Origin of the sequence: uncultured Tateyamaria sp., assembly GCF_947496075.1 — a bacterium.
Classification (GTDB): Bacteria; Pseudomonadota; Alphaproteobacteria; order Rhodobacterales; family Rhodobacteraceae; genus Tateyamaria.
The window spans coordinates 333365-443854 of sequence record NZ_CANMBJ010000004.1; the positions used below are offsets into that span (position 1 = coordinate 333365).

Annotated in this window: 116 protein-coding genes and 2 tRNA genes (2 of these 118 only partly in view); 45 read left to right on the top strand and 73 right to left on the bottom strand. The window is 59.7% G+C overall.

The features are described 5' to 3' along the window. Positions 1-185 carry the 5' end (the start) of a TRAP transporter fused permease subunit gene (locus tag Q1A51_RS14075; RefSeq protein ID WP_299599974.1) on the bottom strand. Its footprint begins 2029 nt before the window's first position, so only the first 185 of its 2214 coding nucleotides appear in the window; its start codon is at positions 183-185; the stop codon falls past the left edge of the window. 77 nt (positions 186-262) lie between these two features. After that, complete coding sequence (locus Q1A51_RS14080) at positions 263-1273, bottom strand: TAXI family TRAP transporter solute-binding subunit (protein WP_299599975.1); 1011 nt, start codon at positions 1271-1273, stop codon at positions 263-265. 120 nt (positions 1274-1393) lie between these two features. Between Q1A51_RS14080 and Q1A51_RS14085 the strand changes: the two genes are divergently transcribed. Next, entirely contained in the window at positions 1394-2341 is a 948-nt protein-coding gene (locus Q1A51_RS14085; protein WP_299599976.1) for a LysR family transcriptional regulator, read from the top strand. Between the two features lie 16 nt (positions 2342-2357). On the opposite strand, the gene Q1A51_RS14090 is transcribed toward Q1A51_RS14085, so the two are convergent. Genes Q1A51_RS14090 through Q1A51_RS14105 form a run of 4 tightly spaced genes read right to left on the bottom strand, consistent with a single transcriptional unit; the run spans position 2358 to position 5285 of the window. Continuing rightward, complete coding sequence (locus Q1A51_RS14090; protein ID WP_299599977.1) at positions 2358-3266, bottom strand: OmpA family protein; 909 nt, start codon at positions 3264-3266, stop codon at positions 2358-2360. Positions 3267-3280: 14 nt separating this feature from the next. After that, positions 3281-3847: a peroxidase-related enzyme gene (locus Q1A51_RS14095; RefSeq protein WP_299599978.1), complete on the bottom strand. Its 567-nt coding sequence runs from the start codon at positions 3845-3847 to the stop codon at positions 3281-3283. Next, positions 3844-4566 (bottom strand): GNAT family N-acetyltransferase, encoded by a 723-nt coding sequence (locus tag Q1A51_RS14100; protein WP_299599979.1) that lies wholly within the window; start codon positions 4564-4566, stop codon positions 3844-3846. Before Q1A51_RS14100 ends, Q1A51_RS14095 begins: the two co-directional genes overlap by 4 nt. Next, entirely contained in the window at positions 4563-5285 is a 723-nt protein-coding gene (locus tag Q1A51_RS14105) for a molybdopterin-binding protein (RefSeq protein WP_299599980.1), read from the bottom strand. Before Q1A51_RS14105 ends, Q1A51_RS14100 begins: the two co-directional genes overlap by 4 nt. Before the next feature lie 60 nt (positions 5286-5345). Between Q1A51_RS14105 and sfsA the strand changes: the two genes are divergently transcribed. Together sfsA and map are read left to right on the top strand one after the other, a co-directional pair. Then, positions 5346-6050 (top strand): DNA/RNA nuclease SfsA, encoded by a 705-nt coding sequence (gene sfsA, locus Q1A51_RS14110; RefSeq protein ID WP_299599981.1) that lies wholly within the window; start codon positions 5346-5348, stop codon positions 6048-6050. A 49-nt stretch (positions 6051-6099) separates the two neighbouring features. Beyond that, a complete protein-coding gene (gene map / locus Q1A51_RS14115; RefSeq protein WP_299599982.1) occupies positions 6100-6924 on the top strand; it encodes a type I methionyl aminopeptidase in 825 nt (274 codons plus the stop codon). A 138-nt stretch (positions 6925-7062) separates the two neighbouring features. Here the strand turns inward: map and rsmD are convergent, their stop codons facing one another. After that, positions 7063-7608 (bottom strand): 16S rRNA (guanine(966)-N(2))-methyltransferase RsmD, encoded by a 546-nt coding sequence (gene rsmD / locus Q1A51_RS14120; RefSeq protein ID WP_299599983.1) that lies wholly within the window; start codon positions 7606-7608, stop codon positions 7063-7065. Continuing rightward, positions 7605-8807: an FAD-dependent oxidoreductase gene (locus tag Q1A51_RS14125; protein ID WP_299599984.1), complete on the bottom strand. Its 1203-nt coding sequence runs from the start codon at positions 8805-8807 to the stop codon at positions 7605-7607. Before Q1A51_RS14125 ends, rsmD begins: the two co-directional genes overlap by 4 nt. A gap of 86 nt (positions 8808-8893) precedes the next feature. Here Q1A51_RS14125 and Q1A51_RS14130 point away from each other — a divergent pair, with 86 nt between their 5' ends. Continuing rightward, the gene (locus Q1A51_RS14130) at positions 8894-9382 is read left to right on the top strand and encodes a peroxiredoxin (RefSeq protein WP_299599985.1); all 489 of its coding nucleotides are present in this window, start codon (positions 8894-8896) and stop codon (positions 9380-9382) included. A gap of 82 nt (positions 9383-9464) precedes the next feature. On the opposite strand, the gene Q1A51_RS14135 is transcribed toward Q1A51_RS14130, so the two are convergent. The 6 genes from Q1A51_RS14135 to Q1A51_RS14160 form a co-directional block, all read right to left on the bottom strand. Further along, positions 9465-9761 carry a 4a-hydroxytetrahydrobiopterin dehydratase gene (locus Q1A51_RS14135; protein WP_299599986.1) on the bottom strand — a complete coding sequence of 99 codons (297 nt, stop codon included), beginning with the start codon at positions 9759-9761 and terminating at the stop codon, positions 9465-9467. Next, positions 9758-10945 carry a GNAT family N-acetyltransferase gene (locus tag Q1A51_RS14140; RefSeq protein WP_299599987.1) on the bottom strand — a complete coding sequence of 396 codons (1188 nt, stop codon included), beginning with the start codon at positions 10943-10945 and terminating at the stop codon, positions 9758-9760. The genes Q1A51_RS14135 and Q1A51_RS14140 overlap by 4 nt, the downstream gene beginning before the upstream one ends. A 65-nt stretch (positions 10946-11010) precedes the next feature. Beyond that, positions 11011-11778: a glycerophosphodiester phosphodiesterase family protein gene (locus tag Q1A51_RS14145; RefSeq protein WP_299599988.1), complete on the bottom strand. Its 768-nt coding sequence runs from the start codon at positions 11776-11778 to the stop codon at positions 11011-11013. Then, positions 11775-12233 (bottom strand): RidA family protein, encoded by a 459-nt coding sequence (locus Q1A51_RS14150; RefSeq protein ID WP_299599989.1) that lies wholly within the window; start codon positions 12231-12233, stop codon positions 11775-11777. Before Q1A51_RS14150 ends, Q1A51_RS14145 begins: the two co-directional genes overlap by 4 nt. A gap of 67 nt (positions 12234-12300) precedes the next feature. Next, complete coding sequence (locus tag Q1A51_RS14155) at positions 12301-13602, bottom strand: HlyD family type I secretion periplasmic adaptor subunit (RefSeq protein WP_299599990.1); 1302 nt, start codon at positions 13600-13602, stop codon at positions 12301-12303. Continuing rightward, the gene (locus Q1A51_RS14160; RefSeq protein WP_299207786.1) at positions 13599-15335 is read right to left on the bottom strand and encodes a type I secretion system permease/ATPase; all 1737 of its coding nucleotides are present in this window, start codon (positions 15333-15335) and stop codon (positions 13599-13601) included. The genes Q1A51_RS14155 and Q1A51_RS14160 overlap by 4 nt, the downstream gene beginning before the upstream one ends. Positions 15336-15499: 164 nt before the next feature. Between Q1A51_RS14160 and Q1A51_RS14165 the strand changes: the two genes are divergently transcribed. Continuing rightward, positions 15500-16261 carry a VacJ family lipoprotein gene (locus Q1A51_RS14165; RefSeq protein ID WP_299599991.1) on the top strand — a complete coding sequence of 254 codons (762 nt, stop codon included), beginning with the start codon at positions 15500-15502 and terminating at the stop codon, positions 16259-16261. Positions 16262-16268: 7 nt separating this feature from the next. Further along, on the top strand, positions 16269-16859 hold the full coding sequence (locus Q1A51_RS14170) for a phospholipid-binding protein MlaC (protein ID WP_299601109.1): 591 nt from the start codon (positions 16269-16271) through the stop codon (positions 16857-16859). An 88-nt stretch (positions 16860-16947) separates the two neighbouring features. Here the strand turns inward: Q1A51_RS14170 and Q1A51_RS14175 are convergent, their stop codons facing one another. Further along, positions 16948-19107, bottom strand: a complete 2160-nt coding sequence (locus Q1A51_RS14175; RefSeq protein ID WP_299599992.1) for a transglycosylase domain-containing protein — start codon at positions 19105-19107, stop codon at positions 16948-16950. Between the two features lie 252 nt (positions 19108-19359). Here Q1A51_RS14175 and Q1A51_RS14180 point away from each other — a divergent pair, with 252 nt between their 5' ends. Together Q1A51_RS14180 and Q1A51_RS14185 are read left to right on the top strand one after the other, a co-directional pair. Further along, positions 19360-19698: a P-II family nitrogen regulator gene (locus tag Q1A51_RS14180; RefSeq protein ID WP_299207794.1), complete on the top strand. Its 339-nt coding sequence runs from the start codon at positions 19360-19362 to the stop codon at positions 19696-19698. Between the two features lie 27 nt (positions 19699-19725). Next, positions 19726-21036 (top strand): ammonium transporter, encoded by a 1311-nt coding sequence (locus Q1A51_RS14185; protein ID WP_299599993.1) that lies wholly within the window; start codon positions 19726-19728, stop codon positions 21034-21036. A gap of 422 nt (positions 21037-21458) precedes the next feature. Here the strand turns inward: Q1A51_RS14185 and Q1A51_RS14190 are convergent, their stop codons facing one another. The 6 genes from Q1A51_RS14190 to smpB form a co-directional block, all read right to left on the bottom strand. Then, positions 21459-22109 (bottom strand): hypothetical protein, encoded by a 651-nt coding sequence (locus Q1A51_RS14190; RefSeq protein ID WP_299599994.1) that lies wholly within the window; start codon positions 22107-22109, stop codon positions 21459-21461. Between the two features lie 197 nt (positions 22110-22306). After that, positions 22307-22672 (bottom strand): VOC family protein, encoded by a 366-nt coding sequence (locus tag Q1A51_RS14195; RefSeq protein ID WP_299599995.1) that lies wholly within the window; start codon positions 22670-22672, stop codon positions 22307-22309. Between the two features lie 248 nt (positions 22673-22920). Continuing rightward, entirely contained in the window at positions 22921-24102 is a 1182-nt protein-coding gene (locus Q1A51_RS14200) for an amino acid aminotransferase (RefSeq protein WP_299599996.1), read from the bottom strand. Next, the gene (gene sseA / locus Q1A51_RS14205; RefSeq protein WP_299599997.1) at positions 24102-24956 is read right to left on the bottom strand and encodes a 3-mercaptopyruvate sulfurtransferase; all 855 of its coding nucleotides are present in this window, start codon (positions 24954-24956) and stop codon (positions 24102-24104) included. The genes Q1A51_RS14200 and sseA overlap by 1 nt, the downstream gene beginning before the upstream one ends. 73 nt (positions 24957-25029) lie before the next feature. Next, on the bottom strand, positions 25030-25299 hold the full coding sequence (locus Q1A51_RS14210; protein ID WP_299599998.1) for a hypothetical protein: 270 nt from the start codon (positions 25297-25299) through the stop codon (positions 25030-25032). Between the two features lie 145 nt (positions 25300-25444). Continuing rightward, entirely contained in the window at positions 25445-25921 is a 477-nt protein-coding gene (smpB, locus tag Q1A51_RS14215; RefSeq protein ID WP_299207814.1) for an SsrA-binding protein SmpB, read from the bottom strand. Between the two features lie 114 nt (positions 25922-26035). On the opposite strand from smpB, the gene Q1A51_RS14220 reads away from it, so the two are divergent. Continuing rightward, the gene (locus tag Q1A51_RS14220; RefSeq protein WP_299599999.1) at positions 26036-26707 is read left to right on the top strand and encodes an SGNH/GDSL hydrolase family protein; all 672 of its coding nucleotides are present in this window, start codon (positions 26036-26038) and stop codon (positions 26705-26707) included. Positions 26708-26758: 51 nt separating this feature from the next. Here the strand turns inward: Q1A51_RS14220 and Q1A51_RS14225 are convergent, their stop codons facing one another. The 3 genes from Q1A51_RS14225 to Q1A51_RS14235 all read right to left on the bottom strand — a co-directional run bounded on the left by Q1A51_RS14225 (position 26759) and on the right by Q1A51_RS14235 (position 29511). Then, positions 26759-28162: a PepSY domain-containing protein gene (locus Q1A51_RS14225; protein WP_299600000.1), complete on the bottom strand. Its 1404-nt coding sequence runs from the start codon at positions 28160-28162 to the stop codon at positions 26759-26761. Positions 28163-28205: 43 nt separating this feature from the next. Beyond that, entirely contained in the window at positions 28206-28589 is a 384-nt protein-coding gene (locus Q1A51_RS14230; protein ID WP_299600001.1) for a hypothetical protein, read from the bottom strand. Between the two features lie 103 nt (positions 28590-28692). Further along, positions 28693-29511 carry a sulfotransferase family protein gene (locus Q1A51_RS14235; protein ID WP_299600002.1) on the bottom strand — a complete coding sequence of 273 codons (819 nt, stop codon included), beginning with the start codon at positions 29509-29511 and terminating at the stop codon, positions 28693-28695. A gap of 140 nt (positions 29512-29651) precedes the next feature. Between Q1A51_RS14235 and Q1A51_RS14240 the strand changes: the two genes are divergently transcribed. Next, on the top strand, positions 29652-31229 hold the full coding sequence (locus Q1A51_RS14240; protein WP_299600003.1) for a DUF5928 domain-containing protein: 1578 nt from the start codon (positions 29652-29654) through the stop codon (positions 31227-31229). A 51-nt stretch (positions 31230-31280) separates the two neighbouring features. Continuing rightward, positions 31281-32399 carry a class I SAM-dependent RNA methyltransferase gene (locus Q1A51_RS14245; protein WP_299600004.1) on the top strand — a complete coding sequence of 373 codons (1119 nt, stop codon included), beginning with the start codon at positions 31281-31283 and terminating at the stop codon, positions 32397-32399. 84 nt (positions 32400-32483) lie between these two features. Here Q1A51_RS14245 and Q1A51_RS14250 read toward each other — a convergent pair whose 3' ends face one another. The 8 genes from Q1A51_RS14250 to Q1A51_RS14285 are packed head-to-tail and all read right to left on the bottom strand — an operon-like array spanning position 32484 to position 38108. Continuing rightward, positions 32484-33131 (bottom strand): DUF1523 family protein, encoded by a 648-nt coding sequence (locus tag Q1A51_RS14250; protein WP_299207836.1) that lies wholly within the window; start codon positions 33129-33131, stop codon positions 32484-32486. Positions 33132-33141: 10 nt separating this feature from the next. Next, on the bottom strand, positions 33142-33405 hold the full coding sequence (locus Q1A51_RS14255; RefSeq protein ID WP_366523101.1) for a hypothetical protein: 264 nt from the start codon (positions 33403-33405) through the stop codon (positions 33142-33144). 4 nt (positions 33406-33409) lie between these two features. Then, a complete protein-coding gene (locus tag Q1A51_RS14260) occupies positions 33410-34741 on the bottom strand; it encodes a DUF6638 family protein (protein ID WP_299600005.1) in 1332 nt (443 codons plus the stop codon). After that, complete coding sequence (locus tag Q1A51_RS14265; protein ID WP_299600006.1) at positions 34738-35034, bottom strand: hypothetical protein; 297 nt, start codon at positions 35032-35034, stop codon at positions 34738-34740. The genes Q1A51_RS14260 and Q1A51_RS14265 overlap by 4 nt, the downstream gene beginning before the upstream one ends. After that, complete coding sequence (locus Q1A51_RS14270) at positions 35031-35327, bottom strand: hypothetical protein (protein WP_299600007.1); 297 nt, start codon at positions 35325-35327, stop codon at positions 35031-35033. The genes Q1A51_RS14265 and Q1A51_RS14270 overlap by 4 nt, the downstream gene beginning before the upstream one ends. Next, positions 35324-35818, bottom strand: a complete 495-nt coding sequence (locus tag Q1A51_RS14275) for a putative phage abortive infection protein (RefSeq protein WP_299600008.1) — start codon at positions 35816-35818, stop codon at positions 35324-35326. Before Q1A51_RS14275 ends, Q1A51_RS14270 begins: the two co-directional genes overlap by 4 nt. A 32-nt stretch (positions 35819-35850) precedes the next feature. Continuing rightward, positions 35851-36129, bottom strand: a complete 279-nt coding sequence (locus tag Q1A51_RS14280) for a hypothetical protein (RefSeq protein WP_299600009.1) — start codon at positions 36127-36129, stop codon at positions 35851-35853. Positions 36130-36173: 44 nt separating this feature from the next. Beyond that, a complete protein-coding gene (locus Q1A51_RS14285; RefSeq protein ID WP_299600010.1) occupies positions 36174-38108 on the bottom strand; it encodes an ATP-binding protein in 1935 nt (644 codons plus the stop codon). Positions 38109-38209: 101 nt separating this feature from the next. On the opposite strand from Q1A51_RS14285, the gene Q1A51_RS14290 reads away from it, so the two are divergent. Beyond that, positions 38210-38503 carry a hypothetical protein gene (locus tag Q1A51_RS14290; protein WP_299600011.1) on the top strand — a complete coding sequence of 98 codons (294 nt, stop codon included), beginning with the start codon at positions 38210-38212 and terminating at the stop codon, positions 38501-38503. Positions 38504-38570: 67 nt separating this feature from the next. On the opposite strand, the gene Q1A51_RS14295 is transcribed toward Q1A51_RS14290, so the two are convergent. From Q1A51_RS14295 to Q1A51_RS14320, 6 genes are all read right to left on the bottom strand, one after another. Further along, the gene (locus tag Q1A51_RS14295) at positions 38571-39692 is read right to left on the bottom strand and encodes a hypothetical protein (RefSeq protein ID WP_299600012.1); all 1122 of its coding nucleotides are present in this window, start codon (positions 39690-39692) and stop codon (positions 38571-38573) included. Continuing rightward, positions 39689-39868, bottom strand: a complete 180-nt coding sequence (locus Q1A51_RS14300) for a hypothetical protein (protein WP_299600013.1) — start codon at positions 39866-39868, stop codon at positions 39689-39691. The genes Q1A51_RS14295 and Q1A51_RS14300 overlap by 4 nt, the downstream gene beginning before the upstream one ends. Positions 39869-39989: 121 nt before the next feature. Next, complete coding sequence (locus Q1A51_RS14305) at positions 39990-40382, bottom strand: hypothetical protein (protein ID WP_299600014.1); 393 nt, start codon at positions 40380-40382, stop codon at positions 39990-39992. Then, a complete protein-coding gene (locus Q1A51_RS14310) occupies positions 40379-41455 on the bottom strand; it encodes a hypothetical protein (protein WP_299600015.1) in 1077 nt (358 codons plus the stop codon). Before Q1A51_RS14310 ends, Q1A51_RS14305 begins: the two co-directional genes overlap by 4 nt. A 234-nt stretch (positions 41456-41689) precedes the next feature. After that, the gene (locus tag Q1A51_RS14315) at positions 41690-42898 is read right to left on the bottom strand and encodes an aminopeptidase P family protein (protein ID WP_299600016.1); all 1209 of its coding nucleotides are present in this window, start codon (positions 42896-42898) and stop codon (positions 41690-41692) included. 98 nt (positions 42899-42996) lie between these two features. Continuing rightward, a complete protein-coding gene (locus tag Q1A51_RS14320) occupies positions 42997-43788 on the bottom strand; it encodes an alpha/beta hydrolase (protein ID WP_299601112.1) in 792 nt (263 codons plus the stop codon). A gap of 78 nt (positions 43789-43866) precedes the next feature. Between Q1A51_RS14320 and Q1A51_RS14325 the strand changes: the two genes are divergently transcribed. The 3 genes from Q1A51_RS14325 to Q1A51_RS14335 all read left to right on the top strand — a co-directional run bounded on the left by Q1A51_RS14325 (position 43867) and on the right by Q1A51_RS14335 (position 47045). Next, positions 43867-45342 (top strand): NAD-dependent succinate-semialdehyde dehydrogenase, encoded by a 1476-nt coding sequence (locus Q1A51_RS14325; RefSeq protein WP_299600017.1) that lies wholly within the window; start codon positions 43867-43869, stop codon positions 45340-45342. Between the two features lie 174 nt (positions 45343-45516). Beyond that, positions 45517-46182, top strand: a complete 666-nt coding sequence (locus Q1A51_RS14330) for a L,D-transpeptidase (protein WP_299600018.1) — start codon at positions 45517-45519, stop codon at positions 46180-46182. A gap of 155 nt (positions 46183-46337) precedes the next feature. Beyond that, positions 46338-47045 carry a class I SAM-dependent methyltransferase gene (locus tag Q1A51_RS14335; RefSeq protein ID WP_299600019.1) on the top strand — a complete coding sequence of 236 codons (708 nt, stop codon included), beginning with the start codon at positions 46338-46340 and terminating at the stop codon, positions 47043-47045. A gap of 45 nt (positions 47046-47090) precedes the next feature. Here the strand turns inward: Q1A51_RS14335 and Q1A51_RS14340 are convergent, their stop codons facing one another. Next, the gene (locus tag Q1A51_RS14340; protein ID WP_366523102.1) at positions 47091-47384 is read right to left on the bottom strand and encodes a hypothetical protein; all 294 of its coding nucleotides are present in this window, start codon (positions 47382-47384) and stop codon (positions 47091-47093) included. 164 nt (positions 47385-47548) lie between these two features. On the opposite strand from Q1A51_RS14340, the gene Q1A51_RS14345 reads away from it, so the two are divergent. The 4 genes from Q1A51_RS14345 (at position 47549) to Q1A51_RS14360 (ending at position 52981) form a co-directional block, all read left to right on the top strand. After that, a complete protein-coding gene (locus Q1A51_RS14345; RefSeq protein ID WP_299600020.1) occupies positions 47549-48379 on the top strand; it encodes a polyhydroxybutyrate depolymerase in 831 nt (276 codons plus the stop codon). Between the two features lie 18 nt (positions 48380-48397). Further along, entirely contained in the window at positions 48398-49366 is a 969-nt protein-coding gene (locus tag Q1A51_RS14350; protein ID WP_299600021.1) for a threonine dehydratase, read from the top strand. Positions 49367-49451: 85 nt separating this feature from the next. Then, positions 49452-51623 carry an esterase-like activity of phytase family protein gene (locus Q1A51_RS14355; RefSeq protein ID WP_299600022.1) on the top strand — a complete coding sequence of 724 codons (2172 nt, stop codon included), beginning with the start codon at positions 49452-49454 and terminating at the stop codon, positions 51621-51623. Positions 51624-51721: 98 nt separating this feature from the next. Further along, positions 51722-52981 (top strand): Hsp70 family protein, encoded by a 1260-nt coding sequence (locus Q1A51_RS14360; RefSeq protein ID WP_299600023.1) that lies wholly within the window; start codon positions 51722-51724, stop codon positions 52979-52981. Positions 52982-52984: 3 nt separating this feature from the next. Here the strand turns inward: Q1A51_RS14360 and Q1A51_RS14365 are convergent, their stop codons facing one another. After that, positions 52985-53479: a ClbS/DfsB family four-helix bundle protein gene (locus tag Q1A51_RS14365; protein ID WP_299600024.1), complete on the bottom strand. Its 495-nt coding sequence runs from the start codon at positions 53477-53479 to the stop codon at positions 52985-52987. Positions 53480-53637: 158 nt separating this feature from the next. On the opposite strand from Q1A51_RS14365, the gene Q1A51_RS14370 reads away from it, so the two are divergent. After that, on the top strand, positions 53638-54081 hold the full coding sequence (locus Q1A51_RS14370) for a GFA family protein (protein WP_299600025.1): 444 nt from the start codon (positions 53638-53640) through the stop codon (positions 54079-54081). 74 nt (positions 54082-54155) lie between these two features. Here Q1A51_RS14370 and Q1A51_RS14375 read toward each other — a convergent pair whose 3' ends face one another. The 7 genes from Q1A51_RS14375 to Q1A51_RS14405 all read right to left on the bottom strand — a co-directional run bounded on the left by Q1A51_RS14375 (position 54156) and on the right by Q1A51_RS14405 (position 60716). Then, the gene (locus tag Q1A51_RS14375) at positions 54156-54620 is read right to left on the bottom strand and encodes an Hsp20 family protein (RefSeq protein WP_299600026.1); all 465 of its coding nucleotides are present in this window, start codon (positions 54618-54620) and stop codon (positions 54156-54158) included. A 131-nt stretch (positions 54621-54751) separates the two neighbouring features. Further along, on the bottom strand, positions 54752-55555 hold the full coding sequence (locus Q1A51_RS14380; RefSeq protein ID WP_299600027.1) for a trypsin-like peptidase domain-containing protein: 804 nt from the start codon (positions 55553-55555) through the stop codon (positions 54752-54754). Beyond that, a complete protein-coding gene (locus tag Q1A51_RS14385) occupies positions 55552-56334 on the bottom strand; it encodes a trypsin-like serine protease (RefSeq protein ID WP_299207878.1) in 783 nt (260 codons plus the stop codon). Before Q1A51_RS14385 ends, Q1A51_RS14380 begins: the two co-directional genes overlap by 4 nt. A gap of 90 nt (positions 56335-56424) precedes the next feature. Beyond that, a complete protein-coding gene (gene glcF, locus Q1A51_RS14390) occupies positions 56425-57738 on the bottom strand; it encodes a glycolate oxidase subunit GlcF (RefSeq protein WP_299600028.1) in 1314 nt (437 codons plus the stop codon). Between the two features lies 1 nt (position 57739). After that, complete coding sequence (locus Q1A51_RS14395; protein ID WP_299671392.1) at positions 57740-58093, bottom strand: hypothetical protein; 354 nt, start codon at positions 58091-58093, stop codon at positions 57740-57742. Then, the gene (gene glcE, locus Q1A51_RS14400) at positions 58093-59208 is read right to left on the bottom strand and encodes a glycolate oxidase subunit GlcE (protein ID WP_299600029.1); all 1116 of its coding nucleotides are present in this window, start codon (positions 59206-59208) and stop codon (positions 58093-58095) included. Before glcE ends, Q1A51_RS14395 begins: the two co-directional genes overlap by 1 nt. A gap of 59 nt (positions 59209-59267) precedes the next feature. Further along, positions 59268-60716, bottom strand: coding sequence for an FAD-linked oxidase C-terminal domain-containing protein (locus Q1A51_RS14405; RefSeq protein ID WP_299600030.1), 1449 nt, complete (start codon positions 60714-60716; stop codon positions 59268-59270). An 84-nt stretch (positions 60717-60800) separates the two neighbouring features. Between Q1A51_RS14405 and Q1A51_RS14410 the strand changes: the two genes are divergently transcribed. Both Q1A51_RS14410 and Q1A51_RS14415 read left to right on the top strand, forming a co-directional pair. Continuing rightward, the gene (locus Q1A51_RS14410; protein ID WP_299207888.1) at positions 60801-61499 is read left to right on the top strand and encodes a DUF599 domain-containing protein; all 699 of its coding nucleotides are present in this window, start codon (positions 60801-60803) and stop codon (positions 61497-61499) included. A 36-nt stretch (positions 61500-61535) separates the two neighbouring features. Beyond that, entirely contained in the window at positions 61536-61892 is a 357-nt protein-coding gene (locus Q1A51_RS14415) for a hypothetical protein (RefSeq protein ID WP_299600031.1), read from the top strand. A gap of 90 nt (positions 61893-61982) precedes the next feature. On the opposite strand, the gene rlmH is transcribed toward Q1A51_RS14415, so the two are convergent. The 3 genes from rlmH to Q1A51_RS14430 all read right to left on the bottom strand — a co-directional run bounded on the left by rlmH (position 61983) and on the right by Q1A51_RS14430 (position 63492). Then, on the bottom strand, positions 61983-62453 hold the full coding sequence (gene rlmH, locus Q1A51_RS14420) for a 23S rRNA (pseudouridine(1915)-N(3))-methyltransferase RlmH (protein WP_299600032.1): 471 nt from the start codon (positions 62451-62453) through the stop codon (positions 61983-61985). A 17-nt stretch (positions 62454-62470) separates the two neighbouring features. After that, positions 62471-62830, bottom strand: a complete 360-nt coding sequence (gene rsfS / locus Q1A51_RS14425; RefSeq protein ID WP_189370028.1) for a ribosome silencing factor — start codon at positions 62828-62830, stop codon at positions 62471-62473. A 146-nt stretch (positions 62831-62976) separates the two neighbouring features. Then, positions 62977-63492 carry a hypothetical protein gene (locus Q1A51_RS14430; RefSeq protein WP_299600033.1) on the bottom strand — a complete coding sequence of 172 codons (516 nt, stop codon included), beginning with the start codon at positions 63490-63492 and terminating at the stop codon, positions 62977-62979. 69 nt (positions 63493-63561) lie between these two features. Here Q1A51_RS14430 and Q1A51_RS14435 point away from each other — a divergent pair, with 69 nt between their 5' ends. Beyond that, complete coding sequence (locus Q1A51_RS14435; protein ID WP_299600034.1) at positions 63562-64095, top strand: hypothetical protein; 534 nt, start codon at positions 63562-63564, stop codon at positions 64093-64095. Further along, positions 64092-64310, top strand: a complete 219-nt coding sequence (locus Q1A51_RS14440; protein WP_299552460.1) for a helix-turn-helix transcriptional regulator — start codon at positions 64092-64094, stop codon at positions 64308-64310. Before Q1A51_RS14435 ends, Q1A51_RS14440 begins: the two co-directional genes overlap by 4 nt. Before the next feature lie 36 nt (positions 64311-64346). On the opposite strand, the gene Q1A51_RS14445 is transcribed toward Q1A51_RS14440, so the two are convergent. Both Q1A51_RS14445 and Q1A51_RS14450 read right to left on the bottom strand, forming a co-directional pair. Beyond that, positions 64347-65012, bottom strand: coding sequence for an MBL fold metallo-hydrolase (locus Q1A51_RS14445; protein ID WP_299600035.1), 666 nt, complete (start codon positions 65010-65012; stop codon positions 64347-64349). Then, positions 65009-66286, bottom strand: coding sequence for a mechanosensitive ion channel domain-containing protein (locus Q1A51_RS14450; protein WP_299601115.1), 1278 nt, complete (start codon positions 66284-66286; stop codon positions 65009-65011). The genes Q1A51_RS14445 and Q1A51_RS14450 overlap by 4 nt, the downstream gene beginning before the upstream one ends. Before the next feature lie 203 nt (positions 66287-66489). On the opposite strand from Q1A51_RS14450, the gene Q1A51_RS14455 reads away from it, so the two are divergent. The 9 genes from Q1A51_RS14455 (at position 66490) to Q1A51_RS14495 (ending at position 73625) form a co-directional block, all read left to right on the top strand. Then, positions 66490-66600: an isopropylmalate isomerase gene (locus Q1A51_RS14455; protein ID WP_189370022.1), complete on the top strand. Its 111-nt coding sequence runs from the start codon at positions 66490-66492 to the stop codon at positions 66598-66600. Positions 66601-66656: 56 nt separating this feature from the next. Next, positions 66657-68063, top strand: coding sequence for a 3-isopropylmalate dehydratase large subunit (gene leuC / locus Q1A51_RS14460; protein ID WP_299600036.1), 1407 nt, complete (start codon positions 66657-66659; stop codon positions 68061-68063). Then, positions 68063-68668, top strand: a complete 606-nt coding sequence (leuD, locus tag Q1A51_RS14465) for a 3-isopropylmalate dehydratase small subunit (protein WP_299600037.1) — start codon at positions 68063-68065, stop codon at positions 68666-68668. The genes leuC and leuD overlap by 1 nt, the downstream gene beginning before the upstream one ends. Before the next feature lie 307 nt (positions 68669-68975). Beyond that, positions 68976-69812, top strand: a complete 837-nt coding sequence (locus tag Q1A51_RS14470) for a hypothetical protein (protein ID WP_299207908.1) — start codon at positions 68976-68978, stop codon at positions 69810-69812. A 32-nt stretch (positions 69813-69844) separates the two neighbouring features. Then, a complete protein-coding gene (locus Q1A51_RS14475; protein WP_299601117.1) occupies positions 69845-70846 on the top strand; it encodes an endonuclease/exonuclease/phosphatase family protein in 1002 nt (333 codons plus the stop codon). Positions 70847-70879: 33 nt separating this feature from the next. Beyond that, positions 70880-71983 (top strand): 3-isopropylmalate dehydrogenase, encoded by a 1104-nt coding sequence (leuB, locus tag Q1A51_RS14480; protein WP_299600038.1) that lies wholly within the window; start codon positions 70880-70882, stop codon positions 71981-71983. A gap of 121 nt (positions 71984-72104) precedes the next feature. Beyond that, a complete protein-coding gene (locus Q1A51_RS14485) occupies positions 72105-72467 on the top strand; it encodes a hypothetical protein (protein ID WP_299207911.1) in 363 nt (120 codons plus the stop codon). Positions 72468-72549: 82 nt separating this feature from the next. Further along, a complete protein-coding gene (locus tag Q1A51_RS14490; RefSeq protein ID WP_299207913.1) occupies positions 72550-73533 on the top strand; it encodes a DMT family transporter in 984 nt (327 codons plus the stop codon). A gap of 15 nt (positions 73534-73548) precedes the next feature. Further along, a tRNA-Pro gene (locus Q1A51_RS14495) sits at positions 73549-73625 on the top strand. A gap of 246 nt (positions 73626-73871) precedes the next feature. Here Q1A51_RS14495 and Q1A51_RS14500 read toward each other — a convergent pair. The 7 genes from Q1A51_RS14500 to Q1A51_RS14530 all read right to left on the bottom strand — a co-directional run bounded on the left by Q1A51_RS14500 (position 73872) and on the right by Q1A51_RS14530 (position 84531). Continuing rightward, entirely contained in the window at positions 73872-74915 is a 1044-nt protein-coding gene (locus Q1A51_RS14500; RefSeq protein WP_299600039.1) for a hypothetical protein, read from the bottom strand. Positions 74916-74971: 56 nt separating this feature from the next. Beyond that, positions 74972-76555 (bottom strand): calcium-binding protein, encoded by a 1584-nt coding sequence (locus Q1A51_RS14505; protein WP_299600040.1) that lies wholly within the window; start codon positions 76553-76555, stop codon positions 74972-74974. A gap of 59 nt (positions 76556-76614) precedes the next feature. After that, entirely contained in the window at positions 76615-78450 is a 1836-nt protein-coding gene (locus Q1A51_RS14510; protein WP_299600041.1) for a glycosyltransferase, read from the bottom strand. Further along, positions 78447-79997: a hypothetical protein gene (locus tag Q1A51_RS14515; protein WP_299600042.1), complete on the bottom strand. Its 1551-nt coding sequence runs from the start codon at positions 79995-79997 to the stop codon at positions 78447-78449. The genes Q1A51_RS14510 and Q1A51_RS14515 overlap by 4 nt, the downstream gene beginning before the upstream one ends. 83 nt (positions 79998-80080) lie before the next feature. Continuing rightward, positions 80081-81301 (bottom strand): NAD-dependent epimerase/dehydratase family protein, encoded by a 1221-nt coding sequence (locus Q1A51_RS14520; RefSeq protein WP_299600043.1) that lies wholly within the window; start codon positions 81299-81301, stop codon positions 80081-80083. Between the two features lie 151 nt (positions 81302-81452). Continuing rightward, positions 81453-83990 carry an ATP-binding protein gene (locus Q1A51_RS14525; RefSeq protein ID WP_299600044.1) on the bottom strand — a complete coding sequence of 846 codons (2538 nt, stop codon included), beginning with the start codon at positions 83988-83990 and terminating at the stop codon, positions 81453-81455. Between the two features lie 46 nt (positions 83991-84036). Beyond that, a complete protein-coding gene (locus Q1A51_RS14530; RefSeq protein WP_299600045.1) occupies positions 84037-84531 on the bottom strand; it encodes a molybdopterin-dependent oxidoreductase in 495 nt (164 codons plus the stop codon). A gap of 155 nt (positions 84532-84686) precedes the next feature. Between Q1A51_RS14530 and Q1A51_RS14535 the strand changes: the two genes are divergently transcribed. Beyond that, positions 84687-85304 carry a response regulator transcription factor gene (locus Q1A51_RS14535; RefSeq protein WP_299207956.1) on the top strand — a complete coding sequence of 206 codons (618 nt, stop codon included), beginning with the start codon at positions 84687-84689 and terminating at the stop codon, positions 85302-85304. 500 nt (positions 85305-85804) lie between these two features. Here the strand turns inward: Q1A51_RS14535 and Q1A51_RS14540 are convergent, their stop codons facing one another. The 4 genes from Q1A51_RS14540 to Q1A51_RS14555 all read right to left on the bottom strand — a co-directional run bounded on the left by Q1A51_RS14540 (position 85805) and on the right by Q1A51_RS14555 (position 89083). Beyond that, entirely contained in the window at positions 85805-86827 is a 1023-nt protein-coding gene (locus tag Q1A51_RS14540) for an adenylate/guanylate cyclase domain-containing protein (RefSeq protein ID WP_299600046.1), read from the bottom strand. Positions 86828-86830: 3 nt separating this feature from the next. After that, positions 86831-87190 carry a group 1 truncated hemoglobin gene (locus Q1A51_RS14545; RefSeq protein ID WP_299207962.1) on the bottom strand — a complete coding sequence of 120 codons (360 nt, stop codon included), beginning with the start codon at positions 87188-87190 and terminating at the stop codon, positions 86831-86833. Positions 87191-87346: 156 nt separating this feature from the next. Next, positions 87347-88177 carry a class I SAM-dependent methyltransferase gene (locus Q1A51_RS14550; RefSeq protein WP_299600047.1) on the bottom strand — a complete coding sequence of 277 codons (831 nt, stop codon included), beginning with the start codon at positions 88175-88177 and terminating at the stop codon, positions 87347-87349. A gap of 66 nt (positions 88178-88243) precedes the next feature. Then, positions 88244-89083: an alpha/beta hydrolase gene (locus Q1A51_RS14555; protein WP_299600048.1), complete on the bottom strand. Its 840-nt coding sequence runs from the start codon at positions 89081-89083 to the stop codon at positions 88244-88246. Between the two features lie 247 nt (positions 89084-89330). On the opposite strand from Q1A51_RS14555, the gene Q1A51_RS14560 reads away from it, so the two are divergent. Both Q1A51_RS14560 and Q1A51_RS14565 read left to right on the top strand, forming a co-directional pair. Further along, on the top strand, positions 89331-91574 hold the full coding sequence (locus Q1A51_RS14560) for an ATP-binding protein (RefSeq protein WP_299671396.1): 2244 nt from the start codon (positions 89331-89333) through the stop codon (positions 91572-91574). After that, positions 91567-92280 carry a response regulator gene (locus Q1A51_RS14565; RefSeq protein WP_299600050.1) on the top strand — a complete coding sequence of 238 codons (714 nt, stop codon included), beginning with the start codon at positions 91567-91569 and terminating at the stop codon, positions 92278-92280. The genes Q1A51_RS14560 and Q1A51_RS14565 overlap by 8 nt, the downstream gene beginning before the upstream one ends. Positions 92281-92352: 72 nt before the next feature. On the opposite strand, the gene Q1A51_RS14570 is transcribed toward Q1A51_RS14565, so the two are convergent. Together Q1A51_RS14570 and Q1A51_RS14575 are read right to left on the bottom strand one after the other, a co-directional pair. Next, positions 92353-92835 carry a protein tyrosine phosphatase family protein gene (locus tag Q1A51_RS14570; protein ID WP_299600051.1) on the bottom strand — a complete coding sequence of 161 codons (483 nt, stop codon included), beginning with the start codon at positions 92833-92835 and terminating at the stop codon, positions 92353-92355. A 15-nt stretch (positions 92836-92850) separates the two neighbouring features. Continuing rightward, positions 92851-93105 carry a DUF1272 domain-containing protein gene (locus Q1A51_RS14575; protein WP_299600052.1) on the bottom strand — a complete coding sequence of 85 codons (255 nt, stop codon included), beginning with the start codon at positions 93103-93105 and terminating at the stop codon, positions 92851-92853. Between the two features lie 62 nt (positions 93106-93167). Here Q1A51_RS14575 and Q1A51_RS14580 point away from each other — a divergent pair, with 62 nt between their 5' ends. Both Q1A51_RS14580 and Q1A51_RS14585 read left to right on the top strand, forming a co-directional pair. Then, positions 93168-94172 (top strand): DJ-1/PfpI family protein, encoded by a 1005-nt coding sequence (locus Q1A51_RS14580; RefSeq protein WP_299600053.1) that lies wholly within the window; start codon positions 93168-93170, stop codon positions 94170-94172. Between the two features lie 198 nt (positions 94173-94370). Next, a complete protein-coding gene (locus tag Q1A51_RS14585; protein WP_299600054.1) occupies positions 94371-94508 on the top strand; it encodes a hypothetical protein in 138 nt (45 codons plus the stop codon). A 594-nt stretch (positions 94509-95102) separates the two neighbouring features. Here the strand turns inward: Q1A51_RS14585 and Q1A51_RS14590 are convergent. Further along, a tRNA-Arg gene (locus Q1A51_RS14590) sits at positions 95103-95179 on the bottom strand. 126 nt (positions 95180-95305) lie between these two features. Between Q1A51_RS14590 and Q1A51_RS14595 the strand changes: the two genes are divergently transcribed. Genes Q1A51_RS14595 through Q1A51_RS14615 form a run of 5 tightly spaced genes read left to right on the top strand, consistent with a single transcriptional unit; the run spans position 95306 to position 100126 of the window. Beyond that, positions 95306-96340, top strand: a complete 1035-nt coding sequence (locus tag Q1A51_RS14595) for a LacI family DNA-binding transcriptional regulator (RefSeq protein WP_299209563.1) — start codon at positions 95306-95308, stop codon at positions 96338-96340. Further along, complete coding sequence (locus Q1A51_RS14600) at positions 96337-97545, top strand: crosslink repair DNA glycosylase YcaQ family protein (RefSeq protein WP_299600055.1); 1209 nt, start codon at positions 96337-96339, stop codon at positions 97543-97545. The genes Q1A51_RS14595 and Q1A51_RS14600 overlap by 4 nt, the downstream gene beginning before the upstream one ends. Positions 97546-97582: 37 nt before the next feature. Next, positions 97583-98332, top strand: a complete 750-nt coding sequence (locus tag Q1A51_RS14605; protein ID WP_299600056.1) for a carboxyltransferase domain-containing protein — start codon at positions 97583-97585, stop codon at positions 98330-98332. Continuing rightward, the gene (locus tag Q1A51_RS14610) at positions 98332-99354 is read left to right on the top strand and encodes an urea amidolyase (RefSeq protein WP_366870007.1); all 1023 of its coding nucleotides are present in this window, start codon (positions 98332-98334) and stop codon (positions 99352-99354) included. The genes Q1A51_RS14605 and Q1A51_RS14610 overlap by 1 nt, the downstream gene beginning before the upstream one ends. A gap of 4 nt (positions 99355-99358) precedes the next feature. Beyond that, the gene (locus Q1A51_RS14615) at positions 99359-100126 is read left to right on the top strand and encodes a 5-oxoprolinase subunit PxpA (RefSeq protein WP_299600058.1); all 768 of its coding nucleotides are present in this window, start codon (positions 99359-99361) and stop codon (positions 100124-100126) included. 240 nt (positions 100127-100366) lie between these two features. Here the strand turns inward: Q1A51_RS14615 and Q1A51_RS14620 are convergent, their stop codons facing one another. Continuing rightward, the gene (locus Q1A51_RS14620) at positions 100367-102340 is read right to left on the bottom strand and encodes a thiamine pyrophosphate-binding protein (protein WP_299600059.1); all 1974 of its coding nucleotides are present in this window, start codon (positions 102338-102340) and stop codon (positions 100367-100369) included. Between the two features lie 103 nt (positions 102341-102443). Then, positions 102444-103004 carry a TetR/AcrR family transcriptional regulator gene (locus Q1A51_RS14625; protein WP_299600060.1) on the bottom strand — a complete coding sequence of 187 codons (561 nt, stop codon included), beginning with the start codon at positions 103002-103004 and terminating at the stop codon, positions 102444-102446. A gap of 128 nt (positions 103005-103132) precedes the next feature. Between Q1A51_RS14625 and Q1A51_RS14630 the strand changes: the two genes are divergently transcribed. Both Q1A51_RS14630 and Q1A51_RS14635 read left to right on the top strand, forming a co-directional pair. Continuing rightward, positions 103133-103804, top strand: coding sequence for a cupin domain-containing protein (locus tag Q1A51_RS14630; protein WP_299600061.1), 672 nt, complete (start codon positions 103133-103135; stop codon positions 103802-103804). Beyond that, positions 103801-104853, top strand: coding sequence for an NAD(P)/FAD-dependent oxidoreductase (locus Q1A51_RS14635; protein WP_299600062.1), 1053 nt, complete (start codon positions 103801-103803; stop codon positions 104851-104853). The genes Q1A51_RS14630 and Q1A51_RS14635 overlap by 4 nt, the downstream gene beginning before the upstream one ends. Here Q1A51_RS14635 and Q1A51_RS14640 read toward each other — a convergent pair. From Q1A51_RS14640 to Q1A51_RS14660, 5 genes are all read right to left on the bottom strand, one after another. After that, positions 104850-106139, bottom strand: coding sequence for a nucleotide sugar dehydrogenase (locus Q1A51_RS14640; RefSeq protein ID WP_299600063.1), 1290 nt, complete (start codon positions 106137-106139; stop codon positions 104850-104852). The genes Q1A51_RS14635 and Q1A51_RS14640 overlap by 4 nt on opposite strands. 128 nt (positions 106140-106267) lie before the next feature. Next, entirely contained in the window at positions 106268-107275 is a 1008-nt protein-coding gene (locus Q1A51_RS14645) for a Gfo/Idh/MocA family oxidoreductase (protein ID WP_299600064.1), read from the bottom strand. Then, on the bottom strand, positions 107272-108465 hold the full coding sequence (gene uxuA / locus Q1A51_RS14650) for a mannonate dehydratase (RefSeq protein ID WP_299601119.1): 1194 nt from the start codon (positions 108463-108465) through the stop codon (positions 107272-107274). Before uxuA ends, Q1A51_RS14645 begins: the two co-directional genes overlap by 4 nt. Further along, on the bottom strand, positions 108462-109505 hold the full coding sequence (locus tag Q1A51_RS14655) for a Gfo/Idh/MocA family oxidoreductase (RefSeq protein ID WP_299600065.1): 1044 nt from the start codon (positions 109503-109505) through the stop codon (positions 108462-108464). Before Q1A51_RS14655 ends, uxuA begins: the two co-directional genes overlap by 4 nt. Beyond that, positions 109502-110490, bottom strand: partial view of a Gfo/Idh/MocA family oxidoreductase gene (locus Q1A51_RS14660; RefSeq protein WP_299600066.1) — the 3' portion only. The gene runs 19 nt beyond the window's last position; only the last 989 of its 1008 coding nucleotides appear in the window; its start codon lies beyond the right edge, outside the window; the stop codon is at positions 109502-109504. The genes Q1A51_RS14655 and Q1A51_RS14660 overlap by 4 nt, the downstream gene beginning before the upstream one ends.

Genomic DNA, 110490 nt, shown 5'->3' on the forward strand with positions numbered 1-110490 from the left:
GGCGGGAGCGCGAAACCTGCGGTAAGGTAATGGTACACGGCGAAGGTGAGGGCGACGTAGCGAAGGAATTTGCCGAAGACCGGTGTGACCGAGCGGGTTGCGGCCCCTTCATCGTATTTTTCTTCGATCGCTGCGAGCTCAGCTTCCGTCAACTCGCGCACGTCTTCTGATCGCGGATCGCTCATAACGCGCCCTCCTCAGGTCGAATGTCGTTGATCAAAAAAGAAACGGACGGCTATGGCCGTCCGTTTCTGTTGGGAGGTTATTCGAGAAGCCCGGCTTCCTTATAGAACTTCTCTGCACCGGCATGCAGCGGCACGCCCAGAGCAGCGATGCCGTCAAGCGCCGTGTCTGGTGTGATCTGCTTGCCCTTCGCGTGGCCGTTGTCCAGGAGCTTGCGCGTGTTGTCGTTCCACAGCGCAGCGGTGATGCCGTAAACAAGCTCTTCGGATAGGTCGGACGACACCACCAGAAGCGCGGACACCGCAGGCGTTTTCACATCGTAGTCGATGCCTTCGTACACGCCTGCCGGGATCATCGACGGTATGTAGGCCGGGATAACCTCGTTGATCTTGGCGAGATCCTCTTCGGTGAAGGTGTGAAGCTCCATGCCCTTGGTTGTGGCCAGTTGAACCATCGCCGAGACCGGCCAGCCCGCAGCGTAGAAGTAGGCGTCTAGCTGACCGTCGGCGAGACGTTCAGCGGACTGTGAGTTGTTCAATTCGGCCTCGTCGTAGTTGTCGCGGTTCAGGCCCCATTCGGCCAGCATCATCTCGACAGCGACCTGCGTGCCAGAACCAGCCTGCGCTATGCCGACGCGCTTGCCTTCGAGATCGGACAGCGAGGCGATGCTTGCACCTTCGGGCAGAACCAGATGGAGGTCTTCGGGATAGAGGTTCGCAACGATCCGCAGCTTTTCATGCGGCTTACCGTCGAACTTGCCCTCGCCCAAATACATCGAGCGGGTCACATCCGCGGCGGCCATACCTGCTTCCAACTCACCGTTCTGCACGGCGGTGTTGTTGAAGACCGACGCCGTGGTCGACTGAGCAATTGCGATCAGGCCGGGCACACCGCATTGGCCACCTTCATCGCAGGGCCGCGATCCCGGAGGCGCTGAAATGCCGTTGGCAATGGTGCCCCCAATCGGGAAATAGGTGCCGCCCGCACTGCCAGTGCCGATCCGGAAAAATGTCGGGTCCTGTGCAAAGGCTGTGCCTGCACTCAACGTTGCAGCAACAGCAAAAGCCAAAAGTTTTGATGATTTGTTCATTATATACTCCCTGTGAACAGACTTCTGAAAGCGTGTCATGCGAAGAAGCCTAGACAGCCGAATAAATAAATTCCAATTTTATTAATCTGTGTTTTGATAGATTTAGCTTATACATCGACTATGAACTTTACCCAGATATCGACATTTCAAGCCGTCATGACATCCGCCTCGTTGTCCGATGCGGCGACCAAACTGGGCCGGACGCAGCCCGCGGTGAGCGCCGCAATCAAGGCGCTCGAAGATCAACTTGGGCTGCAACTCTTTGAAAGGCGGGGAAGAAAACTGATCCCGGTGCCGGAAGCCCAGTATCTTCTGACCGAGGCCGACGCAATTCTTTCGCAGCTCAACCGCGTGCGGCAGACCATGCGCAGTCTTTCAGACGGTCACAGCGGGACTCTGAAAGTGGCTGCCATGCCAGGCCCGGTCTCGCTGATCTTTCCGAAATTCATTGCTTCAAAAGTAAGCGATACTGAAGGCATCTCCATCTCGATCCAGGCCCGAACGTCCAACCAGATCGCTGAACTCACGCGCGCGCAGTCCATCGACTTTGGCTTTGCCGATGCCGCAAACACTGAACCCGAGGAAAACCTGTATCGTTCAGTTGTCATAAGCGCCGACTGCCCGGTGGCTGTGCCGGAAAACCACCCGCTCGCACAAAAATCCGAAATCAGTTTTGCGGACCTTGATGATCAACCGCTGGGCACCTTGCCGCAATCGCATCGGCAGACCCAGGATCTTGCGAGCCGATTTGCAGCTGAAAGCTTGTCGCTGCGGGCAACGATTGAAAGCCAAACTTTCTTGCCAATCCTGCATTTCGTCGCTGCGGGCCGTTGCTGCACCGTGTTGGACCCGCTGTCGGTTTTTCTTGTCAATGCGGATGCACCAATGGTCGGGGGCATTGCAATTCGTCCGATGGCAGACCCGATCAGGTACTACTATGCGATCTACTCTCCTCGCTATCGACCGATTTCGGTAATCGCCAGGAACCTGCTCGGGGCATGGCAGGCAGAAGTTATGAAACTGCTGGACAGCTCTGGGTTCAATCCACGATTTGAAGGTAAGGCTTAGCCCAGAGAGTGGCCCCTCAGTTTTCCTCCCCCACCACAATCACCTCAACCCGCCGGTTCGCTTCGCGCCCCGCTGCGGTGAGGTTGCTTGCCACCGGTGACAGATACCCCATGCCGCCTGCCTCGATCCGGTTTGGTGAGACATCATAGCGTTCGATCAGGCGATCCCGGACCGCGCTCGCCCGGGCGCGGGAAATGGCGATGTTCGCTTCAAGCTCGCCGACAGTATCCGTATGCCCGACGATGGCGATGCGCAGGTTGGGGCGGTTCTCCATCAGCTGGGCGATCTGTTCGAGCTCGGGCGCACGCCCTTCACCAAGGTCAGTGGTGCCAGTTGCGAAGTCGAGGCTGCGCAGAATGGCCGATCCGGACGCGAGAAGAGATTGACCCAGATTTGCGGTTGGAGCCACGGGGATGTCTGCAGTCGGGGATGGGGTCGTTGGTACGGCAGCCTCTTGCGCGCCCACCTGCACCACTTGCAGATACCCCGCATCAGGCGCCGTGCTGGCCAGCAGCCACACGGCATCCCCTGTGCGCGGATGGCGCGCGCTTAGGAAGTGATAAGCGCGCACGTTCACATACATGTTGGGCGCGGGCAGCACATCAATTCCAAAGCGAAAATCAAAACCGCCGCATGCATTCGCGTCGCAATCGAGCAAAGTGTCATAGCCCGCATCGGCCAATTGCGCGCGCAGTGGGGCCAGGATTTGCAGGGGCGTCAGGCCTGGGGATGGAATGCGGTAGCTGCGCCGCTGCACGGGACCATCAATGCGTTCTGCTGCCACGTGCCCGTCCGCATAGGGCGCGGTGGCGACCGACACGCGATCCAACACGCTGTCGCGCGCAGCCGTCTGGCGGGCGTTTGAGGGCAGTTCAAGTTGCAGGGCAAGGGCAGGTCCCGCGAGTAGGCATACCAAAGCAGTCAAGCAGACCCGCATGTTCAACGCGCCTGCCCATGGTATTCGGGGTTCGGCCTCATAGCAGTAGCACTCGCCACGCGGTTGGACATGTTGAAGAAGGCCGCCACGTTGATCAGGTCCCAGATGTCACGATCACTTAGCCCGTGATCGCGCAAGACCTGTCTATCGGGTTCCTCGATCCGGGCGGAGGCTACGGTGACCTTTTCCGCAAACTCCAGCATGGCGCGTCGGCGTGGCGTGACATCCGCTACACGCCAGTTCATCACCAGTTGTTCGCCCAGTTCCGGGTTTCCCGACAGTTGGCGCACCGCTGCCCCATGGGCCGTCAGGCAGTAGTAGCAGCGGTTCGTGGCACTGACGACGACAGCCACCATCTCGCGTTCGAGCTTTGACAGCCCGCTATCGGCCAGCATCAGGTCGTTGTAGAGCCCGGTAAAGGCATTCAGCTTGTCGGTATCGAACGCATGCGCTTTGAGCACGTTCGGGACCATGCCCAGCTTGTCCATGCACACGTCGAAATACTTTTGCGTGGCCTCGGGCAGGGGATCGACCATGGGCAGGTCGAGGGCGGTGGGCTGGTCTGTCATGTGTTCTCCGGCGCTGTCCGGTAATGATAGCCACAGACCTGTCGGAACCCCAACCCCCGATAAAGCGCATTGGCGGGACCATTCGCCGCTGTGGTCAGCACGGCGATCCGATCTGCGCCATTTTCCGCCGCCCAGAACGCCGCGCGCCGCATGATCCACTGCGCGACGCCCTGTCGGCGCTGGTGGGCCAGCACCTCAACCGCGTGCACCATGGCGATGCCATCGTGGATGGCTGCGAATGCGGTGCCCGCCGGTTTGTCCTTGTGCCGGGCGAGGATGGCCGTTTTCACCTTGGCCCGGTGCATCACGGCAAGGCGCGCGGGACCGATGCCACCTGCGGCCCAGATGTCTTCCATGATCGCCAGGGGTTCCCAGATGGAGAAAGCGGTGACGCGCGGGATGGGGATGTCGGTCAGCGTCGCAACGGGTGCAACATAGCCATTGGTGGGGTCGACAATGGTGTAGCCGTGGGCATCGAGCAGATGGTCAAGCGCGTCCTCATCCTGTCGCACCATGAAAAGCGGCGTCTGGCCAATGTCCCGCATGGCGGCTTCTGCAACGGCGAGGTCGGGTTTGGTTACTGGCCCTTCCGCTGTTGCCGCGGACACCCGTTTGCCACCGCCCTGACCATCGCGGATGGCCCACGGTCCGGCGCGCGTTACCTTTGCCGCAGGCCATGTGCCATCAATGGCAGCGTAGAACGCGGCCGTGTCAGTCATGCCGGGAAGTGATCTGACAATGTGCTGAGGGCCGCGTCCACTTCGGCCCCGTCTGTGCCGCGAATGACGACATTGGCCCCAAAGCGCCCGTTCTGGATAAAGGGATATGAGCCGATGCTGAGGTCCGGGTGGGCCGCCGCCAATTCGCCCAAGGGCCCCGCGATATCACCCTCACCCCGCTCGATCCGCAGGGTTTTCGAGATGAGTGGCGCGCCACCCGTCAGCGTGGGCAGGACAGAAGCGACCATGGCCTGAAACACCGATGGCACGCCCGCCATGACGTGAACGTTCTGGATTGTGAAGCCCGGCGCGGCGGACACCGGATTGTCGATCAGGGCAGCTCCATCAGGGATGCGCGCCATGCGCAGGCGCGCGGTATTCAGTTCAGTGCCGGATTTTGCATAGTGTTCGGCCAGAATGGCACGGGCGTCATCACGGATGTCGATATGCGTGTCAAAGGCCGCCGCGATGCAGTCAGCCGTGATGTCATCATGGGTGGGGCCAATGCCGCCGGACGTAAATACGGTATCGTATGCCGCTGACAGCGCGCGGACCGCTGCAACAATCGCGCTTTGGTCATCGCTGACGACCCGCACCTCTTTCAGGTCGATGCCGTGTTCGGTCAATTGGCCCGCAAGATGGTGCATGTTGGCATCGCGGGTGCGGCCCGAGAGGATCTCGTCTCCGATCACCAGCATGGCAGCGGTGGGGTTCGGCATCTTGTGCTTCCTTCTTGACCCATCTTGTTGAGGGGCCAGTCACGGTATAGGCCTGCCCCCATGCGCTTTCAAACCGAACTTGTGCCTGCCACCCTGATCCGCCGCTACAAACGCTTTCTGGCCGATTGCCGGTTGGAGGATGGGCGCGAAGTGGTGGCCCACTGCGCCAATCCCGGCTCGATGATGGGGCTGGCCGACCCAGGCATGCGGATCTGGCTGGAACCCAATGACGACCCGAAAAAGAAGCTGAAATTCGGCTGGCGCTTGGTTGAACATGAGAGCGGGCACTTCACCGGCGTGGACACATCTGTGCCCAACAAGGCCCTGCGCGCGGCCTTTGAGGCGCGCAAGGTGCCGGGTTTTGATGCGTACACAACGGTGCGGCCCGAGCAGAAATATGGCGAGGTCAGCCGGATCGACTTTCTCTTGCAGGGAGACGGGGTGCCGGATGCCTATGTCGAGGTGAAATCAGTGACCCTGTCCCGCCAGAATGGTTTGGCGGAGTTCCCCGATTCCGTCACCGCCCGTGGGGCGAAGCATTTGCAGGAACTGTCCCGCATGGCGGACGCCGGGCATCGGGCGGTGATGCTGTATCTGGTACAGCGCACAGATTGTGATCGCTTCGCCCTCGCCAGCGACATCGATCCGGGATATGCTGGTGCGTATGCGGCCGCATCCGGGGCGGGGGTGGAAACCCTGTGCCTTGGCTCCCATATTACGCCCGCCGGCGTACAATTGGGTGGGCCGTTGGCCGTGGTCATCTGACCCACTGGCCCTTATTGCCGCAGTGCAGTATGTTTGACAGGTGAACGCTATGGAGCGCGCTTTGGACCATGATACTCGTGGCCGTCTGACCAAGGACGGTATACGCATCTATGACCCTTCGGACTTTGCCGGGATGCACGCGGCAGGGCGGCTTGCGGCCGAGATTCTGGACGCGATGTCAGCCCACGTGTTTCCGGGCCAGACCACAGGTGCCATCGACAAGATCATTACCGACATGGTCGAGGCGGCGGGCGCGACCTCGGCCACAATCGGGTACAAGGGTTATCAGCACGCCAGCTGCATCAGTGTGAACCATGTTGTCTGCCACGGCATTCCCGGCGACAAGGTTCTGAAAGATGGCGACATTCTGAACATCGACGTAACGGTCATTGTCGATGGCTGGTACGGTGATACGAGCCGCATGTTCGTGGCGGGCAGACTGCCCCGCAAGGCCGAGCGCCTGATTGAAATCACTCATGACAGCCTGATGCGCGGGATCGAAGCGGTGAAGCCCGGCAACACCTTTGGCGACATTGGCTATGCCATCCAGAGCTTTGTCGAAAGCCACCGCATGTCCGTCGTGCGCGACTTCTGCGGGCACGGGCTGGGCCGCGTGTTTCATGCACCGCCCAACGTTCTGCACTATGGCCGTCCGGGGACGGGGGCCGTGCTTGAGCCCGGCATGTTCTTCACCATCGAACCTATGGTGAACCTTGGCCGTCCGGAGACCAAGACGCTGGCTGACGATTGGACTGCGGTGACCCGCGACAAATCCTTGTCGGCGCAGTTTGAGCATTCCGTGGGTGTGACCGAGGACGGGGCTGAGATCTTTACCCTGTCGCCGGCAGGCACATTTCACCCGACCTATGGTTAAGTGTAGGGCGGACGACACGTCCGCCTTACGAGTGGTGTAAGGGGCAGCTTGCTGCACTTGAGCGGCATCTGCATAGCGCGATGATAGCCACATCTGTAAGGCGCACCTCCGGTGCGCCGGGCGGAGGTCACCTCCGCCTTACTGCCTCTCAAGCAGCGTGACGTGTGTGCCCCCGAACCGCCGTTGGTCCAGCAGCACGTAACCCGCAGGCGCGGTCATCGGGGCGCTTTCTTCCCACACGATCACGGCCTCGGGCGCGCACCAGTCCCGAACCGCGTTCAACGCCTTCTCTCCCATCCCCTTGCCATATGGTGGGTCGAGGAAGACCAGATCAAACGGAGCGCCAGCCCAGGCCATGGGCCGCGTTGCATCGCCGCGCATCAGCTGCGCTTGGTGACCCGCCTCCAGCTTCTGGATGTTCTGCGTGATCAGCTTTTGTCCGACCCGGCCGTTTTCCACGAACACCGCTGCCTTCGCCCCGCGTGACAATGCTTCGAACCCCAGGGCGCCCGTCCCGGCAAATAGGTCCAGCACATGCGCCCCTTCGATCACCCCGCGATGGGTCAGCATGGAAAACAGGCTTTCGCGCACACGGTCGGGCGTTGGACGCAGATGCGCGCCCGGATCGCCCTTGCCCACGGTGGCCAAAGGCACACCGCGCCACCGGCCCGCGATGATCCTCACTTCAAGAGCGCCTTGAGATCACCATCGGGGTCTGCGACCACCGCCGGGTCCGCCGACTTACCAGCCTCGATCAGTCGTTTGCCGATCATGTAGGCGCGCGGGTCATTCGCCGCATCCACGGCCAGCAGCCTGTCACCCGCGTAGTACCAGAAGGACTTTGCTGCTCCTCCATCCCGCGTTACGACCCGGTCGTAACCGGTGTTCAGCCCGGCGATCTGCAGCTTCACGTCGTACTGATCGGACCAGAACCAGGGGCGTGCGACATAGTCCTTACCTGCCCCCATGATGTTTTCCGCCACGCATTCCGCCTGATCAATGGCGTTTGGCACGCTTTCCAGCCGGATGCGGTCACCGCGATAGGGGAAGGATGCGCAATCGCCCGCGGCCCAGACATGGGGCGCAGAGGTGCGGCCCTGGGCATCCGTGGCGATGCCATTGTCTATGGCAATCCCGGCCGCCTCCGCCAGGTCGCTGCCCGGGGAAATACCAACCCCCACGATCACAAGGTCCACATCCAGCGTGGTTCCGTCCGTCAACTCTGCCCCCGACACTGTCCCGTCGCCGATCAGCCGTGTCAGGCCGACGCCTTCGCGCAGGTCAACGCCGTGGCCCTTGTGCAGATCGCGGAAGTAGTCGCTGGTCTGGGGCGCCGCGACCCGTTGTAGGATGCGGTCCGCCATTTCGACCAGAACCACGTTCAGGCCAAGCTTGCAGCACACCGCTGCCGCCTCAAGCCCGATATAGCCGCCGCCGACGATCAATGCCGTCTTGCCCGCCTTGCACCACGGCGCCATCGTGTCCACGTCTGCAAGATCACGGACAGTAAACACACCTTCCAGATCACCACCGATGGACGCGGGCAGCCGCCGCGGAGCAGACCCGGTGGTCAGCACAAGGTCGGTATAATCCAACACCTCATCCCCAACCGTAACGGTCCGGGCTGCAGTATCGATCGCCGTCACGGTCTGCCCGGTGCGCAGATCGATTTTGTTGTCGGTGTAAAAGCTGTCGGGCCGCAGGAACATCCGCTCAAGCGGCATTTCACCCAGCAGGTAGGCCTTGGACAGGGGGGGGCGTTGATAGGGCAGCGCAGGTTCGGACCCGATCAGCGTCACGCGCCCTTCGAAGCCGCCATTGCGCAGTTTGGCGACGCAAGACGACCCTGCCTGCCCTGCTCCGATCACCACAACATGGCTCATGTGATTCACCTTTACCCTCGCCCTTTGCCGTAGCGCAGCCTATATCGCAGAAGAAGACAGACGCAATTCCAAGAAAGGCGCAAACAATGGCAATTTCTGTAGGCGACACGCTGCCCGACGCGACACTTGTTCACCTGGGCGATGAAGGCCCCGAACAGGTGCAATTGAGCGAGAAGACCAAGGGCCGCAAGGTTGTGATCTTTGCCCTGCCCGGTGCCTATACCGGCACGTGCAGCACCGCCCACGTGCCCAGCTTTATCCGGACCAAGGACGGTTTCGCCAGCAAGGGTGTGGACGAGGTGATCTGTGTCTCTGTCAACGACCCCTTCGTCATGGGCGCCTGGGGCGAGGCGACAGGTGCCACCAAGGCAGGCATAACAATGCTGGGCGATCCCGATGCGACTTTTACCAAGGCCATGGGCCGTGCATTCACAGCCCCGCCCGTGGGTCTTTACGATCGCTCAACCCGCTACGCGATGGTTGTCGAAGACGGCAAAGTGACCGTGCTGCAGGAAGAAGAGAATCCCGGCGTCTGCGACGTATCAGGCGGTGAGGCTCTGCTGGAAGCGATCTGAGCACGCGCCAAATCAACCTGACGCAAAAGGCCCCCGATCCGGGGGCCTTTTTTTCATTTGGATCACATTGGCCTCGCCCGCGCTACTCGACCAAGCTGTCCAGTTTGCGCGCCAGTTTCACGTCAAGCGGGCTCAGCCCACCCACGTCATGCGTGGTCAGGGTTACCTCGACCCGCTTGTAGACATTGAACCACTCCGGGTGGTGATCCCACTTTTCCGCCCAGATGGCCGCGCGGGTCATCCATCCAAACGCATCCACAAAATCAGCGAATTCAAAGGTCTTGTGGATCGCATCGCGCCCGTCGGTTACGGCCCATCCGGTGGCAAGCAACGGGTCCAGCAGCGTGCTCCGCGTCTCATCGCTCAGCTTTTCCATCATTCCTGTTCCTCGATCTGGACCTTTTTGAAAGGTCCGTAGTCCGTGAGGATTTCGATCTCCTCTTCCACCGCCTCACGTTCGGCTTCGAGGTAGCGGGCCACCGCGTCGGCAAAGCCCGGATCACCCAACCAGTGCAGGCTGTGGGTCTGCGTGGGCAAGTAGCCCCGTGCCAGCTTGTGTTCGCCCTGTGCCCCTGCCTCGACACGGGCCAGCCCGTGTTGGATGGCGATGTCGATGGCCTGATAGTAGCACAGCTCAAAATGTAAGCAGGGGTGATGCTCGATACATCCCCAATAGCGGCCAAAGAGCGTTTCCGCGCCTAAAAAATTGAGTGCGCCCGCAACATAGCGCCCGTCACGTTCGGCCAGCACCAGCGCCATGTCATCGGCCAACGTCTCCTGCGCGATGTCAAAGAAGCGGCGGGTCAGGTAAGGCGTGCCCCACTTGCGCGCGCCGGTGTCCTGGTAGAAGTGCCAGAATGCATCCCAGTGTTCAGGCCGCAGGTCATCACCCGTCAGCACGTGGATGGTGCCGCCGAACTCCTGCGCCCGCTGCCGCTCCTTGCGGATGTTCTTGCGCTTGCGACTGGAGAGCGAGGCGAGGAAATCGTCGAACGTGTCGTAGCCGTCGTTCAGCCAGTGGAACTGCTGCGTGGTCCGGGCCATCAGACCAAGGTCAGCCCCGAAATCCCGCTCAGTTTCCGTGCAAAAGGTCACGTGCAGCGAGCTGAGATTGTTGTTTTCCCCCAGTTGCACCGCGCCCGAGATTAGCCCGCGCATCCCCAGTTCGGGAAAGTCCGGGTGGGTCAGGAACCTCCGACCCGTTGCGGGCGTGTGGGGGACCGCGATTTGCAGCTTGGGATAGTACCGCCCGCCGGCCCGTTCGAACGCGTGCGCCCAATTGTGGTCAAAGATGTATTCGCCCTGGCTGTGGCTTTTGGCGTACATCGGTGCAAAGCCGATGGTCTGCCCAGCCGCCATTGCCTGCAGGTATTGCGGTTGCCAGCCTGTGCCGGGACCGACCGAATTGCTGTCCTCCAGCGCCTTGAGAAAGCGGTACGTGGTGAAAGGGTCGTTTGGCCTGCCACCGTTTGCAGCCTCGGGACAAGCGCAGGCATCCCATTCCGTTTCCGAGACGGCGGACAGGCTGGGCAACACACGGATTTCAATCTCTTGTTCGGACACGTGAGTCTTTCCTGGGGCCTTCCCCTGCACTTCGACCACTGAATGTGTGCCGCGCGCGGCGCGGTTCAACCAGGATGCGGGGCGAGGTAGCCTTCAAAGGTCACATTTTGTGCGACCTCGCGCGCTTGTGCTTCTTCCGCGAGCGACCGGATAGTCCAACAGAGGATATTGGCACCGGCATCTTTCAAGTCTGCGACACGTTGGCGGGCTAGGTCTGCCGCCTCGTGGCTGATGAAGGACGCGCCGACCCCGTCGAAATCCGGGATGCCGCGCAGGTGATCGCGTGTCGCTGCGTTCAAAGGCCAGTCATCGGCGGCGTAGGCACTGGTGACCAATCCGCGCGGGATGTCCGGGCACAGCGCGGCCATGCGCGACACGCTGTGCGGGTTGAAGGACATGAGGGCGACGGGTCCATCATAGCCATTCAATGCGGCAGCCGTTGCCTGCTCCAGCCGGCCAATGTCGTCGCCCATTGCGCCGTCCTGATCCTTGATCTCGATCAGCAACGGGACTTGGCCTGCCACGATCTCAAGCACTTCGGGCAGCGTCGGGATGCCTTCATCACCGCCTTTCAGAGGTGTCTGCCGAAGTGTCCCCGCGGGGACAACGCGCACAGGCCCGGTCCCTTCGGCCAAACGGTCGAGCGCATAGTCATGAAACACCATGGCCTGATTGTCGGCGCTGAGTTGCACGTCGATCTCGATCCCGTAGCCATGGTCGATGGCCGCGCGAATGGCGGCGCGGCTGTTTTCAGGGCGGCCATCTGTGACATCGTGCAGGGCGCGGTGCGCCAGTGGCGCATCTAAGAATGCATCGGGCAAACGAGGGATCATTTGATCTGAAAGATACCTTCGATCTCGACCGCCACGCCCAGCGGGAGAGCCGCGGCAGAGACAGCAGAACGGCTGTGGCGACCTGCATCACCCAGCGCTTCGACCAGGAAGTCCGACGCACCGTTGATGACTTTAGGCTGGTCCGTGAAATCGGCTGTCGAATTGACGAAGCCGGTCAACTTGATCACGCGCACAAGCCGGTCGATATCGCCACCGCATGCCGCCTTGACCTGTGCCAGGAGGCTGATGGCGCAGGTTTTTGCTGCTGCCGCCCCGGCCTCGACGTCCATGTCGGCGCCGAGCTTGCCCAGGATCAGGCCATCCAGTCCGTTCGAGATCTGACCAGAGACATAGACGATGTCGCCCACCTGCACGAACGGCACGTAATTGGCAGCGGGTGCGGGGGCGTCTGGTAGGGTCACGCCCAGCTCGGACAAGCGGGATTCGATGGACATGGGATGTCTCCTTTGATCGGTTTGCGCGGACGCTAGACCGCCCGCGCTGCCGTGAAAAGGCCCGATGTCAGGATTCGCGGAACGCGCGGTTGAAGTAGTCCGCCATCGGCTTGATCAGGTAAGCCAGCGGCGACCGGTCGGCCGTGCGAATAAACGCCTCGACCGGCATGCCGGGAACCAGCACCTGTCCCTCGGCCAGCTTGTCGATTTCTCCGGGGCTCAGCACAATTTCGGCCCGGTAGTAGCTGGCGCCGACATTCTCGTCCTCGAACGCATCCGCAGATACCAGCGCAACCTCACCCACCAGTTCAGGCGTGGTGCGTTGGTCGAGCGCTGAGAACCGCAGGTTCACCGACTGCCCCGTCACGATCTGGTCGATGTGAATCGGGTCCACCCGTGCAGCGATGACAAGTGGGCGGTCTTGTGGGATCAGGAACAGGACCGGATCGGCGGCCCGCACGACCGAGCGTGGTGTCTGCACCCGCATGTTGTAGACAATGCCGGATACGGGCGCGCGGATCTCCATCCGTTCGATATCGGTCAGCAAGGCCAGCCGCTGTTCGATCAACTCCAATTCGCGCGTGCGCAGGTCGCGCAATTGGGTGATGGCCTCTTCGCGCCGCCCGGACGTCAGGCGCAGCACTTCGATTTCGATCTCGGTGATACGTTGTTCGGATTGGGCTTTGGACGCCGCAAGCTCACCCAATTGCCCTTCAAGCGAGGCCTGTTGTCGTTGCAAAGCCAGAACGCCAGAGGCTTGTGCTAGCCCCCGCTCCAGCAGGCTTTGCTGCGCCTCGAGTTCCTGTTCAATCAAGTCAAGTTGCCGGGCCAGCGACACCTCTTGTGCCTCGATCCCCTTGATCTGATTGCGGGTTTGCGCCGCGCGTTCTGCGAGCTGTTCGGATTGGTTATCAATGGACTCGCGCCGGGCGTAGAAGAGGTTTTCCTGCCCAGTCACCAATTCTTGTACGTCTGGCCAAGTGGCCGCGACCTCCAACAACTTGGACTCGAACGTGATCTCGTCCTTGTCGTCCCGTTCGGCTTCAAGCCGCCCGCGGCGGGCCATGAATTCGTACAGCTGCCCTTCGACGATGGCCTGGCTGGAGCGCATCTGTTTGACGTCGAGCTGAACCAACAGGTCACCCGCTTCGACGCTGTCGCCCTCTTTCACTTCGATCTTGGACACGATGCCGCCGGTCGAATGCTGTATAACCTGCCTGTTCTGGTCGACTTCGATCCGGCCTGACGCAATCACAGCCCCTGCGATTTCCGTCAGGGTTGCCCACGCAACCAGACCGCCCAAAAGACCAAACAGACCGAAGAAGCCAATGACCAGCGGCTTGGTTGCAGACCAGCGTTTGTTGCTCATGATACCCCTCCTGCGCCCGCGGGCGCGCGCTGGATCTGTTCGTGGTTCTTGACCATGGATTTCAACACTTCGTCCTTGGGTCCGAAGGCCGTGCGCACGCCGCCGTCAATGACCAGCAGCAGGTCGCATTCCTGAATGGCGGCGGGCCTGTGTGCCATGATGATGACGGACCGCCCGTCGGCCTTGGACGTGCGAATGGCCTGGTTCAGCGCCATGGTCCCCTCGTTGTCGAGGTTCGAGTTGGGTTCATCCAGAACAAGGATCACCGGATCGTCGTATAACGCCCGTGCGAGGCCGATGCGCTGTATCTGCCCGCCCGAAAGCCGCTGTTGGCCTGCGTCGATCCGTGTATCGTAGCCATCCGGCAGTTCGAGGATCATCTCGTGCGCGTCCGCCTTTTGCGCGGCGGCCACAACTTTTTTATCATCGGGCGACGTCGAGAGCCGCGCGATGTTTTCGGCAATCGTGCCGTCAAACAACTGAACCCGCTGCGGCAGGTAGCCGATATGCATGCCCAGAACGTCAGGGGCATATTGATCAAGCGCCGCGGCATCCAGACGGATAGACCCGCCTGCGGGGCGCCACACGCCAGTGAGGCAGCGGGCAAGCGTGGACTTGCCTGCCCCTGACGGGCCGATCACGCCCATGGCGTGCCCCGGCGGTAGATCGAAATTGAGGCCGCGCAGGGCCGCGGACTTTTCGCCGGGTGGCACCACTGTCAGGCTTTTGGCCACAAGTCGGGCCTTGGGTTTTGGCAATTCGGTTCGTGTTGGTTCAGGGCCGACTGCCCCCAGCAACTCGGCCAGTGCGCCCCACCCTTTGATCGCGCGTTGCACAACGGGCCACTGGGTCAGCATCAATTCGATAGGCGCGAGCGCCCGGCCCAAAAGGATGGAACCCGCAATCATCGCACCGGGCGTCATTTCATTTTGGAGAACCAGATAAGCCCCCACCCCAAGCATCGCGCTTTGCAAAAACAGACGCAACGTCTTGGTCAACGAGGTAAAGCCCCCTCCGATATCCGTCGCCTTGATTTGTTCATCAAGGGCAGCGCCGCGCGCCTTTTGCCACCGGTCAAAGGCCGAGTCGCGCATGCCCATGGCCTGCACCATCTCTGCTTCAATCCGAAGCTGGTCCGACATCGAAGCCGCCACCTGCCCCGCCTGCCCGGCGCGCAACTGCGGCAGACGCGACAAGAGTTGGTTGGCCAGCGCAATAAGAATCAACACGGCGCCACCGCCCAGCGCCAAAAACCCCAAGACAGGATGGAAAATAAAAATTGCACCGATGAAAATTGGCGTCCACGGCAAATCAAAAAACGCCATCAACACGGGCGACGTGATAAATCGCTGAACCCCTTCGAGGTCTGCAAGGCCCGTCTGCGTGCGTAAGTCCGGCGCAACAGCAGATTTGCGGACCACCGCATCGAACACCCTGCGATCCAGGTCGTTCTGAAAACGTGCCCCCACCCGCGCCATGATCCGACCGCGCGTGAAGTCGAGAATGCCCATCACACCGTACAGAAAGACCACCAGAAGCGACAAAGCGATCAATGTTTCTTCGCTTCTGCTGCCCAGCACACGATCATAGACCTGCAGCATGTACATTGGTCCGGTCAGCATCAGCAGGTTGGCAAACAGGCTGAATAGCCCGACAGCCCAATATAGGCCCCTGCTCTTGCGGCGCGCCGCGTACAGCTCTGCCTGTCCTCTTTTCGTCAGTTCACTTTGCATCGGCACCATTTCGCTTGTTCACTGCTCGACTTTGTTTTCTTGACACGATGGCGTATTTTGCCTGTCACGCAAGTGCCACATGTACAAGGTTACCCAAGTGGCGCTATGGGCATTTAGAATAACTGCATTAATTACATGCCAAGAATATCCAACGGAGATTTGCATTGTCTCTTTTTTGTCGCGCTCGGCGCGCAGCCCTTCTTCTCATCGCCGTCGGATCGCTGGCGGCCTGTGCTACGTCGGACCAACGGCCCGCGCAACCTGATGGCGTCTTCGATCCGTATGAGGCGCAAAACCGCCGGGTTCACGCATTCAACCGTGGCCTTGACCGTGCCGTGGTGCGTCCAGCAGCCGTAGGTTACTCGACCGTGCTGCCAGACGAAATTGAGGACAGCATCAGCCACTTTGCCAAGAATCTTGGCGAGCCTTCAGTCGTGGTGAACAGCCTGCTGCAGGGTGACGCCCGTGGGGCTGGCATTTCGACCGTGCGGTTCCTGACGAACTCGGTTCTGGGCATCTTTGGTCTGTTTGACGTGGCAAGCGACTTCCAAATTCCGCAGCACGACACCGACTTCGGCGAAACGCTTTATGTCTGGGGCGTGGGCGAAGGCGCTTACATTGAGCTTCCGCTTCTTGGTCCGTCGACTACGCGAAACACGACCGGCAAGGTTGTTGACCTGTTCACCAACCCCCTGAGCTACATGGTCGAAAGCCCTGAACAGTATTATGGCACCGTCGCGGCGGCGGCTTCTGGCCTATCCCGCCGTGGCCGGTTTTCAGACACGGTCGATTCGATCCTATATGAAAGCGCTGACAGTTACGCGCAGGCACGCCTGATCTGGTTGCAGAACCGCCGCTTTCAGTTGGGCGATACGGGAACTGCAGCCGCGATTGACCCGTTTGCCTTGGATACAGAGGGTTTTTAGTATGATGATGTATCGACGCCAATTCATTGCCGCAGCGACCAGCGCTGCCGCAGTTCTTCCCGCCGTGCCCGCCTTTGCCCTGAACGAAGCCAGTGCAGAGCGGCTGATCAATTCGCTTGTCGGCGACATCAACAATGTCATCGCCTCAGGCAAAGGCGAGAATGCGATGTTCCGCGATTTTGAACGCATCTTTGCCAAGTACAGCGACACATCCTACATCGCGGCCTACGCCATGGGTGTGGATGGCCGCCGCGCCAGCAACGGGCAGAAACGGGCATTTTCGAAGGCGTTTCAGGGCTATATTTCGCGCAAATATGGCCGCCGCTTTCGTGAATTCATCGGCGGTCGCCTGGAAGTCAGAGGCGTGCGGCAGGTCAAGAATTGGTTCGAAGTCGAAACCACGGCTTTTCTGCGTGGCGAGTCCCCGTTTGCGGTGACCTTCCACGTATCGGACAGATCCGGCCGCGACCTGTTCTTCAACATGTTCATCGAAGGTGTGAACCTGCTGTTGACCGAGCGCACCGAGATTGGCGCACTGATCGACCGCAATGGCGGCGACATCGACGCCATGATCTCGGATCTGAGCAAGCTAAGCTAGCAGGCTCCAAGCAGAACAACCAAGTACAGGCTCTGCTGCATGCGGGGCCTTTTTTTGTTCACTTCCGCCCTCAGGCTTCTTCATCGTCTTAGCGTGAACGGCCACCGCCCAGAATATCGCGCACCAGCATCTCGATCAGACCTTCGGTCGTGCGCGGCACTTCCTGTTGTCGCGGGGCAGGTTGTGGTGCAGGCGCAGGGGCGGCCTGCCGCTTTGCACGTTCCGGCACTTGCAGCGGCAAGGGGCTAGCTGGCACGCCTTCGTGTATTCTTACCATCGTTTCGCGCCAGATCTCGGCAGGCAACCCGCCCCCGGTTACACCGGTCAGGGGTGTATTGTCGTCATAGCCCATCCAGACACCAGCAACGTAGTCTGCTGTGAACCCGACAAACCAGGCATCTCGTGCCGCTTGCGTTGTCCCCGTCTTGCCCGCGATTTCACGAGCACCGAACTGCGCGCGCTGGCCTGTTCCTTCACTGACAACCTTTTCCATCATCCAGATCAGCTCTCTCGCCGCCCCTTCCCGGATCACACGTTCACCGATGCCGCCGCCGGTGCCCATCAAAGGCTCGTCATCGCCCTGCAGGCGCAGGTCGATCAGACCGTAGGGTGTCACCGAGGACCCGCCATTCAGAATGCCGGCATAGGCACCGGTCATGTCCAGAAGCGTGCTTTCCGACGCGCCAAGGGCCAAAGCAGGTCCGTCGGCCATATTCCCATCGATACCAAAGTCGCGCGCAACGCGGCGGACGAGGTCCCGGCCCACGCTTTCAGAGACTTTGACCGCCGGGATGTTCAGCGATTCCGCCAGAGCCTTGGTCAAGGTTACGCGACCTGAATAAGTGTTGGTGTAGTTGCGTGGGGACCAGCGACCCGATCCGGGGATGTCGAGGGTCAGTGGGTCATCATCCACAAAATCGAGCGGGGAGTATCCCAATTCCAGCGCCACTGCATAGACAAACGGCTTGAAGGCCGATCCGGTTTGCCGTTGCGCCTGGATCGCACGGTTGAAAACGCCTGCAACCCGCGTTTCACGCCCACCGACCATGGCACGCACGGCTCCATCCGCGCTCATCACCACGATCGCGGCCTGGGCTTTGGATCCTTCTCGGACCTTGGTTTCGAACACCTCTTTCAGCGCGTCTTCGGCAGCGCTTTGCAAGCGTTGATCCAGCGTAGTGCGGATGATCACGTCTTCGGTCGTGTTGCGGGTGAAGAATTCCGGGCCGGTCGACATGACCCAATCCGCAAAGTAGCCGCCGGCCTTGCGCCGCGCTGCGGGCGACAGGTTTGCAGGGTTCTGTTGCCACTTGGCAACCTCGGCGTCCGACAGATAGCCTTGTTCACCCATCAAGCGCAGGACGGTTGCCGCCCGCTCTTGCGAGCGCTGCAGGTTGGATGTGGGAGCCATGCGCGAGGGCGCAGTCAAAAGACCAGCAATCATCGCCCCTTCGGACGGGTTCAGATCAGTTGCGGGCTTTCCAAAATACCGCTGCGCAGCCGCTTCGGCCCCATAGGCCCCGCCGCCCATGTAGGCGCGGTTGAGGTAGATCGACAGGATCTCATTCTTGGAGTACTTCGCCTCCATCGCCATGGCGTAGATGGCTTCCTTGGCCTTGCGTTGGAGCGAGCCACGGCGACAGTCAGAGACGTAAGCTGCTTCGGACTCCCATTCGCTTGGCTCGTATTCAACGCCTAGGCACAGCAACTTGGCTGTCTGCTGGGTGATGGTTGAACCACCGTGGCCCTGCAGCGGGCCGCGCCCCTCGCGCAAGTTAATGCGCACGGCACTGGCCACACCGCGCGGACTGACGCCGAAATGCCGGTAGAACCGCTTGTCTTCGGTGGCGACCACCGCATTCTTCAGGCCCGGCGCCACGGTGCCAGCCATGACCGCCCCACCGAATTGATCGCCGCGCCATGCAAACCGGTCGCCTTCGCGATCCAGCAATGTGACCGATCCACGTGCCCGCCCATCCAACAGTTCATTCGCATCCGGCAGCGTGGTCCAGAAATAGCCAACGGCCAGCGCGACGACCGCTGTGACCGTCAGCCCAACACGCCAGGTGATCCACCAGATCAATCGCATCATCCAGCGGAACAAGCGGACAAAGATGTTGCGCTGAGGCTTCTTAGGCGCTGCCCTGCGGCGCTTGGCGGGCGCCTTACGCGCGGGCTTCTTGGCCGCTTTTTTTGGATAGCGGCGATCAGCCACCAAAGGGCGTTTGCCCTTTCTTGAATCACTCATGCTTGACCCCTGCCCGGCCTTATGTTTCCAGCAGTGTATCCCGTTTCAATCGCTTTGCCACGCCCCTTGATGGCGCAGGTACGGGATTCCTTACCGTCCATTTTTTAAGCATCTGCGAGAGATTGCGCATTTTTTATGCACAACACGGCGCCGCGCGCAGGCTTTACTCGGCCGAAATCTTTGCCCTGTCCACTCGATGCTCTCTCTTCCCCGCATATCGCAGGGCAACCTGCCAATCAAAGGGGACATGTGGTGAAACTCATCATTGCTACGATCAAGCCGTTCAAGCTGGAAGAGGTTCGCGAAGCGCTGACCGAAGCCGGTGTGCGCGGCATGATGGTTACGGAAATCAAGGGCTTCGGTTCGCAATCGGGCCACACGGAAATCTATCGCGGTGCCGAATACGCGGTGAACTTCGTGCCCAAGGTCAAGATCGAGATCGTGGTCGCCGCCGCCATGGCTGACCAGATCGTCGAGACCATCACCAAAACCGCCCAGACGGGCAAGATCGGGGACGGCAAGATCTTTGTTCTCGACGTCCAGCAGGCCGTGCGCGTTCGCACCGGCGAAACGAACGAAGACGCCATCTGAGCGCCAGCCATAGGAAGAACACGGACAATGAAACTTACGAAATCTCTGATTGCCGGTGCCGCGCTGACCGCGCTGCCGACGTTGGCGCTGGCGCAGGACGCCGCCCCGGGCTTTGACGAAATCGGCCCCTACATCATGACCACCCTGCTGTTCTGCATGGCTGGTTTCCTTGTCTTCTTCATGGCGGCAGGTTTTGCCATGCTTGAAGGCGGTCTGGTGCGTTCCAAGAACGTGACCATGCAGATGACCAAGAACATCGGCTTGTTCTCGATTGCAGCCATCATGTACTGGCTCGTCGGATTCAACACGATGTATCCTGGCGAGTTCAACGGCTACTTCGCCATCGGCGGCCAGACTGTCCTTGACCCCGTGGGCGTCGCGGCAGCGGACGCCGCGCTGGATTATGCATCTGTCGGTTCCGACTTCTTCTTCCAACTGGTGTTTGTCGCAGCCACTGCGTCCATCGTCTCTGGTGTCTTGGCCGAACGCATCAAACTGTGGCCCTTCCTGATCTTTGTCGTTGTTTTGACAGGGTTTATGTACCCGATCTCCGGTTCCTGGAAATGGGGCGCTGGTTGGCTTGACGCTGCCGGCTTCCAAGACTTTGCCGGCTCGACGGTCGTGCACTCCGTGGGTGGCTGGGCTGCTCTGGCTGGTGCCATCGTGCTGGGTCCACGTCTGGGCAAGTACAAGGACGGCAAGGTCAATCCGATGCCCGGTTCGAACCTCGCCCTTGCCACTTTGGGGACGTTTATTCTGTGGCTGGGTTGGTTCGGTTTCAACGGTGGTTCGCAACTGGCGATGGGCACCGTGGGTGACGTTTCCGACGTGAGCCGCATCTTTGCCAACACCAACATGGCCGCCGCCGCCGGTGCTGTGACTGCCCTGATCCTGACTCAGGTTCTGTACAAGAAGCCTGACCTGACCATGGTGCTGAACGGCGCGCTGGCCGGTCTGGTATCCATCACGGCAGAACCGCTTGCACCCACCCTGTTCGGTGCGCTGTGGATCGGTGCCATCGGTGGTGTGATCGTGGTCTTTACCGTGCCGCTTCTGGACAAGTTCAAGATCGACGACGTGGTTGGTGCGATCCCGGTTCACCTGTTTGCCGGTATCTGGGGCACCATCGCCGTTGTCTTCTACAACAGCGATGCGAACCTTGGCACGCAGCTGCTGGGCATCATCGCATACGGTGTGTTCACCTTTGTCGCTTCGCTGATCGTGTGGTTCATCCTCAAGGCAGTCATCGGTATCCGTGTCGGCGAAGAGGAAGAAATCAACGGTCTCGACATGTCGGAACTGGGCATGGAAGCGTATCCGGATTTCTCGAAAGGCTGAGACTCCTTCCTCTCAGTTAGAGAACCGACTGACCGGGCGTTCGCGCCCGGTCTTTTTCATTTGTAAAAGGTACGTACGAGGCGTTAACCGAGGTTGCGCGCCCCCCATCGGTCGGCGTTTGCCCCGTCAAAACTGCACATTTTCAGGCTGAAACTACGTGTTTTGCAGCGCACGATTTGGGTGGATTGCGGTGTGGAATCTGGAAACTGCGCATTTTGAGGCCGAAACTGCACAGAATGACCCGGCGCACGGGCGGGGCGTAGTTAACGCAACAGGTTTCGCCTGAAATTTGTGCGCCGCTTTTGAATGGTTAAGTGACATGCGCGGGTCGCTGCAGGTCAGGCGCATGTCTGCTCAAACCCGATTTTGCGATGCCGTGGCCCGAACCGATGACGCGGGCAGAAGTCGGGCAGGTGTACCCCCTATCCAAAAAACCACTCACCGACACATCGCATCAAATCGGCCTCGGATGACGCCACATCAACCGCCAAGGCAAAGAGGTCATTCTGATGGCATTCCGCCTGCACGCGATCCGTAAACATCGCATCCCGAGCCAGCAGGTTGGCAAGGGCGCGTTCCGGATCGCTCGTCCGGTTCGGTATGTCCCATGTGGAGCCACGCGCGTCGAAGGCCTGACGGCGGAAGGCCGGTGTCGGCAAGAGCCACACCGCGTGGCGACCGTCAGAAAGCAGCGGCGCAACCAGGCGAGGCAAGAGGCGGAAGCCCTCTGCAATCACCGGCGTGTCTCGGGGTAGAGCAAGCAGGTCTTGCACGATGAGCTCAAAGCCCTCGCCTGCGAACCAGTGAAAGCTGTCCAGCATGTCCCGGGGCGATCGGTTCACCCAACGGTCATCCATGTTCATTCGTTTGAATGCGTCGAGACGGGGGCATATCGCAGCCCGGCAACGGGCGGCGTGATCCTGCGTGGTGTCGTCGCTGGAATAAAGGTGGGCGCCGTGGGTCTGTGCCAAGCGCTTGGCGATGGTTGTCTTACCGGCACCGCTGCCCCCGCCCAGCCAGCGGACATGGGACAGTGCAGTGCGAAGTTGATCAGGAGAGTCCGGAGCAGGCATTGTGGGTTCGTATCAGGAATGACCAATGTGTGGCTGCCCGCACGATGACGAAGCTGGACACAAGCTGATTTCTGCGCACAGTACGCGAGGTCCAGCCCAAGTGTCTTTGGGCCAGCATGTCTGCGTTACAATTCGGGGAACCGGTTTGGAGGGCCTTTGAGCCCAAAATGACATGATTATGAACTGCATGGTCCCAATCAAGCAGGTTCAAAGAGCTCGACCATATTGCCGGACGGATCGGAACACAGAATTTGCTTGCCGCCAGGTCCAGCAACGATCTCGTTCCGGAATACAACTCCTTGCTCTCTAAGTTTCGTTGAAAGCTCCTCCAGCTTTCCGACGGAAATAACGATACGACTCCAACCACCAGGTACTGGTTGCGACCCATCTGGCATAGGCTTTGACGCTGAAGCCGGAGGTCCTGCCAGCCAAAGATCAAGGTCTCCTTTGTTCAGTATTGCCATAGCAGGGCCGTACTGCTCAATAAGGGTGAAATCCAGCAGACCGGTATAGAAGTCTACGGCCGCCTGAACGTCATGCACGATATATCGAAACTGCGCCATTCTGCTAACTCCTCTTCGGTGCATTGAACTGTAGGGCAATTGTTCAATGTCGACAAAGTCCCGCACTGCGGCAGCACCGCAGAACTGTCTTGCAGCCGATGCAGCGTTCAAATTCAGGCGTGTGGACGCGGTATAGAAACACGTTGCGGGAAAACGCCGGCCTTTGTCGAAAACGGGCCCAGCACAGCAGGCCCGTTCTGCGGCATTGTCAGATCATGCGCCTTTGTGTTGGCCTGTTTGAACCCACCTCAGACCCCGGCCTTGACGATGGCTTCGGCGAGGATCGGCACCGTTTCGGCGTTTAGCCCCGCGATGTTCATGCGGCTGTCGCCGACCATGTAGATGCCTGAGTCTTCGCGCATCTTGACCACCAGTTCGGGCGACGCGCCAAGGCGTGAGAACATGCCGCGGTGCTGGGCGAGGAAGCCGAAGCGGTTCGAGCCGGAACGTGTCTCAAGCTCTTTGGCGAGCTGTTCGCGCAGGGACAGCATGCCGAGGCGCATGTCTTCGAGTTCCGTCATCCAGTCGGTGCGTAGGGCGTCGTCATTCAGGATCATCGTCACCAGACGTGCGCCGTGGTCGGGCGGGAAGCTGTAGTTCTGACGGTTGAGGAAGCTCAGCGTGCCTTGGGCAATCGCCTTGTCCGTGCCATTCGCGACCAGCATCAGGATGCCGGTGCGTTCGCGGTAGATCCCGAAATTCTTGGAACAGCTGGCTGCGATCAGGCATTCGGGTACAGCCGCTGCAACAGCGCGTGTACCGGCTGCGTCCACATCCAGACCGTCGCCAAACCCCTGGTAGGCGATATCGATCATCGGGGTCGCGCCGGTATCTTGCAGGACGTTGATCACCTCATCCCATTGCGGGCCGGTCAGGTTGGCGCCCGTCGGGTTGTGGCAGCAGCCGTGCAGCAGGATCACATCGCCCTTTTTCGCAGTTTTGAGGTCGGCGATCATACCGTCGAAATCGACACCACGCGTTTCGTCATCGAAATAGCGGTACATCACTTTCTCCATGCCAAGGTAGTCGAGGATGGACAGGTGGTTCGGCCAGGTCGGGTTCGACACGAAGATACGTGCGTCGGCATTGGCCATGCGGATCAGTTCAAACGCCTGCCGCACGGCACCCGTCCCGCCGGGTGTTGCCACCGAGTTGACCGAGCTGCGCGGCACGGTGGTGCCCAGCACGAGGTTCACCATGGCGTCGTTGAAGTCAGGCGCACCGGCGAGGCCGACATAGCTTTTGGTGTCTTCGACTTCCCACAGCTTTTGCTCTGCCGCCTTGATCGCGCGCATCACGGGGGTGTTGCCTGTCGCGTCCTTGTAGACGCCGACGCCAAGGTCGACCTTGGCGTCGCGCGGGTCCTCGCGATACATCTGCATCAGCATCAGGATGCCGTCGGGTTTCTGCGCAGTCAGGTGTTCGAACATCAGACGTCTCCGGTTGCGACGGGGACCATGGGCGACATGCCCCATTCGGCCCAGCTTCCGTCATAGAGGGACCAACTGTCATGCCCCATACGCTCAAGCGCGAGGGCGAGGATGGCTGCGGTGATCCCGGAGCCGCAGGTGGTGATGATGGGTTTGTTCAGATCGACGCCCGCGTTTTCAAAAACGGCGCGCGTTTCGGTGGGGGATTTCAGTGTTTTGTCACCGTTGAGCAGCGTGTCATAGGGCAAATTGCGCGAGCCCGGGACATGCCCGGACCGCACACCTTCGCGCGGCTCTGGCGCCTCGCCCCTAAAACGTGCCGCGGCGCGGGCATCCACGACCTGGGTCGAGCCCAGCTTGGACGCCTGGCTGACCTGCGTGACATCCCGCACAAGGTGGTTCTGGAACCGCGCCGTCAGGTGCCGGTCCTTGATGACGGGACCAATGTCTTCGATTGGGCGCCCTTCGGCCTGCCATTTCGGCAAACCACCATCCAGCACGGCCACATCGCGATGCCCCATCAGCCGGAACAGCCACCAGACGCGCGGCGCGCTCAGAATACCAGCACCGTCATAGACAACGACCTGGTGTCCGTCGCCCACGCCCATGGCCCGCATGCGCGACATGAACTTTTCCGGCGGGGGGGCCATATGCGGCAGGTCTGAGCGGGCATCGCTGATTTCGTCAATGTCAAAGAAGCGCGCGCCGGGGATATGGGCCGCCTCGTATTCGGCCCGGGCGTCGCGACCTGCATCCGGCAGATACCACGACGCATCCAGCACCCGCAGGTCGGGATCCTTGAGATGCGCTGCCAACCAATCGGTCGATACAAGCGTCTTTGGATCGTCAGACATGGGTGAGTCCCTCCGGGCGGTCAAAAACGCCTTTGACTAACGCCGGAGGGACCAGATTGGCAAGGCCTGCGCGTCAGCGACCGAGTTGCTGGCGCAAGGCCCCCACGATGGCCAGAACAGCGCCACCACCGATGCCACCACCGGCAACCTGTTGCAGGATGCCTGCCAGATCCATGCCACCGCTGGCATCGCCGCCCAGCATCGACAGGACCGTGCCGCCGATGCCGCCGCCAACGATGCCGCTGAGCGAGTTGACCAGAACCCCCTGATTGAGGTTTTTGAGCATACCGCCGGCGGCATTGCCGCCAATGGCACCGGAAATCAGGCCAATAATGAGTTCCATGTGTTCCCTTCCCTGCGGGGGTCTTATCCAGGTCCGACCCGCACCCCCTTTGCGCACCGGCGGCACGGGGATAGCGCAGTTTCGCTGGACCACATCAGGGGAAAGCACAGCCAGTTTTCCCATGGCTGAACGGAAACGTATGGCGTTACCCGCGTTCCTTGAGCAGGCGCTGCTTCTGGCGATTCCAGTCGCGCTTGGCCGAAGTGTCGCGCTTGTCGTGCAGCTTCTTGCCCTTGGCGATGCCGATCTTCAGCTTCGCGCGGCCCTTGTGGTTGAAGTAGAGCACGATGGGCACCAGCGTCATCCCCTTGCGCTGCGTGGCGTTCCAGAGGTTCGACAGTTCCTTGCGGCTGACCAGCAGCTTTCGGGGGCGGCGTTCTTCGTGCTTGAACGATTTGGCCTGGTCATAGGGCGCGATGTAGCTGTTGATCAGCCACAATTCCCCATTGTCCACATGGGCATAGCTTTCGGCAATGTTGGCACCACCGGCGCGCAAGGACTTGACCTCGGACCCTTCAAGCACGATGCCGCATTCGAGATCATCCTCGATTGCGTAATCAAAGCGGGCCCGCCGATTTTCGGCGGCCACCTTGTAATTGGGGTCTGATTTACCTTGAGCCATGGGCGATGGATGTAGGGGGTTGGCCGGGTGCAGGCAAGGGCTCTGCAGGAGTTCATGGAATCTTGGGATTTGGGCGAATAAGCTGCGCGGCGGGGAAAGAAACGGAGAATTGGTATGCGGGTCTGGATGGTGCTGGCGGCATTTGCCGCCCTGTTGGGCTGTGCCGAACCTGTCCCATCCTCAGGTGCGGCCCGGATCATCGCCACGGGTGACAGTCTGCTGGCATGGAACGCGGCGTCCAACCGATCCGTCGTGTCGGCTTTGGAAAAGCGGTTGAGGGCCACAGTTGTGGATAGGTCCGTCGTTGGCGCACGCTATCACTATGTACTGCCTATCAGCGGCAGCCTGGGCCTGCGGATCGGCAGCCAATACGCCGTCGGTCGCTGGGATTGGGCGATCATGAATGGCGGCGGCAACGATCTGTGGCTGGGCTGCGGGTGCCGCAAATGCGACGCCCAGCTGAACAGGCTGATCAGCGCGGACGGCACGAGCGGCACCGTAGTGGATATGGTGCGCCGGGCGCGGGCCGATGGCGCGCGGGTTATTTATGTCGGCTACCTGCGGACCCCGGGCCAACCGTCGATGATCGATCACTGCCGCGATATAGGTGATGCCTATGAGGCGCGGCTGGCACGGATGGCCGAGGGTGACGCAGGCGTTACCTTTGTCTCGATCGCAGATCTGGTGCCGCATGGCGATCTGAGCTTTCACGCAGCGGACCGCATTCATCCCTCCCCCAAGGGCAGCGCGGCCATCGCGGCCCGGATTGCGGCCGTGATGCGGTAAGGCGCACGTGTCGTGCGCCCGCCCGGGCTGGGTCAGGGCGGGCGCGATAGATCAGGAAAACACCTGCTTCAGCACGGGAATACGCGACAGGATCAGCCAGTCCAGCAACAGAACGGTCAACAGCGTGATCCCGGCCATCGGAAAGGCCAGCGAGATGGCAAGCCCCACAAGCACGGCCCCCTGCCAAAGCGGCATATCGCGTGGCAGCGCGGGCGCGGCCAGTCGCAACCCGCCGGGGCGCCGTTTCCACCACATCACCACGCCCGAGACACACAACAGCAGGACGGACAAGCAGATCAGGGTGTTGGCCAGCACGCTCCACAGGCCCAGCGTGCCCATGTGCAGAGCGATGCCCACGGCCATGGCCTTGCCCGCCAGCGAGTAGTCGGCGAACTGCACATCGGCGAGGATTTTGCCTGTGTACTGGTCGATATGCGTGGTCCGGTCCGCCATGGGGTTTTCGCTGTCATTGCTCATGCTGTCGCGCGACAGGGTCCAGACACCATCCGCACCGCTTGGCAGGTTCAGCTGATACCGCGCGTCGAACCCGATCTGGCGGGCCAGCATGTCCACTGTGTCGAGCGTCACGGGCGTCCCTTCGGGCATTCCCGTGATACCGGCCTGGCTGCCGGAGGCCGGCATGGGCGTCTGCTCCAACGCCCAAGGCACTTCCTTGGGGCCATGGTTCATTGAGGCGTGGATGTCGTCCGACAAGGGCACGTTGTCCCATTTCTCGGCTGGGAACTGGCTCCAGGCCTGGACCATCTTTTCGCCCCAGACGCCTGCCCAGGCGAGGCCGGAGATCAGGAAAAACACTAGAAACATCGAGATCCAGATGCCGAAAACGCCATGCAGGGATTTCCAGGTGGCCCGTCCGCGCCCGAAGGATGGGACAAGCGCCGCGCGCCAGCCGGCGCCACGGGGCCACCACATGTAGAGGCCCGTGGCGATCAGCACCATGCCGAGCGACGCGGCAATCTCGATCATGCGGTCGCCGGTGACGCCCAAAAGCAAAGTGCCATGCACATTGTCGGCAAAGTCATACCAGCCCGAGCGGCGCGGGAAGGTTTCAAGCACTGCCCCGGTATAGGGGTCGATGGCCACCATGGTGGCTGCGTCTTCGGCGTCCACGCGGAAGATGGCGGCGCGGTCGTCACTGCGGGGCGCCACGTATTGGCGTAGCGCGCCGCCGGGTATTGCAGCAACGGCTGCGTCGGCCTGTTGGGAAACGGCCAGCGCTGCATCTTGCGGGATCACTGGAATGCGGTCGCCGTCGCGCCCGTCAACAAAGGCGATCCAGAGCATTGCCATGCCGGTGATAGCGAGTATCGCAAAGAAGGGAATCACGTAGAGACCGGCATAGAAATGCCAGCGCCATGCTGCGCGATAGAGTTTGGAGGACGCGGTTGCGTCTTGCGCCTGTTCAGGCGTCTGGGTTGGGTCGAGAGAGACCATTGGAAAAATTCCTCTGTCAGATCAATGTGTTGGATTGGGTCTGTCAGAGGTGTGCGGGCGGCCCCCTTGGCCGGGTGCGGTCGGGGCGCAGCTGCGCAAGCGCTTGCGAGACGCGGGTCAGTTTCGGCGTGAAGGCAGAGATTTGGGCTGCGTGTGCCGGGAAGTCGATGGCGGGCGCACGGTCAAGCGTCGCTTGCCCGGCCCAGTCGCAGAGCTGGTGCTGTGCCTCGACCGGGTTGCCATCAGCATCAAGCGTGACCGTCGTTGTATCCAGCCCGGTACAAATTACCATCGTGATTGTCCCCGCCTGCGCCTCGGGCATGGTGCCAGGGGCGATGAGCGAAAACAGCATGAAAAGCAGTGTGATCGCGGCGCGAAGGCCGACCCGGGCCAGCGAGATCAGGTTGTTGAAAGGGCGCGCGCTCATGCGCACCGCTTATAGAGCAGTCTGTTCAAAGCCTACACGCAAAACTGTCGCAGTCATCGACGGCAGTGCTGTCCAGCGCTCAAAACCGGAAATCTACCGCCCGTCAGTCGCCAAGCTTCTTGTGCACTTCGTCGAGGTCAATCTCGCCTATGGGCATCTTGTTGGACGGATCCTCGAAATCGTATTTGAACACTTCGAAATCGCGTTTGTAGATCTCGTAGACCAGATGCATCGACAGATCGTCGAAGTAATCCTCGACCGGGTGAGCGCGTTTTGGGCCATGCCCTTCGCTTTCGTTGAAGCGGGGGATGTCGGCGATGTTCACGCTGTTGGGCGTGTCGATGGCCTGCATGACCTCTTCCATGCCCTCGTTGAACTTCTCGGTCCAGATGATCTTGTCATACTTCCCGCCGTTCACGATGAAGGTGCTGACATGGCCCGACATGGCGGACCAGTGAATGTCAGGCTCCATCGGGCGGCGCCAGCGGATCGTGTCCCGGGCAAAGAGCAGAAAACGGCGGAACGACTGGATCTGGTCAAACTCCTGCTTGCCATCATCGCCCCCGACCTCGATCCCGTATTTCTGGATCAGGAGCGGGACGAGGTTGCCGCGATAGCGTTTGCCGTTGCGCTGGATGCCGCAGATCTTGTCAAAGAAGGACGACAGGATGCGGGTGTAGGGGTTGCGTACGCAGGTGAAGGCGTAGGAACCATGGGATTTCACGTTGTCGGTGATGATCGGCTGGCTCGCCTCAAGCGCCCATTTGTGCATGCCGCCTTGGGCATCGTGAATGTCGCCATCAAAGAATTCGCCGTGATCCGAGTAGAACATAATCTGCCCGATGGTCGAGCAGGCGCATTTCGGCACCACGCGATACACAACACTTTCGCTTTCCGTCATCCAGGTCCCTGGGAACCCCATACCACTTGCCCTTTTTACCTGCTGCGATCCTTGCCGCCCGCGTTGTGGCGCAAAAAAGCAAATAAATCCTGTTTATTCAATCTCTCCTTAGCTTTATCACCGTAAACAATCGCACGCTAAGAGGCAGTAAAGTTTCCTGAATGGCAAAAATCGCCTACATCCTGCTGTGTCACAAGGACCCGGAGGCCATCATCAAGCAGGCCGAACGCCTGACGGCTGCGGGCGACTATATGGCGATCCACTTTGATGCCCGCGCGAGCGGTGTGGCGTTTGCCAAGATTCGCGCGGCCCTCAAGGACAATCCCAACGTGGCCTTTGCCAACCGCCGAATCAAATGCGGGTGGGGAGAATGGAGCCTTGTCCAAGCCACGCTTTATGCCGTTGAAAGCGCTGTTGAGGCGTTTCCCCGCGCGACCCATTTCTACATGCTGTCCGGCGATTGCATGGCGATCAAGTCCGCCCAGTACACCCACCGCTTCCTTGATGACAACGACGCCGATTTTATCGAGAGCTTCGACTATTTCGAGAGCGACTGGATCAAGACCGGGATGAAGGAAGAGCGGTTGATCTACCGCCACTTCTTTAACGAGCGCACGCAGAAATGGCGGTTCTATACCAGCTACCATTTACAGCAACGCTTTGGGATCAAACGTGAAATTCCGGCCGACATACAGGTACAGATCGGCAGCCAGTGGTGGTGTCTGCGGCGTCGGACTATCGAATGGGTCCTGGACTTCGCCCGCCAACGCAAGGACGTGATGCGGTTCTTCCGGACCACGTGGATCCCGGACGAGACGTTCTTTCAGACCATCGTGCGCCATGTGGTGCCGGAGGACGAGATTCGCACGCGGACGCTGACCTTCCTGATGTTCACGGATTATGGCATGCCGGTGACATTCTATGACGATCACTATGACCTGCTGCTGAGCCAGGATTTTCTGTTTGCCCGCAAGATCAGCCCGGAAGCGCGGGATCTGAAACGCCGCCTTGGCCTGCTGTACGCGGCGGAGAATGTGCAGTTCCAGATTTCGAACGAAGGGGCGAGCCTGTTCAAGTTCCTGACCGGACGGGGCCGGATCGGGCGCCGTTTTGCGACCCGGTTCTGGGAAACCGAAAGCACCTTGGGGCGCAATCGCGAGCTGCTGATCATCGTCTGCAAGAAGTGGCACGTCGCCAAGAGGCTGCTCGAACGCATCCGGGTGACAACCAACGTTCCTGCGATCGAGTATCTATTCAACGAAGAGCATACGCCCCTGCCCGATCTTGGTGGCATCCAGACGACCTTGGAAAAGCGCACGCGCCACAGGCGTGCGTTGATGCGGATGCTGTTTGACTATTTTGACACTGATCGCCTGATTGTATGCATGGATCCGGGCAACCTGGACCTGTTGCAGGACTTTGCGGGCGATCGGTCAATCACGCGGATGCTGGAAGTTCAGTGCGCTTTTTCCGATGACTACCTGATTGGGCATGCCATGCGTGTGGGGCTTGCCGGAGAACAGACAAGCACGGAAACCCTGGAACGATTGTTGCCCACGATCCGCAACGATATGACGTTCGAGTCTGATCGCATCCGCGATGCAAATTTCGAACACTTGGATCGGATCCAGGAAATTGCGGATCTGGATGACAACGCGTCTGCACTGTCTCACTTTTTGAGCGTCCCGCCTGAGAAGGCGCGCGAGATCGCGTCTGTCGACTACCTGTTTTCGGACTAGTTTGCGGCTTTGCGGTCGCACTGGCCGGGCCGCTTGCCTATAGACGCTGTCATGTCCACGCAAACCACAGCCCCGATCTTTGCCATCACCTTGCCCGGGATGGAGGATACGCTTGCTGACGAAGCGCGTGCGCATGGCTTTGATGTGCAAGGCGTGACGCCGGGCGGCGTTCATATCGGTGGCGGGTGGCCCGAGATTTGGCGCGCCAATCTTGAGCTGCGCGGTGCAACGCGGGTCTTGTGGCGCATGGGGTCCTTCATGGCGTTCCATCTGGCCCAGCTGGACAAGCGCGCCCGCAAGTTTCCATGGGCCGAGGTGTTGCGCCCGGATGTGCCTGTGCGGGTTGAGGTTGCGACCTCGCGCAAATCCAAGATTTATCATGCCGGTGCTGCGACCAAGCGAATTGAAACAGCTTTGGTTGAAAGCGCGGGCATGACCGTGGCAAGCGACGCGCCCATCACCCTGAAGATACGCATTGACGACAATCGCGTAACGATCAGTGTGGATACGTCTGGCGAGCCTTTGCACAAACGCGGCCACAAGGAAGCGGTGGGCAAAGCCCCCATGCGCGAGACGCTGGCTGCGCTGTTTCTGCGCCAATGCGGCTATGACGGGACGCAGCCGGTTTTTGACCCGATGTGCGGATCGGGCACTTTTGTCATCGAAGCCGCAGAGATCGCTGCCGGGTTGCAGGCCGGACGGGCGCGGAGCTTTGCCTTTGAACATCTTGTTGGCTTTGACGCAGGCGTCGTGTCGGACGTGCGCACGTTTGAGCGGCGGGGCGCACCACAGGTGCGCCTTACCGGGTCGGACCGGGATCAGGGTGTGATCGCGATGGCGCAGGCCAATGCCGAACGGGCCGGTGTTGCGGACCTTGTGCAATTTGAGACAGGCAGTGCAGGTGACATATCCCCGCCCGATGGGCCGCCCGGACTCGGCATCGTGAACCCGCCCTACGGTGCGCGGATCGGCAACAAAAAGGCGCTTTACCCGGTCTATGGCCGGTTGGGACAGGTGCTGGCCGAACGGTTTTCGGGCTGGCGTGTGGGCATTGTGACCAGCGAGGCATCATTGGCGAAAGCAACCGGTTTGCCGTTTGAACCCGAAGGACCAAGCATCGCCCATGGCGGGTTGCGGGTGAAGCTGTGGCGCACCGGACCTTTGCCGTAAGGCGCAGGTATCCTGCGCCGGGCGTGGCGGATCGAGATCCACCTTACGGGGCATTTCACCTGTAAGGCGGAGGTGTCCTCCGCCCTATTTCGATTTCCACGTGTCCAGCCAGCGCCGGATGCGTCCGCGCCGCTCAGACACGGCATCGCCTGCCGCTTCCCAGCTGTCTTGAATCTCTTCCAGTCGCGGATCGATCCGTGACCTGCGGAAGCGCCGCCAGCGCACCCAGATCGCGTAGAAAATCGCAGCGATGACCATCAGGACGAGAATATTGACCCACGGAATACCCTTGGACGCATCCGGCCCCTCGATCTGGCGCAAGGATATGGCGTTGGGGAAAATCGTGAGAAATTCGTTCCGCCATCCATAGTGCGTTAGCAGGTACCATTCCGGTGCATCCCGGGTCGAAACGGAATCCGCCGCCTCGGTATAGAGGTTCGAGGTATCGAACTTGAAATAGGGCGGCCAGCTCCAGCCTGTATCCTCGTTCCGGTACACCATGGGCCGCCCGTTGGCGCGTACCGTCTGGATGAACTGCACATCGCGGTTGATCAGCCCGTCGGACTGCGTGTCGGGCCGGGACCAGAACATGCGCGTCCAGTCCCCCAGCTCTTGCCGTTCTTCATAGGTGTTCACGATCCGCACGATGTCACGCTGGGGCAGCGTGTAGTGCAGGAACGCCCCCACCACGACCCAGAAGGCAATCAGTAATGTCCAGCCGATGTAACGCATAACGTCCCCTTCAGGCGAAATTCACAAGATAGATGATCAACCCCACAAGGAAGATCGGCACGATATAGACCCCGAGGATCAGCTTGCGCCTGAGCGATCCATTGTAGTCGGCCAGCCCGTCTTGCACGTAGGCCTCGCGCGGGCCGGGCTTGTCGCCGGTATCCCATTCCTCTTCCAGCCGGTCTCGCGCCCGCGCCCGCGAGTAGAGCGACAGACAGACATAGATCACCGTCAGCACGACAAACGCGATCAGGAACAGTCGGGCCAATACCATAATCTTACCTCCTCACCGCGCCCCAGGGGCCAACCCGCGCAATCAGGTCGCGGGGCTGTGGGGCCGGGTCCATGGGCGCGTCGTGACCAAACAAAGCCTGCCGCGCCCCAACCTTGTCGGCCTTGTACTCGGCTTCGAGATATTGCGCGACATATTCCTTTTTCGCCTCGGGCCATGTGCCATAGGCGGCATAGAACGCCTGCTTGTGGCAGATAAAGAGCTGGCGCACATCGCGCGGGCAAAGCTCGGCCAGCAGCATGTTCACCAGATCGGCATCCGGCGTGTCGGCTGCGCGCAGCGTGTAGAAATATGCGGGATGTTCTGAACTGATCCGCGGCCACTTGCCCCCGTTCTCGGCCCAGTTGACCAGATCAGCCAGACCGCGGAATTCATCCGGCAGCAGGTGCGCATGTTCGCGGGCCAGCCTGCGCATGTCACGTCTGCTTGTTCCGGCCAAGTCCACGCCCGCCTCTGTCACGGTCGAGACCAGAATGAAGTCCATCTTCTGCCGCAGGATTGCAGCCCCGTTGATGCCGCGCGCCTTCACCACCGGTTCAACCAGATCGTTGTATTCGAGGAATTTGGCGATCCGGTTCCGGTCGGTCAGGTCGAATGTGTACTTGGTCGGCACGTCCTCGGGCTTGTCCTCGGCCGCGATGGTGGCCGGGTGGTCGAGCGTCTGGAAGATGTAGAGCCCGCCGAAATGCGCGGTCCAGAAGTTGCCCTTGTCCATCTTCAGCGGTTTCAGCTTGACCGGGTTGCGCGTCACATCGCCCGTTTGCCCGGCAAGCTGGATCATCTCGCCAATCAGCACATCATCGAACCACGCGTCGTCTTCGCTCAGGAACCTGTCGACCTTGCCCGCCAGTGTATCGGCATTGCGCACCGTACCCCGGGTCGTGTCCGCCTCGACCGTGATGGCGCGCAAGTCAAAGAGACGCGCGGGGTGGCTGATGTCGTAGACCGTGTTCACCAACTCACCCGCCACGGCATCGCGGGCGGTGAGGGCAAAGAGGGCGGCCTCGTTTTCCGCGATGAAGCGTTTGAGGATGCCGTGGGAGGTGGAGAATTTCGCATTAAGCAGCGGGCATTTGCGTTGCTCGGTCGACAGCAGGATGAACTGCCGGTTGACCCCGTTGTGGTTGAGGTAGAGCGGATCACCGAGTTCATTGCCGACCTCGGGCGAGTAGCCGGAGATGTCGATGTAGAAGTCGGTCAGGGCCGTGCGCTTGCCCGTGAGGTGTTCAAGCGCGCGGTTGTACCGTTCGACCAGCGCGGGCGAGGCCACGTGGAACAGGTTGCCGAACATCAGGCCACGTTGGATAAGGCGGATCATGAGCGGTCCCTTCTGAGTTGCGCCAGCCGCACGACCAGCACGCCGACGCTGGGCATGCTGAGCGACAGGAGCGCGTTGGCAAACCCGGCTTCCCCGCTTGGGCCGAGGATGGGGAGCGGCAGGCCCATGGCTTGGATAACAAGCACGAGGAGAGCCGCGATACCGATGATGACGCTGGTGCAGAGCATACCAAGCAGGAAGTCGGGCAGCGGGAATGCACGTTTGAGCATGGGAGGCAGAACCCATGCGGCGGCCACGACAAGGCCCATGGCGATGATGCCGGTGATGATCATGGCGCGGCCCTGCCCAGGCGGAAGATCAGCGGTGTCGCGAGGGCCAGAAGGGGCAGGGCGAAGCTGCGGAAGGTGATCTGGAGGTTGTAGCCGATATGAGCAGGCCAGGAGTTGTTGAAGAGCAGCATGGTTTCGGAGAGCGGTGTGCCTTCGAAGCCCATGGCGGTGTGGATGGCGGCTTGGGTGAGGAACAGGAGGGCTGCGGCGGCGAGGAAGCCGAGGAGGACCCGTTGGAGGGGGAGGACGGTGCCGAGGATGAGGGCGGCGATGGCTATGGCAAGAAGGAGGGTCATGTGTTTCCACTTTCCCATTTGACGTAATCAGAATTACCCCCAAAGGCACTCGAAGGATAGTACTGCAGGTGCTCCAAATCGATCAAGCGACTTACTGGTAAATTATCAAATAGCGCATACTTCTCAATAAACGGACGGAAATTCGTTCCAGGACCTATATTGCAGTTGTAAAATATTAGGATAAGTTCATAATCCGATAAAATTGATCTTAAAACCCTCGAATGACGTTTTTGGGCATATTCGTTTTCATCAATAAAGCGGAAGAAGTTGAACAGAAACCGGAAGTAGTGCGCAAACTCATATCCATATTGATCAAAAAAAGATATGTTGAAGGCGTTGAATTCTGTATTTTCATTGTTTGTTATTTTGTCCCACTGCCTATTGTGTCGCATCACAAAAGCCCTGAAGCAGTCACGGCCTTTTATAACCTTTCCATTGCTAGAGTTCACCACATCAATTGATTCCACTATTTCATTGACCGTAGAAAGCATCTGGAAGAAAGTGTTCTCGAAAATTTGCTGCTTTAAATTTTTATTTGCTCAGCCATCTCATTTTTCTGATCAATAGAAACTTTTCTTTGCTCAGATAATTCGATCGATTGCATAGCAACTGTAACTACAATCCATATAAACGCTAGAGCACCAGCGAAACCAGCAAGCGTATCGCCCAACTCGTTCGGCGTAGCCTGTCTGAGATAGAAAAACTTAGTCGGGCAAGAGACATATCCTAAAGCCGAATTGAAACAGGCCGGTAATAGTGCAGCCCATAAAAAAAGAACAAGCAAAAGAATTGTGAGGATCACACCCCAATAAAGTGGCTGCCGAAGCCAATACAGAAGACACTTAGTCAACCCTTCCCTCCCAAATACCTCTTCTTCGCCTCTTCCTGCCGCCCAAAGTCGCGCACCATCGCCTCGATCGCCACTTCATCCGACTTGTCCGCATAGCGGAACTCGCTGTCCGCGTACCTGTTGATCTCCTGAACCACCATGTCGACCGTGATCGGCACGCGCAGCTCTTCGATCATCGCTTTCTTCTCGTCATACGTTTTGAACAGGAACAGCTCGGGGTTCTCCATCCATTCGTCCGGCAGTTCGAAATCCATTGCCCGCACCTTGACCGCATCCGTGATGTTCTTGATCGCACGGCCCGTAAACCGTTCGTCCGCTTGCTGAATGCCCTTCAGATATGTCCCCAACTTGGCAATTGTATCCAACTCACCGATATCCGAATGCACGCGGTCAAAGACCTCCATCAGCCCCGGTTCATGCGGGCGGGAATGGCTGTCGAAGCTGGCGGCGACGGCCTTCTTGATCTCTTGAGCCGAGAACAGCTCGTGCGCGCCCATGGGGATGTCGTGGTTCTTGCCCATCAGGAGCGCGAGGATGTCGATGTAGTCGTCGCGCGTTTGCGGGCCATCGACGAGGAACCGTGCCCCGGCCCGCTGGCGCAGGGCGTCATCCACGTTCTCGGGGTAGTTCGAGAACATGCCGAAAGTGCAATTGCCGCGCACGACGGTGTTGGCGCCCGCAAAGCTCTCCATCAGCACAGCCGTAATTTCCAACTGGCCCGCCGACGACTGCCGGTCGCCGCGCTTGCCTGCAAGCTGGTCGATGTCGTCGATGGTGCCAAAGCCGATGACGTTCGGGTCGATCACGTTGTTGATGAATGCCTTGGCGTTCTGGCCCGACTTGCCCTGATAGCTGTCGATATTGTCGGTGCTCAGGTTCTGGTAGCGGAAGGCATAGCCCGCCACCCCGCAATAGTCGTTGATCAGCCCGGCCATCATCTGGATCAACGTGGTCTTACCCGTCCCGGGCGCGCCGTCCCCCATGAAGGTAAAGATGAAGCCGCCCAGTTCGGCAAAGGGGTTAAGCCGCCGGTCGAAATCATAGGCCATCAGCATCTTGGCGAGCTTCATGGCCTGGTATTTGGCGATATGGTTGCCCACGACCTCGTGCGGTTTCTTGAAGGTCATGGTGAGGGTTTGCGACTTGGCCTTGGTGGCAGGTGTGAAGCCCTGGACGGTGAAGTCGTCCGCCTCCACATGCCAACTGGCCCCGGTGAAGGGGGCGAGGCGCGGGGCGTTCTGGGCGCGCAAGCTGACCTTTTCCATCAGCGCCTCAGCAAAGGCGGTGATTGCCGCGATAAGGTGGGCGTCGTCGGTGGCGTGGGTGGCGATGTCCTGATCCAGTTCCCAGAGGCAGCCATGCAACGCGGTCTGGCCGTTGTCGGTCAGGATTTCTTCGACCTCGCCCACCTCTGCCGTGACTTCGGTCTGGTGGGCAGAAAGCAGGTAGGCGGTGGCGTTTCCAAAGACGTAGAGGGTGATGAGTGCCTCAGCCGCGAGCAGTTCGGCGAACTCGGTCTTGCGGGCGGCGGGCAAGGCTCCCTCCAGATTGGCGCGTTTCAGATCGCCGAGGCCCGAGACGGAAGCGTAGTTTTCGGAGACGGCCAGCGCGATGGAAATGGCGCGGCGCAGAGCGTTGAGTGCCGTGGCCTGCACGGGCGACATCAGCGCATCATCGTCATCGGCCCCTTCGATGGTCGCCATCAGTTGAACGGCCCCGGTGGGCACGGTGCGGCGGGTGACAAGGCCCGGCGTGGTGGTGCGGAAGCGGCGGCGTGTGCCAATACCACTCGACCGCTCCGCTTGCGGCGCGTCCTTGCCCTTGCCGATGCGCGGCGCATGGTCGAAGCCTTGGAGCATGGAAAGGGCCATGGGGTAATGCGCCGTAATCTCGGCCTCGCGCAGTTCCATTTGGTCGGCGGTTTGGGTCATTCCGGGCACCTCTTTATGATGTCGGTTTTGTCTTCACAGACAACGCGTCCCGTCTCGGGATCATAGGAATATAGGACTGGGGCTATACCGTGAGTTTGAAAATGAAGGACCTCGATCTGGTCCGTATCGATCTCGTGACAGACGCGCACGACGTCGACACCACCAACCCACAGCATGGCGGTGCTATTGGCTTTCTCAACACATTTGTGGGTCTCATTGTACGGATGGTTTTTTCCAAATCTTCTGGGCGCAAAACCACGCCGCTCCAAGAACGCCTGCAATCCATCATCTCCCCGAAGTTCCAATCGGTTTGCAATGCTCTCTGCCGTCGGTCGCACATTGACACTACAACCGGCAACACCAAGCAAAACGACAAAAAGAGTTATGCAGCCTAGGCCCTGCCCTTTACCTGTTTCAAAAAAATCCCCCCCGGAGGGCCGATTTGACATCTCGCCGCTCCCTTCAGTATCTCAGCACCCGCCCCGACGGGCTGACCACGAATTTGCGGACCGAGCCGAAACCGGGCGGATTCATCTCTTCGAGCGCCTGGAAGGCGCGTTGGGGTAGCACGATGCTGCGTTCCATCCGTGTGGCCCCGAGGTCGGCGCCGCGGCCCGAGAACGGGTCGAGGGCAAAGACCTCGCGTTCGACGGACGAAAACCAGCCCGCGCGTTCCTCAATTACACGTTCCGAGCGCAGGTCTTCCTCGGTCCAGACCAGCGCCCAGTCCTGCCCTGCGGGCGCGCGCGCGGCTTTCAACACATCTAGAATCGGCCCTGATTGTTCCGTAAAGGCCGAGGAATACATCGGCCCCGCATAGAAACGGCGCAGGCGTTTGGGGTGGATGTCGTCGAAATCCTCGTCGAACCCTTTGGCGATGGTGACCAGCTTTAGCTTGCCGAGCGATTGCGCCATCAGGTGCGCTTGGGCTTCGGGCCAGCGGCGGGGGTCCTTGGGCAGAGCGGTGCGGCCCGTGTCCTCGACCTCCATCATGTAGATGACGGGCAGGTTCAGTTCGGTGTCGTAGACGGCCCAGTGGATGCGGAAGCTGCGGCGGTCGTCGCTGAGGTTGCCGGTCCAGACGATCTGTGGGTCGTTGCGGGGCCAGAAGAGTTGTCCCTTTTGCAGGTCTTCGTAGTAGAGCCGCTGGGATAGGGCGAATTGCAGTTTCGTGGGCACCTGGCGGTCGCCGATGATGACCTCGACCATCTGCTTTTTCAGCTCATCCGCGGTTTCGATGCGATCGAGATGGCGGTCGGCCTGCAACGCGTCGGAGGCCATGGTGAGCAGTTCCTCGGCCGCCGGAAAGCCGCTGTAGCGCGTGTCGATGGCGAGGCTGCCAAAGAAGCGGCCGGTGTCGCGGCCGACCAGTAGATACTTCTGGCTGAGCGCGCGGAAGGTGAAAGTCAGTTCGGCAATGTAGCGGGTGAGGATCTTGACCTCGTCCCGGTTCAGATCGCCCTCGGCTTCCATCACGCCGGCCACGCGGGCGAGGTGGCCGGTGATCGTCTCGAACTTCTTGAAGTAGCGGCGCGAGGCGAAGAGGTCGGTGAGGCCGGAGGTTTCGGGTTTGCTTCGGTTCATCGGTCATGCCCACCAAGTCCGGACCTGTCCGCGTCCATATTGAAAGCGCCCAACAGAAGTAGCCCTATCAACACCAGAGCAATGAACGGAACAAAGGCCCACCATGCAGCACCAAATTTACTGGCAGCGAGAATACCCAGAATACCCACAACGATAGATGCAACTTTCAAATTCATAGGCGGGCCTCGGCATCCGCAAAAGCTAAGGGCAGCCCACGACCGCGGGTCTGGATATAAACAGCGCCTGAGTAGGCGGTCGGGGGCTGCCCGGGCGTAAAAGGCCAATTCCTAATCATCGTCAGTCATTATTTGAAGCTGAGGCTATCATGTCCGTTCCATCAGCATTTAACCGGTGAACATGCTTGTCCCAAAAACTATGCTGCACGTTTTTGAAAAAAACACCTTTGGACTTCGGATTAGACGCTGCCAAAAGATTGATCTGGCGTATGGGTCGCATCATAAAACCGTGAATGAAACCAAAAAAGGCACCGACTCCGCACAAGAAAATCGCGGAGACATAGTTTCCAAAACTTGGGTCATTAAAAGCCCGTCTCAGTGCAGGGATGTCGCTGTGCACCTCACGTTCTCCCCCAGTAAAAACAAGCAGGCTGACGAAAAAAGTCGCCGCCAAGAACCAGACTGCGCCAGTCACCATACCTGACCTGAACTGCAGCGGATTAATGTAGATCATGCACCATACGCGTTGCTGTCGTGCTTCTCGACGATCTGGGCAAAGCGCCGGGCAAACCGTTCATCCGCCTTGGCCTTCTGCTCCAGCACGTCGCGGGCAAAGACCATCTGGTCTTCGTGCGCTTCCAGCATGTCGGCCATACGGGCGTTGGTGGCGGCACCGATCCCGGCCATGGCGGTTTGTGCTTCCTGGTCCGTCTGCACGCCGATCTCGTTGATGCGGTGGGCGACGTCCTGCTGCTGGGCCGTTTTCAGCGACTTGGTCAGCGCATCATAGAGCACCACGCGTTGCTTGGTGTCTGTTTGCAGCTTGTTGATCAGCACCATCTGGGTTGCGGCCTGGTTTTGCAGGGAGTCCACCCAGGTTTTACCCTTCTCGATATAGCGTTCGAGGGTCTGGGACTGGGCCACCTTGACCTGTTCGTCCTGCACCATCTCGTTGTATTTCGAGTTCATGTCGGCCAGTTCCGTCTCAAGCGCGGTGCGCTTGGCGGCGTCGGTTTCGGACGCAATCTTGTTTTCCAACGTGATGATCTGCGGGTCCATCGCCTGGATGTCCCCTTGCAGGGCGGAGAGTTCCTGCACCGTCAATTCACGCTCGTCCAACGTCTCGGTCAGGTTCGCTTCGACCTTGGTCTTCTGCTCTTCCAGCATGGTCAGCTGGCCTTGTAGCAGTTGCACGATCACGTCGGATTTCGAGATCAGGTCTTGCAGCTTGTCGTCAATGGATGCGGAGCGCACGCGTTCCTGGCGCATGGATTCCGACTTCGCCTTGGCAAAGATGCCGACGAAGCTCTCCCAGCCTGTCTTGGACCGCATCTCGTCAAAATCCTTGGAGAACGCCGCCGTGACATCGTCCAACCCCATGATCAGCTCGGCAATGTTGGCATTCATCACGTCCGTATGGGCGTGCACGTCTTCGAGCGTGGCATTTTCGATATCCATCGAAATGTCATCGCCCGATTTCATCTTGGCGCGCGCCATTTCGATCCGGCTGGTCAGCTCAGCGATCTTTTCCTGTGCCTCTGCCACCTGTGATTGAGATTCCTCAACCTGGCTCGCGAAATCCGCCATGAAATGTCCTTTCCACTCAATGCGTTGCGACAGATATAGTCAATGTAACACGCATTTACATCTGTCTGCGTCCATATTTGAGGAGATAGTTGCAAAAACACAGCGTCATGGAAAGGCGGGCTTGTATCGAATGCAGATTAGCGACGAAAGCCTGTGCTTTCGCCGCCCACATGTGAAGTGGTCCGCCCTGCTGAGCGGTGCAAATGCGTGGCGGGACGGGGCCCGCCGCCCGTGTCAGCCAACGACGTTGCTGTCCGGTCCGTAGGGAAAGCCGGTGATGTTCTCGTTACCGTCCTCAGTGATCACGAGGATGTCGTGCTCGCGGTAGCCGCCGGCGCCGGGCTGCCCGTTCGGAATGGTCAGCATCGGCTCCATCGAAATGACCATCCCCGGCTCGAGCACCGTGTCGATGTCTTCGCGCAGTTCCAGCCCTGCCTCACGGCCATAGTAGTGGGACAGCACGCCGAACGAGTGTCCGTAGCCAAAGCTGCGATATTGCAGCAGGTCGTGTTCGCGGAAATAGGCGTTCACGCCTTCAGTCACCTCGGCACAGGTCACGCCGGGTTTCAGCAGGGACATGCCCAACTCGTGTGCTGCGACGTTGTGGTTCCAGATCTGAAGGCTGGCGTCATCCACCGTTTCGACAAAAAGGGTGCGTTCCAGGGCGGTGTAGTAGCCCGAGATCATCGGGAAAGTGTTGAGCGACAGGATATCGCCCCGTTCCAGCACGCGGCCTGTGACCGGGTTGTGTGCGCCGTCGGTGTTGATCCCCGACTGGAACCACACCCATGTGTCGCGGTATTCGGCGTCGGGGAAACGCTTGGCGATCTCCATCTCCATCGCGTCGCGGCCTGCCATGGCCACGTCAATCTCGCGCACGCCCGCCTTGATGGCGTCGCGGACGGCGTAGCCACCCACATCGGCCACCTGGGCGCCGTGGCGGATCAAGGCAATCTCGGCCTCGGACTTGTGCATGCGCTGAAGCATGGTTGTCTCGTACAGGTCGACGGTTGCGACGGGCTTGAGGAAATCCTCCATCTTGGCCTGTTGCAGCAGCGTCAGGTGATCGGATTCAATGCCGATCACGGCGCTCTCGCCTGTCACCTCGCGCACGGCGCGCCAGAAATTGTCGCGCTGCCAGTCGGTGTAGGTGATGTTGTCGCCATGGCTGCGCCGCCAGGGCTGGCCTGCGTCGATGCCCGCGCTGATGGTGACACAGGCATCTTCGGTCACGACACAGGCGTAAGGACGGCCAAAGGCGCAATAGAGGAAGCCCGAGTAGTAGGCGACATTGTGCATCGAGGTGAAGACGGCGGCGCTGGCGCCTTGCGCTTCCATCCGTTCGCGCAGCTCGGTCAGGCGCGCGTCATACTCGGCGGCGTCGAACGGCAATGCGTCCTTGGTGCCATTGTGAAAGCGGTAGAAATCGGGGCGAGCGGTCATCCTTGACCCTCCTTTTCAGAAAGGTCCCGGCGTTCAGGACGGTTTGGGCTGGAAATGCGGGCGACGCCATCGCCCGCGGCCACGCCACATCTGGCGCGTCACGGTGTCGTCGTCAAGCGCTGGATCATGTCACTGTCCGGGTTCGCCAGCGCCTCAATAACGTTGAAGTGGTGTTCGCCCTTGGTGACAACGTGATCGGCGCCCCATGCCTTGGCCAACCAACGCGCCTGATCAAGGAAAACAGGCCGCTCGTCCGCCCCGACCCACACCGTGACGGGCGTGTCGGGTTTTGGTTGGCGCATGGGGCTTTCGGCGCGCGCCATGGCCGCATCCATACCGAAATCTGCGTTCATCGACGTTTCCAGCAGCGGTTCAAGGTCGGATATGGGCGAGATGGGCATCACGTGGGTGAGCCGCGACAGAACGGATGCAGGCAACATACCGGGCGCAAGCATGCGCGCAACAAGGTGCCCGCCTGCCGAATGACCGGCCAGGCTGATCGGCCCCATGCTGCCCTCGGCCACCGCCATCACGGCCTGTGCGATTTGCTGCGTGATCCCCGCGATCCGCACGGTCGGACACAGATCATAAGAGGGCATTGCCACGCACCAGCCGTGGGCCAACGCCCCCGTCGCCAGATGCGACCAGTACGATCGGTCGAACTTGAGCCAATAGCCGCCATGCACAAAGATCAGCGTGCCCTTGGCCTCGCCCTCGGGCATGAAGTGATCAAGGGCCATCCGGTCGGAGGGACCATAGCTCAGGTTCAGGTGCGCGCGCGTGCCAAGACCATCCCGAAACGCTTGCGCCGCCTCTGCCCAGCGTGGTGGATAGTCAGCGGCCCCGTCGATATAAGCGCCGTTGGCATAGGCATCGTCCATGTCTGGCATCATGACCCTCCTGACTTTGGAACTGGACAAGCCTACCCCGTGTCGTTTGACATGCAACAGACCCGAAAAGGACGCACCATGCTTGATCAAATCACAGACCTCAAATCCATGCTAAAGGATCGCTCGTTGCTGGAAACCCGCGCCTATGTGAACGGCGCGTGGATCAGCGGGGACGCAGGCACGTTCGATGTGACCAACCCGGCCCGCGGCGATGTCGTGGCCGAAGTGGCTGACCTGAACCGCACGCAGGTGGCTGAGGCCATTGCCGGCGCAGATGCCGCGCAAAAGGACTGGGCGACGTGGACCGGCAAGGAGCGCGGCGCCGTGCTGCGCCGCTGGTTCGAGTTGATGATGGAGCATCAGGACGATCTGGGTACCATCCTAACCGCCGAACAGGGCAAGCCGCTGGCCGAGGCCAAGGGTGAGATCGCCTATGGCGCATCCTTCGTCGAGTTCTTTGCCGAAGAGGCCAAGCGCATCTATGGCGAAACGATCCCCGGCCACCAGCGCGACAAACGTATCACGGTATTGAAACAGCCCATTGGGGTGGCGGCATCCATCACGCCATGGAACTTTCCCAACGCCATGATCACCCGCAAGGCCGCCCCGGCGCTGGCGGCTGGTTGTGCTTTTGTTGCGCGTCCCGCCGAATTGACGCCCCTGTCTGCCATAGCCATGGGTGTGCTGGCCGAGCGTGCCGGGATCCCGGCGGGTGTGTTTCAAGTCGTCACGACCTCGAACGCCTCTGAAACCGGCAAAGAGTTCTGCGAGAACCCTGCCGTGCGCAAGCTGACCTTCACCGGCTCGACACAGGTGGGCCGTATCCTGCTGCGTCAGGCTGCTGATCAGGTGATGAAATGCTCGATGGAGCTGGGCGGCAATGCGCCGTTCATCGTTTTTGACGATGCCGATCTGGACGCTGCCGTCGAAGGCGCGATGATCTGCAAGTTTCGCAATGCGGGCCAGACCTGTGTCTGTGCCAACCGGATTTACGTGCAGGCCGGGGTCTATGACGCCTTTGCTGCGAAGTTGAAAACAGCCGTTGAGGCCCTGAAGGTCGGTGACGGGCTTGAGGACGGTGTCACGACCGGGCCGCTGATCACGGACAAGGCAGTTGAGAAGGTTCAGGATCATCTGGCCGACGTGATCAACAACGGCGGCGCGATCCTGACCGGGGGCAAGGCCCATCCGCTGGGTGGTACGTTCCTGGAACCGACCGTCGTGACGGGGGTGACGCAGGATATGAAAGTGGCGCATGAAGAGACCTTTGGGCCCCTCGCGCCGCTCTTCAAATTCGAGGATGTGGACGATGTGATCGCGATGGCCAATGATACGATCTTTGGTCTGGCCGCCTATTTCTATGCCAACAATCTCAGCCGGGTTCACAAGGTGGCTGAAGCGCTGGAATATGGGATGGTTGGGGTCAATACCGGCATCATCTCGACCGAGGTCGCACCCTTTGGTGGCGTCAAGCAATCCGGGCTGGGACGCGAGGGGTCGCATCACGGGATCGAGGAATTTCTGGAGATGAAGTATATCTGTATGAGTGTCTGATGTCCCATCGTGGGACAGAGCATGGCCTTTGAGATTTCAAGGGGTTACCGGGGCGCATTTACCAACCGTTAGGAATTGGACCCTCACATGGTTGTGACCTCAGACGGGCATGATTGCCCGATGGTGGGCATCTGTTCTATTGATGTTTTACCTGTTTGCGAGGAATTTTGATTCATGTTGACCAGACGCTATTTCGTAATGACAACCGCCGCCCTTTTTTCGGCACCCATTGCGGGGCCTGCATTGGCACGCCCCATTTCCGATCAATCAAAGTGGTCCGCGTGGGACTCCCAAGTCACCCCGGCCAATTTCGACCTGACAACATCGAACCCCTGGGGTGTGCACCGCCGGTTCCTGCCCCAGCGCGTGCAGGCCAATGACGGGTTGAAGCCGGGTGACATCCACGTGGATGCCGTGGCGCGATATCTTTACCACATTCAGGCGGACGGCACGGCCATGCGCTATGGTGCGGCCATTGCGCGGGGCAACCTGTATGAGCCGGGCACCTACACGATCAAGCGCAAGACCAAGTGGCCGACATGGACGCCGACCAAGGCAATGATCGAACGCGATCCGGACCTGTTTGAAAAACATGCCGATGGGATGAATGGCGGCCCCACGAACCCGCTTGGGTCGCGCGCGCTGTATCTGTTTGTCGGCAATCGAGACACGTATCTGCGCATTCACGGCACGCCCTACCCCCGCTCGATCGGCGGGCGGGCCAGCTCGGGCTGCGTGCGCATGATCATGGCACATATCAACCAGCTTTATCCAAACGTCACACCCGGCGCGACGGCGTTCCTGTACCCGTCCGAAGACGGTACGACAGCGGCGAGCTAAGGTCTGCGTTTCAGGTTCTTGCGTCGGTCCTTTCGCAGAGGGCCGTCGCAAGGCGTGGGCACCCCGGTCTTGTTGGTAACGCCTGGAAACCTGGCAAGGAACCGCCCGCGCGGGACGTCGCATTGTCCCTATCACCGTGCTATTGCGTGAGCGTGATGGATTGGGACCGCTCCGCACATGCCTGGATTGAGGCACAAGGCACGCATGGTGACTTCAGCCGTCGGCGCGTTCTGGACGTACCGATGCTGGACCGCGTACACGCCTTTGAACCGCGCACGCTCCTTGATCTTGGCTGTGGCGAGGGACGGTTTTGCCGCCTTCTTGCAGACAATGTCGAGACGTTGGTCGGGTTGGATCCTTCCAAGGCGCTGTTGTCCCGGGCACGCGAACTTGGCGGGGCGCAGTTCGTTCATGGCCGCGCTGAGGCGCTGCCGTTCGAGCGTGCCACCTTCGACATGGTCGTGTCTTACCTAAGTCTTCTCGACATCGAGAGCATCGAAGCCGCACTTGACGAGGTCAGGCGCGTCTTGCGCCCCGGTGGCCGCTTTCTGTTTGCGAACCTGACAGGCTTCGCGACCGCCTCGGACATCAAGAGCGGCGGCTGGCGTGTCCAGCCCGATGGGGCGCGCAAGATCATCGTGCGCCGCTATCTGGAGCCCCATGCTGTCAAGGCGGAGTGGAAGGGCATCACGGTCACCAACTGGCACAGGCCCCTGTCATTTTATATGACGCACCTTCTGGAGCGTGGGATGACATTGACGCATTTTGATGAGCCAGCCGTGCCGGAGCCTGCCGACCTGAAGGAACAGGCTTACAACAATGCACCGTACCAACTGATCATGGAATGGCAGGCACCCGGCTAGCCTCAGCGCCTGCTGGACAGACGCCCATATGACGCAGCGGGCTGATCAGGTGGCGGCGGGGGTCGCTTCTGCCTCAACCTGCGTGCAGATGGGGCGCCCGTCGCGGGTGCGCAGCGGCAGGAAGGTCGTCTCGACCGGGCCGACATGGCGATAGACAAGGCACCCGTCCACCGGGTCGACCTTGACCGCGTTCAGGTCCTGTTTTGGATCGGCCAATGTCAGGATGCGCTCTGGCAGGGGCGAGAGGAACGGCCCGCCTGCTGCGCCTGATTGCGTGGTCTCGTCACAGGCGGCCAGCATTATCATCGCCGCTGCAAGCATCACTCCGGTCCGTTTCATGTCCATCCCCCGTGACATTGGTCGCTGGTCTTTGCCAAGCATCTGCCCCTGTTATCGTGGCATGTGTCCCCGCCTGCAACGGGCTGATCATCTGACGCTGACGTGAGTTGCGCGCCCGCAACGATTCCTGTGTGCTGGCGGGACCCAACACCCGGAGCACAACCATGTCCCGTTTCCTTGCCGCCTTATTTGCCCTTGTCCTGTTCCCGCTGCCCGCGTTGGCCTGCGGGGGGCGTGATGAGCCCTGTGCCTTGCCCAGCGGCAATTACCATATGGCCGTGCCCGAGGTGGCAGCGCCGCGGGGCATTGTCATGCATCTGCATGGCGGCGGAGGGCGTGGGCGCGGATTGCTCAATTCCGGCCTCGCGCGCGAGGCGTTGGCCCGTGGGTATGTCTTTGTGGCCCCCGATGGCGATCAGCCGACCCGTCGGTTCAAACAGGACTGGTCGGTGCGGGGCAAGAACCTGGACTATGACAGGCAGGATTTCGGGTTCCTGCCCGAGGTCATGGCCGACGTGCGCGCGCGGACCGGGCTGGAGGGGGGCACCGTGCTGCTGGCCGGTTTTTCGCGTGGCGGGTCGTTTGTTTGGGACATGGCCTGCCAGATGCCTGAATTTGCCGATGCCTATGCGCCCTTGGCCGGGGCGTTCTGGGACGATCTGCCGACCGGCTGTGCGGCCCCGGTGCGCCTGTTTCATACCCATGGCTGGAATGACCGGACTGTCCCGCTGGAAGGACGCTCTTTTGCCGATGGGGCGGTGGTGCAGGGCGATGTCTGGGCCTCGTTGAAAATCCTGCGCGAGACCAATGGCTGTGACGCGCGCCAGCCTGAACGCAACAGTTTCGAGGGTGATTTGTGGTTCCGCCACTGGACCGATTGCGCCGCTGGCGACATTCGCTTGATGCTGCACAAGGGTGGGCATGGCGCGCCGCAGGGTTGGGCCGCGCGTGTCATGGATTGGTTCGAGGGCAAGGGGCTGGACGCCGAGGGGTGATCGGGGTCAGATGCGCCCATGCTGACCCGTTCCGATCTTGAGATTGCCGCCGCCTTTGTCCACGCCCGCATGGCTCCAACGCCGCAGCACCATTGGCCACTGTTGAGTGCCGCCACGGGGGCCGAGGTGTGGGTGAAGCACGAGAACCACACGCCCACCGGGGCCTTCAAGGTGCGGGGCGCGCTGACCTTCATGGACTGGTTGGTGCGCACGCACCCGGATGTGCCGGGCATCTGCACAGCGACGCGTGGCAATCATGGGCAGGGGCAGGCTTGGGCCGCGACGAATGCCGGGCTCACGGCCAAGGTCTATGTCCCGCGTGGCAATTCGGTCGAGAAAAACGCGGCCATGGAAGCCTTTGGCGCGGAGTTGATCGAGTTTGGCGATGATTTCGATACCGCGCGTGTGGAAGCCTATCGCGTGGCGGACGCAGAGGGGCTGTTCATTGTCCCGCCCTATCACCCCGAGCTGGTGCGTGGGGTGGCGACCTATGCCTATGAGCTGTTCAGTGCGCGGCCTGACCTCGATACCGTCTATGTCCCCATCGGCTGCGGGTCGGGCATTTGCGGGACGATCATGGCGCGCGACGCGCTGGGGTTGTCGACCAAAGTGGTTGGCGTGGTGTCGGATCAGGCGCAGACGGCGAAACTGTCGGTCGAAGCGGGACGGTTGGTCGAGACGAATTCAGCCGCGACCTTTGCCGATGGCATGGCCGTGCGGGTTCCGGTGCAGGAGGCGTTCGACATCTATTCCAAGGGGGCCGAGCGCATCATTACGGTCAGCGATGACGAGGTGGCCGACGCCATCCGGTTGTATTTTACCGCGACCCACAACGTGGCCGAGGGTGCGGGGGCCGCCCCATTGGCCGGGTTGATGCAGGAGCGTGCACAGATGGAGGGCAAGTCCGTGGGCGTCATCCTGTGCGGCGGCAATATCGACACCGGCTGGTTCCGGACCGTGCTGGACGGCCATACGCCTCAGGTCTGATTTTACAAAACTGACATATCACTGTTACGTCTGCGTCAAGCAAACGCGCCACTTCGTGCGGGATTTGATCCCGATGGAGTGTCTGATGACCAAACCCCTTATGTGCATGACTTCGGCCCTGGCCCTGATTGCAGGTGCCGCTGCTGCGGACGGCCATGCCGAAAAGAATTTCAACCGCATCGCGTCTTTCCCGGTCGTGACCAACATGGCCGAGGGCGAGGATACGTCCCGCGAAACATCGCCCGAGATCATCGACGTGACCGCCGATGGCATGACGCTGGTCTACACCGACAGCCCGCTTGAAGCCTTGGGGCTGGTGGACATCACTGATCCCGCGGCCCCTGCCCCGCTGGGCAACATCGCTTTGAGTGGCGAGCCGACGAGCGTTGCCGTGATCGGATCGACCGCTTTTGTCGGCATCAACACCTCTGTATCCTTCACCGAACCGTCGGGCCAGTTGATGGCGCTGGCTGTCCCTGCGGGGACAGAGTTGGCATCCTGCGATCTGCCGGGTCAGCCCGACAGCGTGGCCAAAGCCCCCGACGGATCCTTTATCGCCGTGGCGATTGAGAACGAGCGGGACGAGGACCTGAACGACGGTGTGATCCCGCAGCTGCCCGGCGGTGGTGTGGTGCTGGTGAACATGGTTGATGGCACTCTGGATTGCGCGTCACTGCAATATGTGGACCTGGCTGGTTTGGCCGACATAGCGCCCAGCGACCCCGAGCCGGAATATGTGTCGATCAACGCCTTGGGCGAGACGGTGGTGACCCTGCAAGAAAACAACCACATGGTTGTTGTTGCCCGCGACGGGTCGATTGTGAACCATTTCCCTGCCGGTGCCGTGGACCTTGAAGGCATTGATGCCACGGACGAGCGTGGCGCCCTGATCTTTACCGAGAGCCAGATGGGCCGTCTGCGTGAACCCGATGCGGTGACGTGGATTGATGACGAGCATTTCGCCACCGCCAACGAGGGCGACTACCAGGGCGGATCGCGGGGTTGGACGATCTTCCGCAAGGATGGGCGGGTTGTATACGAAAGCGGTGTGAGCTTTGAGCATGCGCTTGTCCAGATCGGGCACTACCCGGACAAGCGGTCGGACGCCAAGGGCGTTGAGCCGGAAAGCGTGACCTTTGCGGAATTCGATGGCACGCCTTTCGTGTTTGTGGGGTCCGAGCGCGGTTCAATCGTGGGGGTCTATGATGTGACCGATCCTGCGGCGCCTATACTCAAGCAGATGCTGCCTTCGGGTGTCGGGCCGGAGGGCTATGTCACGATCCCCGCGCGCAACCTGCTGGTGTCGGCCAATGAAAGCGACCTGATCGAAGATGGCGGCGCCCGGGCGCATGTCATGCTGTACGAATTTGCAGAAGGTCCAGCGGCCTATCCCCACCTGACCTCGGAAGGCATGGAGGAACTGACCGGTTGGGGTGCCTTGTCCGGCATGGTCGCGGATGAGGATGGCATGATCTATGCCGTGTCCGACAGCTTCTACGGCTTTCAGCCGCGCATCTTCAAAATCGACCCATCCCAGACCCCTGCCCGGATCGTCGAGGCCATCGACGTGACCCGCGCAGGCCGCCCAGCGCAGAAGTTGGACATGGAAGGCATCACGCTGGATGGCGATGCGTTCTGGATCGCGTCCGAAGGGCGCACGGACCGGGTCATTCCCCATGCGATCTACAAGGTCGAGGCGGATGGGAACATTGACGAAGAGATCGGCCTGCCGCCCGAGCTGATGGCGGTTGAGAAACGCTTTGGCTTTGAAGGGATCACCAAGGTGGGCAACACCCTGTGGATGGCCGTGCAGCGCGAATGGAAGGACGATCCGGCGCACCATGTGAAGCTGGTGGCCTACAACATCGAAACCGAGGAATGGGGTGCTGTTCACTATCCCAAGGCCGAGCCCACCAAGGGTTGGGTCGGCCTGTCGGAGATCGTGGCGCATGGCGATCACGTCTATATCGTTGAGCGCGACAACCTGCATGGGATCGAGGCGGTCACGAAGAAGGTCTACCGCGTGCCGCTGGCCGAGATGCAGCCCGCGCCCCTGGGTGGTGAGCTGCCCGTGGTCAGCAAGGAAGAAGTGCGCGATCTGATCCCCGACCTGACATCGACCGGCGGCTATGTGCTGGACAAGGTCGAAGGGCTGGCGATCACATCCGATGGCACTGCATGGATTTCGACCGATAATGACGGGGTCGATGACCATTCCGGCGAGACGATGTTCTTTTCCATCGACCAGGTGAACTAACCCACACAGCATGATCTGGAAGGGCGTCAGGCATCCGCTTGACGCCCTTTTTCTTTGCGCATACACCCCGCGCCTTTCCGCATGGTCAGGGGGACGGTATGGCACACACGTTGGGCATTGATTTCGGCACCTCGAATTCGGCCGCGGGCTATGTCCGGGACGGCAAGCCGCATCTGGTGACCATGGCACCTGGGGAAACGACCCTGCCGACGACCGTGTTCTTTGACTACGACGCGCGCAAAATGCTGATGGGGCATCCGGCGAATGACGCCCTGCTTGATGGGATCGAGGGGCGGTTCATGCGTGCGCTGAAGCGCGTGCTGGGCACCTCGATCATGCATGAAAAGCGGCAGCTGCTGAACGCGCGGATGACCTTTGTCGATATCATCGCGCGCTTTCTGCGCGAAGTGAAACGGCGGGCCGAGGCGGAGGCGGGACACCCCTTTGACCATGCGTTGTCCGGGCGGCCCGTGGTTTTTCATGGCACGGGCGATCCGCGCGAAGCGCAGGCCGAGGCGGATTTGCGCGCCTGCTATCTGGCCGCAGGCTTTAGCGACGTGTCCTTCTTGCCCGAACCCGAAGCGGCAGCGATTGCGTCGGGCGCGCTGGACCATCCTGGTGCGACGGGCCTGATCGTGGATATTGGCGGCGGGACGTCCGACTTTTCGGTCTTTCGGACAGGCAATGATGGCGTGACGATCCTGGCCAATCACGGGGTGCGAATTGGCGGCACCGACTTTGACCGATCCATCAGCATCGACCGTGTCATGCCCCTGTTGGGGGCTGGCACCCTGATCCGCAACGCCATGGGGCCGGGCACGCTGCCTGCGCCCAAGGGTATCTTCAACGATCTGGCGACATGGGAGAAGATCCCGTTCCTTTACACCGCCAAGACGCGCCGCATGGTCAGCGACATGGTGCAGTTGTCGGAAGAACGGGACAAGATGGGGCGGCTGGGTACGGTGCTGGAGCATGAGTTGGGCCACGATGTCGCCTTTGCCGTGGAACAGGGCAAGATTGATGCCAATTCCGGGCGCGACGATGCGGTGATTGCGCTGGCTCAGGTGGCAAGCGGCCTGACTGCCCCCCTGCCAGTGGACGCTTTGCGCGGCATCCTTGACCCCCATGCCGCCGCCTTGCGCCTTGGCGTGGCCGAGACGTTGGAGATGGCGGGCATAGAGGCAGGACAGATCGATCAGGTGATCTATGTCGGTGGGTCCAGCCTGATGTCGATGGTGACGGACACGATGGGCGAGAGCTTTCCCGACGCGCGGCATTCGTTTTCCGAGGTATTTACGGCCGTGGCGGATGGGTTGGCGCTGGCTGCCGATCGGCATGATGCGCCAGTGGTGACATGACGTTCACCCCCGTGCCCTGAGTGCGGCGCGGATGTACTTGGCGGCAGACCGGTAATGGCTGGGCCCCGCGGCTTCGGCCCAGCGCCCCGACCGCCAGTCATTCTGTGCCCCTTTCATGGGACCGCCATACAGCTCATCATCCGAGCGATCATTGATGAAGCCCGTCAGTTCGCCGTGCTTCTTTTTCAGCAAGTTAACGGCTTGTGGCCAGTCCAAGTGGGATTGCCGCTGCCTGAGGTCCGCGTTGTAGCGTTTGAGCTCATTCCACTTGTAGCCTTCGGCCGGGAAATGAACGGTTTTCCCCGCCCGTCCATCCCAGTACCACCCCAGAAACAGGTCGATCCAATGTGCGCGATGGGCGATGACATCCTTGATCGAGGTGTCGTCGGCGTCCTTTTGTAGCGCGACATCGGGGGGGATGGTTTCGATCAGCTTTTCCAGCTTTCCGAAGTCCTTTTGCGTGATGTCGATGAGTTCCGTCTTGCTGTGTGCGGGCATGTCCAACTCCTTTCGCCGCCATCGAAGCAGAATGCGCGGCGTGACGCTTTGCGATGGATCAGTTGAGCAGGCGTGTTTTTGGGGACGTTGCAGCCGGGCCGGTTGCTGCCAGTGCCGGGTGCCGTATCATGACCGCGTGGGTTAGAGGGGGCAAAGACATGGCCGGCACGATCACCGGAGGATGCCAATGCGGCGCGGTGCGCTTTGCGATTGACCGTTTGGGCATGGCGAGCATCTGCCATTGCCGCATGTGTCAGAAGACCTTTGGCAACCTCTTTGCCACGCTTGTCCATGTCGAAGGCGTCACGTGGACGCGCGGGGAGAGGGCCGTGTTTCACAGCTCGGACACGAATTGGTGCGGGTTCTGCAAGGATTGCGGCAGGCCGCTGACCTATGAGTTCGACAAACATATCGAGATTGCGGTGGGTGCGTTGGACAATCCGGATCTGGCTGTGCCGACGGTGCAGGTGAACGTGCAGTTCCAGCGCAGGTGCTTTTCCAAGCTGGGTACCCTGCCCGAAAAACCGCCCGCTCAGCAGGCCGAAGATGCGCAGTGGAATGCGTCCGTCGTGTCGCATCAGCACCCGGATTACGACACCTGATCACATGAAAAACCCCGAGGCGCGTAAGCACCCCGGGGCCGTCCGACAGGGAGGAGAAAGTCGGACGTTAGGCCTTAGTTCACGGCCTTGGCGTCAACCACGTCGGTTTCGATCGCCTTCTGACTGGCAATCTCGATCCGGCGGGGTTTGAGGGCTTCGGGCACCTCTTTGACCAGGTCGATATGCAGCATGCCGTTTTCGTGGGAAGCACCCGTCACGACGACATGGTCGGCCAAATGGAACCGGCGTTCGAATGCGCGGGTGGCGATGCCGCGGTGGAGGTAGGTTGTGTCCTGTTCGTCAGCCTTGCGGGCCGAGACGACCAGGCTCTTTTCCTTGACCTCGACACCCAGGTCGGCATCCGAAAAGCCCGCAACGGCGATTGAGATGCGATAGGCATCTTCGTCGGTCTTTTCGATGTTGTAAGGGGGGTAGCTGTTGGCGTTGCTGTCCGTCGCAAGGACCCGGTCCATCAGGTCGGCAATCTGGTCAAAACCAACGGTTGCGCGGTAGAGCGGTGCAAAATCATATGTACGCATGTCATCCTCATTCAGAGCGATTAACGGCGGGCCCTCCATCCTTGGACAGACCCGCAGGGTTGCTATGGTCGGACCCCGTCCGGGCATCCGATACCATCAATGTGGTGAGGATTTTTGCGCGTTCAAGCCCCCTAAGGCCGGACGAACTTGGCACCCGTATTGCCCCGGTTGCCACCGCCAACGGTGATGCGACGCACCTTGGCAACCGGTGCTGCCACCTGCATCCGCATTTGGCGCTTCAGTTCTGTCACGCGATCCGGCAGAGCCATCCCGATGGCACGTTTTTGTCCTTGGATCCGCACCATGCCCGAAATGACCGACATGATCTGCCCGCGCCCGTTGCGATGGGTGAACACCGGCGCACCAGATGATCCAAAGGTCACATCGCAATCAAACACCATCGCGTCACCCGCCCGGTCCAGCATCTGGCACTCCTTTTGCCGGGACTGTGCGTTTTCACGGCCCCTGCCATAGCTGACAACGCTGACGGGCCCCGGCGAGATGCGCCCGTCATGGACGTAGAACGGGGGCACTTCGAATGTCGAAATAGGCTCGGACAGCTTGATCAGACCAACATCGTAGGTGGCGTTCTGTGCCGTCAGGGCGCCGACAGGTTCGAACCCCTCATGTGCGGCGGCATCCGCTGCGCGACGTGTCGCCACAGCCTTCCCTTCGCGAAACCCGGCGCTGAACCGGATACCATCGGTCGGCCACAGTTTGTCAGTACCCGGTTGATACAGACAATGCGCGGCAGTCAGTACAAGATCACGGGCGATCAGCGTTCCTGAACAAAAAGCGCGCCCGCCAAAATCAATGCGGCCGACAGCTTTCCAGCTTGCGGCGGAATAGTCGGTATCAAGCGTGCGCAGCTGCGTGGTCTGCGCCACGGCCATTGGCGCCCATAACAGGGCCAATATCAGCGCCAAACCCTTCATGGCTTGACGAATTTCGCCCCAGTCTCGCGGCGCATGCCGCCCAAGATACGTGGGCTGACATCATCGCGCTGCGCCACCAACTCGGCTTGCAAGAGTGCCAAAGGCGTGCCGAGCGACGTCCCAAGCGATACCGCTTCGCCCTCGACCTCGGCCTTGGCCGATACAACTGAAACGATCTGCGCGCGGCCTTCATCAATGACAAAAATCGGCGCTCCGGAACTGCCGAAATCGACAGAGCAGGATGTCACCAGCAGCCCATCCTGCTGCGCCAATACCCGGCACAGCTCTTGCAGGGACGGTGCTTCGGATCGCCCGGTGCCATAGCTGACCACGCCGACCTTTGCACCGCGCCGGGGCTGTGCCGCCGTTTCAAAGGGGATGATCTTGCCATCACGAATGGGGTGATCAAGCTCGAGCAGGGCCAGGTCATTGCGCACCGCTTTCGAGCCTACGTGCCCGACATAGGTGTAGTCCGGGTGCACAACAGCCCGGCGTACATTGCGGTAAGCGGACGCGCGCCCGTTGCGCCATCCGGCCAGAAATTCGACCCGCGTGTGATCGATACGCTCACCGTTGGTCTTGTCGAACAGGCAATGCCCGGCCGTCAGGACAAGGTTCGGCGCAATCAGAGCACCCGTGCAAAATCCGGTGCCGCCAATGTTGAGACGCCCGACTGCTTCCCAGCCGGCGGCATCCGCGCCCGACTCAAGTCGGCGCAGTTGCGCATCCTGTGCCAGAGCCGTCGATGCCAAAACCAAAGCCGCAAATGAAAGGGCCATCCATCGGCGCATACTCATAACTCTCCGATCCCAGGGGGGGTTCGAACGGTCTAGGTGAGAATGGCGGCAAAACTAAGGCAAAGATGCAATTTAGCGCAAAATTGGAACATCGTCTGGATGCCGATCCAAAGCAGGCGGGCGTGGCCCTCCGGATGCCCAATCCAGCAACTCGACTGTGTGCACAACGGGCACGCCCGCTGCCGACCCGATCTGCATCATGCAACCGATGTTCCCGGCAGCGATGATATCGGGGTTCTTGGCCTCCAACGTGCGCACTTTGCGTTCTTTCAATTGCTTGGAAATCTCGGGTTGCATCAGGTTGTATGTGCCCGCCGATCCGCAGCAGAGATGACTGTCTGCAGGCTCTACCACATTGTAACCTGCCCGCTTCAACAGGTCTTTTGGAAAGGTCTTGATCTGTTGCCCATGCTGCAAGGAACAGGCCGCGTGATATGCGACGGTCATGGTCTGGGCCTCCCCTTCGGGGAGGTCCAGCTTCATCAGAACCTCGCTCACATCCATGGCGATGTCCGCAACCCGCGCCGCGTCCTTGGCCAGCGGGTCATTGCGGAACATGTGCCCGTAATCCTTGACCGTGGTGCCGCAGCCCGACGTGTTGATGACAATGGCGTCCAGGCCGTTGCCGTCCATCTCGGACACCCAGGCGCGGATGTTCTTGGCCGCAGTGGCATGGCTTTCGCCCGCCTTGCCCATGTGGTGGGTGAGCGCACCGCAACAGCCAGCCCCCTCGGCCACCACAACCTCGCATCCCAAGCGGGTGAGAAGGCGGATCGTAGCATCGTTAATATCGGTGTTCAGCGCCTTTTGCGCACACCCCGTCATCAGGGCCACGCGCATCTTTTTCTCGGCCAGCGGCGCAAAGCTTTGTGGATCGTCGTTGCGGCTGACAGGCGGAATGTAATCCGGCGCCATTTCCAACATGGCGCGCAGACGGGCATCCGGCATCAGCCGCGCGAAGGGGCGTCCGATCTTGGCCCCAAGCAGCGCCACACGGAACCGCATCGGGTAGGGCAGGATACGCGCCAGCACCCAGCGCAGGGCGCGGTCGGTAAAGGGGCGCTTGTACCGGTTCTCGATATACTCGCGGGCGTGGTCGACAAGGTGCATGTAGTGCACACCCGAGGGGCATGTGGTCATGCAGGCCAGACAAGACAGGCAGCGGTCGATATGCTTGACGACCTTTTCATCCGGGTCGCGGTCGTTTTCGAGCATGTCCTTGATCAGGTAGATGCGCCCGCGCGGGCTATCGAGCTCATCCCCAAGCACCTGATACGTCGGGCATGTGGCTGTACAGAACCCGCAATGCACACAATTGCGCAAGATCTCGTTCGACCGTTCGATTTGCGGATCGGTCAACTGTTCCGGGGTGAATGTCGTTTGCATGCTATCTCGCGATCATTTGGGCCGCGGCAAAGCCGAACCACGGGACGGTGGTGCCCATGGCACCTGCCACACGGACAAAGCGCCGCGCACGAAGAGATGGAAGCGCCTGGCGCACGGCACGCGCGGCCAGGACCATGACCAGCACCCAGGCCAGCCAGATGAACAGCACGCTCAGAAAAGTGCGGGTGACGTCGGTTGAAAAGGCCAGGCTGGCCTCGCTCCGTAAAACGAAGCTGGCCAGCACGAGGACCGATGCGACCAGCGCCAGTGGCCAATGCTTGCCAACCACGCGATCCAGAGCAAAAAACAAGGCCGGGCCGATCACAAAAGCCATGATAAACAGGAGGATAAGCATCACGCGGCCATCAGCCCCGGATTGAGGATACCCTTGGGATCGAAGCGCTGCCGCAAGGACGCAGACAGGGCGGCGACACCGGGTGCTTCGGGTTGGAAGACCGGCACGGCTGTGCGCACGGCTTCCGGCCCTTTGATCATGGTTGCGTGACCACCCAGCCCGGCCACGGCCGCCTGCACCCCAGTATGGGCCGCAGCAATGTCGCCACCGGATAGGCCCGCCCAGATCAGACCGCCACCCCAATCCATCATGGCATCGCACCCGTCGGGCAAGGCACCGATCACCGCCGGGCCATCGCTTGGTTTGACCGAGATGCGCCAAACCGCCTCTGCCCCGTGCAGCGGAGCGGCATCGCGCATGGTGCGCCAGTCCGCGTCCGTTTCCACAATGTCGCCAAAAGAGGACAGAAGGGTCTTCAACTCCCCTGCCCGATAGGCAACCGAGCTTTCGAAGCCTTCCAGGCGCAACCAGACCTGACCGCCTGTCCACGCCGCGCCAGACACCTCGAAGGGCGATGCCAGCGCGCGGCTCATGGCGTCGACCGCACGGGCCGGATCCAAACCATTGATAACGAGTGTTGTCACCGCCTCGACCCCGGGCAGCACTTTAAGGCTCACTTCGGTCAACACACCCAGCGTCCCCCAGGACCCGCACATCAGTTTGACAAGATCGTAGCCGGTGACGTTCTTCATCACCCGCCCGCCATTCTTGATGACCTGCCCCGCCCCGTCGACGAACCGCACCCCCAAGGCAAAATCACGTGCCGCACCCGCCATAATGCGACGCGGGCCGCTGGCGTTCGTTGCGATGACCCCACCAATCGTCGAGGCACCGGGCGTGCCCAACATCCCGGTCAGATCGTAGGGTTCAAAGGCGAGGCGCTGGTTCTCGGCCGCGAGTGTCTTCTCAATCTCAGCCACAGGCGTTCCTGCCTGCGCCACAAGGGTTAGCGCGCCCGGCTCATACAAGGTCACCCCAGACAGGCCCGATACGTCCAGAACCTCACCCACGACGGGACGACCCACTGACCGTGTTCCACCACCACGCACGGCCAACGGCCTTCGGGCTCCGGCAACGGCAGCGGTCACCTCATCTTCGGTCTTCATTTTGCTCATCTTCATCTTGCCCAATAAACTTCGGGGGTGAGGCCGTTAGGCCGAGGGGGCTGGCCCCCTTACTCGGCCGCAAACTTGGTCGCGCGGCGGGGTTCGGACACCGCCAATGGAAATACCTTGGCAGGGTTTAACAGCCACTTAGCGTCAAACACATCCTTCACAGCCATCTGCGCCTCCAGATCGGCGGGCGCATATTGATGGGTCATCAGATCGCGCTTTTCGATCCCCACACCGTGCTCACCGGTCAGACAACCGCCAACCTCGACGCACAGCTTCAGGACCTCGGCGCCGAACTCTTCACACAGTTCCAGATCACCGGGTTTGTTCGCATCATAGCAAATCAGTGGATGCATATTACCATCACCTGCGTGGAACACGTTGCCCACCGGCAGATTGTATTTGTCGGACATCTCGCCAATGCGGCGCAGGACATAAGGCAGCTCGGACACGGGGATCGTGCCATCCAGACACATGTAATCGCTGATCCGCCCAATGGCCGAGAACGCCGCCTTGCGACCCGCCCAGATGCGGGCGCTTTCATCGGCAGAGGCGCTTTCGCGCAAGGCAACCGGGTTGTGCCGCTTGGCAATATCCATGATCAGCGCAAGCTGCGCATCAATCTCTGCATCCGACCCTTCGACCTCGACAATCAGGAGTGCACTGCACATCGGATAATCGGCTTTTGCAAAGTCCTCGCACACCTCGATTAGCATCTTGTCCATGAACTCAATGGCGACAGGCAGAACACCCGCCTTGATGATGTCGGCCACGCAGGCCCCCGCCACTTCGGCACTATCAAAACCCATCAGGACGGGCCGCGCGCCTTCAGGCTTATGCAGGATGCGCAGGGTCGCTTCGGTCACGACACCCAATTGCCCCTCCGACCCACAGATCACGCCCAGCAGGTCCAGGCCGCCGGCATCCAGATGCCCGCCGCCAATCTCCACGACCGTGCCGTCCATCTGAACCAGCGTCACACCCATCAGGTTGTTGGTGGTCACACCGTATTTCAGACAATGCGCCCCGCCCGAGTTCATCGCGATATTGCCCGCAATGGCACAGGCCAACTGGCTGGACGGGTCAGGGGCGTAGAAAAAGCCATCTGCTTCGACCGCACCGGTCACGCTCAGATTGGTCCGCCCCGTCTGCACCCGGATGATGCGGTTGTCATAGTCGGTTTCCAGAACGTCATTCATGCGTGCGACGCCAAGGATCACGCAATCTGCCGTGGGCAATGCCCCCCCGGCCAAAGAGGTCCCCGACCCACGCGGCACCACTGGCACCCCTTCGTCATGGCAGATGCGCAGCACGTCCGACACTTCCGCCGTGGTCGACGGCAGCACGGCCACCATGGGCGGGCAGCGATAGGCGGTCAGCGCATCACACTCATAGGCGCGCGTCTCTGAAGGATCATCAATGACGGCATCGCCGGGCAACACATCCCGCAAACGCTCCACCACCCGCGCCTTGCGCGCCAGCACATCAGAATCAGGAACAGGCATTTCCATGGGGCGTCCTCCAGTTATTGGTAAAATAATATGACCAATTTGGCCGGGATGCAATCTGAATCACTGCGGTGTAAGACCGCACATATGACATGGCTTGACCGCATCGCCCTTTTTACACCGCTCGATTTCGGCGCCCTTGCCCTCTTGTTGCTGGGCTGGTTGGTCATCGGATGGCGGATCGAACACCCCGCAACGAAGCACCCCTCGACCTCGCAGATCATGGCCGGGTTCCGACGCGAATGGATGCAGCAGATGATCACGCGCGAACCGCGAATCTTTGATGCCCAAGTCGTGGCCAGCCTGCGGCAGGGCACGGCCTTCTTTGCCTCAACCTCGGTCATCGCAATCGGCGGCACGCTGGCGCTGATCGGCAATGCGGAACGTCTGACGGGCATAGCAAACGAACTGGTCCTGATGGACAGTCCCGCCTTCGTGTGGGAGGCCAAGATGCTGACGGTGGCCCTGTTCCTGACCAACGCCTTCCTGAAATTCGTCTGGGCCAACCGGCTGTTCGGCTATGCCGCCGTGGTCATGGCCGCCGTGCCAAATGATGTATCAGATCCGGCATGCGCCCCGCGCGCCACGCAAGCGGCCGAGATCAACATCACCGCGGCACGGTCCTTCAACCGGGGACTGCGATCCGTCTATTTTGCACTCGCGTGTGTGGCGTGGCTGGCCGGACCCATGACATTGATCGTGGCAACCATCTTTACCCTCGCTGTCATCTGGCGCCGTGAGTTCGCCTCGAACTCGCGCACAATTCTGCTGGGCACGGACACGTGACATGACAACGACACAACTGGGACATAGCCTAAGCCCATGAAACGTTTGATCCCTCTGCTGCTAATCGCAGCCCCCGCCTTCGCCGAAGAACCGGTGATCGAGAACGTGGACGTGTCCAAAACCAGCACCGACACCTATCGCTTTTCGGTCACCATCCGCCATCCAGACACCGGGTGGGACCACTACGCGGATGGCTGGCGCGTGCTGGACATGGACGGGAAAGAACTGGGCATGCGCGTCCTGGCCCACCCACATGTCGACGAACAGCCCTTCACCCGCAGCCTTAGTGGCGTTGTGATCCCGACAGGCACGACCGAAGTGCAAGTGCAGGCGCGCGATCTGCCCGCAGGCTGGAATGAAGGCACAACAATCGTCACACTTCCAACAGACTAAGCCCTTCTTCTGGCTGGAAATACCTCGGGGAGCTCGAGGGGCAGAGCCCCTCGTCAGCAAAATGAATCGCGTCGCGCAGCGGCCCTTGGATCACACCCGATGATAAGGCGATCCAGCCAGGATCGACGCGGCTCGATACAGCTGCTCGGTCAGCATCACGCGCACCAACATATGCGGCCAGACCATCGCCCCGAAAGACAGCAGATGATCCGCCTCGGCCCGCAGGCTTGGATCAATCCCATCCGCGCCACCAATCAAAAAGGCCACGTCGCCGCGCCCATTGTCGCGCCATCCACTCAACCGCTTGGCAAAGGCGGGCGAGGTCTCAACCTTGCCCCGCTCATCCAGGCAACACAGCACCGCCCCTTTGGGCAGGGCACGACGCAGCAGATCAGCTTCCGCCGCCATGCCACCGCCCCTACGGTCTTCCACTTCGGTGAGAGTCAGAGGACCAAGGCCAAGGGCCCGGCCCGTGCGGTCAAAGCGGGTGACATAGTCAGACACCAAATCGCTCTCTGGACCGCCTCGCAGGCGGCCCACCGCACAGATATGCACACGCATAAGCTAAGCGCGCAGGATCAGTTGGTTGCAGCAGCGCCCGGCTGCCACATCTTCTCCAGCTGATAGAACTCGCGCACCTCGGGCCGGAACACGTGGACGATCACATCGCCCGTGTCGATCAGAACCCAGTCGCCGGTATCCTTGCCCTCGACCCGAGTCGAGATGCCGAACTTGGCTTTCAGCCGCTCCACCAGCTTTTCTGAGATCGCCGCCACCTGGCGCGACGACCGACCCGAGCAGATCACCATGTAGTCACCCATGGCGGTCTTGCCGCGCAGATCGATCTGCACAACATCTTCGGCTTTGTCGTCGTTGAGGGAAGACAGCACAGCCTCAAGGATACCATCGCTTGTGGCTTGCGTTTTGGGGGCGGCCATCACAGCCGCGGCTCCATCAGCGGTCTGAACCGCGTCAGCAGAGAATGACAGGACATTGTCCTCCTTTGTCAGCACGCCGTCCAAATCCCCGGCGCTGGGATACCTAGATCGTAACAACGCGCGCATTACATTTCAATGAAACGCGTTCACGCGCAGGGTTTCAGAGGGTCTTGTGCAACACTTTCCAGCGCTTCGTCGATGGGTGCGTCTTTCACCAGCGGCAGAAAGGGACCGTCCGCGGCAAGCCGTATGTAAATGGACACCTTGCCTGTTTCGGGCAACGCGACGCCAATCCGGCAGGGTTCAAAATCCACGCTGAGGCTGCCCGTGGTCCCGTCCGGGTCAGCGGCCTTCCATGCCCTGATCTCTGCCTGCAGCGCACGCAGATCCGCATGTGCCGCCGGGGCCACCTGCAATACGTCCCCCGCCATCTCAACCGGGAAACTGCCCGACGTTTCAGCCCCATCGCCGCGCGCGGCCCGCAGATCCAGCATGCCGGATCCCGGCAACAGGGCCACACCGTCGGGCAGGTCAACCCGCAACGCGATATCGGCCGGGTCGGCAGACAGTGGATCCAGCCCTTGCAGTTGCAGCAGCGTGCCGGCCACGATCGAGGTACAGGCACCGAGACAAATGGACAGGGCCAACAAAACATCTTTCATGAAATTTGTCCTTTCGAATCATTTTTTATTGTTTTACATTAAGTTTTAGTAGCCATATAGGAAACACAGATGCAAGACACTTTGATCGCCCGACGGGCCCGACAATTCGAATGGGCAACGATCGGCCTGTTTACGCTGCTGGTCGTTGCAGCCGTCATTGCCATTGTTGACGGGGGGCTGTCCGTTGCCGACCTGCGCGAAGAATTTGACACCAAGAACTTCCCAGAAACGCCCAGCGCCTGGGCAGTCACCCTGTGGCGCACAATTGAAACTGCGTCTTATGCCCTGTTGCTCTGGGTGCTGTGGTGCGTCCGGGGGTGGTTGGCCGCCTGTGCCAATGGCGACACGTTCCAAATCGATACGGCGCGGCGTGTGTTGCGCATTGGTCAGGGGCTTCTCGCCCTCGCCATTGTCGAGATTGTGAGCAACACCGTGATCATCCTGGCCCTGACCTGGAACAACCCCGCTGGTCAACGCACCTTGTCCATTGCCATCGATGGCGGGGGGCTGTTCCTGTTGCTGGCCGCAGCGCTGTTAACCATGTTTGGATATATTCAGTCAGAAGCGGCCCGACTGATGGCTGAGAACAGGGAATTCATATGACCGGAATCATTGTCCGCCTCGACGTGATGATGGCCATGCGCAAGGTGAAGGGCCGCGACCTTGCGGCCCGGATCGGAATCACAGAACAGAACCTGAGCCTGCTGAAATCCGGCAAGGTCAAAGGCATCCGCTTTGAAACACTGGCCAAGCTGTGCGAAGCGCTGGACTGTCAGCCGGGCGACTTGTTGGAGGCCACAACGCCGGATACGTCCTGACAGCATTTCGCCTCGCTGTCAGGGCCAAACCAACGTCTAACCCAGTTGCGCTGCAAACTCTGTGAAAACGTCTCCACTGACCGCCGGACCATGCCCGAACGCCACCCGCTTCGGCCCCAGCGCCGCCAACTTACGGATCGAGGCGCGTGCAGCGTCCATGTCCCACGTTGCGATCCCCAAGGGCAATCCAAGGCGCGGTGTGGTAGTGAACAGGTTCATGCCCACCGCTGCATCACCTGCGATCAACACCCCATCGGACGCACGCCAGAACGAGATGTGACCCTTGGTATGCCCCGGCGTTTCAATCACCTCGAATCCGCCAACCCGGTCCCCTTCGATCAACGTCCGTGCCACGGGATGCCCTTCGCCAGCAAAGAACCTTTGCTGCATCCGCGCCATCAGCGACTTGGGATTTGGAAACGAGCCCAGAACATACCCCGTCTCAGCCGCCTCCCGTTCCGCCGGATGACACATCAACGACAGGTTCAAAGCCCGGCACACCTCGGCCGTGGCCCCCTGATGATCCGGGTGGGCATGGGTCAGGGCATGACCCGACATTGCCTTACCGCGTAGCGCGCGCAGCAGCTTGGGACCGGACCGCTTTATCCCGGCATCCACCAACACGTCGCCCAACAGATAGCAATTCACCGACTGGCGCGGCATCACCGGAATTTGCCACGCCCCTTCCCCAAGCTGAATCATAACCCTTCGTCCTCGTCACTGCCCTGCCCCAACAGCCGCACTTCGCGCTGCGGGAAGGGGATAGAGATGTTGTTCTCTTTGAAAATGTCCCACAGCGCCAGATACACGTTGCCGCGGATGTTGGTCAGGCCCCCTGTGGGGTCCGTGATCCAGAAGCGCAGGATGTAGTCGACGGAACTGTCGCCAAATCCCACAATGTGGCACACGGGCGGACGCGAAGACAGCACCCGCTCCACCCCCTTGGCCGCCTCAATCGCCAGTTTGCGGACCTGATGAGGATCACAGCCATAGGACGTGCCGAAATAGATATCGAGGCGCACAAACTCGTTCGAATGGGACCAGTTAACCACCTGGCCCGTGATCAGATCCTCGTTCGGGATCAGGTATTCACGGCCATCGCGGGTCACGACCGATGCGTACCGCGCCCCCAGGGTCTGTATCCATCCAAACGTATCGCCCAGGCTGATCACATCGCCGGGCTTGATGGATTTGTCGAGCAGGATGATGACCCCAGACACAAGGTTCGACACCACCTTCTGGAGACCAAAGCCCAAGCCCACACCGATGGCACCCGACAGCACGGCGAGGCCCGTCAGGTCGATGCCCAGCGCCCGCACCCCCGCATAGAAGGCGATGGCATAGAAGACGATCTGCACGACCTTGACGATCAGCACCCGCATCGAGGGCGAGATATCCTCGTTCGCCTGAACGCGGTTAGAAGTTGTGACAGTGATGAACCGCGCCAATGCGAACAGACACCCGACAACCACAATGCCCTGCACCACCAGCAGGGCCGAGATGCGCATATCGCCAATTGAGAATGCGGCGGCGTCCAGTACCTCCGATGCCTCGTCCACGATGCCCAGCACGTAGAGGGTTACGTAAATCCACGCGCCATAGCGCACCATGCGGCGCAGGAAAATCGAACGGATAAGGCGGGTCGCAAACACAACCAGCAGCCACGCCGTGGCAAGGGTTGCGATCAAGCCAAGGACATAGGATCGCGATGGCCACGTCACCTCGCGCATGATCCAGACCAGCATCCAGATAAGAAGGACAAAGAACATGGCACGCAAACGCTGGTGCACGACCACCAGCACACGCATGCGCCACTTGGGCCAGCCTTCGCGCGTACCCATCCAAGTGCGGATGGGTGGCCCGAGCCAGTGACGCAGCAAATGGGCCAGCACAAAGACCGCCAGCGCCATCCCCAACTGATACGCCACCCAAGGGCGCAGCAACGACATGGCGAAACTCTCGGCATAGCTGAACATCGTCACCAGCAGTGACCATGCAATCTCGGTCAGGGTTTGCCCATCCGTGGACTGTCCGGCCACCGCAGCCTCGGCCGCGGAACTCAGCGCGTTGGCAATATCATTGCCGCTCCCGTCCGTGTGAGTGGTCATGCCCGCCCTCCGTTATCGGCAGCATGCAATGCCAGACGCACACGATCAATCGCGCCTCGCTTGATCGGCACATGGAATCCCGTTATCTGGCAAATATGACCCGCCTCTTTGACATGGATGACCGCGCACGTCTGCGCGAACGCTTTTTCGGGGCGACGCACACGGTGCTGGCGCGCCTATAAGGCTGCCCATCCCTCATCCATCTCGAATACAGCCAATCCAAGGGAGAGGACCAACCATGTCCCCCAAGACACTCTATGACAAAATATGGGATGCCCACGTTGCCCACGAGGCCGAGGACGGCACCTGCCTGCTCTATATCGACCGCCACCTCGTGCACGAGGTGACCAGCCCGCAAGCCTTTGAAGGGCTGCGCATGGCAAACCGCCCTGTCCGCGCCCCGGACAAAACGATTGCCGTGCCGGACCACAACGTGCCGACGACGCCCGGTCGCGAAGACCCCAAGAACATGACCGAAGACAGCGCCATTCAGGTTGCCGCCCTCGACAAGAATGCCAAGGACTTTGGCATTCACTACTACCCCGTATCAGACGTGCGTCAGGGTATCGTGCACATCGTCGGACCCGAACAGGGCTGGACCCTGCCCGGCATGACCGTCGTTTGTGGTGACAGCCACACCGCCACCCACGGCGCATTCGGCGCACTGGCCCACGGCATCGGGACGTCCGAGGTTGAACACGTGCTGGCGACACAAACGCTGATCCAGAAGAAATCCAAGAACATGAAGGTCGAGATCACGGGCAAATTGCGCCCCGGTGTGACGGCCAAGGACATCACCCTGTCGGTTATCGGTAAAACCGGGACAGCAGGCGGCACCGGCTATGTCATCGAATATTGCGGCGAAGCGATCCGCGATCTGTCGATGGAAGGGCGCATGACCGTCTGCAACATGGCGATCGAAGGCGGCGCGCGTGCAGGTCTGATCGCGCCGGATGAAAAGACCTTTGAATACGTCAAGGGCCGCCCACACGCTCCCAAGGGCGCGCAGTTCGAAGCCGCGCTCGAGTGGTGGAAAACACTCTATTCCGATGACGATGCACATTGGGACGAAGTCGTTACGATCAAAGGCGAAGACATCGCACCGGTGGTGACCTGGGGCACCTCGCCCGAAGACGTGTTGCCGATCACGGCCAACGTGCCGTCGGCGGATGATTTCGAAGGTGGCAAGGTCGGCGCAGCCCAGCGCTCGCTCGACTATATGGGCCTGACCCCCGGCACACCTCTGTCGGATATCGAGATCGACACCGTCTTTATCGGGTCGTGCACCAATGGCCGCATCGAAGACCTGCGCGCCGCAGCCGAGATCCTGAAAGGGAAAAAGATCAAGGACGGTCTGCGCGCCATGGTCGTGCCAGGCTCGGGCCTTGTCCGTCTTCAGGCAGAAGAAGAGGGGCTGGCCGACATCTTCAAGGACGCCGGTTTCGAATGGCGGCTTGCGGGTTGCTCGATGTGTCTGGCAATGAACCCCGACCAGCTGGCCGAAGGCGAACGCTGCGTATCGACGTCGAACCGGAACTTTGAAGGGCGGCAGGGATACAAGGGGCGCACGCACCTTGTGTCACCTGGCATGGCGGCAGCGGCAGCCATCACTGGCAAACTCACCGACGTGCGGGAGATGATGTAATGGAAAAGTTCGAAACCCTGACAGGCATCGCGGCCCCCATGCCGCTGGTCAATATCGACACCGATATGATCATTCCCAAGCAGTTCCTCAAAACGATCAAGCGGTCCGGCCTTGGCGCGAACCTCTTTGACGAGATGCGTTTTGATCGGCAGGGCAACGAGATCGCTGATTTCGTGCTGAACCAGGACGCCTATCGCAGCGCCGAGATCCTCGTCGCAGGTGACAACTTCGGTTGCGGGTCTTCGCGCGAGCATGCCCCTTGGGCAATCAAGGATTTCGGCATCCGCTGCGTGATCTCCACTTCGTTTGCCGACATTTTCTACAACAACTGCTTCAAGAACGGCATTCTGCCCATCGCCCTGCCGCAGGAGGCCGTTGACGTGCTGATGAAGGACGCGGAAAAAGGGGCCAACGCCCGCATGACGGTTGATCTCGAAAACCAGACCGTGACCACTTCAGATGGTGAAACCTTCAACTTCGAAGTGGACGCATTCAAGAAGCACTGCCTGCTCGAAGGACTGGACGATATCGGCCTGACAATGGAAAAGGTCAGCAGCATCGATACCTTCGAGGCGCAAGCCGCTCAGGCCCGTCCGTGGGTCTAAGCCTGCGTTAACCAAAAAGTGGCATAGCGGTTGCGCACCGCTATGCTACCCAAGCGCTCCACACACAACATGTTGGGGTGCACGTATAGCGTGCCAAAATCCCGCCTCAGAAATGATGCACAAAGGCACCACACCGTCCCTCAAAATGACCAAAGGTTTGCGTTTCATTAACCCTAAGGCTTGAGAGCCCGGGTCAATCAAGGCAAGAATGTGTCGAGAATGAGGCACCCGCCTGACCCGGTGGGATCAAGTTGGAACAAGTCGCGGCAACGTATCGGGACTGGCCAGTTTGAAGGGAAAAAGAGACGTGATCGCACGATTGTCAGGCGCCGCTGTGCGCGGTTTTTTGGTATCATTGATGATTGCCATACCAGCACTCGTTGTGCCCGGCGCATCCATGGATTCCTCGCAAGCCACTATCCTTATTGCACTTCTTGCCGCTTTCCTGACATTTGTCGAATACAACTCGACAAGCCCGAGTATCGTTGAGTTCCGTGACGCGGCGCCCTTTAACCGTCTGCGCTTTGCCGCGCTCATGGCAACCGTATTCCTGCTCAGCCTGATCTGCCGCGGCAAAACAGACCCCACCTTGCTGACCAACGCCCTCACATCCGTCGGCACAATCATCGGCAACAGCATCGACTTTCCCTACAGCCCAGTACGCCTTGTTGTACTGATGCTGCCACCGGACGCACATGACAGCGTCGTGCAATCGGTCCGCACAGCGGCCGGCCTTGCCTACCTCATTTCGCTGACCGCCATGGCCGTCTTTCTGTTTCTTGTGCGGGTCATGGGTTGGCCATCGCGCAACGGGTCGTTCAACGTGTGGGTCAACCTGCCCCTGTTCGATCCGACGGCTGGCGGCGATGTACTGTATCGCCTAAACCGCGATGCACGGATCAATATCGCGCTCGGATTTCTGCTGCCATTCGTAATACCTGCTGTGGTCAAGATGGCTGCCGACCTGCTAAACCCGATCACGCTTGAGAACCCGCAAACCCTGATCTGGACGATGAGCGCATGGGCCTTCCTTCCTGCCAGCATGATCATGCGCGGCATCGCGATGCAGCGGATCGCCGAGATGATCCGCGACCAGCGCAAGCGAGCCTACGCCAACGCAGATACGGATTTGCTTCTGGCCTAATCACCGAATGCATCGCCCTGCTGTTCGGGGCGATGGCGCAGGCGGACACGCTTCGCATCGCGACTTACAACACTGAATTGCAACGGGACGGTCCCGGTCTTTTCCTGCGTGATCTTGCGCGTGGAGAGGACGACCAAATCGCTGCGGTACTGGCTGTCCTTGCCCATGCAGACGCAGATGTTCTGGCGCTTCAGGGGATCGACTTTGACCTGACCGGTGAAGCGCTGAGCCGCTTGGCCAAGGTCGCGGGATACCCCCACCATTTCGCTTTGCGCCCGAATACAGGCATGCCCACCGGTTTGGATATGGATGGCGATGGTCGGCTTGGCGGCCCGCGCGATGCGCAAGGCTATGGGCGGTTCTCGGGACAGGGTGGCATGGCAATCCTATCGCGCTTTCCGATCAGGGCGAACGACGTGGAGGACCTGTCATCTCTCCTATGGGTGAACCTGCCCGATGCACTGCTTCCTGAAGTGAACGGCGCTGCATTTCCGTCAGAGCAGGCACTGGCTGCACAACGCCTGTCTACGACCGGCCACTGGATTGTCCCGATTGACGCGCCAGCCGGTACATTTCACTTGATGACCTTCCATGCCAGCCCGCCGGTTTTCGATGGTCCCGAAGACCGCAATGGAAAACGCAACCATGATGAGATCAAGCTGTGGCAGCACGTATTGGATGGCCGGGTCAGCGCGGCCCCACCCGGCCCTTTCGTCGTTGCCGGTGATGCGAACCTGGATCCGGATGACGGCAGCGGGCTGCACGATGGTATCCGGAACCTTCTTGCAGATCAGCGACTTATAAATCTGTCCCCGCGGGGACACGCTGGCACAGACACCGTGGATTGGGATGATCCGATACCGGGAGACCTGCGCGTCAGCTATGTGTTGCCCTCGACCCATTGGCGGGTTGTGGACAGCGGGGTGCTTTGGCCTGCCCCGGATGACGCTTTGGCCGACACCGTGGCGACAGCAAGTCGTCACAGGCTGGTTTGGGCGGACCTGACCCTTGACCCCGCCGACGGTGGTGAGTAGGCGAAACCCCAAGCAATCAAAGGAGTTTCGCCCATGTCCAATCCGTCGATCTTGATCCTGCCCGGCGACGGCATCGGCCCCGAAGTCATGGACCAGGTGACACGTGTCATCGACTGGTACGGCGCGAAACGGGACCTCGCATTTGACGTCTCCACCGACCTTGTGGGCGGTGCAGCTTACGACGCACATGGCACACCCCTGCATGACGATACGATGGCACGCGCGCAAGAGGTTGACGCGGTTCTGCTGGGCGCCGTGGGTGGCCCAAAATACGACGATCTGGACTTCTCGGTGAAGCCGGAACGCGGCCTGCTGCGCCTGCGCAAAGAGATGGACTTGTTCGCCAACCTGCGTCCCGCACAGTGCTTTGACGCTTTGGCCGACTTCTCGTCCCTGAAAAAGGATATCGTTGCCGGTCTTGATATCATGATCGTGCGCGAGCTGACCTCGGGCGTTTACTTTGGCGAACCCCGCGGCATCTTCGAAGAAGGCAACGAACGCGTGGGCATCAACACGCAGCGCTATACCGAAAGCGAGATCGAACGCGCTGCCCGCTCGGCCTTTGAGCTTGCCATGCGCCGGAACAAGAAGGTCTGCTCGATGGAGAAGGCCAACGTGATGGAAAGCGGCATCCTCTGGCGCGAGGTTGTGACCAAGGTCGGCGAGGAATACCCCGAGGTCGAGCTGAGCCACATGTATGCGGACAACGGCGCGATGCAGCTGGTGCGTGCGCCCAAACAGTTCGATGTGATCGTGACCGACAACCTGTTCGGCGACATCCTGTCCGACTGTGCCGCCATGCTGACAGGCTCACTGGGTATGCTGCCCTCCGCGTCGCTGGGCGCGCCGATGGCCAATGGCCGTCCAAAGGCGATGTACGAACCGGTCCACGGATCGGCCCCTGACATCGCGGGTCAGGGCAAAGCGAACCCAATCGCCTGCATGCTCAGCTTTGCCATGGCGCTGCGCTATTCCTTTGACCAGGGCGACGAGGCTGCACGCCTGGAAGCCGCCATCGAGAAGGTGCTGGCAGACGGTGCCCGCACGGGCGACCTGATGGGACCGGAAGGCGGCACGCCGCTATCCACTGCCGAGATGGGCGACGCGATCCTCGCGGCCCTTGACGCCAGCCTGTAATCCCGCGCAGGCGCGCGAAGCATATTTCGCGCGCCGCGTCAGGGCAGGAATTCCTGACTTGGGACAACACGACGCGATCACCACCTCGTGATCCGTTGAGTAACGGACCAAAGGATTTTCCATGTTCCTGTTTTCCCTGCGTGCCGCATTGTGCGGTCTTGTACTTGGCGGCCTCGCCGCTTGCGACGTCGCATACCCGGTCACCGTGATTGGCGACAACGGAATGACCTTTCGCGGATCAGCCACCGATACGTTCCTTCATGGCGGCAGCTTTCAGGCCACCAATGGCAACGCAGTCTGCACCGGCACCTACGACAAATTTGCAGATATCAGCACAGTGAGCTTCCCTGTTGTGTGCAACAACGGGCTGCGCGGCGTGGGCACCGCGTATTTCCAGTCTCCGACCTCAGGGTCCGGTTTCGTCACAATGACCGATGGCAGCCAGTGGCAGTTCATCTTTGGCCGCGGCGCGCTGGCGCTTTAAGGCTCATGGCCCTGCGGGCTGGTGGACATCGCCCGGCCCGCGGCGTTAATGGAACAAAAGCATAGTTATCAAAAAAATCGCCATGTCCTCGAACGCCAAGGGCGCATTGCTCGCCCTCATCGCCTTTGGAATATTTTCGACCCATGACGTCTTTATCAAGACGTTGGGGGCGACCTATTCCCCGATCCAAATCGTGTTCTTCAGCGTTCTGCTCAGCTTTCCGCTGGCGACGATCATGCTGATGCGCGACGCCAAGCCCGGCACATTGGTGCCGGTGCATCCATGGTGGATGGCGCTGCGCACTGCAGGGGCGGTCATCACCGGTGTGTCGGCATTTTATGCTTTTGCAAACCTGCCGCTGACACAAACCTATGCCATCTTGTTTGCCACACCGCTGCTTATCACGGTTCTGTCGATCCCCATTCTGGGCGAAAAAGTGCGTCTTCCCCGTTGGCTTGCTGTCATCGTGGGACTGGCCGGTGTGATGGTGGTGCTGCGCCCTGGCACGACAGACCTGACACTCGGCCATGCGGCTGCGATAATCGCTGCCTTTGCCGGTGCTTTTGCGTCCATCGTCGTGCGCAAGATTGGCGCCGAGGAACGCACGGTTGTCTTGCTGTTGTATCCGATGGTCGGCAACGTTCTTGTGATGGGCGCGGCGCTTGCCTTTGTCTACGAACCGATGCCGATCGAGCACCTGGGCATGCTGGCCGTCATCTCGGTCATGGCCTGGATCGCCGGTCGCTTCATCATTGCCGCATACCAGACCGGAGAAGCCGCAATCGTGGCGCCCATGCAGTATTCACAAATCCTGTGGGCAACCGTTTATGGCCTCGTCTTTTTCAACGAGGTGCCAGACAGCTACACCGGGGTCGGTGCCGCAATCATCATCGCGTCGGGCCTGTTCATCGTGTTCCGCGAAAGCCGGTCCGGCAATTCGGAAAACAAGCCAGTTCTGCGCACCCGCAGCCGTATCGGTACACCGGGCGCATTTCGGGTGAGCAGCCTCATGACCAGCGGTCGCTTCCGCGACAAGCCTCTTGCCAAAACACCGGACGGGGAGTAATTCGCCCGGCACAGTCGGAGTGTAGCTCAGCCTGGTAGAGCACTGTCTTCGGGAGGCAGGGGCCGGAGGTTCGAATCCTCTCACTCCGACCAATTGGAAAACGTTGAGCGCCAGACAACGTTAACCTTCAAATCACCAAGTATGCTACAGTTCCGGAATGCACGTGAGGAAAGTATCCTTAGTGAGGCGAAAACACCAATTCCAGACGGCGCGCCCTGATACTCTCAAGATACTCAAGAGACAGCGGGCGGACAGTACATATCGAGTGTTTCTGTCGCAACCTTTCTGAACGGAGTTTCAATCGACAGTCCTCGTTCACAACAACCCCAGACCCGCCGCTATCCGCGATCACGCGCCATGGCGATGGCATCTGCGACGGCCCGCACAGTTTGTCCGCGCAACGGGCCTGATGCGCAGAGTTCCCATATGCCTCTGTCTTTGCAGAATTGGTTCTGCGCTCTTATGGTCCGTGCGGTCATCTCTGCGGTGATACGACCCGAATAGTACCCAAGGCCGCGCAGCTCCTTCTGAAGTACACGAACCCAAGCGTTCTTGTTGATCCAAAACGCCGTACCTGCGACGCGCGCATAGTGTTCGGTTTCGGTGTCTTGCAGTACCTTTTCGGTCTCGATCCAGAACCGACCCGGGTTCAGGTCAGCAGCCAGCCGAACCCGTTCCATCAACAACGTGCGCCGCTGGATGCCGGGTACGCTTATCAAGGCTTCGCGTTGCCGGGTGATCTGGCTCCTTTTGTCTCGCTCACGGGTCAAATAGACAAGTGCCGCTTCCGCAAACCGTGCATCCCCCTCAAGACCAATTTGCACGACGCGTTTTACAATGTGATCCGGGGCTTGTCCGCGGATGCGGTTCCAGTTGTATCTTAACAAGAGATCGCGGGCAGCGTTTGCATCACCATCACGCGCCAACACACGCAGCATATGCTGGCCCAAGGCAGGATCTGATGCCGCACCAAATGCCCGATCGATATGCGCGGTACCCAGCAGTCGTGCTGTGCCCGGGTGCTGATCGCGCGCTGCCTGTTGCAAAAGGTGCAATGCAGCGTCTGCATGACCCAGTGCCAATTCTACCCGCGCCAGCGACGCAAAAGCCCAACGATGTCCGCTTGCAGTTGCGTGTTGATACCACCGCCGTGCGGCCGTCAGATCTTTGTGCGTCCCCAGGCCATGTCGATAGTAGTAGCCAACCCGATTGGCCGCCGGGATGTGTCCCGAGTGCGCCAACACCAACATTGCGTCAAAGGCGGCTTCCGGATCATGCGTCTCCTGCGACTGGATCGCGTCGAACTCCGAACGGCTGATGTCAGATTGGACAGCCGACGACAGCATCAGCACCAAAATAAGGGATCCAAGAACAGAGGGCATATGACATTCCTTTTCCGTGTGCGGCGGCGCCCTGTTCGAACGCCGCCTGGGATCGATCAAAAAATCAGCAGGTCAACCACGCCATCAACGAAGGCGTCTCCGATGTCAGCGTGATCGCGGACCAGGATGCTTTGCGCACCCGTCAGAGAGATCAGCAGATCTCCGTTTTCGTGCTGCTCGATATGCTCTGCAGCCCAAGTCTCGATGTCAAAAACAGCCGTGCCAAAGCTGAAGTCAGTCAGATCGATCACGTCCGCGTTGCCGCCATAGATGTTGATGTCGGTGATCTCGTCACGAAAAAAGCTGTTGGTTGCGTGGAACACAAAAACGTCGCTGCCCTGACCACCGGTGAGCGTGTTGCGACCACTGCCTCCGAAAAGAATATCGTTTCCAGTGCCTCCATCCAGGGTGTCACCCCCCGTGCCACCGTCCAGCGTGTCATTGCCCCAGGACCCTTCCAAAATGTCCTGACCTGCGCCTCCAAGCAGAAGATCGGTACCTGCCCCACCGTTCATAACATCGCCGCCAGCGCCCCCGTCGAGGGTGTCTGCGCCGTTTCCGCCGCCAAGCGTGTCCATGCCAGCGCCACCGTTCAGAATGTCGTTGCCCTGCTGCCCCTGCAGCAGGTCGTTGCCAGCGCCGCCGGACAGTTCGTCCGAACCTGCGCCTCCGTGCAATTCATCCGCGCCACCATCGCCAAACAGGGCGTCTGCACCCTGACCACCACGCAAGGTGTCATTGCCTGCGCCACCCGACAAAAGGTCATCATCGGCGCGGCCGTACAGCGTGTCAGACCCATTTCCGCCAAAGAGCTGGTCGTTTCCAGATGCGCCGCCCAAGCGGTCATCACCATCGCCCCCAATGACGGTGTCATCACCATCGCCGGCCCAGATTTGATCTGCTCCGTTGCCGCCATCAATATCGTCGCTGCCAGAGCCGCCAAAAAGCATGTCGTGACCGACACCACCCGAGAGGATATCGGCACCCTCTGCCCCGTGCAGCCTGTCGTCACCCGCGCCGCCGTCCAAGGCATCGTCACCCGCGCCGCCAAAAAGGCCGTCTGATCCAGTGCCCGACAAAAGTACGTCAGCCCCTGTTCCGCCATAGAGCCGGTCAAAGCCTTCGCCACCCTGCAATGTGTCATCGCCCTCGGCGCCGATCAGACGATCATTGGCATCGCCACCATGCATCAGGTCGTTTTCGGCGCCTCCATACAATCGGTCGAGGCCGGCACCGCCCGTCATCGTGTCGGCACCCGCACCACCATAGAGCCGATCGTTACCCGACCCGCCGTCCATGTGGTCATTGCCCAAGCCACCCCAAAGGCGGTCGTCGATCCCACCGCCTGCACCGCCGCCTGTACCACTGGTTTCACCACCGATCAGAACGTCATGTCCCGGGCCACCGAATAACCGATCGCTGCCCGTGGAGCCGTTGACTGTGTCGTCACCCGCGCCGCCGCGTACTGTGTCGTTGCCCGCCCCGGCATCGACCACATCTTCGCCCGCTTGGGCATAGACCTGGTCGGCGCTGTTGCCTGATGTGATGATATCGTCAGCGGCTTTGCCATGGATCCGGTCCGGCCCTGCGCCGCCATTGATCATATCCGCCTCAGGTGTGCCGTAGATGTGTCGTGTCATAGTCTTTATTCCTCATTTCTGGGTTGGGCGTGCGCTTGCACGCGCACTTGATGGGGCCGTCAGGCCACGCGAATGGGTTTGTCCGGTACGATGTCGAGACGGATGACACGTTCGAGGTCTTCGGCGCGGACATCGATCAGGATGCTGAGCATCGACTCGAGAGTGAAATAGGCGCGTAGAACGCGGAAAATCAGATACTCTGGCAAGGCGAAGACGCCCTTTGGAACGCCGTTCAGGAACGAGGCCAAAATGGCCATGATCGCTGGAGCACCCGTAGTAACGGCCACGATGGATTGCCAAACGATTGGACTATTGGCGTTGAAGCCCAAGCCCCATTCGAGGCTGCCAAATATGATCAACGGCACCAGCATGGCCCGCCGGGCTGAATTGATCAGCATGTAAGGCAGTATGACCTTGCCGCGCAGTGTTTTGCCGCCGCCGTAGATCAGGTCCCGGCATCGCGATGAGATGTGGTAAATCGACCGAAACCACCGCATCCGTTGTTCACGCATGTGGCTGTAGGACGACGGGACCTCGGACACGTAGCGCAGTTTGGGGTCCACCACCGAGTGAAAGCCCAATTCGCCAATGCGCAGCGAGATATCGGTGTCTTCGCCGTTCATTCCTTCGACGAAACCACCAAGGTACCGGGGATGATGCGTGCGGTAGACCACGAACATGCCAGGGATGCCGACGACGCCGTTCACAGCACCCATTGCCACGGAATAGAAGCCATGTTTGACCAGCACTTCGAGCAAGCGGGCCCGATCAAAAAGGGCGCCGCCCGGGGGCACGGGTACACCCCCCACGACACCGACGCTTGGATCCGTGAAATACGGCATGGCGCGGGTGAAATTGTCTTCGCCCACCAGTGTGTCTGCATCGACGCGCACCAGAAACTCGGTTTCGCATGCATCAAGCCCTGCATTGAGCGCATTAGACTTTCCAGGTTTGGGCACGTTGATCACGCGTCCCTTGGCCGCCTTGCAGGCTGCCAGCGTTTCACGGGCAATCTCTTCGGTATCGTCGGTAGAGTTGTTGTTCATGATCAGGATGTGAACGTCACCACCGTAGTGGGCAGCCGCGCGATCCATGGCGTTGATCGTGTCACGGATGATGTAGCTTTCGTTGTGTGCAGGCACGATGACCGACACGGGCGGCTTGAACTCTGGCGTGTTGGCCGTCAGCACGTCGTAGATTGCCAGCAGATAAAGCTGCCCGAACAGCACAGGCAGGAACAGGAAAACGCCCGGGCCGATCCCGCCCAACAGGGTCCAGTCGCGCATCAATTGCACAAGGTAAAGGTCCATCCCGCCCACCCAGATGGCGACGCCAGCCGCGATCACGATGGTCACGCCAAGACGGAGAAATGCCCGGAGTTGGCTGACGGGTATATGTTCGATCCGGATGCGGGCCGGCATGAACCCGCGCTCCAGCAGCTTGAAGGAATAGACGGCAAAGCCGAACAAACCTGACGTGATCGCGCTGAAATGCAGCGACAAAGACGAGCCGATCAGATGGTGCGCGGTCGCATTGGCCAAATCGAACACAGCACAGCCAGCCAGAAAGGTCAGCGTCATGTCTAACCCGAAGAGTATACGGCCACGTGCACCGCCAGAACTGAAAGCGGCAAATGCTGCGAAGAACGAAATCAGAAAGATGCGGATCGCGATGGCATGGCGACCGGTATGCTGGGAAAAGACGTAGTCATGGTTTGGAAAGATCTGGGCAACCGTGTCGGTGTTGATCAGCCAAAGCTGAACGGCAGCCAACACGGTGAAAACGGCCAACATGCGTGGCGCCTGCCACACGGAAACAGGGCCAGCGAACCGCTTCGGCGCACTGTCGACCGAGATGTAATTGATCTGTTCGCGCTTGTCGTCGGCGGTGGTCATGACGCCACCCCGCCAATTTCAATGCCGGCCGGGGCGATCAGCAAAAAGGCGCGTGTTGCGGGCAAACCTTGGCCCGGTTGCAAAGGGCGCAGATCGACGGTGCCAGTGTCAGCGCCTTGGATCAGAACCCATACTGATCCGCTCTCTGGCAAGGATGGGTGCATGTCACCCGGGTTCACAATGACAATATGCGCCGTCTGCTGCGCGGGTTTTAGAGTGGCGGATGGCGGCGCGATCTGCGCCAACCAACCGGCAATCTGTTCTGCTTGCATTGCAGTCAGCGACGCCGTCAAGGAAACATAGATCGGATCCAGTGCTCCAAGAACTGCGCGCAGGTCATCAATCGGTCCTGCGTAAACATCTTCGCCTGGCACCAATTGCGTTTCCGGCAGCATCTCTGCCACCAACTCGGGACCTTGATCGCACACACCGTTCCGCTCGGCGTTAGTGGTGGCGACGATCTCAATCTGGTTGTGCGCACCTTGCCAGTCCGCTGGCAGATCGATGCGGGCCTCGTATTCCCTTTGCTTTGACTTGAAGCTGTCCTGCAGAAGCAAGCGATTGTTCAGTGTCACCGTAAGTGACCACAGGTGATCGCCGAAAAGATCGCCAAGAGCCAGTCGTACATCCAGGTAAGCCGGGATGCGCTGCTTGCCGCCGTCTTCAAGCGAGTAGCGCGCGCGCCAAGCCGTGGCGTGATGAAACCTGCGCACACCGGCATTCACACCGCTCTGCGCCAAGGCTTGGGGATCGTCCACGGTGGGTGCAGAAGCGCCGGAAACAGTCGCCAACACCTCGCGCAGGGCAACTGTGGTCAGTGCGTCCTCTTCGCCTGCCACCAGAAAAAAGGTGCGCAAACCATGCCGCTTTGCATCCACGCCCAGCAACAGACGGCGCAACTGTTCGTCCCGTTGAAGCCACGCAGGCCACGACACCCGCACCACATCGCCCCACGCGTGGACGCGGTCTCGGGCGCTGACAAGTGGTTCATTCAATGTGAGGTGAAGAGCGCTGGTCGTCTCGATCTCGACGATGGCGGCGATACCGTCTTCTGGTCCGCACTGCTGTTGGGTGTCAGTGCCTTGCAGTGAGAAAGAGACGACCAGCTGGTCACCCGCAAAATCCGACAGTGACAACGGAATTTGCAGGGACCGTCCCGCCTCGCCCGGACGCAGCAACAGTTCGCCCCGGCGGGTATTGTGGATCGAGATGCGCAGCACCCCTTCCACCCCGGCCAGAACCTGAGTTGTCGCATTGATTTGGAGGTATCCGGACGTCGGGCGTGCATCTTTGGGGAAGGTGAACGCGACGCTTTGATAGGCGGGAAAACCAGCCAGGATCACGGGGTCATCCGGGTTGGATCGAAGGATTTCAGCCGTGTCGTTGCCCGGGGCCGATGCCGCCAGGCGGTGTTCGAACACCAGCTGCGGTCCGGCTACGATCTGCCGGACCATGTGTTGACCTTGTTCCAGAATGTTCATGGTTGAAAGCAGGAGGGCAACGCCTGCCAACAAAAAACCCATAAGCCCAATGCCGATCATGCGCATGGCTGTCACCGTTTGGTTGAAATTGAGATATCTCTCTCACGCGGGGCCCACCTCCAAGCAGGCGCAGCGTGAGAGAGGGTTGATCAGGCCGCTTTGCGTGCTTTCGGAGGGACGACGCCCGGGCGCTGATTGTCGGTCCACGTCGACACACAGGGGATCATCCGGCGAATGCAGCGGTCGGCGTATTTGGCCGCGATCTGCTGCGTTTCGTCGATTAGGCCCTGTGCCAGCGTGACCGGTTGCAGACCCAGAGAGAGAAAGGTCTTGTTCGAGACGCGCAGGTCATTTTCGGCCGCCTCGTTGCGGGGATTGTCCACATAGGCAATGGATGCGCCTGATGCGTCTGCCACCAGTTTTGCCAGCGACCGCACTGTGTGGGTTTCGGTCATCTGGTTCAGGATTGCGACTTTGCCGTCCTTGGCGGGTGGATTGTTAACGGCCAAGGCAAGGCATTTCACCGTATCCTGAATATGGATGAACGCGCGGGTTTGACCGCCGGTGCCATGCACCGTCAGGGGGTGACCAACCACCGCCTGCATCAGAAACCGGTTCAGGACGGTGCCATAGTCGCCGTCATAATCGAAACGGTTGATCAGACGTTCATCAAGGCGGGTCTCTTCCGTCTGGGTTCCCCAAACAATACCCTGATGCAGGTCCGTGATGCGCAGCCGGTCATTCTTGGCATAGAACTGGAACAGCAGCTGATCCATGGACTTGGTCATGTGGTACACGCTGCCCGGATTTGTGGGGTACAGAATGTCCCGCTTCATGATCTGCTTGTCATCGCCGGGGACATAGACAGGCAGGTAGCCTTCGGGAATTTCCAACCCGTCATCGTCATAGCCGTAGACCCCCATGGTCCCCAGATGGACAAAGTGTGGGTCCAGGCCCAGCTCAACCGACGCTGCAAGCAGGTTGTGTGTGCCGGAGATGTTATTGTCGACCGTGTAACGCTTTTCGCTCGCGCCTTTCATCGAATAGGGGGCGGCGCGCTGTTCGCCGAAATGGATGATCGTGTCGGGCTTGCTGGCTGCCAACAACGCGGTCACTGCGTCAAAGTCGCGGGCCACATCGATGTTTTCAAAGCGGATGGTCCGACCGGTATGCTCTTTCCAGGCGGCAATGCGATCGTCCATGGATGCGATGGGGGTCAAGCTGTCCGCCCCCATCTGCGCGTCGATGTCACGGCGCGATAGGTTGTCGACGATGGTGATGTTGTGCCCCTGTGCCGACAGGTGCAGTGCCGTGGGCCAACCACAAAAACCGTCGCCACCAACCACAATAATGTCTTTTGAATATTCCATGTCTTTGTTCCCTCAGATGGGCCCCTCCAAGCGGCCCGTTGTAAGATGGACAAAGATTTACGCCCCTGACGCGCCATGCGCTGGGGTGAGGGGGTATAGGCCTCGGGGAATTGGAGCAGGACAACTATCCCAAAGGATAGTGCACCTGTGCTTATGGTGTCTGAGATGCGTGCTGCAACACCGCGTTCACCCGGGTTTGAGACGTTTCTTTTTCCGCCTCTAGACGACACACCCAAGAATCGTAGTCCTGCAAGGCTTCGGCACGCGCTTGAGTTTCCATGTCGAACAGGATCGCTTCCAGATCCAACTGGCCCAACAGCGACGCCGCGCCCTTTGCCCTGTGCACTGCCTCAGCCAGCGTGGCCTGATCCGGCATTGTGACCTGCGCGCGCAAGAGGTCGAACAAGTTCGTCATTTCACGGAAAAAGGCGTCCGCAGTGGATCGCACTTTGTCGGGGCCTAACAGGTCAATCATTTCCGTCAGCGCTTCGGGGTACTGCACACCGTCCAGTCTGGAGGTCGGGCCTGCCGACACTTCAGACAACACACTATGAAGGGCGTCCAGCCGAATAGGTTTGGTATGGAACCGGTCCATGCCTGCATCAACGGCCTGCTCGCGGTACTCTTCGCGCCCGTGGGCCGTCAGGCCGACAATCAAAGTGTTTGCGTTCCTGCCACCGTCAGACCGCAAATGCCGGGTCGCTTCGATACCGTTCATGACAGGCATGCTGATATCCATAAAGATGATATCGAACGCGATCGCGTTGGCGCGTTCGATCGCGTCAGCGCCGTTCACGGCCTCCTGCACGGAATGCCCCATCGAATGCAGCATGTCGCTTAGCACACTGCGATTGATCGAATTGTCTTCCACAATCAGAACCGAACAGACCTTGTGACTGGGCCGATCATCCTCGCCCGTCGCGGGTGCCTTCTCCGACACCGCTTCGCTGCGTTTCAAGGGCAGAGAAAGAACAAAGGTTGAGCCTTCGCCCGCGACGCTCTTGACCGACACATCGCCCTCCATGGCGCGGGCAATGCGGCGTGAAATAGACAGGCCCAGACCATCACCGCGCGCCTGACGTCCCTCGGCAGCGGCATGGGCAAAGAAGTCCTCGAACACCTGTTCGTGTTGATCGGGCGCAATACCAATGCCTGTGTCGGTGACCGCAAAGCGTAGGGAAGACGTATCAGGCCCGTGGATTCCGGTGACGTCGACCGTGATGCCTCCCTGTTCCGTGAACTTGATCGCGTTGCCAATCAGATTGGTCAGGATTTGCCGGATGCGCCCTGCATCGGCATTGTACGGCCCACGCATCGCAGGCGCGATGTCGAGCATAATCGACAGCCCCTTTTCCCGCGCCAGTGGTTCGAACATGTCGATGACGCCCTGCATCAGAGCGGTAAGCCGGAATTCCTGCAGGTTCAGTTGCAGATTGCCCGTTTCAATCCGGGTGATGTCCAGCGCTTCATTGACATGCTCCAGCAGTACCTCGCTTGATGAGGTTGCGATGTTGGCATAGCGTGTTTGTTGATCGTTCAGAGCAGTTGTCTTCAGCAAGTCGAGCACGCCCAGAATACCGTTCAAGGGTGTGCGCATCTCGTGGCTCATTACTGTCAGGAACTGCGACTTCGCCTTGTCGGTGCGTTCGGCGCGATCCCGGGCATCAATCAGCTTTTGCTCGTTGATCTTTCGTTCGCTGATGTCGCGAATATAGGCGATGAACGTAACGTTATCTCCGTCCTGCGCAGTCGTGATGTTCAACTCGACGGGAAACTCCTCGCCCGACTTCCGCAAGGCGGCCAGTTCCACCCGCCCGGCATCGACGACCCGCGGCTGGCCGGTTTTCAGATAACGTCGCATGCCGTTATGATGCGCATCCCGCATACGGTGTGGAATGAAGGTGTCTTCCATTGTCAGGCCGATTATCTCGTCCCGCTGCCAGCCGAACACACGTTCGGCAGAGCGATTAAATCCGATGATCCGCCCCTCCACATCCGCAGTGACGATGGCATCAAGAGAGGCAGCGACCGTCGACGACAGTTGTTTTGAGGACGCTGAAAGCGCTGCATCGCGCCTGGCCGCACGCAGCAACAGCCTGTCCAATACGACCATCAGGGCGGCCATCAGGATGAGAAGCACAATGGCGACACCGCCAGTCCTGATCAGCTGGCTCGCAAACTGGGCGCGCCGTGCCTCGGACCGTTCCGCCCCCAACCGGATACCCAACAACGCGATATCCCGGACAGCGGGTCTCACATCCCGCACGTCACGTTGCAATTGGGCTAAAGCCGCATCATCCAGTGCCCCCGGCGCATCCAGCACGGCAATCGCCTGTTCTGCAAAGGTATTGATCGGTGCGATCAACGCGCCGGCCTGCTGGCTTTCGCCAAAGATCTCGGCCGACCGGCCCGAGTTGATGATGTTCAGACGGCTCAACGCAATGTCGATCCGCAATCGCACCTCATCCTCGGGATAGGTTCCTGCAACGACCTGATCCGTCAGCATAGCATCAAGGTTCGCAAACTCCGTGTCTATCTGCGAGATGCTCCACTGCGTGTTGTCCCCCGCGGCGCGGGACAGGGCCTGGACCTGTGACACCAGGCTTGTCACCATCACAGCCAACAAAAGAAAGAGCAGGCAAATGCCTGCTAGAACCGAAAGCCGGTAAAGGTTCAGCTTTTGCGTCATAAGTGGCCTCGTTTCAGTCGATCCCAGCCTATGCGCTTGGGTGCTGTCAATCCACGACCTTGAGACGGTTCAGTTGCCAGATACTGAGCGAATAGATCGTCTCGGTCTGGTACTTGGGGTCCTGGTCGTATGGAAACACGATCCAATAGGGCCCCTTATCCCGCACTGACATCACGTTACCATCCATACGAGTGGCGATGATGGGTACGGTGTCCTCAAGCTGGGCCAGCGGCATGGTCACCTTGTAGTCGTTCAGGGCAACCATCTCGACCGCAGTGCCTTGTGCGCCAACGGACTCCAGCACAGCAGCCAACGGCACACCCGAAAAGGTGACCGCCCCATCGGTCCAGATCGTGGACGTCGTGAAAGACTGCTGTGGCAAGGCGTCAAGATCGGCAAGCTCGAGTGTGACCGGATCAGACTGCGTGGCATCCGCGGTGATCTGCAACCCGGTAACGGATTGCGCCATGGCCGACGTGTGCCACCCCAAAAGCAGTACGAAAAAAAAGGTGATGGCCCGTAAGTGGTGACGCTTAACCATTTTCATTCCTCGATGATCCAGTGCCCTACCCCTAAATACCCGGGACGATCAGGTCATCAGGGCATTGGCATAGGCACCTATACCAAAGTATAGTTTCGTCATGGTTTGGTCAGGATTTCGGGTGAAAAGTTGCAAGGAGTAAAAGAGTTGCAGACATGCCCAACATTCTGATTGCTGACGATCACGACCTCGTACGCGACACCATCGCCGCGTATCTTGAAACCGTTGATGACTTTCACGTGCAAACGGCAGCCAGCCTGGATGATGCGCTGACCAAGATGCGCGGCTTGGATGCGGTTGATTTGCTCATACTAGATTACAACATGCCGGGCATGAATGGCCTTGCCGGTCTGGACAAGGCACGGGGACAATTCCCTGCAACCAAGGTCGCGTTGATGTCCGGGGTCGCCAATCGTGACGTGGCCAATAGCGCGATGGCAAACGGGGCACATGGGTTCATCCCGAAGTCGCTGACGGCTGTGTCCTTGGTCAATGCGATCAAGTTCATTCTGTCGGGTGAACGATATTTTCCGTTCGATTTCGGCACGGGTGATACGCGCGCAAAGCCATCAGGCGCCTTTGCCACACTGTCGGATCGCGAAATGGAGACACTGGAACAACTCTGCATTGGGCTGTCAAACAAAGAGATCGCACGCAATCTCGGCGTGCAGGAAGTTACGGTCAAACTGCACGTCAAGAACGTGCTGGCGAAACTCGGCGTGTCGAACCGAACGCAAGCTGCCCTGCTGGCAAAAGAGCATCAGCTGTTTTGAAACATCCCGCAGAGGATTAGAAAACCAAGCAAAAAGCGCACTCGACAGCTTGGCGCACTCGCCCAGCAGGGATGCGCAACCGGATCAATCCGATGTTGGCGGGGCTGCACACGCAACGCTGTCGGACAGTATTTCATCTACTGCAGAGGCGGACTTGTTCAGTAAAACCGCAGACAATTCATCTACGGGCGTTACACGGTTCACATTGTAAGCCTCAAGCGTCGCAAAATCTGGGATGCTGTCCCAGTGAAGCGATAATCGGTGATCGTGTACGACATCAGGACAAAGGCGGTCTTGAGCATGGAAACGTGCACGATCCACCATGTCCGGTTTGGCTGCGCACCAAAAATGCAAACATGACGCCCAGAATCCGGCCAAACCCAAGACATAGTATATTGTGGGTGCGCCAGTTCAGATTTTGCAAAGCGGGCGGGTCCACAGAATGTCGATGCATCGCCACCACGCTATGTGAAAACTCTAACTGCTGTCTCGCAAAGCTTTCAGTCGTTGTCGGAAAGCCGCCAGATATCTTGCTCTCCAAATCCACGGATGGATCTGGCGCCCACGTTCTCAATGTCGAACTGATCCTTGATCGTATGCGCCACTGCGTCTTGCACTGTAATCTGCATGGGCTCTGAAAACTCCTGCAGACGCGAGGCAAGGTTCACCGCAGGGCCAAAGATGTCATAGACGTACTTTTGAATGCCCACGACCGAGCCAACCACAGAACCCGTGGAAATGCCGATGCGGCACCGCCACTGGTGTGGATGGCTCAAGTTGCGCCGCATCAGGTACCGCACAAACCGGATGGCCGTGTTGGCAATTGCCTTTGAGTGATCGGGGGTAGGATCAGGCAAACCCGCGACAGTAATGTAGGCATCACCGATTGTCTTGATGCGCTCACAGCCGAACTGCTCACCAATGCGATCAAATGCACTGTAGATGTCGTTCAATTCCGTGACGGTCACACTCGGGTCTTGTGACGCGACCATGTCCGTAAACCCGACAAAGTCGAGCATCAGAACAGAAACGGGGTCGTACATCTGAGGCGTTACGACACCGAAGGTCTTGTATTCCTCGTAGACAGAGCGGGGCATGATGTTGAGCAATAGCTTTTCCACCTGCTCCTTCTCCCGTTTGATTTCTCGCGTATTGCGCTCAACCATCATCGAATAGGAATCAATCATCGACTCCAGTTCCTTGATGCGCGTGATGTTCTGGCACACGAGAACAAGCATATCGCCCTCGGCCACGGTAAAATCCAAGGCGATGACCAGCGTCCGGCGTTTTTTCTTGAACCGGATTTCCGATGTGTGGCGCCCGGTCCCAATCAGGTTTTCGGACATCGCTTGGACATCAAGTTCCGGGAAAAGCTGTTGCAACTGGGTGGGTTGATTTTCGCCACCAAACCATTCGTCAAACGTATCGTTGCAGAATCCGAATTGGAGGGTTTTGCGATCCAAAAGTGCAACACCTACCCCAATTGCGCGAAGCAGTTGTTCGTTTATCGCTTCAATGGTCATGGATCACCTAACAATCAAAGGGCGGCGTTTGCCGAATTCCGCCACGACGGTTTCGACATCGTCACTTGCCATTCCGTGCCCGAGCAGTGTTTCACGCAGCAGCGTTTCAAGCTCGTCGAAATGGGCATCGGTGATGTCCAGATGCGCGTGTAATTGTTGCAGTTGTTTGTCTGTATAGGCCGCAGGGCCACCCAGCAGGGACGCGATAAACTTGGTCTGGTGATCCACGATCCGAGACATATCGACGTCGTCGAAAAACGGGCCAATTTCGTCGTTGTCCAGAAGGCTGTCATAGAAGGAAAGCACGATTTTGCTGACCTGTGAAAACCCTCCGTACGACTCGTACAGCGTGCGTTCAGCCATCGTAAAATCCTTTCGCGCAAAGAAATGTCGAAAATACTCATCCTCAAACAAAGATGACTAATTCTCGTTTGGCAAGTTAACCAAGGTCCAAGCCGATCCTGGGTGGAAGCCCCCCGACAGAACCACTCGGGGGGCTTTGGCCGCTTTATCAATGACTTAATGACGTTCCAGAACCACCTCGGCATATTCTGAAGAGACGCACAGCGCGTCGCCGGTCGAGATGTCGAATTTGTCGATAAGTGCCACGATGTCCGCCCGTAGGGCTGTCTGGCCTTCTGAATCCAGCGCTTCAAACGCCTTTTGCATCGGGCCATAGAACATTCGAAAGTAGTCGATGAAATGCGCGGCAGAGCGGTAGCGGAACAAGAAGTTCTTGCACTGGAACGAAGATACCTCGCACGAGGTGCCAAAGGTTTGGGCAAGCCAATCCCGACTGCCCCACAACGCGGGTGATTTGACGCCGGCAGGCGGCGGCACATGATGTCCGATCGTCTTGAACAGCTGTCCGATGAAGCTGTCAGGCGTCCAGTTGGCCATCCCGATCTTTCCACCCATCTTGACCACCCGCTGAAGCTCTGCGGCGGATTGCTGTTGGTTTGGTGCGAACATCACCCCGAAGGTGGATGCGACTGCATCAAAGGACTGATCCTCGAACGGCAAATTCTCTGCATCGGCGACCTTGTAGTTGACAAACAGGCCCTCCGCTTTTGCACGCGCGCCGCTCGCATCCAGAAGCTCGGGCACATAATCCGTCGAAGTGACGTTGCAAAAACGGCGTGCAAAGGCCAGCGTTGCATTGCCATTGCCGGCAGCCACGTCCAGAACGGTCGCGTCCGCATCCATGTCCATTGTTTCGGCAAGCTCCTCACCGGTGATTTGCAGGGTTACGCCAACCTTGCTGTAATCTCCCGATCCCCAAGCCACATTTTGCTTGGCCTTGATCGCGGTGTAGTCCGTTGCGGTATCGATCATCACTTGAGTGCCCATCGTTCGTCTCCTTTGGGTGTTGAGCTGGCCATCCACCAGCAGTTTCATTCGGTCGTTGGGTTTGCGTCATGCAGCCACTTGGCTTGGCCACCTGCACGGCGCAGCGGGCCGTTCAACGCTCGCGACATGTTCGAGAATTCTTGAATTGACCCATTCTGGCTGGAAGATGGGCGCCATGTGTCCAAGTTCCGGCAGCAGTGCGATACGCGCCTTCGGCAATGCCTTTGCAATGGCAACAGACACGTGCTGTGTGACGTCAGGCGAATCCAAACCTGTCATGACCAGGGCCGGTATCGACAGGTTGGACAAATCGGAAAGCGTCCAGGTTTCTGCGAACCCATGAGCAAAATCCGTCATGATCGAACAGATCATTCCAGCGAACCGTTGCTGGGCAACATCGGGCAGACCCGCCCAGAAGCCATCGCCATTCCAGAAGTCCAGGAAGTGCTGCATTCCCGCTGGCACGTCGTCTTCCAACGCGGCGATATTCACCTGTGCTGAGATGCTCTGGATCTGCGCAAACAGGCGTTGCTCCACAACGTTGCTGCCTTTCAAAAAATGGAACGCCGCCGGTTCATAAAGCGTCAGGCTCTTCACGAGATCCGGGCGCATCAAGGCGACCTTGATTGCAATGCCGCCCCCATTTGAGTGGCCAACCAAGTGCACCGGCCCTCCGATTTCTTCGATGGCCGAGATGACTGGAGTGGCAGAAAATGCGCCGCCCTTCTGAGAGAAATCTCCGACCAAGGGCGCGCGACCGTAACCGGGAAGGTCAAACGCATGCACGTTGAACCGATCTTTCAGGTCATCTGCGAGCCGGCGCCATTGGCTGCTGCTTGAAGCTGAGGAATGCAAGGCGACCACGGCGGCATTGCCTTGATCAATTGGCTGATATGAAAATGTCATTGTTCTGATCCAAATGCGTTGTCGATGGACAGCATCTGGTGGTCGTATGTTTCAGTGCGATGTCTGAATGGGTGGTGCCGTGTTTCATTTGTTGCATAGCGGAGTTTGCGCGCCAGACGGCTACCGGCCCATTAAACATGGGGTTTTCGGCGCGCGTCTGGCTTGGCGCAGCAGCTTGTGAAACAATTGAAACACAAGACGCGAAATCTGAAATGGCATTGAAACACTGCTGTCTTAGACAACAGGGATGACGACCGGAATGGCAAACGACCTAGATGATATCGAAAATGCGCAGCACCTTCTGCGCGACGCCGTCGACTCTCTCAAGGAAGGGTTTGCCCTATACGATGAAAACCGACGTCTCGTCATGTTCAATCAACGCTACGCTGAAATGAATAAGGCCGTCGCGCATCTTCTCAAACCCGGTCTGGACTGGGAAATTTTGATGCGCGAGACCGCGCGCCGCGGTATCTACGCCGATGCAGTGGGAAACGAACAGCAATGGCTGTCCGACAGGTTGGTCGGTGGCATCGAATTCATTCAAGACTTCGAACTCAGAGAAACGGATGGGCGGACCTATTTGGTGTCCGTTCATCCCACGCGTTCCGGCGGCTTTGTTGTCACCCGTGAAGATATCACTGCCAAAAAACAAGCCGAAGTCGAGCAGCGCGACGGAGACCTTTTGATCAGGAAGGTGCTGGATGCCAGTGCTGCTGTGGTGACCATGGCGCGCATTGGTGACGGGCAAATCCTCTATCGCAGCCCTGCTGCACTTCATCTTTTTGGCCCTAGTAAATCTGCGCGCGAACACTATGCCCGCCCCGAAGAACGCGCAGACTTTGTCACCGAGCTTTTGGCAGACGGGCGCGTGGATAATTTTAAACTGGATCTGCGGAATGCTGATGGACACATCTTTCCCGCGTCCATTTCTTCGCAACTGATAGATTTCAAGGGCGAGGAAGTTATTGTCACGAGCATTATTGATCTCACAGTCCAAAAAGAGGCTGACGCGCTGATCCGGCAGGTGATGGAGGCTTATCCTGCTGCCATCAACATGACGCATGCAGAAACCGGGGAGGTTTTGTTTTCGACGCCTGAGCTCAAAGCGCTGTTCGGGCCCGCCGACAACTCGCAATCCTACTACGCAGACCCGACCGAACGTGAAAGCTACCTCAAGGACCTGCGACAGGCTGGCATGCTCAAGGACCGGCGCATGGAGTTTGTTGACGCGCATGGTCGTAAGTTTTGGGGTGCGGATTCCTCACGTCTCATTGAGTTCAACGGCGAAGAGGTCATTGTTTCGAATACACGCGATCTGACAGATGAGTTGGCGCTTTCAGAAGAGCTGTCGAGACAGCGGGAATTGCTCTTTCAGAATGAAAAGATGTCCGCGCTCGGCGAATTGCTTGCCGGTGTCGCACATGAGTTGAACAATCCCTTGTCCGTTGTTGTCGGCCATTCGCTGATGCTCAAAGAAGAGATCACGGACCCCGGCCTAATGACGAGGATCGACAAGATCGGAACCGCCGCTGAGCGATGCGCGAAGATCGTCAAGACATTCCTCGCGATGGCGCGCCAGCAGCCAAGCAAGATTGAATCGGTTGATGTTGCGAGCGTGATTGAAACCGCCGCGGATGTTGTCGGCTATGGCAGCGTGTCAGGTGGCATCCGCATTACACGCAACATCCCCGACGGTGTGCCTCCCATTGCCGCCGATGCTGATCAGATTACGCAGGTCATCATCAATCTGTTCATCAATGCTGAACAGGCATGGGCTTCCTCGGGAAGCGGCGACCACATTGACGTGTCGGCCTTGTTCAAGTCGGACACAGGTATGGTCGAAGTGATCGTTCACGACAACGGCCCCGGCATTCCCGAGGCTATACGAGCGCGTATTTTCGAGCCGTTTTTCACAACCAAAGAGGTCGGCGAAGGAACAGGTATCGGTCTGGCGTTCTGTCATCGGATCATCCTGTCGCATGGCGGGCAGATCGAATTGGACCAGACGCGCACGTCCGGTACATGTTTTCGCATCATGCTCCCCGCAGCCAAAAGTGATGATGTGCAAACGGATGAACCCGCCAACCAGATCAGTGCGCCGGCGGACATGAGAGCCTTGATCGTGGATGATGAGGTTGAGGTTGGCGAGTTGAATGCTGAAATTCTGAGGAAAGAAGGCTTCGCGGTTGACTTTGTTTCGTCGGGCGAAGAAGCGCTCGAACGTCTCCGTGCAACTGAATATGATGTTTTCCTAAGCGACTTGAACATGCCCGGCGTCGATGGCCGCCAGATATACGCGGCGTTGCAAACGCATTTTCCCGAGATGTTGAGCCGGACCGCATACATCACGGGTGACACGATGGGACAAAGCTCGCTTGGTTTGCTTCGAGATTCCGGTCTTCCGCACCTGGAAAAACCCGTGTCACCAGCAGAACTCAGAGAACTCGTTCACAGGCTGCTGACCGATCACAAAGGACCGACGGATGGATAGTCAGGGAGCGCATATCCTGGTGTGCGACGATGAGATCGACTTGCGGGAAATGCTCCAGGAATACCTAGGAAAACGTGGCTACAAGGTGTCTGGTGCCGCGGGCGGTGACGAATTGCGGGACGTTCTTTCCGTCAGTCCGGTGGATGTCATTATCATGGATATCAACATGCCCCGCGAAGATGGCCTTTCCATTCTAAGGTCTTTGCGACCGAACGACACGACACCCGTCATCATGCTCACCGCAGCTGGTGACGTCATTGATCGTATCATTGGCCTTGAGATGGGAGCGGATGATTACCTTGGCAAACCCGTGGATCTGCGCGAACTGGAGGCCCGGATCAAGGCGATCCTGCGCCGCGAAGCCATCAGTGGCGGTGCAGCAGCCACAAAAACCGACATCCACCGCGCAGTGTTCGGCGAATATGTCCTCGACAAGGACGCCGCCAAGCTGCTCGCACCAGACGGGACGGAAGTCCAGTTGACCGCGATGGAGTACAGCCTGCTCAAGGTTTTCGCTGAGAACAAAGGACGTGTTTTGAATCGGGATCAGCTCTTGGAGCAAGCGCATGATCGGTCCTGGGATCCCTTTGACCGCAGCATTGATATCCGTATCTCGCGACTGCGCAGAAAACTCGAAGCCAATCCGGAAAAACCCGAGATCATCAGGACCGTGCGCGGCATTGGATACCTCTACGACCCGGACTGAGCTCCCACAATCAACGGCAGGTGCCGCGAACTGAGGCACTCTCTGACATGCATCAGTTTTGCGATCACGGCCTCAATAGTCCTCACCGGCATAGCGATTGGGTTGACCAACGGCTTCCGTGCTCCTGATGAAGTCGGCCCAATCTGCTCCCGGCCGCCAGATGCTTTCCATGTTTTCCATCGCCTTGGGCACAGTTAACCCAAAGCCATCGATTGCATAGCGATAGAAAAATGCACTCACCCGCGCATTGTAGATGCAATGGACATGAATATTAGCGTTTGGATGAGCGGCGAGTGCCTCTTTGAAGGCCTGGTAATCCGCATCCGTTGGATTCTCGAAATCGACCGGGATGTATATGTATGCCATGCCCAGTTCCGCCACCGTGCCACGTTCATCGGTCAGCGCACCTTTGCCATTGTGATGAATGCCCAGGTTTATGATGTGGGTCACACCAAGGGATTTGAGGTCGACCATTTGCGCCTCATCAGGTTGGCCTGACGTCGTGATGCGCATATCGATGCGCCTCCAGTTTAGGATGTGTGTTAGGTCAGTCATTGTGGCCTCCTCCTGTCAGGCTTGCAGGTCTGCACAAACAGCGTGGGCTTTGGTGAAACGCTTTGTAGACGCAGGAAACCTTGCCAGTTTGTCGATAGGGCGCACCGGGCGTGGTACGAAGTTTCCGCCGCAGTTCGGGCAGAGGTTGGCAAATCTTTTCTCGGCGCACTCCGCACAAAACGTACATTCGAAAGAGCATATGCGTGCGTCCTTCGAATCCGCCGGTAGGTCCTTGTCGCAGCATTCGCAATTTGGTTTTAGGATCAACATATCAACGTCTCCAGATCGTGTGACCGTAGACTATCCGCTCTGTCTTTGGCAGAAATGCCAACATGACCGCAAAAACTGCCAAATTGAATTCACCAACGAACGACCCGAGGTTGGTCGTCTTTGTCGTGTACCCGGATGTCGTTCTGTTGGATCTGGTCGGCCCACTTCAAGTCTTCTCTCATGCCCCAGATTCTCTGACTCAACGCAATGGCTACGAGTGCGTGGTTGTATCTGTCGACGGCGGTCTCATCGAGACGAACACGGTTGTCTCCATTCCAAGCGAGCCCATCTCATGTCTCTTGAACCGCTCAGTACACACGCTGGTTGTCGTGGGTGGTGATGGAGCCATTCCCGGTATGCGCGATCCGAAACTGGGCGCAGCGATCAAGGCACTTGCCGAAAGAGCGCAGCGTGTCTGTTCCGTTTGTTCCGGCGCATTGGTCCTTGCGGCGACTGGGCTGCTGGACGGGCGGCGCGCCGTCACGCATTGGGAAGACTGTAGGATGCTCGCAGACGAGTTTCCCAAAGTGCAGGTCGAGCTTGACCCTATCTTCGTTAAGGATGGTCGAGTTTGGACATCGGCCGGGATCACGGCAGGCATCGATATGTCGCTGGCGATCGTGTCCGAGGACTTGGGGCGCGATTCTGCTTTGAGCATGGCCCGCTCAATGGTGGCTCAAATGGTTCGTTCAGGTGGCCAATCGCAATACAGCCCAGCACTTGGCCGACAGGTCAGTGATGGCCTCGGACGTTTCGAGGCATTGCACGCGTGGATGTCGGAAAATCTAGGCGCGGAGTTGTCCGTTGGCTCACTGGCATCAAAGGCTGGAATGAGCGCCCGTAACTTTGCTCGTGTTTATTCCAAAGTAATGGGTAAGACGCCAGCGAAGGCGGTTGAGGCGATGCGGATAGAAAGAGCGCAGGATTTGCTGGAGACATCCTCCAAGAGTTTGAAGCAGATCGCCACGCTGAGTGGGTTCAAGGAAGAAGACCGTATGCGATGTGCCTTCCTGCGAGTGTTGAGAGTAACACCGTCGGAATATCGCCAGAACTTCCGGTCTGCGTAGCCTTGGTACCAAGTTTGCTGATGGCTCTGGACATTGGGGTGATCGCTCTGGCGAAGCCGAGCCGCAGCGTCGAGAACTATGGCCGATCTTCTGATTGGCCCGAGACTTCGTTGCGCCAACCCCCCCACGACCAAGACGGCGCTTGTGGCGCGAACTCCACCGCATTTGGCCAAGTGCAACAGGAACAAGACGGAGGTTATGAGGAAGCCGTTTGTGTTCTTCACCGTTCTCAAGCTGACGATCGACCAGCAAATGAATGCGCGCCGCTTGCGCAATGAGCGGTGCCAGATTAGTGCCGCCTGCGCTTCGGATAACGACACTGGCTCGATCATCTGAGCGGGTTTTACAGCCGGGATAAATGTGCTTGATCAGACCTGCGCTAACCAATTCGACGTCAATCCGTCCAATCGTTCTCTTCGACAATCCAAAAACCTGTGCAAGCAGCTCCAGTGAATGTCAAAGAGCGCAGATCTCGCCCCGTTAAAAGTCCGATGGCTGAAAGCTCCCAATCACGAATGCCAAGCACTCGACGGACCATTTAGAAAGGCCGAACCAGACGTTCGATCGTCGCAGAAGCTGCTTCAGTTGATAGGGCGGATGTCGGAAGGGAGGTCTTCGTGTGCAAGCCGAACACTTATGCCGCACACCCTCACATCAGCTTACCGCCCGGATTGCCAGTTGATTTCACGTAGCCCTTTAAGGTGGCTTCTGCCAGAAAGCTGGGAGCTTTTGCGTTAGATTTGATCCTGGTTTCGGTTGCCGCGGAGCCGGGATTCTTCTTTGTATCTCGTCGATAGCACCTCCCATATTGAGCCGCGAACTGTGCCGGATTTATACCATTGTTTTTCACGTGTTCCCGTACAGATGCTGCAAATTCCTCCAGGAGATAAGGCGTTCTTCGACGCAACAATATCTATTTATCGGTATTTTTGGCGACCCCGGCAGGATTCGAACCTGCAACCTGCCCCTTAGGAGGGGGCTGCTCTATCCAGTTGAGCCACGGGGCCTTGCGTGACCCAACTACTGTTTCAAACGCGCCTTGTCACCCGTTTCAATAGGCTCCGGGTTGTCCAAATGCTTGAATCTTGTTCAGTTTTAAAGGTAACTCAAGGGAAGCATAGAAAGGACCGTCCTTGACTGATCGCCCTGCCCGCCCGCTGACGCTGCGCGATGTATCCGCTGCGTCTGGCGTGTCCGAAATGACTGTCAGCCGTGTGTTGCGCAACAGGGGCGATGTGTCTGAAACGACACGGAAAAAAGTGCTCGCGGCGGCAAAGACACTTGGCTATGTCCCAAATCAGATCGCTGGATCGCTGGCCTCTCAACACGTCAACCTCGTAGCGGTCATTATCCCCTCGCTCAGCAACATGGTGTTTCCCGAAGTTTTGACCGGTATCAACCAGGTCCTGGAAGACACCCCGTTGCAGCCCGTATTCGGCGTCACCGACTACATGCGCGACAAGGAAGAGCGCGTGCTGTACGAGATGCTGTCCTGGCGTCCTTCGGGCGTGATCATTGCGGGATTGGAGCATTCGGATTCGGCGCAGGCCATGCTGCGCAACGCTGGTATCCCAGTGGTCGAGATCATGGATACCGATGGCAACCCAGTCGATAACATGGTCGGCATTTCGCACCGGCAGGCCGGGTTGGACATCGCCAAAGCCATCTTGAAACAGGGCTATTCTCGCATCGGTTTCATGGGTACGTCCATGCCGCGCGACCACCGTGCGCGCAAACGGTTCGAAGGACTCACGGAGGGCCTCGCCAAAGCTGGGATTGAGATTGAAGCACGCGATTTCTACGAAGGCGGGTCTGCGCTGGCTAAGGGGCGCGAGATGACCAAAGCCATGCTGGACGCGAACCCGGACCTCGATTTCCTGTACTACTCCAATGACATGATTGGGGCGGGCGGGCTGCTTTACCTGTTGGACGAAGGGATCGATGTGCCCGGACAGATTGGTCTGGCGGGCTTCAATGGCGTTGAGTTGTTGCAAGGGCTTCCACGCCAATTGGCAACCACGGACGCCTGCCGCCTTGAGATTGGGCGCGCTGCAGCCGAGATCATTCGTGATCGGAATGCCGAAGGGGCCGATCCGGCACCCAAGCACATCACGCTGACGCCAACCATCTCTTATGGCGATACATTGCGCCGCGCATTGCGGACGTGACGCCGTTCACGCTGACCAACACTCAGTCAAGGCGTGTCTTTCTGGATCGTCATGCCCTTTCTGACACGCCAGGCGGGCCGGCGCATGGGGATGCCCTGCTTGATCTGATCACGCGGCTTGGATTTGTTCAGCTCGACAGCATCAACACAGTTGCGCGTGCGCATGATCTGATCCTGTTCACTCGTAAGCCGAGATACCGGCCGAAGAACCTCAAAAACCTGTACGAACGTGATCGTAGTCTGTTCGAACATTGGACACATGATGCTGCGGTCATCCCCGCGTCGTTCTATCCCTACTGGCACCTGCGGCGCGGACGAGACGCCGCCCGCCTGCGCGAACGGTGGAGCGAATGGCGGCGTGATGGCTTCGAGGCCAAATTTCAGCCTGTTCTGGACCAGATTCGAGAGCACGGCCCTTGCTGCTCGGGCGATGTGGGAGATGGCGAAAAACGTGGATCCGGTGGTTGGTGGGATTGGCATCCGTCCAAGACAGCCCTTGAATACCTCTGGCGCAGCGGGGCCTTGCAAGTCGTCAAGCGCGAAGGATTTCAGAAGTACTATGACCTGACTGAACGGGTGCTGGATACCCGCACCATCGGTAATGCCCCGGATACCGAAGAAACCGTCGACTGGTGTTGCCGCGAGGCGTTGGACCGGCTGGGTTTTGCTACGCATGGTGAGTTGGCCGCATTCTGGGATCACATCAGCCCGGCAGAGGCGAAGGACTGGTGCATATCGGCGCTTGCCTCGGGGCGGATCATAGAAGTGCATGTGACCGGCGTGGATGGGTCAACCCGTCCAGCATATGCGTGGCCCACACTGCCTGACGACCCATCCTTGGAGCAGGTTCCGACATCGCGGCTGCGTGTCCTCAGCCCGTTTGATCCTGCCTTGCGCGACCGAAAACGGGCTGAGCGCCTGTTCGGTTTCGCTTACCGGATCGAGATCTTCGTGCCTGAGCCCAAGCGGACCTATGGCTATTACGTCTTTCCGCTGATGGAAGGTGATCGCATTGTGGGGCGGGTCGATATGAAGGCGCATCGTGCCGACGATGTCCTGCGCGTGCGTGCGCTGTGGCCGGAACGTAAAGTGCGTTGGGGCAAGGGCCGACAAGCCGCGTTCGAGGCGGAGCTGGACCGCGTCATCAAGCTGGCGGGTGTCAGTCAGATTGCCTTTGACGACGGCTGGCTCCGCACGGCGCTTTAGCGTTGCGCCCAAGGATGAAGCCTCTACCTTGCACGCCATGACAACCCTGAGCGCATACAGCCCCAAAGTCCGTTCTGTCGGACTTGACGGAGTGCTTGTGACCTTCGGCGACACGGCCACGGACGAGGCCAACCGCGCCGCCATCGCCTTTCGCGGCGCAGTGGATGCACAGGGCTGGCCAGAAGTGTCCGAAAGCAGCAGCACGCTGGTGTCGGCCTTTTTTCGGATCGACCTGGCTGAGCATCGGTTCGAAGCAATCTCGGATCGGTTGCAGAGCATTCTGGCCACACGGGATTGGTTCGCTGCATCCTTGCCTGAAGGACGCGCCTTGTGGACCGTTCCGGCGGTGTTCGGCGGCGCGCGGGCGCCGCAATTTGACGAAGCGGCCGAAGCAGCCGGCCTTAGCACCCGGGATGCACTGCGCGACCTGACCACGACCCGGCTGCGTGTCCTGACGCTCGGGTTTGCCCCGGGCCAGCCCTATCTCGGTACGCTGGACGACGCCTGGAACATTCCGCGGCAAAAGGAATTGACGTTGAATGTCCCTGCCGGGGCGCTGGTGGCGGCCGTCCGCCAGATATGCCTGTTTGCCAAGGACACACCTACGGGGTGGCGACATGTTGGGCAATCGGCGTTTGCCTGTTTCCGTCCCCGCGGGGACACGCCATTTCCATTGGCGCCGGGGGACGAAGTCCAATTCACAGACATCTCAGCCACCGAGCTGTCCCGCATCGAAGACACCGTGACAGACGGGTCAGGCGGGGCGATCCGCACGGAGTTGGCGTGATGATTGCTCTGCATGTCCACCAAGTCGGTCCGGGTGTTGCGGTACAGGACCTTGGCCGCACCGGATTTCTGTCCAAGGGGCTGACACGCGGAGGTGCCACAGACAGGTTGGCCGTGCATGAGGGGGCCGCGCTGTTGCGTCAAAGCCCTGAACTTGCCGTTTTGGAAATGGTTGGGACCGGTGGCACGTTCGAGGCGACCGAGGACATGCGCATTGCTCTGGCCGGGGCAGAGATGACGGCACATGTTGACGGGGCTGCGGTTGCCTGGAACGCCAGCCATGCACTTGCGAAATCAAGCGTTCTGACCATCGGTCCGACACGCACGGGGACCTATGGATACCTGCATGTCGGCGGTGGTTTTGAAACTGAACAGATGCTTGGATCACGCGCGACGCACCAGTCGTGCGGCTTGGGCGAACTAGTCACCGCGGGTGATGTGTTGCCGATCGGGTTGGATCGCGGCGGAGACTTTGGCCTTACAATGCCCCGGGACACCCGTTTTGACGGCGGTGCGATACGTATCGTTCCCAGCATGCAAACGTCTGATTTTGCAAAAGAAACACGAGAGAAATTCGAAGCGACCACGTTTCGCCGTGACCCGCGCGCCAATCGCCAAGGTATTCGCATGGACAGTGACGGCAACGGGTTCGCCACACCCAAGGCACTGAGCATCGTGAGCGAGGTCATCGTGCCGGGTGACATCCAGATCACGGGTGACGGCACCCCGTTTGTCTTGATGGCGGAAAGTCAGACGACCGGGGGCTATCCGCGTATCGGGACGGTCATGCCTTGCGATCTGCCCCGGGTGGCGCAAGCCCCTGCGGGCGCTGCCTTGCAGTTCCAGTTTGTGAGCCTCGAAGATGGCGCTGCAATCGAGGCGTGCGCGCGCGCAACATGGGCTTCGTTGCCCAAGGCCGTGACACCCTTGGTGCGGGACCCGGCGACGTTACAAGACTTGTTGAGCTACCAGTTGATCGGCGGCGTCGTGTCCGCCACCGATGCTCCATTGGACAGAGGATAAGGATATGGAAGTCGACCTGAACGCTGATATGGGCGAAAGCTTTGGCCCCTGGAAAATGGGCGATGACGCGGCTCTTTTGAACACTGTCACATCGGCCAATATTGCCTGCGGGGCGCATGCGGGTGACCCGGATGTGATGGCGACGACCATGAGCATTGCGCTTGAACAGGGTGTCGGCATCGGGTCGCATCCCGGCTTTGCTGACATTCAGGGGTTCGGACGGCGACGCATTGATATGCCTCTGAAATCGCTTCAGAATTCCATCCGATGTCAGGTGGGTGCGACGCTGGGAATGGCAAACGCGCTGGGGGCGCAAGTGCGTCACATCAAGCTGCACGGTGCGTTGGGCAACATGACATCCGAGGATGAGGACATGGCCCGCGCCTGTTATGAGGCCGCGCTGTCCGCACATCCAGGCGCCATCATCATGGTGCTGGCCGCTACAGCCCAAGAGCGCGCGGCACGGTCAATTGGGGCGACATTCGCCTGCGAGATCTTTGCCGACCGCGCCTATAATGACGACGCCACACTGGTGGACCGCCGCAAGCCTGGCGCCATCATCCATGATGCTGAAATCGCAGGCAAAAGGATGGTCGAGATGGTGAAGGCGCAGGCCATCATCACCGACAGCGGCAAGCGGATCGAGACGCCCATCGACACCATTTGCTGCCATGGGGACACACCCGAAGCGGTCGAAATCGCAGCGTCAGTCCGCCGGACGCTGGAGGCGGAAGGGATCACCGTGAAGGCCTTTGACGGGCGGACGGGATAACGTACGCGCAACACCTATGCACCGTTTGATCGCCGCAAAGCGGCAGACACGGGTTAACACCATGAAAACAAGGGGCATGCGCGGTGCACCATGTGTACACCCCCTGTGCACCCCCCGTACACCGCCGCAGCGCAGAAACTGCGGACCCGGGCTGGTTAACGCATCGAACGGTTCAATTCGCAAATAGATCGTTAACGGCACTGCGCGCCCGTAAGGCGCACCGGTGGTGCGCCCCGCACGTCAAACCAGCTCGGAATCCGTCATAATCTCGACCAAGGCCGGGCCGTCGACATCCAGCGCCTTTTGCAAGGCCGCTTCGATGGCATCAGACGACACGACCTTTTCCCCATGCGCCCCACAGATCTTGGCGAAAGCCGCGAAAGACGGATTGTGCAGGGATGTTTCCCATACCGGCCATTCACCGGATTTCTGTTCCTTGGTGATCTTGCCCAGCTCGCCGTTGTGCAGCAGCACGTGGGTGATATCCATTCCGTATTTGACCGCTGTGGTCAGTTCCATTGCGTATTGGCCGAACCCACCGTCGCCCGAAATCGAGATGATCTTGCGGCCCTTGAGCCAGTCAAAGTCCTGCGTGGCCGCCCACGCGCCCATGGCTGCGGGAAAGCCGAAGCCGATGGAGCCAAGGTAGCCGGACATCAGCACGCGCTGCCCCTTGGTTTCGAAGTAGCGCCCAAAGGAGTAAGTGTTGTTGCCCACATCCACGGCGATGATCGCATCAGCTGGCGCCACGCGCGACAATGCGTCGAATATGGCGAAGGCATGGATGCCCTTGGCTGTTTCCTCCTCCATACGGTTACGTTTCTCCTTGCGCCAAATATCCCAGCGTTCAGCGAGTTCAGTCACCTGATCAGCCGCGTCAGCAGGACGTACCAGATGCGGAGCAACGGCCGCACAGAATTCACCAATCTCGGACCAGATGGGCAGATCGACCGGGTGGAACTTGCCAAGCTGCATGCGTTCGAAATCAACCTGGATGATGGGTTTCGAAGGTTCGATCCCCGTGTGGTTGGAGAAGGAGGTTCCGAGGGTCAGGATCAGGTCCGCTTCGTTCATAAACCACGACGCAATTGGCGTGCCGGACCGACCGAGAACGCCCGCAGCATTAGGGTGACTGTCGGACAGCAGGCCCTTGCCTTTGAACGTCGTCAGCACCGGAGCACCAAGGGTTTCGGCCAGCTTGGTGATCGCCTCCATATGGTCCCATGCCCCATGGCCGATCACAAAGATCGGGCGCTTGGCCGCGTTCAGCAGGTTCAGCGCATCGGCGACATCTGCATCCGATGGCTTGACGACGGCGCGACCCATGCGCCCGTCGGGCTTGGATGCGGGCGCGTCGGATGGGTTGGTCTGCATGTCATCGGGGAAGATCAGGTGGGCCACGTCGCGTTCGACCAGCGCATTCTTCATCGCCAACGACACCAGTTCGGCGTGTTTTGAGGTGCTCAGCACTGTCTGGCTGAACCTGCTAACCGCATCAAAGGCCGATGCCAGGTCGATGTCCTGAAACGCGCCGGGGCCAAAGACCTGGGTCTGCACCTGACCCGTCAGTGCGAGCACGGGCGCGCGGTCGACCTTGGCGTCCCACAGACCTGTCAGCAAGTTCGTGGCGCCGGGCCCAGCGATGGTCAGGCACCCCGCCGGATGACCCGTCAGCTTGCCATAGGCGGATGCGGCGAACGCGGCGGACCCTTCGTGGCGGATGCCCACATATTTCATCTCACCCGCTTCGACCCGCATTCGGATCGCATCCGCCAGCCCAAGGTTTGAATGACCCACCATGCCAAAGACGTGTTTCAGGCCCCAATTGACCATGCTTTCCGCCATCTGATCGCTGACCGTGCGCACATGCGGCGGTTCTGGTTCGAGACCCACAAATATCTCATCCCCCTCGATCTTGAGCGGGTACAGTTTCTGGCCCGTATCCTCGTGTCCGCCAGGAGGGGCACCGGTAAGCGGATCAAAGTCCCAACCGTGCCATGGGCAACGGATCCAGCATTTACCGCCCTCTCCGCGCTCAATCGATCCTTCGCCCAGCGGTCCGCGCTGATGCGGACAGTGATTGTCCATCGCTGCCCACTGCCCATCGAAATGGGAAAGGCAAATAGAGACGGTGCGTGCGGTGACCGTCTTCACCCGCCCTTCGGGCAAGTCGGTTGTCTGCCCAACCCGGATCCAATCAAGCGTTTCAGTCATGCTATCCCTCCAACCGGCGCGATCAGGTCGATCCATTGCCGTATGCTTGGTCAGGCTGACACAGAAACGTTTTGGGATCACATCACATTTTTCAGCGTCACCTTCAGAGGCTGCGGGCGACCAATGTGCCAATGGTCGCTTCGAACCGGCTGGCGTCCTGTGCGGCCCGCGCAACGATCTGCGCCCCTTCGACCTGCGCCATGGCAGCGTGAGCTTCGGCGCGCGGGTCAGACACATGTCGTAGGGTGCCATCGGCCTGCCCGAGGCGGAAAACCGTGTCTAGCCATGCTGTGACATCGCGGTGGAACGCGGCAAGTTCGGCGAGGCTTGCCTTTGGAAGGGCCGTTTGTGTCACGGATAGCGCAACGCACAAGCACAGGCTGCGCCCGCCATCTGATGCCTGCCGATACAGATTCAGGAACTGCAACAGGCGTGCGCTGGCCATGGGTTCTGCTGCCGAGATGGCGTGGAGCTTGTCCATGAACACGGCCCGGTAACGTTCCATTAGTGCGAAGGACAGATCGGCTTTGGCCGGGAAGTGGTAGTGCACTGATGCCTTTCGGATTCCCGCGCTGTTGGCGAGGTCTGCGAAGCTGAAACCGTCAAACCCGCGCCGCCGCGCAAACTCTTCCGCTTGGTCCAATAACGCGTTGCGTGTATCCATTTGCCTACCTTTTGGTCAGCACGGTTATTAATATATTTCTTTGATCCAAGAAAGCAATGAGGCTATCAACCTTGCAGAACTGAAATGTTTGCCTACCTAATGGAAGGTAACCGCAATGGAGACCGAGTATGGAACTGAATGCTGACTTCACGCAGCCCGTGCGCGTCCTGGACGCAGACAATCCTTGGCGAGCTTCACCTTCAGCGGGGGTCGAGCGGAAAATGCTGGATCGCATTGGGGATGAGGTGGCGCGTGCAACAACCATTGTGCGCTTTGCCCCCGGTAGCGCCTTTGCCCCGCATACCCATGATGGAGGCGAGGAATACATCGTGCTTGAAGGTGTGTTTCAGGACGAAGCAGGCGATTTTCCGGTCGGGACCTATGTGCGTAACCCGCCGACATCGCGCCATACCCCCAGTTCAGCACCCGGCGCCACCATCTTTGTCAAGCTGTGGCAGTTCGATCCCGAGGACCGGCACCATGTGCGCATTGATATGAACACGGCGGAAACCACTGTGGATCCAGCGCGGGATGGTGTGTCCACCGCGACCTTGTTCGAAGATACCAATGAGCGTGTGGCCTTCGAGGTTTGGGCAGCGGGTGCATCTCATGCGTTAGATGCCAAGGACGGGGCCGAGGTATTGGTGCTAGACGGAAGCTTGAGTGACGGTGACGCCACCATGGGTGCGCGTGACTGGCTGCGCTTCCCACCCGGCAGCAAGGTCACGTTGAAGGCTGGATCGGAAGGCGCGCGGCTTTGGGTCAAGGCGGGCCATTTGCGCCAGATGGTCGACGGGTGACGAGCGCCCTAATCATTGGCGCGGGGCTGGCCGGTTTGACGGCCGCGCTGCGGCTGCATCAGGCGGGGCATGACGTGACCGTTCTGGAGGCGCGAGACCGCGTTGGCGGGCGGGCCTTGAGCCTTCCAGTTGCGGACGGTGGCATTGATCTTGGCCCGGCTTGGATATGGCCCGCCTATCAGCCACGGATCGTGGCTCTGCTGAAGGAATTAGGCTTATCGACGCTGGCCCAATTCGAAGATGGCGATTTCATCTATGAAACAGCGGCGCAAACGCAGCGCGGGGCGTTTCCCCGGCGCTACAGCGATGCTGCGCGCATTCGTGGTGGAGTGCAACGGCTTGCTGAAAAGTTGGCGGCGTCGCTGCCTGACGGGACCATACGCTTCGGGCAGGTCGTGCGCGCCATTGATCTGACGCGTCGCCCGCAGGTCGAGACGGAGAGCGCGACATGGGACGCCGATATGGTGATCTGTGCAGTGCCCGGACCCATCGTCGCCTCGTGGGACGTGACCCCGGCGTGGGCTCCGGATGTTTCACAGGCGCTAACCCAATGGCCGACATGGATGGCGGCACATGCCAAGCTGGTTGCCCTTTACGACAAACCATTCTGGCGCGAGGCCGGATTGTCCGGGGGTGCTGTCAGCCATGTAGGCCCGTTGTTCGAAATCGCAGATCAGTCTGATCCCGAGGCCAACGTTTTTGGTCTCTTCGGGTTCTTGGGCGTGACATCTGATGCGCGGCAAGATCGTGAGACCTTAATTCAGCAATCGCTGGCACAGGTGTCACGCCTGTTTGGGCCCCGGGCTGCGCAGCCGAGCAAGGTCGAGCTGATGGATTGGGCCGCAGAGCCATTCACTGCGACCCCATTTGACCAAACGCCGCCGCACGGTCATCCGCCCTATGGCGCGCCCGGCTTGTCGCACCCGGTCGCAGGTCGCCTGATCTTTGCCGGGGCTGAGGTGTCGCAACAGAACGGCGGATTGATCGAAGGGGCAATTGAAACGGGGGAGCGGGCGGCTGCGATGGTCAGCACCGCGTTGGTCAACTAGAGGCGCAGGTCACTGTCTGCTGTGTCGAATGCGGCCTTCATATCAAAGAGAACGCCATTGTCCGCCAAGAGCGCGCGCAAGGGTGCAGGCCCCGGCCCTATCAGATCATCATGCGGCACTGCGAGGATCACCGCGTCATAACCCGCCTGTTCTGGCAGCTGTGCCAATAGGTCGAGCCCGTGTTCCTGCCTCACCTCTTCCAGATCAGCCCAAGGGTCGTAAATATCGGCTTCAAGCCCATAGCTTTCCAATTCACCCAGCATGTCGACAACCTTGGTGTTGCGGATGTCTGCGCAGTTTTGCTTGAACGTGATCCCAAGGATCAGAACCCGTCCCCCATGAACGCGCGCTTCGCGCTTGATCATTGCCTTGACCAAAAGGGAAACCGCATGTTGCGCCATGCCATCGTTGATCTCGCGCGCCATGCGGATGATGTCGGGGATGTGGCCAGCCGAAATCGATTTGTCGATCAGGTAATAGGGATCAACACCGATACAGTGCCCCCCAACCAGCCCGGGCGTGTAGCGGTTGAAATTCCACTTGGTGGCAGCAGCGTCCAGCACGGCGGATGTATCGATGCCAAGGTGCGAAAAGATGATCGAAAGCTCATTGATCAGGGCGATGTTTACGTCACGCTGGGTGTTTTCGATGACCTTGGCCGCTTCGGCCACGCGGATGGACGGGGCAAGGTGGGTACCTGCCGTGATGATGGAGCCATAGAGCGCGTCAATCGCCTGCCCTGCTTCGGGGGTTGAGCCGGAGGTAACTTTGGTGATTTTGGGCAGCGGACGATCCTTGTCGCCCGGGTTGATCCGCTCGGGGCTGTAGCCCGCGTAGAAGTCGGTGTTGAGGCGCAGGCCGGACACTTCTTCGACCAGCGGCAGGCAGTCTTCCTCGGTCGCGCCGGGATAGACCGTACTTTCGAAAATGACGATGTCGCCACGTTTGATTACCTCCCCAACCGTGCGGGAGGCCGCGAGCAGCGGGGCAAGGTTGGGTTGGCGGTGGCTGTCGATTGGGGTCGGGACGGCAACGATATAGACGTTGCACTCCGCGATGTCGGACAGGGTGTTGGTGTAGGTCAGGTGGGTCGCTGCGCCCAGATCGTCCACCTCGCCGGTGCTGTCCGTCCCTACTTGTAGGCCCGCGACGCGCTCGACGTTCAGATCGAACCCGATGGTGGGGCGTTGTTTGCCCAGTTCCACGGCGAGCGGCAGGCCGACATAGCCCAGTCCAATTACAGCCACGCGCATCTGGTCGAGGGTTGGCAGGGGAGCTTGGGTCATGGTCTGCGCCTTTGTCTTGCGATCCCCTGCCTAGCGGGCCGGGCGGTACTGCGCAATATAGGCGCGCCGAATGCGGCCAAAGCGCCAGGTCGTGCACAATGCGGTGAGTGGAGCGGCTTGGGGATGTCCTAACCGACAGCAACCAGTTGCCCGGATCCGGCGGCTGATTTGATCGCTTCGATCACCTGAACAGCGCGCAGGCCATCGGCCCCGCTGACAAGCGGCGGGGCATTGCCTTCGATAACTTGCGCAAAATGCTCAATCTGATCCTTCAGCGGGTTTGACAGGGGCAGTGGCACCCGCGTCTGGTCCATGGGCGCCCACCAGTCCGGGCCGTCCTTTTGCGTCCAAAGGCTGAGGTTGGGCAAGGACAGCGCACCCTTTGTTCCCCCGATGAGATAACTGGACTGATCCGTTTTGGGATAGGCAGGGTTTTCACCTGCAGTCAGCTCCCAACTCCATGGACCAAGGGCAACGTCGGACAGGTTGACGGTGCCCAGCGCGCCGCTGGCAAAGCGAAGGGTGGCGACGGTCACTTCCTCCGCTTTTGCCCCGCGCACCGCATTGTTTTCCATCGCCTGCACATGAGTGATCGGCCCGCACAGGTACATCAGCAGATCAATGTCGTGGATCAGGTTGATAAACAGCGGCCCTGCCCCCGCCCCTTGCCGCCATGACTGGGCGTAGTAGCTGTCGGGTTTGGGCAGCCAGCAGGTGCCCTGTACCGTCGTCACTGTGCCCAGCGTTCCATCGGCGATGAGCTGGTGCGCTTTGGCGACCAGCGGATTGTGCCGTCTATGATGCCCTACAAGGATGGGCACATCTGCCTTTTCTGCGGCAGCGACCACTTCGACCCCTTCGGCGGTCGTGGCCGCGAGCGGTTTTTCGATCAGGATCGGACAGTACACATCGATCAGCGACAGGGCCATCGAAGCGTGAAGGTGGTTGGGCACCGCAAGGATGACGCCGTCGGATTGCGCGGCCAGATCCGAAAGGCTGTCGGTACACGCCCATGGCACGTGTTCTTTCAACGCCGGATCGAAGACGGCAGAGACCGTGACACCTTGTGCACGTTCGATTGCGTCCAAATGCTGACGGCCGATCAGACCGACACCTGCAACACCAATGCGCATCATGCCTGACCTGCCGCGACTGCTGCCATGATCCCCCGCAGCTCGGCCAGCCCACGCATCCGTCCAATCAGAGGATAGCCGGGCAGGCTGTCACGCTTCCGGTCCATGAGCAATTCTTGGCCGTGATCCGGGCGCATGGGGATGGCATGGTCGCTGCGCCCTTCAGCACGACGGCGTGCTTCTTCCTCCATCAGCGCGGCGACGGTTCCAACCATGTCGGTGTCCCCCTCAAGATGTGCCGCTTCAAAGAAACCGGGGCGGTCCGGGTCTGGGGATGGCAGGCGCTTGGTATTGCGCAGATGTGCGAAGTGGATGCGCGGGCCGAGGCGGCGCACGAAGTCAAGCGCGTCGAAGGCTTCGGCGACGCCCAGTGACCCGGTGCACAGCGTCACGCCGTTTGCCTCAAAATTCACTGCATTCAACACGGTCTCATAGTCATCGGTCGAAGACATGACCCGAGGCAGGCCTAGAAGTGAAAAGGGCGGGTCGTCCGGGTGACAGCACAGACGTAGGCCAAGGTGATCCGCCAGCGGGGCAACCTCGGACAGAAAGTCGATCAGGTGGCCGCGCATTTTCTCCGCGTCTATGGCGTCATATGTCGAAAGCCGTTGCTGTACGTCATCCAGAGTCCAACCGTCATTCGCACCGGGTAGCCCGGCAATCACTGTACGGCTGAGCCGCGCCTTGTCTGCGTCATCCATTCGGGCAAAGGCTTCGGTCGCGCTGGCCCGAACAACATCCGAATAGTCATCCAAAGCACCCGGGCGCTTGAGAATGAAGAGGTCAAAGGCTGCGAAATCTGCCAGATCGAACAGCATGGCCGTGCCGCCATGAGGTTGCGCGGCACGGGTTTGAGTACGTGTCCAATCGAGGATTGGCATGAAGTTGTAGCAGATGGTGCGGATCCCTGCTTGCGCTAGAGCGGTCATGCTGGCCTTGTAGGCGTCCAGATGCGCAGCGATGTCGGCGCTTCGTGTCTTGATCGCTTCAGACACCGGCAGGCTTTCCACCACCTCCCATGTGAGGCCGGCAGCCTCAATCATCGCTTTGCGGTCTTGGATCGCTTGCGCGGGCCATTCCTGACCGGGCGCGAATTGGTGAAGTGCCGTAACCACACCAGTTGCTCCGACCTGCGGAAGGTCGGACAATTGCGTGGGATCATTGGGCCCAAACCAACGCCAGCATTCGATCATGGCTGCCATCCCGCGTGTAGGGTGTGATCCGCCTCGAGCGGCAAGGCGACCCGCGTTCCGTCGCGGTGTGCGGCATAGATCGCGGTGACCAGCTCAATCGAGGCCGTTCCTTCGGCCAGAGTGACCGCCGTGTTTGGAGTGCCGTTCAAAGCCTTGCCCACCTCGGTCAAGAACCCGGCAAAACCGGGCAAGTTACGCGATGCTGTTTCGCATATAGCGCCCACTTCCCTTTGCCGTTCAGGATCTCGCGCCTTGAACTGCCATGTGCCTTCGGCAGGTGCGTACGGGTCCGTATGTGATGTTGCGGTCAGATGCTCGTAGACTAGCCGCAACCGGGTTTCATCGGATGCGGCACCAAGGGTAATGCTGCTTGTCGCCAACGCACCACCTTCAAGCTCAAAGATCAGGGCGGCAGTATCCTCAGTCTCGATCGAGTTGACGAGCGTGCCAAGGCGGGCAGTCACCCCAACGATGGGCGCCATGACCGTACCCAGCAGATCGTGGACGTGGATCGCGTGACCCAGCACCGCGCCGCCCTGCTCACCAGCCCAGGTGCCGCGCCATTGGATCGCATAATACTCCGCATCCCGGTTCCAATGTGTTTCCAGCGAAGCTGCGCGTGGGGCGCCCACGAGACCCGCCACTTGCAGGGCGCGCAGTTGGTCGAACGCGGGACCAAAACGGTACTGAAACACAGGAAACACCGACTTGCCCGATGCGGTCGCCGCAGATGAAATGGCGTTGACCTGCTCTAACGACGTTGCCAGTGGCTTTTCGCAGATGACGTGCTTGCCCGCCTCAAGAGCGCCAATCGCAACAGGGGCGTGCAGGTGTGGTGGCAGACAGATGTCGATGACATCGACATCCGCAAACAGCGCATCTTCGATAGAAGAGAGGGGGGTGATCCGATCGCCGCAGAGGGCTGCACTGCGTTCGGCATCCTGATCAACCAGATGCGTCACGACGAACTCTTCAAGCTGATCATAGGCCTCAAGATGCTGCGCGCCGATCCCACCACCCAGAATTGCCACGCGGATCATGTGACCGACCTTTCCGCTATCGCCTGCGCCTGCAGTGCAAGTTCCATCACCCTAAAGCAGTGCGCCTGTGTCATCGCGGTTTCGGTCCGGTGTGCGATGTCATGGGCAAGGCGTTCGAAGTACGGCAATCCCGCGTCACGCGCATCTATCGTCTCGCACCGATCACCATTGACCAGAACAAGATAATCCGTGCCTTCGCGCCCGTTTACATCAACGTATTTGCGCAGCTCAATGTACCCTTCAATACCCAGCAGGGTCAGGCGCCCATCGCCCCAGGTGGGCAGCGCATCCGGCGTGTACCAATCGACGCGGATATAGGCTGATGCGTGATCCGACCGCAGCGCGACCTCTCCAAAATCCTGCAAACCGGGATCATCCGGATTGGCGTGATTGGCCACATGCGCCATGGTCACCTGCGCCTGATCCGAGCCTGTGAAATGCAGGAACTGGTCGATCTGGTGCGAGGCAATGTCGGTCAAAACGCCGCCGTATCTTTCGCGCTGAAAGAACCAGTCAGGGCGTGTGGGGCGGTTCAAGCGATGTGGCCCAAGGCCGGTCGTGTGCACCACACGGCCAATGGCACCGTCCTGCACCAATTGATCGGCCAGCGTAACGCATGGCACCTCAAACCGCTCAGAGAAGTTGATAGACCAGATGCGCCCGGTCTCAGCCACACAGTCCTTGATTGCGTTGAGTTGTTCCAGGGATGTACAGCCGGGTTTGTCCGACATCACATCGTGACCGGCTTGCATCGCCCGAATGGCGACGTCGGCCCGATCGCCGGGGATGTTCGATACCAGCGCAAGGTCAGCCCCGGCAGCGAGAGCGACCTCCAATGTGTCGAACCGGTGCAAGTCGGGAAAACGATTTGCATACCCGGCCAAAGGCTGCGGATCGCCTTCGGTCCAAAAGCCAAGGCATCGGGCACCGACAGCCTGCATGTTTTCCGTCATGCCGTAGATATGGCGGTGATCCAGCCCGAGGG

Bases quoted from the DNA above. Each gene is read 5' to 3' on its own strand.
- Q1A51_RS14135 (WP_299599986.1), bottom strand. From the start codon at position 9,761: ATGATGGAAAAGCTGAGCGATGAGACGCGGAGCACGCTGCTGGACCCG.
- Q1A51_RS14580 (WP_299600053.1), top strand. From the start codon at position 93,168: ATGACCGCAAAAACTGCCAAATTGAATTCACCAACGAACGACCCGAGG.
- Q1A51_RS14325 (WP_299600017.1), top strand. From the start codon at position 43,867: ATGCTTGATCAAATCACAGACCTCAAATCCATGCTAAAGGATCGCTCG.
- Q1A51_RS14225 (WP_299600000.1), bottom strand. From the start codon at position 28,162: ATGGTCTCTCTCGACCCAACCCAGACGCCTGAACAGGCGCAAGACGCA.
- Q1A51_RS14525 (WP_299600044.1), bottom strand. From the start codon at position 83,990: ATGACGCAAAAGCTGAACCTTTACCGGCTTTCGGTTCTAGCAGGCATT.
- Q1A51_RS14220 (WP_299599999.1), top strand. From the start codon at position 26,036: ATGCGGGTCTGGATGGTGCTGGCGGCATTTGCCGCCCTGTTGGGCTGT.
- Q1A51_RS14385 (WP_299207878.1), bottom strand. From the start codon at position 56,334: ATGGCCCTTTCATTTGCGGCTTTGGTTTTGGCATCGACGGCTCTGGCA.
- Q1A51_RS14435 (WP_299600034.1), top strand. From the start codon at position 63,562: ATGCAAGACACTTTGATCGCCCGACGGGCCCGACAATTCGAATGGGCA.
- Q1A51_RS14570 (WP_299600051.1), bottom strand. From the start codon at position 92,835: ATGACTGACCTAACACACATCCTAAACTGGAGGCGCATCGATATGCGC.
- Q1A51_RS14625 (WP_299600060.1), bottom strand. From the start codon at position 103,004: ATGGATACACGCAACGCGTTATTGGACCAAGCGGAAGAGTTTGCGCGG.
- Q1A51_RS14125 (WP_299599984.1), bottom strand. From the start codon at position 8,807: ATGAGCCATGTTGTGGTGATCGGAGCAGGGCAGGCAGGGTCGTCTTGC.
- Q1A51_RS14450 (WP_299601115.1), bottom strand. From the start codon at position 66,286: ATGTTCAGCTATGCCGAGAGTTTCGCCATGTCGTTGCTGCGCCCTTGG.
- Q1A51_RS14330 (WP_299600018.1), top strand. From the start codon at position 45,517: ATGTTGACCAGACGCTATTTCGTAATGACAACCGCCGCCCTTTTTTCG.
- leuC (WP_299600036.1), top strand. From the start codon at position 66,657: ATGTCCCCCAAGACACTCTATGACAAAATATGGGATGCCCACGTTGCC.
- sseA (WP_299599997.1), bottom strand. From the start codon at position 24,956: ATGTCTGACGATCCAAAGACGCTTGTATCGACCGATTGGTTGGCAGCG.
- Q1A51_RS14080 (WP_299599975.1), bottom strand. From the start codon at position 1,273: ATGAACAAATCATCAAAACTTTTGGCTTTTGCTGTTGCTGCAACGTTG.
- Q1A51_RS14410 (WP_299207888.1), top strand. From the start codon at position 60,801: ATGACATGGCTTGACCGCATCGCCCTTTTTACACCGCTCGATTTCGGC.
- Q1A51_RS14240 (WP_299600003.1), top strand. From the start codon at position 29,652: ATGGCAAAAATCGCCTACATCCTGCTGTGTCACAAGGACCCGGAGGCC.
- Q1A51_RS14155 (WP_299599990.1), bottom strand. From the start codon at position 13,602: ATGAGCAACAAACGCTGGTCTGCAACCAAGCCGCTGGTCATTGGCTTC.
- Q1A51_RS14500 (WP_299600039.1), bottom strand. From the start codon at position 74,915: ATGCCCTCTGTTCTTGGATCCCTTATTTTGGTGCTGATGCTGTCGTCG.
- Q1A51_RS14295 (WP_299600012.1), bottom strand. From the start codon at position 39,692: ATGAACCGAAGCAAACCCGAAACCTCCGGCCTCACCGACCTCTTCGCC.
- Q1A51_RS14510 (WP_299600041.1), bottom strand. From the start codon at position 78,450: ATGACCACCGCCGACGACAAGCGCGAACAGATCAATTACATCTCGGTC.
- rsfS (WP_189370028.1), bottom strand. From the start codon at position 62,830: ATGGCCGCCCCCAAAACGCAAGCCACAAGCGATGGTATCCTTGAGGCT.
- Q1A51_RS14530 (WP_299600045.1), bottom strand. From the start codon at position 84,531: ATGGTTAAGCGTCACCACTTACGGGCCATCACCTTTTTTTTCGTACTG.
- Q1A51_RS14475 (WP_299601117.1), top strand. From the start codon at position 69,845: ATGGCGCAGGCGGACACGCTTCGCATCGCGACTTACAACACTGAATTG.
- sfsA (WP_299599981.1), top strand. From the start codon at position 5,346: ATGCGCTTTCAAACCGAACTTGTGCCTGCCACCCTGATCCGCCGCTAC.
- Q1A51_RS14290 (WP_299600011.1), top strand. From the start codon at position 38,210: ATGAAGGACCTCGATCTGGTCCGTATCGATCTCGTGACAGACGCGCAC.
- Q1A51_RS14655 (WP_299600065.1), bottom strand. From the start codon at position 109,505: ATGATCCGCGTGGCAATTCTGGGTGGTGGGATCGGCGCGCAGCATCTT.
- glcE (WP_299600029.1), bottom strand. From the start codon at position 59,208: ATGAGCAAAATGAAGACCGAAGATGAGGTGACCGCTGCCGTTGCCGGA.
- Q1A51_RS14310 (WP_299600015.1), bottom strand. From the start codon at position 41,455: ATGGCGGATTTCGCGAGCCAGGTTGAGGAATCTCAATCACAGGTGGCA.
- Q1A51_RS14305 (WP_299600014.1), bottom strand. From the start codon at position 40,382: ATGATCTACATTAATCCGCTGCAGTTCAGGTCAGGTATGGTGACTGGC.
- Q1A51_RS14365 (WP_299600024.1), bottom strand. From the start codon at position 53,479: ATGCCCGCACACAGCAAGACGGAACTCATCGACATCACGCAAAAGGAC.
- Q1A51_RS14095 (WP_299599978.1), bottom strand. From the start codon at position 3,847: ATGACAGACCAGCCCACCGCCCTCGACCTGCCCATGGTCGATCCCCTG.
- Q1A51_RS14230 (WP_299600001.1), bottom strand. From the start codon at position 28,589: ATGAGCGCGCGCCCTTTCAACAACCTGATCTCGCTGGCCCGGGTCGGC.
- Q1A51_RS14275 (WP_299600008.1), bottom strand. From the start codon at position 35,818: ATGCTTTCTACGGTCAATGAAATAGTGGAATCAATTGATGTGGTGAAC.
- leuD (WP_299600037.1), top strand. From the start codon at position 68,063: ATGGAAAAGTTCGAAACCCTGACAGGCATCGCGGCCCCCATGCCGCTG.
- Q1A51_RS14575 (WP_299600052.1), bottom strand. From the start codon at position 93,105: ATGTTGATCCTAAAACCAAATTGCGAATGCTGCGACAAGGACCTACCG.
- Q1A51_RS14455 (WP_189370022.1), top strand. From the start codon at position 66,490: ATGGAATCCCGTTATCTGGCAAATATGACCCGCCTCTTTGACATGGAT.
- Q1A51_RS14345 (WP_299600020.1), top strand. From the start codon at position 47,549: ATGTCCCGTTTCCTTGCCGCCTTATTTGCCCTTGTCCTGTTCCCGCTG.
- uxuA (WP_299601119.1), bottom strand. From the start codon at position 108,465: ATGATCGAATGCTGGCGTTGGTTTGGGCCCAATGATCCCACGCAATTG.
- Q1A51_RS14245 (WP_299600004.1), top strand. From the start codon at position 31,281: ATGTCCACGCAAACCACAGCCCCGATCTTTGCCATCACCTTGCCCGGG.
- rlmH (WP_299600032.1), bottom strand. From the start codon at position 62,453: ATGCGTGTGCATATCTGTGCGGTGGGCCGCCTGCGAGGCGGTCCAGAG.
- Q1A51_RS14105 (WP_299599980.1), bottom strand. From the start codon at position 5,285: ATGCCGAACCCCACCGCTGCCATGCTGGTGATCGGAGACGAGATCCTC.
- Q1A51_RS14340 (WP_366523102.1), bottom strand. From the start codon at position 47,384: ATGAAACGGACCGGAGTGATGCTTGCAGCGGCGATGATAATGCTGGCC.
- smpB (WP_299207814.1), bottom strand. From the start codon at position 25,921: ATGGCTCAAGGTAAATCAGACCCCAATTACAAGGTGGCCGCCGAAAAT.
- Q1A51_RS14395 (WP_299671392.1), bottom strand. From the start codon at position 58,093: ATGCTTATCCTCCTGTTTATCATGGCTTTTGTGATCGGCCCGGCCTTG.
- Q1A51_RS14630 (WP_299600061.1), top strand. From the start codon at position 103,133: ATGGAACTGAATGCTGACTTCACGCAGCCCGTGCGCGTCCTGGACGCA.
- Q1A51_RS14235 (WP_299600002.1), bottom strand. From the start codon at position 29,511: ATGGGGTTCCCAGGGACCTGGATGACGGAAAGCGAAAGTGTTGTGTAT.
- Q1A51_RS14170 (WP_299601109.1), top strand. From the start codon at position 16,269: ATGTATCGACGCCAATTCATTGCCGCAGCGACCAGCGCTGCCGCAGTT.
- Q1A51_RS14415 (WP_299600031.1), top strand. From the start codon at position 61,536: ATGAAACGTTTGATCCCTCTGCTGCTAATCGCAGCCCCCGCCTTCGCC.
- Q1A51_RS14210 (WP_299599998.1), bottom strand. From the start codon at position 25,299: ATGGAACTCATTATTGGCCTGATTTCCGGTGCCATTGGCGGCAATGCC.
- Q1A51_RS14565 (WP_299600050.1), top strand. From the start codon at position 91,567: ATGGATAGTCAGGGAGCGCATATCCTGGTGTGCGACGATGAGATCGAC.
- leuB (WP_299600038.1), top strand. From the start codon at position 70,880: ATGTCCAATCCGTCGATCTTGATCCTGCCCGGCGACGGCATCGGCCCC.
- Q1A51_RS14535 (WP_299207956.1), top strand. From the start codon at position 84,687: ATGCCCAACATTCTGATTGCTGACGATCACGACCTCGTACGCGACACC.
- Q1A51_RS14145 (WP_299599988.1), bottom strand. From the start codon at position 11,778: ATGATCCCTCGTTTGCCCGATGCATTCTTAGATGCGCCACTGGCGCAC.
- Q1A51_RS14100 (WP_299599979.1), bottom strand. From the start codon at position 4,566: ATGACTGACACGGCCGCGTTCTACGCTGCCATTGATGGCACATGGCCT.
- map (WP_299599982.1), top strand. From the start codon at position 6,100: ATGGAGCGCGCTTTGGACCATGATACTCGTGGCCGTCTGACCAAGGAC.
- Q1A51_RS14545 (WP_299207962.1), bottom strand. From the start codon at position 87,190: ATGGCTGAACGCACGCTGTACGAGTCGTACGGAGGGTTTTCACAGGTC.
- Q1A51_RS14620 (WP_299600059.1), bottom strand. From the start codon at position 102,340: ATGACTGAAACGCTTGATTGGATCCGGGTTGGGCAGACAACCGACTTG.
- Q1A51_RS14320 (WP_299601112.1), bottom strand. From the start codon at position 43,788: ATGCCAGACATGGACGATGCCTATGCCAACGGCGCTTATATCGACGGG.
- Q1A51_RS14375 (WP_299600026.1), bottom strand. From the start codon at position 54,620: ATGCGTACATATGATTTTGCACCGCTCTACCGCGCAACCGTTGGTTTT.
- Q1A51_RS14335 (WP_299600019.1), top strand. From the start codon at position 46,338: ATGGATTGGGACCGCTCCGCACATGCCTGGATTGAGGCACAAGGCACG.
- Q1A51_RS14355 (WP_299600022.1), top strand. From the start codon at position 49,452: ATGACCAAACCCCTTATGTGCATGACTTCGGCCCTGGCCCTGATTGCA.
- Q1A51_RS14585 (WP_299600054.1), top strand. From the start codon at position 94,371: ATGAGGAAGCCGTTTGTGTTCTTCACCGTTCTCAAGCTGACGATCGAC.
- Q1A51_RS14190 (WP_299599994.1), bottom strand. From the start codon at position 22,109: ATGCCTGCTCCGGACTCTCCTGATCAACTTCGCACTGCACTGTCCCAT.
- Q1A51_RS14485 (WP_299207911.1), top strand. From the start codon at position 72,105: ATGTTCCTGTTTTCCCTGCGTGCCGCATTGTGCGGTCTTGTACTTGGC.
- Q1A51_RS14520 (WP_299600043.1), bottom strand. From the start codon at position 81,301: ATGGAATATTCAAAAGACATTATTGTGGTTGGTGGCGACGGTTTTTGT.
- Q1A51_RS14550 (WP_299600047.1), bottom strand. From the start codon at position 88,177: ATGGGCACTCAAGTGATGATCGATACCGCAACGGACTACACCGCGATC.
- Q1A51_RS14645 (WP_299600064.1), bottom strand. From the start codon at position 107,275: ATGATGCGCATTGGTGTTGCAGGTGTCGGTCTGATCGGCCGTCAGCAT.
- glcF (WP_299600028.1), bottom strand. From the start codon at position 57,738: ATGCAAACGACATTCACCCCGGAACAGTTGACCGATCCGCAAATCGAA.
- Q1A51_RS14270 (WP_299600007.1), bottom strand. From the start codon at position 35,327: ATGACCCTCCTTCTTGCCATAGCCATCGCCGCCCTCATCCTCGGCACC.
- Q1A51_RS14185 (WP_299599993.1), top strand. From the start codon at position 19,726: ATGAAACTTACGAAATCTCTGATTGCCGGTGCCGCGCTGACCGCGCTG.
- Q1A51_RS14430 (WP_299600033.1), bottom strand. From the start codon at position 63,492: ATGAAAGATGTTTTGTTGGCCCTGTCCATTTGTCTCGGTGCCTGTACC.
- Q1A51_RS14130 (WP_299599985.1), top strand. From the start codon at position 8,894: ATGGCAATTTCTGTAGGCGACACGCTGCCCGACGCGACACTTGTTCAC.
- Q1A51_RS14440 (WP_299552460.1), top strand. From the start codon at position 64,092: ATGACCGGAATCATTGTCCGCCTCGACGTGATGATGGCCATGCGCAAG.
- Q1A51_RS14200 (WP_299599996.1), bottom strand. From the start codon at position 24,102: ATGTTCGAACACCTGACTGCGCAGAAACCCGACGGCATCCTGATGCTG.
- Q1A51_RS14605 (WP_299600056.1), top strand. From the start codon at position 97,583: ATGACAACCCTGAGCGCATACAGCCCCAAAGTCCGTTCTGTCGGACTT.
- Q1A51_RS14555 (WP_299600048.1), bottom strand. From the start codon at position 89,083: ATGACATTTTCATATCAGCCAATTGATCAAGGCAATGCCGCCGTGGTC.
- Q1A51_RS14640 (WP_299600063.1), bottom strand. From the start codon at position 106,139: ATGACCCAAGCTCCCCTGCCAACCCTCGACCAGATGCGCGTGGCTGTA.
- Q1A51_RS14610 (WP_366870007.1), top strand. From the start codon at position 98,332: ATGATTGCTCTGCATGTCCACCAAGTCGGTCCGGGTGTTGCGGTACAG.
- Q1A51_RS14175 (WP_299599992.1), bottom strand. From the start codon at position 19,107: ATGAGTGATTCAAGAAAGGGCAAACGCCCTTTGGTGGCTGATCGCCGC.
- Q1A51_RS14315 (WP_299600016.1), bottom strand. From the start codon at position 42,898: ATGACCGCTCGCCCCGATTTCTACCGCTTTCACAATGGCACCAAGGAC.
- Q1A51_RS14540 (WP_299600046.1), bottom strand. From the start codon at position 86,827: ATGACCATTGAAGCGATAAACGAACAACTGCTTCGCGCAATTGGGGTA.
- Q1A51_RS14085 (WP_299599976.1), top strand. From the start codon at position 1,394: ATGAACTTTACCCAGATATCGACATTTCAAGCCGTCATGACATCCGCC.
- Q1A51_RS14405 (WP_299600030.1), bottom strand. From the start codon at position 60,716: ATGGAAATGCCTGTTCCTGATTCTGATGTGCTGGCGCGCAAGGCGCGG.
- Q1A51_RS14360 (WP_299600023.1), top strand. From the start codon at position 51,722: ATGGCACACACGTTGGGCATTGATTTCGGCACCTCGAATTCGGCCGCG.
- Q1A51_RS14505 (WP_299600040.1), bottom strand. From the start codon at position 76,555: ATGACACGACACATCTACGGCACACCTGAGGCGGATATGATCAATGGC.
- Q1A51_RS14160 (WP_299207786.1), bottom strand. From the start codon at position 15,335: ATGCAAAGTGAACTGACGAAAAGAGGACAGGCAGAGCTGTACGCGGCG.
- Q1A51_RS14260 (WP_299600005.1), bottom strand. From the start codon at position 34,741: ATGATCCGCCTTATCCAACGTGGCCTGATGTTCGGCAACCTGTTCCAC.
- Q1A51_RS14380 (WP_299600027.1), bottom strand. From the start codon at position 55,555: ATGAAGGGTTTGGCGCTGATATTGGCCCTGTTATGGGCGCCAATGGCC.
- Q1A51_RS14490 (WP_299207913.1), top strand. From the start codon at position 72,550: ATGTCCTCGAACGCCAAGGGCGCATTGCTCGCCCTCATCGCCTTTGGA.
- Q1A51_RS14300 (WP_299600013.1), bottom strand. From the start codon at position 39,868: ATGAATTTGAAAGTTGCATCTATCGTTGTGGGTATTCTGGGTATTCTC.
- Q1A51_RS14370 (WP_299600025.1), top strand. From the start codon at position 53,638: ATGGCCGGCACGATCACCGGAGGATGCCAATGCGGCGCGGTGCGCTTT.
- Q1A51_RS14515 (WP_299600042.1), bottom strand. From the start codon at position 79,997: ATGCGCATGATCGGCATTGGGCTTATGGGTTTTTTGTTGGCAGGCGTT.
- Q1A51_RS14615 (WP_299600058.1), top strand. From the start codon at position 99,359: ATGGAAGTCGACCTGAACGCTGATATGGGCGAAAGCTTTGGCCCCTGG.
- Q1A51_RS14250 (WP_299207836.1), bottom strand. From the start codon at position 33,131: ATGCGTTACATCGGCTGGACATTACTGATTGCCTTCTGGGTCGTGGTG.
- Q1A51_RS14255 (WP_366523101.1), bottom strand. From the start codon at position 33,405: ATGGTATTGGCCCGACTGTTCCTGATCGCGTTTGTCGTGCTGACGGTG.
- Q1A51_RS14445 (WP_299600035.1), bottom strand. From the start codon at position 65,012: ATGATTCAGCTTGGGGAAGGGGCGTGGCAAATTCCGGTGATGCCGCGC.
- Q1A51_RS14150 (WP_299599989.1), bottom strand. From the start codon at position 12,233: ATGTCCATCGAATCCCGCTTGTCCGAGCTGGGCGTGACCCTACCAGAC.
- Q1A51_RS14350 (WP_299600021.1), top strand. From the start codon at position 48,398: ATGCTGACCCGTTCCGATCTTGAGATTGCCGCCGCCTTTGTCCACGCC.
- Q1A51_RS14560 (WP_299671396.1), top strand. From the start codon at position 89,331: ATGACGACCGGAATGGCAAACGACCTAGATGATATCGAAAATGCGCAG.
- Q1A51_RS14285 (WP_299600010.1), bottom strand. From the start codon at position 38,108: ATGACCCAAACCGCCGACCAAATGGAACTGCGCGAGGCCGAGATTACG.
- Q1A51_RS14195 (WP_299599995.1), bottom strand. From the start codon at position 22,672: ATGGCGCAGTTTCGATATATCGTGCATGACGTTCAGGCGGCCGTAGAC.
- Q1A51_RS14265 (WP_299600006.1), bottom strand. From the start codon at position 35,034: ATGATCATCACCGGCATCATCGCCATGGGCCTTGTCGTGGCCGCCGCA.